The organism is Saccharomonospora sp. (assembly GCF_027317685.1).
Classification (GTDB): domain Bacteria; phylum Actinomycetota; class Actinomycetes; order Mycobacteriales; family Pseudonocardiaceae; genus Saccharomonospora.
Genome location: NZ_DAHVQP010000134.1, coordinates 1 through 113,779 on the forward strand (window position 1 = coordinate 1; position 113,779 = coordinate 113,779).

The following is a 113,779-nucleotide window of genomic DNA, read 5'->3' on the forward strand; positions in this document are numbered from 1 at the left end:
GCGTATCAGCGCCGAACTACCCAGGAAGAGCTGACACACCACCGGACCTCGCTCCTACAGTGCTCCTACAGTGGGTCGTGTGACGCTGTTCGACGGCTTGGCACCTCTGGTGAGCGACGGCGGGCTCGCGACCGAGCTGGAGGCACGGGGGCACGACCTCGGCGACGTGCTGTGGTCGGCGCGGCTGCTGCTCGACGCGCCCGACGAGATCGTCACCGCCCATCGCGCGTTCTACGAGGCGGGTGCCGTCATCGCGACCACGGCGAGTTATCAGGCGTCGTTTCCCGGGTTCGCCGAACGCGGCATCGACCGGAACACGGCCGCCGCGTTGCTGCGCCGCAGCGTCGAGCTCGCCCGCCGGGCCCGCGACCAACTTTCCGACGACGGGCGACGCCGGCTCGTGGCCGCGTCGGTGGGGCCTTACGGTGCCGCGTTGGCGGACGGCTCGGAGTATCGCGGACGCTACGGGCTCACCGTGGCGCAGTTGCGGGACTGGCACCGCCCCCGGTTGGAGGTCCTGGCCGAGACCTCCCCCGACGTGTTGGCCCTGGAGACCGTGCCGGACGTCGACGAGGCCGAGGCCCTGGCGGAAGCCGTGTCCGGGTTGGGTGTGCCCGCGTGGCTCACCTACACCGTCGAAGGTGATCGGACCCGGGCCGGACAACCGCTGGCCGAAGCCTTCGCCGTCGCCGAGTCCTCACCCGACATCGTGGCGGTGGGCGTCAACTGCTGCACGCCCGGCGACATCTCGCCCGCACTCGCCCACGCGCGCGAGGTGACGACCAAGCCGCTGGTGGTCTATCCGAACAGCGGCGAGAACTGGGACACCGTGCGGCGCGCCTGGTGGGGGCCGTCGCGTTACTCACCGGAGCTCGCCCGGCGCTGGGTCGCCGAAGGGGCCCGAGTCGTCGGGGGCTGTTGTCGAGTGCGCCCGGCCGACATCGCCCGCGTCGCCGAAGCGCTGTAGTCCCTCAACGCACGGGGATCGCTGCGGCGTACTGGGGCACCAGTTCCGCGCCCAGCGAGGCCTTGACCTGACTCATCTTCTTGCCGAGCACCACGCCGTTCTTGCCTTGGGCGATCGCCCACCGCACCAGTTCGCCGTACATGTGGAAGTACAGATCCGGCCTGCCACCGTCCTCGACCCTCAGCGAGGACCACGCCCGCGCCAAAGGCCACTGTGGATGGTCGTAAACCGTCGTCGCGCCGAGGAGCCTCCGTGTTTCGGTGTCTCGATAGGACAGAACGAACACGTCAGGCTGCTCTAGCAGGCAGCGCAGATACCCCACGAACTGAGGCAGGGGCACGATCGGTACGTCCCGGTGCTTGACCTCGTTGACGCGCAGCAGCTCCGCCACCTCGACGGCATCGGCCCGATCACCCGGCAGGAACTCCACGGTGAGGCTGTCGTCGTCCTCCACCCGCGCGAAGACTCCGCGCAGGTGCGCCCTGCGTCGCCTGGGCAGAGACGCCAACCAGTCGTCGCGACCGCCGAACGGCTCGGTGCTCATCCTCGCGACGGGTTCGGTCTCGCGCACCAGCCGCCAACGCCCGTCCACCACCGGCAAAGCCGCCTCGGGAACCTGTCGGATCAGCGTGCCCTTCAGCCCCGGGCCGAGCAGCCTTCGGACGGTCGGCACGTATTCGGACAGCAGTTGCCGACAACCGCCGTCGTCCCCCACGTCGGCGAACCACCAGGAGGGGAACGCGCTACTGCCAGGCGCGCGGAGATCGAGACCGCCGATCCGCCCACCACAGCCGGAGACGGCGAACCGGTGCCGCCGGGTACGGGAACCCACCCACGCCGCACCGACCATGCCCCGTGGCCGCGAGCCGTCCAGCAACACGGTGAGATACCACGGCGTCCGCGCACACCACGCCTGCCGCCGCAGCACGTCCCACGCCCAGTCGCCGCGCAGCCCGGCACGGGCCCGAAGCTCACGCCAGTACGGCGGCTCGGCGTCGAACCGCGGATCCAGCACCTCGACACTCATCCGGCCACCGGCCTCGGTACCGCGGCGGCCCATCGCCTCCGAGGCTGCAACCCCAACGACTGCTTGAGCTCCAGTTTGCCCCTTCCCGCGGACAGTCCCTCGCGGCCGTTCCCCACGACGTGCCCCATCATGCGGGCATAGGAGTCGAAGTACAGGTGCTGTTTTCCACCTTCGTCCTTACTCAACGCGGCCCAGTGCTGGTAGAGCGGCACCCCGGGGTTGTCGAGCAGATCGGCGAAGGCCAGCAACCGCCCCTGGCCGTCGTGGTAGGTCAACGACAGCACGTCGTCGCGGCGAACGAGCCGGTGCAGGTACTCCGCCACCACCGGACCACGGTTGTCGAACCCCGGATTGCCGAACCGGGTCCTGTGCCTGTTCACCAGCTCGGCCAGTTCGGCACCGTCGAGGTCGTCACGCGCGGCGGCGAAACGCACCACGATGTCCGGGTCCCGTTCGACCTTGCGCACCTGGCCGCGGAGACTGTGTCTACGGCTGCGGGCCAGCGAGGAGATCCACTCGTCCACGGTGGTGAACCGGTTGTCCAGTACGGCCGCGCCCACCGTCTCGCGCCCCAGCCGTCCGAAACCGGACACCAGCGGCACTTCCTCCTCGGACAGGTACCGGTAGAACACGCCCGCGCACGCCAGCCCGGCGAACCGGCACAGTTCCCGTTCCATCCTGCGTAGCAGCAGCTTCCTTCCCCGCGCTCCGATCTCATCGAGGAACGTCCAACCGACGAAACCGGACAGCCACGGGTTGTGCACCTCCACCAGCCGCACGCCCAACGGGCCGCGCACCACGCTGGCGGCCATCGCCCCGGCGAGGCGTCCGTCGAGGGTCGCCAACGCGAGCACGGTCGGGTGCGGCGCATGTCGCGACTCCAGACCCAACAGGCCGTAGTCCCACGGCGCGTGCAGTCGCGCGGCCTCGGCGAACGCCGACCACTCCGGGGGTTCGGGGTCACGTCTGGGGTCGAGCACCGTCACAGAGACACTCATCCGGCCATCACCGGCCTCGGCACGGCGATCGAGAACAGGCTGCGCGTGTCGAACCCGAACGCCGCCTTGAGGTCCAACAGAGTGCGGCCCGCGGTGAGTTCCGGCCGACCCGACTCGATCATTTTTTGTACACAGTGGACATATGCATCGGCGTACAGGCCGCGCCTTCCCCCTCGCTCCACCGGCAAAGCGGCCCAGTGGGGCAACGCGATCCCCTCCTCGATATCGATCATGGTGTGGAACGCGAGGAGCCTGCCGCTTCCCTCCCGGTACACCCGGGTGACGACCTCGGGTCTGCGGAGGAACGCCTCCAGGTAGGCGGTGGGCACGGGACTGCGGGTGTCCAGATGCAGCCCGGCGACCCTGGCCCGCTGCCCCGAACGCCAGGCGCGCTCGTCCTGCCTGGCCCGATGTCGGTTGAGCAGGGTGGCGAGCTCCGCCGCGTCGAGATCGGTGCGCCCCGCGCCCGTGGTGACATCGAGCTCCGCGGTGGCGTCGAGCACCTCGCGCACAGCGGCGCGCACGGGTGGACGCAGAGACGCCGACCAGTCGTCGACCGACTCCCAGCGGTTGACCAGCACAGTGGTGGGGTCGATCTCCCGGCTCGGCCGTCCCGGCCCGGTGACCCTCTTCGCGATCTCGGCGGGCAGGGCCCGGTAGACCACGCCGAGCAACCCGACGCCCACGTACTCCGCGAGCCGTCGTTCGAACAGCCGCAGCAACTCCCGTCGCTGCTCGGCGCTCATGCCGTCGCGGAACACGATTGCGGAGTGGCCCGAGAACCACGGCAGATAGACCTCGGCCCAGCACGGAACGTACCGCCGCAACCGGCCGGTGGACCGAGGCGCGAACTCCTGCTTGCGCAGTGGACTGCGTGGACTGCACAGCATCGCCACGCACGCCCCCAACACCCTGCCGCCCTCGCGCAACACGGCGAGCACCGGGGGATTCCGCGACAGCCACGCCTCCAACCGCAGCAACTCGTAGTCCCACATCGGCCCGCAGGGCACGATTCTGCGGAACTTCGCCCACCCCGACGGTTCCGAGTCGAATCGGGGATCGACGATCTCCACCTCGAATCCCTGCCGTGTCGACGCGGGAACCCGTTCCTTCGGCGACGACTTCGTCATCGGCCCATCACCGGCCTCGGCACGGCGACGCCGTACACCGGTCTGGGAGCGAAACCCAGCCCGTGTTTGTGCTCGTGGGGGCTACGCCCGGCCGACAGCTCCTTCGCGCCCACCGAGATCATGTACTCCACGGCCCGGGAGAAGCTGTCGAACAGCAGATCGCGCAGACCACCGTCCGCGACCGACAGCGACGCCCAGTGCTGTTTCACAAGGCACCGTGGATGGTCGAGCCATGTGTTGACCGCCAGCAATCTTCCCTCGCTGTCGTGGTAGGTCAGGGTGTACACATCGGACCGCCGGACGAAGACGTCGAAGTACGAACCCAACAACGGGCTGCGGGTCTCCAACAGCGGCGTGCCGCGTTCGGTCCGGTGCCGGTTGATGAGGTGGGCGATCGCGCCGCCGCACAGGTCCTCGCGCGCCGAACCGCTCCGGATCACCACCCGGCCGCTGTCGACATGCCGCTGCACCTCGCGCAACGAGCGCCGCAGGCTCGACCGCCTCGACTTCGACAACATGCCCACCCAGTCGTCGCGATCGGCGAAGGTGTTGCTCAGCACCGACACGGTGTCGACCTGCCGCACCATTCGTCCACGTCCGTCCAATGCCGTGGCGATGTCGGCGTCGACGGAACGGTAGAGCGCTCCCAACGTCCGAAGACCCAGTCGGCGGGCCAGCGCCCGTTCGAAACGCCGAAGTATCCTCGCCCGCGCGTCACCGTCCACGTTCTCGGCGAACACGACGCCAGGAAGCCCGCTCAACCACGGCTGGCTCACCTCGGCCCACAACGGCGAGGTCGACAATCCCCGGTGCCGCGGGCCGGGAGCGTAAGCCGACCGGGGCCACAACCTGCACACGAGCACACACGCAGCCGCGACGATCTCGCCACCACTGCGTGCCACCAGGAGCAACGGCGGATTACGGGCCGCCCACGCCTCCAACCGAAGCAGCTCGTAGTCCCACACCGCGTGCAGCCCCTGGGCCCGGAAGAACCCGGCCCAGCCGGACGGTTCCGGCTCGGTGCGGGGATCGGCGAGCTCGACCGATTCGGTCACGGTGACACGACCGGGGTGCCGTGGCGGGGACAGGGCCGGATCTCACCGCGCACCCCGCCGTCCACGAGAACATCCACCAGCCTGGGCGAACGCTGGGTCAGCAGCGTGAACGCCAGACCGCCCTTCGTGCGCCGAGCGTAGACGCGGCGCCAATCCAGATGCCACCGGCCGCACTCCCGGAAAGCGCCGTAGTAGCCGAGCAGCGGGTCGTGCAGCACGCCGTACGGCCCGCCGTCGAGTTCGGCCAAGCTGCGGTGCGGCAACCGGTCGATGCGGTGGGTCGACTCCTCCGGCAACGCCGAGCACAGGCGGGCGATGTTCGCGTCATCGCCCACGGCGAGCACCGGTTCTCCTCGCCTCACCGCTGCCACCAGCTCCGCGACCGTCCCGGAAGACACATCGTCGGCGAACGTCTTCGGGTTCACCGTGCAGCCACGCAGACCACGCGGCAGGTCAGCGGGTGGGTGCGGTATCGCCGGGTCGACGATCACGACGAGCGTGCCGGAACGGACCCGCCGCGCGTCGGGCAGCACGTGCCCCAGTCCCCGCGCCGGATCGACACGCCCCTCACCACCCGAAAGTGGCACGAGGTCGACCACGGTGCGAGCGAGCAGCTCGGGGTCGGTCGCACCGTCGTACCTGCCCTTGCGGCCGGGAACCAACGTCGGTTCCGTCCGCCCGTCGAGTGCCCAACGTTCTCGGTAGAAAGGCACGGTGTTGAAGGCCGACAGCACCGCACGGCGATATGCCGAACGCCACAGCACGGCAGTACTGCGAGACAACATGGCGTCGCAGTGTGCCACCCGGGGGCCGTGAAAAAGTACTTACCGGTCGGAATCGTCCAAATAGCTCAGTGCTTCCGTAACACCCTTTCAGCCGAACAGCCCAACTTTCATCGTTACCTCTAGTCACCACACCGGGGGTCGGGCTTATAAACAGCCAACCCGTCATCCGGAATCGACGTAACGCGTACCCCGAATCAGAACAAGGAAATGCCATGTCTCGCCCTGCAGCACGAGTGCTTCCGTCCACAAACCCCAGAACCGTGAACCATCGCGATGAGTGAGGTCACGAGCTATCCCGACGAGACCGGATTGACCGTCGTCATCCCCTGCTACAACGAGGTCGACAACCTCAAACACTCCTACGACGAGATCGTCTCCGAACTGGGTGAACTCGATCTCGAACTGCTCTACGTCGACGACGGCAGCACCGACGGAAGCCTCGACGTCATCCGGGAACTCGCCGCGGCCGACAGGCGAGTGCAGTACCTGTCGTTCACGCGGAACTTCGGCTTCGAGGCCGCCTTCTCGGCCGGCTACCGCTACGCGAGCAAGCCGTGGGTCCTGCACGTGGACGCCGACCAGCAGTTTCCCGCCGCCGAGGCGCACAAGCTGATCGCCGCGGCCAAAGCCGGGTACGACGCGGTGTTCGGAGTACGCACCAACAGGCAGGACCCGCTGTTACGACGATGGGGCACAGCGGCTTTCCACTTCATCGGACGTCGACTGCTCCGGATCGAGCTCCCCCAGGGAGCGACGGCGTTCCGCCTGGTCCGCACCGAGCTCGCCAGACGCATCGTCGACCTGGACCTCGGCACCCCGTACTTCCTGGCCACCGTCCCCCGGTTGACCAACCGATACATCACGGTTCCCGTGGCGCACCGAGCGAGGGAACGCGGTGAGTCCAAAGTGGATATGAGTTTTCTTTCCTCCCATGCCATCGAGCTTTTCGTGGGGTTCAGTCGGCGGCTCAGCACGGCGGCGTCGGCCACGTGTCTACTGGTGGGTGGAATGGCCCTGCTGCTCGCCGTCGCGAGCGCCACGGGTCTCGTGACCGAAACCGCCCTCGCCGTCGCGCTGCTCGTCCTGTTCGCCGTGGCACTGGTGACGTTGTCGCTGGCCGTGCGTTCGCTCGTCGTCGTGAACGCCGGACAACCGCGGCCCCGGTTGTTCTACGTCCGGGAGGCCAGCATCGCCGTGAACGACACCGACAGGCTGCTCAGCACGTCACCGCCCTTGGAAACCGTATGAAACGAACACTCGTCGTACTCGGCGGCGCCGACGGCTCTGTCAACGTCTACCGCCGTGCGCGCGAATTGGGCTATCACACCATCTGCGTCGACATCAGACCCAACGCCCCGGGCGTGGCCGTGGCCGACGAGTACCTGCAGCTCAGCGTGCGGGCACCGGAACTGATCGACTCGGCCCTGGGCTCCCGCACCGATATCGCCGGGGTGATCTGCCCTGCCAGCGACGTGGGACTGCCGACGCAAGCCTGGCTGTCCGAGAAGTGGAAACTGCCGTCGCCTCTGCCTCCCGCCGCCGTCGAGGCGTCCGTGGACAAACCGGTGTTCCGCTCGGCGTGCGAACGGGCGGGCGTGCCCACCTATCGCAGCGTGTCGGGTTCCTCGGGGGCGGAGCTGGTGCAGGCGGCCCAGCACATCCGGTTCCCGGCCCTGGTGAAACCCGTCGACTCGTCCGGTAGCCGCGGGGTCGTCTCGTGCGTCGACCCCGGCAGACTCCGCTCTGCCGTGTCCGAGTCGTTGACGTTCTCCCAGCAGGGACGCGTGGTCGTCGAGGAACACCTGGACGGCCGGCACCTGACGATCGAGGCGCTGATCGTGGACGGCGAGATCGTGTTCCACGCCGTCACCGAACGCACCATCACACCGCCGCCACTGTTTGTCACCACGGCTCACCTCATGCCCGCCGAGCTGCCCGGCAAGGTCGCCGAGGCACTGCCCGACATGCTGGCCGCCGTGTGCGCGGAGCTGGGCTACCGCACCGGGCCGCTGACGTTCGACGCCGTCCTCGGCCGCGACGGCAAGCTGTACCTGATCGAGATGGGCGCCCGCATGGGCGGCAACGGCATCGCCGAAGTGGTGGAGAACTGCCACGGCGTGGACCTCATGTCGGCCACTATGTCGCTCGCCGTAGGCGAGGAACCGACGATCAGCGGCAAGGACCCGCGACCGACGCTGGTGCACATCCTCGCCTCCGACCGCGCAGGACGGCTCATCGGTGTCGACGGCGTCGACGAGGTGCGCGCCCTGCCGGAGGTCGTCGACCTGCAACTGTTCGTCCACGAAGGATCCCTCGTCCGCCCCTACGAGCAGGCCGGCTACAAGCTCGGCTACGTCGTCGTGACCGCCGATTCGGTGAGCCGACTGTGGTCGGCCGAGAACGCGGTGCGCGGAACGCTGAAGTTCCGCCTGGCCAACCGCAATGACGATGAACAGGACCTGGCGGTGCCTTTCCCTTGAGCACGTCCACGTCCATGGCGACACCGCTGCGCCCGCTGATGACCCTTCGTCTGCTCGCGGGACGCGGTGTTTACCGGCTCGGTGCGCAGCTCATGGCCGTGGCGCTACTCGCGATCTGGGGTTCGGCGACTTACGGCGAATACGCCAACGCGTGGGGCGCGTGTACCTGGCTGGTGTTCCTGCCCACGGCGGCGGAGAAGGCCGCGCTGAAGATCTTGCCGAGGACCCGGCTCACGACGACGTCGCTGGCGGGTCTGGCACTGCGCATCGCCGCGGCGCCCGTGGCGCTCCTCGCCGTCGCTTTGGTGCTCGCCCTGGTGATCGCACCGTCGTCGGTCCTCACGCTCTACCTGGCCGCGGCGACCTGGTCGGCGTGCACGGGCCTGTTGATGACGCTTTCCGGCCTGCACCGGCTCCGAGGCAGGCCGGCGCTCGACGCGACGGCGTTCACGATCCTCGCCGCGGTCGTCGCGGCGGTGACGACCACGACGTGGCTTTCCGGCTGGTCTCCGCACACCCACCTGCTCGCCCTGGTGGGTGCGATCGCCGTGCTCATCGGGTGTTCGCTCTCGGCGCTGCCGGGCGAGTGGTTGCGCGCTCCCCGGCCCGCCCGGCGGCAGTTGACCCGGGCGTTCACCCGCAGCACGGTGCTGCTCGGCATCACCGAACTGTTGGACGCGATCACCATCTCCGCGCTCTTCCTGGTGTTCGCCTTCAGCGGGCGAATAGTGGACAGCGGCCCGTTCCACCTCGCGTTGCTCGCCGCGAGCGCGCTGTGTTCGTTCGCGCTCTACCAGCTCAAACTCAGGCAACCGGCGACGTCTGTGAGTTTTCGGGGCGCCGGAGGCGCCGCCGGACGGGCACGGGCCGGGCGTCTGTTGCGCACCGCCGAGTTCGCGGGCGCGGGTTTCGCCGTCGCCCTCGCCGTGGCACTGCTCGTGCCGACCACCAGGCATGTGTTGCTGACCGGGGCCGACATGCCGCTGACAGTGTCGGGCTACGTCGTCCTCGCCGTGCTCACCGTCGTGGAGATCGCCATGTCGATCCTGCTCATCTACGCCGGTTACCTCGTGGAGAACACCGACAGCCGGGTGCTGTCGTCCACCGCCGCGGCCGCCGCGATCCGGCTCGCGGCCACGGTCGCGTGCGCGTTGGCCCTGGCGCCTCCACTCGGTGCCGTCGGCGGTTTCTGCGCCATCGTCCTCGGCCTCACCGCCGAAGCGGTGGCGTTGCGGCACCTGATGCGCCACTCCCACGGCGACTCCGGGACCTACGCAGGCTTCGGTTTTTCGGTCCACACCCACAAGTAAGTAGTGAAGACAGGTTGGAGCTGCCCATGTACGTCCTCGGCATCAGCAGGGTGCACGATTCCGCCGCGGCCCTCGTTCGTGATGGCGAGATCATCGCCTTCGCCGAGGAGGAACGGTTCACCCGCGTCAAGCACGACGGGCGTCTGCCCGCGAAAGCCATCGAGTTCTGCCTGCAACAGGGAGGCATCACGCTCGGCGATGTCGACCACGTCGCCTACTACTGGACCCGCTGGGCCGAAGCGGCACACGCGGCGAAGGTGTTCGCCCGTTACTTCCCCAAGACCCTGGAGGTCTTCCGCAACGAGAACGACGACGGCGGCAAGGCGGCGAGCCTGCTCGACACGTTCCGCACCGGTGGCGGCAAGGGCGTGGACGACTACCACGCGGGCGGCGCGGTGTTGGCGCACATGAAGCGGTCGTTCACGCTCGAACGGGACGTCACCGAAGCCGTCGGGTACACGGGTCCGACGAAGTTCAAGGTGCATCTCATCGATCACCACCGGGCCCACGCGGGCAGCGCCTACTACATCTGCCCGTGGGAGGAGGCGGCCGTCCTCACGCTCGACGGTATCGGCAGCGACGGCACCAGCACCCTGCTCGCACACGGCCGGGGTAACCGCATCCACGACCTGCGGCGCATCAAGTTCCCCCACTCGCTCGGCGCGATGTACGCGGCGGTGACCGGTTATCTCGGCTTCTACCCGACCCGGGATGAGGGCAAGGTCATGGGGCTCGCCCCGTTCGGCAACGACACCTATGTGGAAGCGTTCCGCGACCTGATCCACCTGGACCCGGACGGCGGGTTCGAGCTCAACCTCAGCTGGTTCCGCCACCACACCACGGCCAAGCACCTGTTGTCGAAGAAGTTCTACGACACGTTCGGGCCCGCCCGTCCCAGGACGCGGGTGACAGCCGAGAACCCCGTGCCGCAGCACTACCGCGACATCGCCTACGCACTGCAGGTGACGTTGGAGGAGGCGGGCCTGCACCTGGCGCGTTGGTTGCAGCGGCAGACGGGGTCCAAGCGGCTGGCCATGGCGGGTGGCGTGGCCCTCAACAGTGTGATGAACGGGCGCATCCTGCTGGAGACGCCGTTCGAGGAGTTCTTCGCCCAGCCCGCCGCGGCGGACGACGGTTGCGCCTTGGGCTCCGCGTTGGAGGTCACCGTCGGCAAACACAACCTGCCCCGCCCTCGCACCGGCTTCACCTACACGGGTCCTAAGTTCACCGAGGCCGAGATGGAAAAGGCGTTGCAGGACGCGGGCGTGGAGTATCAGCGGATCGACGACATCGCGAAACACACGGCCGCCAAGATCGCTGACGGCCTCATCGTGGGCTGGGTGCAGGGCCGCATGGAGTGCGGGCCGAGAGCTCTGGGCAACCGATCCCTGCTGGCGGACCCGCGAGACCCCGAGTCCAAGACCCGCATGAACGAGAAGGTCAAGCACCGCGAGGCGTTCCGGCCGTTCGCTCCGTCGTGTCTGGCCGAACGCTCGGGAGAGTTCTTCGCCAGCGACTACCCCTCGCCGGTGATGCTGCTGGTCTTCGACGTCCTCGAACACCAGCGCGAGGTCGTTCCGGCCATCACCCATGTGGACGGCACGGCACGAGTGCAGACGGTGAGTGAGGACGACAACCCGCTCTACTACAAGCTGATCAAGCATTTCGACGAGCTCACGGGCGTGCCCATGTTGGTGAACACGTCGTTCAACGACAACGACGAACCGATCGTTGCCACCCCCGAGGACGCCATCAGGTGCTTTCTCAAAACCGATGTCGACGCGTTGGCGCTGGGACCGTTTTGGACGCAGAAGCCACACCTGGAGGTCGAGCAGGCATGACGACCACGAAACCCGACACCCGACCCGGGCGTGGCTCCGGTGCGGGGGCGAACGCGATTCGCGCGCTCTACCGGCATCGACGTTGGCTGTGGCTGGTGTTCGCGGTGCCCGCGGCTGTGCTGGCCCTGCTCATCATGGTGATCCTGCCACCGGATCAGACGCTGGACGACCTAGGCGAGTGGCTGTTCAAGCTCAGTCCCTTCCTGTTCGCCGTGCCCGCGGTGGCCCTGTTCCCGAAGGTACGGGCGGCGCCCGTGCTGATCGCCTTCGCCGTGGTCGCCTACATGGGTTGGATCGACACCGAGCTGGTGCTGCGGGTGCAGGAGTTCGCCCGCAACTCCGACGTCGAGGGCTCGTTCGAGCCGGTGTACCAGTGGGAGCTGTTCATCACGACGTTCATCGTGTTGTTCGCCCTGATGGCGTACCGGCTCGGCGGAGCGCGCACGGCGACGGTGCTCAAGACCGGTGTCGCGAGCATCCTCATCGTCATCGCCGGGCTCAACGACTTGACGTTCTGGGCGTTGAACGAGGTGTGGGCGGCGGGCAGCAGACCCGACGAACTGGCCTGGGCTTCGCATATCGTGGTGTTCGTGGGCGGGCCGCCGAGCGTGGCGACCGCCGTGGTGTTCCTGCTCGTGCACCTGGCGTTGGCGACCGCGGTACTCGCGCTACCGCTGGGTAAGTGGGTCGATCGTGCGCTCGGTACGACCCCCATGACCGGCACGGCCGAGCGCCGTGTTCGCGGTGGTCACCGTGCTCATTCGCTCGCGGTCTCGGCGGCGGCATCCGACGACGCTGTCCGGGACCGGCCATGAGCACTGTCCGTGTCATGAGGAACACGCGAAAGGCCGGCCTCCGGTTGCTTGCCCGCCTGCCATCAATCATGATCAACTCGTGACCGGCGTACGGGGCGAGAAACGACCGCCCGACCGGCGACAACGAAGGGTGGTAGGACCATCATGACCCAGGTACTCGGCTCCGAGGTGGAGCTCGACCCCGAGGTCGAATACGTCGTGCTGTGCGGCACGCGACACGAACGCATCGGATACGCGCCGAAAGCCGAGGTCCACCACGAATCCACCCCGCTCCACCTGGCTTTCTCCTGCTATCTGTTCGACGCGGACGGCAACTTCCTGGTGACCTGGCGGGCCAAGCACAAGCCCACTTTCCCGGGCGTGCGCACCAACTCCTGCTGTGGCCACCCCGGACCCGGCGAGACCATCCCGGAAGCGATCACCCGGCGACTGACCGACGAACTCGGCATCGCGGCCGACCGCATCGAGATCGAACTGGTGCTGCCCGAGTTCGCCTACGAGGCCACCATGCCCGACGGAACGCGGGAGAACGAGGTGTGCCCCGTCTACCGCGCCACGGTCGACACCCGCCCCGAGCCGAAACCGAACCCGGACGAGGTCCACGACACCGAATGGGTTCCGTGGGACAGGTTCCTGGCCGAAGTGGACGCCGACCGCACGAGCGTGTCCCCGTGGTGCGCTCTCCAGGTCGAACAGCTCCGCGCCCTCGGACCCGACCCGCTCGCGTGGCCGGTGGCCGAGAACCAGCGGTTGCCCGAAGTCGCCCGGGAGCCGCTGGAAAAGCGCTGACCTGGTAAGTCGCTTCGGAAGACGGGGGCAGACGAACAGCCACGACCCCGATACGCCAAGATCACCTTCGACAAGGCACTAGCCGGTGACCGGCGACCGTGGCCCGGACGGACCGACCGTTGCGGGCCACGGCCTGGTGGCCTGCCGCGTGCGCGGGTGCCTGGCAGCGGTTCAACAGGTCGTCGTGGAGCGTCGTGAAGAACGAAGACAAGTCAACTCAAGACACGTCACAACAGGGACACCACAAGTCGATCCGCAAGCGGCTGACAGGCACGGTGCTGGTCCCCAGTATCGCGCTTCTGCTGTTGTGGATCATCATGTCGGCGTACTTCGTCGTCGATGCGTTCTACGTGCGCGCGGTGGCCTCCAGTGTGCAGCAGGTGTCGATTCCCGCCGTCACCTCACTGGGTGCGGTGCAACAGGAACGCCAACTGTCCCTTATGTATCTGGACAAACCGTCAACGGGGCTGGCGGAGCTGCAACAACAGCAGCAGGAGATCGACACATCCCTCGGTGCGCTCCGCGAGGCGATGGAAACGATCAAGGGTGATGTGCCCGCCGAGATCGCCAGCCGCATGAGCAACCTGGAGTCCCAGCTCGACCAGCTGCCGGAGATGCGCACGCAGATCAACGTCAGGGAAATCTCCGCCACAGAGGTCAACGAGTACTACAACGAGCTCATCGACACGGCCGCCGGCCTGTTCGACGCGCAGGCCCGCACCGTGCCCGACGTCGACGCCAGCCAGAACGGCATCACGGCCACCGGCCTGTTCCGCGCGGCCGACCAGATGTCGCGTGCCGCCTCACTGGCGTCCAGTGCCTTCACCAACGAGAGCTTCTCGGCGAACGACCACCGCGCGTTCTCCCAGCTCGTCGGCTCCTACCGGTCGGCTCTGGAGGACTTGGCGCCGAACATGCTCCCCGACGTGCGCGTCCAGTACGACGCGCTGGTCTCGGGCGGAGACTGGCAGCGTCTGAGCGACGTCGAGAACCAACTCATCGCCCACGGCCCGGGCCCGATCGACACCGCCTCCCTCTCCTTCGGCGACACCGAGCTGCGCGACCTGGCCAGCCGGATCTCCACGGAACTGTCGGCGTTGACGACGACCCAGGCCGACCAGACCTCGGCGAAGGCCCTCGACGACAGCGGCCAGAACCTGACCAACGTCCTTTGGGGTAGCGCTCTCACGCTCGTCGCGGCCATCGCGTCGATCCTCGTCGCCGTGCGGGTGTCGCGCACCCTGGTGGACCGCACCCTGATGACGCGCCTCGAACGGCTGCGCAACGACTCGCTCGAACTGGCCAGCACTCGTCTGCCGAACATCGTGGAACGGCTGAAGGACGGCGAGCCGGTGGACGTGCAGGCCGAGCTGCCGAGGCTAGACCACGGTCGAGACGAGATCGGTCAGGTGGCCGAGGCGTTCAACATCGCCCAGCTCACGGCGGTCAACGCGGCGGTCAGTGAGGCCAAGGCCCGCAGCGGTGTGAACAACGTCTTCCTCGGCATCGCCCACCGCAACCAGGGCCTGGTGCACCGCCAGCTGCAGATCCTCGACCGGATGGAGAGCCGGGAGGAGAACCCGGAGCAGCTGAAGAGCCTGTTCCAGCTCGACAACCTCGCCACCCGTGCCCGCCGCACGACCGAGAACCTCATCATTCTCGGTGGCAAACAGCCAGGCCGCCGCTGGCGTAAGCCGGTCATGCTGATCGACGTGCTGCGGGCCGCGATCTCGGAGACCGAGCACTTCTCGCGGGTGGAGGTCGAACCCATCCCGAACGTGGCGCTGCTCGGTTCAGCCGTGGCCGACACCATTCACCTCGTCGCCGAACTGGTGGACAACGCCACCACGTTCTCGCCCCCGGGATCACCCGTCTACATGACCGGGACCAAGGTCGCGCGTGGTGTCGTGGTGGACATCGCCGACCAGGGCCTCGGCATGAAGGACGAGGTACGCGAGTGGGCCAACAACATGATGTCCGAACCACCCGAGTTCGACGCCATGGCCATGAAGGCCGACGCGAGTCTCGGTCTGTTCGTGGTCTCGCGACTGTCGACACGGCTCGGTGCACACGTCACGTTCGACTCCTCCCGCTACGGCGGCACCCGCGCTACCGTGCTGTTGCCGACGTCCATCCTGGCCTCCGACGAGCAGGCCACCGACGTGGACTCGGGCTTCCACGCGAGCCTGCCGAAGGAGCCGGAGATCGAAACCCACAAGCCGGGTAAGCCGATGACCGGGCAGACAGTCCCCGTCGGCACGGGCCCGACCGCAACAGCACCGCAGAACACGCCGTCGAGGACCGCTCCGGCTCCCACGGCGTCCACAACGCCCGTGGCACCCACGGTGTCGACGATGTCGACGATGTCGACACAGCCCTCGCCCACGGCTCCTGACAAAACGACGGAGTCGAACGGCTCGGGCCAGGTGCCGACGACCGATACGACGACTACGGGGACGAACGGCGCTCTTCGCCCCGGTGGTGAGTCCACCGGCGCCGAGTCGTCTGAGACAGGCAATGGCCTGCCCCAACGCAAGCGGCGTCGGGCACCGCTGCCACAGCGACGTCCCCAGGAAAACCTCGCTCCGCAACTGCGCGACGACCCGGACGCGGAGCAGAGCGACATCGACCGGTTCGCAGGCAGGACACGCAACACACTGTCGGCGTTCCGCAAGGGCACTCGTAGAGGACGCGACGCGGACGGTTCCGCACAACCGACCGACGAATGATCGATAGGGAAGTGGATCTCAAGCGATGAACGACAACAGCAACTCCACGTCGGACCTCAACTGGTTGCTGGACGACATGGTGGACCGCGTGGTGGGTGCCCAGCACGCCGTGGTGCTATCCGCCGACGGCCTGCTGATGGGCAAGTCCGGCACGCTGTCCAAGGACGACTCCGACCAGCTCTCCGCGATGGCCTCCAGTCTGCAGAGCCTCGCCAAAGGGGTCAGTCGCCACTTCCAACGAGGCCCGGTGCTACAGACCCTCATCGAAATGACCGAGGGCTACTTGTTCGTGTCCGCCGCGGGAACCGGAGCGTGCCTCGCCGTACTCGCCGAGGAGTCGGTGGACGTCGAGATGATCGCGTACGAGATGAACCGGCTCGTGAAGCGCGTCGGTGACTTCATGTCCGCCGCACCGAGGAACGAGGTGGCCTCAGAAACGTGACCATGGATGATCAGTGGTATGACGAGGCAGCGGGGCCTCTCATCCGCCCGTATGCCATCACCAAGGGCCGCATCCCGGCCTCGGACATCAAACTCGACATCGCCACCCAGGTGATGGCGCTGTCCGGGGTCAAAAGGGACCCGGTGGGTCTCACCCCGGAACACCACACCATTCTCGACCTGGCCGAGCGGCCGTTGTCGGTCGCCGAGATCGCGGCTCACCTCAAGGTACCGATCGCCGTGGCCAAGGTCCTGTGTAGTGACCTCATCGAACGCGGCGACGTGATCGTGCGTTCCCCCACCCAACCGATGAAAGCTCCGGATCGTCAACTACTTCAGGCGGTGCTCGATGGCCTCTCCCAGCTCTGACGACACCACGGCGACGGCCGTGGTACCCACGCCAGTCAAGATCATCGTGGCCGGCGGTTTCGGTGCCGGTAAGACGACCATGGTGGGCTCCGTCAGCGAGATCCCGCCGTTGTCCACCGAAGAGTTGATGACGACGGCCAGCGACGGTATCGACGACACCACCGGCGTCGAACAGAAGAAGACCACCACGGTCGCGCTCGACTTCGGCCGCATCACCATCTCGCCGCACACGGTGCTGTACCTGTTCGGCACACCGGGGCAGGACCGCTTCTGGTACATGTGGGACGAGCTCGCGCGCGGCGCCATCGGCACAGTGGTGCTGGTCGACACCCGCCGCCTCGACAGCAGCTTCGCCGCGATCGACTTCTTCGAACGCCGGGGCATCCCGTTCATCGTGGCGGTGAACTGCTTCGACGGCTCCGACGAATACACCGAGGACGAGATCCGCCAGGCGCTGGCTATCTCGCCGGGTATTCCGATCATGTTCTGCGACGCGCGGCAACGCGAGTCGAGCAAGCTCGCCCTCATCCGACTGGTGAGGTACGCGATGAGCAGGCTCCCGGAACCGGAGATGGCCTCCTCGAGCACGTGAGGCAAAAGGGGCCTCCGCCGCAAGGCGGAGGCCCCTTTTCGTCCGTGGAGCGGTTACGACCCGGCCGGGATGCGTTCCAGCTTGAGGTTGAAGTGCCGCAACAACTCCGGTGCGTCGACGACTCGGTACGACGCCACCCGCGTGGGATTCTTCACGATGTCGGCCAGCACGTCGGCGACGTACTCCAGGTGGGCCTGCGTGTAGGTACGGCGCGGAATCGCCATCCTCACCAGCTCGAACGGGGCGGGTTCGACGAGGTTGTGGTTCTCGTCGAACGTGCCCAGGTACAGCGATCCGAGTTCCACACACCGCACGCCACCGGCGAGGTACATCTCGCACGCGAGCGCGTGCCCGGGGAAGCCGTGCGGCGGGATGTGCGGCAACAACCTACCCGCGTTGAGGTACAGCGCGTGGATGCCCGCGGGCTGGACGATGTCCACACCGGCGTTGGTGACCAACTCGGCGAAATGAGCCGCATCGGCTTCCCGCGAGCGCAGGTAGTTCGGGTCGAGCACCTCGTCGAGCCCCTGGGCCACACGTTCCAGGTCGTGCGCGGCCAACCCGCCGTAGGTGCGGAAACCCTCGGTGGCGATGATGTTGGCCTCGCACTGCTTGGCGAGTTCCGAGTCACGCACACCGATGACCGCGCCCATCGGCGCGATGGCGTCCTTCTTGAGGCTGGCCACGCAACCGTCGGCGAGCGCGAACGTCTGCCTCGCCACCTCGCGCGGCGTGAGGTGGCCGTAGCCCTGTTCACGCTGGATCACCAGCCACGAGTTCTCAGCGAACCGGGCCGCGTCCAGGAAGAACGGCACACCGTAGCGGTCGCACAACGACCGCACCGCGCGCAGGTTCGCCATCGACACCGGCTGGCCACCACCACCGTTGTTGGTGATGGTGATCAGCACCTGGCCGACGCGGCCGCCCTCGGGTCCCTTCAGCGTCGCTTCCAGGGCTTCGAGGTCGATGTTGCCCTTGAACGGAGCTTGGCTGTCCAGGTCCCCGAACTCGGCGCACGGCAGGTCACGGGCCTCCGCGCCGACCAGTTCGACGTTGGCCCTCGTCGTGTCGAAGTGGGTGTTGCTCAGCGAAATCTGCCCCGGCTTCAACACCGACGAGAACAACACCCGCTCGGCCGCACGGCCCTGGTGCACCGGGAAGATGTGCGGATACGACGTGATGTCGTCCAGGGCCTGCCGGAATCGGTAGTACGAGTCCGATCCCGCGTACGAGCGGTCGGCCTGCGCCGCGGCGGCCTCCTGAGCCGCCGACACCGCCCCCGTACCCGAGTCGGTCAACAGGTCGATCGTGACCATGTTGGAGGGCAGGTCGAATGCGTTGTACGACGCGCGGGCGAGCGCTTCCTCACGCTGCTGGCGTGTCGTGATCGGTATTTCCTTGACGACCTGGATCCGGTACGGGGGGAACGGCTTCACGGTTCCTTCTTTCACACCTTGAGAACTTGGGTTCGTGGCTTGGGCGGTTTCAGGAGTGCGTCGAAGTGGCCGCCGTACGCGCATCGGAACGCGCGGACAGGACCTCGTAGCCCTCCGACGACAGGTAGATCGTAGTGCCGGTACCGAACTGTCCCAGTCGCAGCGAGACGTGGGCCAGCAGCCCACGGCCGTCGCTCAACGGGCGATCGGTGAGTGCCCGAATGGACCGGTCGAGTCCTGCCGCGTCACTGCCCCTGTTCTCCAAGAACGACACGACCCGTGACCGTGCCTCCACATCGTCGGCCACGTAGTCGCGGATGGGCAGATAGAGGCTGTAGTTGCCGGGCCGCTTCGGATCGGCCTCCACGAACGAATAGCTGGACACCAGCGGACGTCCGTCGAACGACTCGGTGCTGCCGCCGAGAAGTCCACAGAACTCGCTGATGCCGTCGCGGTCGAGACCGTCGACCGCCTGCGACGCCTGCACCGCCACGTCGGCGGTGGCCGAGAAGTGCGAGATGTACAACTTGACCCTCGACAACGGACTGTCGTCCAAGTCCACGGCGAAGAACGTGAACTTGTCGAGCTCTCCCCGCGATACGGAATACTCGGTCGCCGCGTCGTAGGCGTCCTCCATCCCCAGCCGCCGGAAGCCTTCGGCGACCAGTTCGGCCGCGCGGCCCTCACCCCGCACACCGGGGTTGAAGTAGACCTTGAGCTTGGGCGCGGCGTCCGGCCGGAAGATCATCGAATACCAGAACGCGAACTTGCCCTGCGGATCGTCGGGGAGGAAGAGGTCCTCCACCGCCTCGAACCGCTCGGTCGGAATCCCGAGGCGTTCGGACATCGATTCGAGGAACCGCCGCGCGGCGACGACGTTGGCCGACATACTCGGTTTCTCGGCGACCACTTCACCGAGCACCCGCACAGCACGGTCACCGGTGTCGTCCAATGCGACGGAGAATTCGACGGGCGTGGCATCGTCCGCGACATCCGAAGGCCACAATGGACCTTCGGAAAGACGGCGGTTTCCAGCCGTGCCCAGCAGTTCTCCGAGCATTTCGACCGGGGTGTCGTCGGATGCCGGGAAGCCGGCCTCGGCACACAGGTTTCGCAGCTGCCTACTGGTGTGTTCGAAAAGAGTCGGATCGTTCACGCTTGCTCCGACGGGCATGCGGACAAGTGGTTCACTCCCAAGTGGTTCTCGTGGCGTCTCTGCCAAAAGCATGATCAAGATACGGGCGTTTCGAAGCGCGAGATACCTCTACCGGAGTGATCTTGAACACCGAGTTGATCACACTTTGCAGCCAATGGAAAAACTCGGCACCGCCGCCGTCGAGGAGGAGTTCCAAGCCGCGAGCTCATCGAGTTCACCCGAAACCGAAGGCATAACTGATTCGCGACCGGACCCGCCCGACTCGCATTACCCGAGAACACATTGGCCACAGCCCGCTCACGGGCTCAGCCGTCAATATCCGGCCCGACCCTTCGGCCGGCTCCCCGAGGCGAAGCACGCGCGGGTCGGTAGGGACGGCTCACCGGTCCGGGTTCTTCTAAGAGCACCGGGCTCGAAGCACTCCCGACGCCGGGCCTTGAACACCGAGCCGTCGCCGACCGGGAATCCCTCGAATTCAGAACCAGCTCTTGGCAAGCAGCTGCAGCGAACGGTCCCGGACCGCTGGATCGTAGGCGTAGGTGACGGTGATGAGCTCGTCGGCGCCGGTGCGCTCCACGAACTCCTCCAGTTGCGCCTTCACCGTCCGAGGGGCGCCCACGGCTTTGATCCGCAACATGGGGTTGTTTCCGCCACCCTGCGCGGCGAGTGTCTCCGGGTCCACCGGAGGCTGGATCTTGCGACGCTTGCCGCGCACGATGTCGAGGAACATCTGCTCGATCACCGTGAATTCTCGCTCCGCTTCCTCGTCGGTGTCGGCGACCATGACGTTGATGCCGGCCATCACGTAGGGCTTTTCGATCTGCGCGGTGGGCGCTTCGGTGGAGAACGCCTCCTTGTACACCTGGATGGCCTGATCGAGCTGGTCCGGGGCGAAGTGCGAGGCGACCGAGAACGGCAGCCCCAACTGGCCGGCGATGGAGGCACCGTTGACGGTCGATCCGAGCACCCAGATCGGCACCGCAGTCCCGGCGGACACGGCGGACATGATCGGCATGCTGTGGGCGGTCCCGGTTTCGCCGAACCAGCCCTGCAAGTCGTAGATACTCTGGGCGAAAGCCTGCGGTTCGGCCGAGGAACGACCCAACGCCTGGGCGGTCATCATGTCCGTTCCCGGAGCCCGACCCAGCCCCAAGTCGATCCGATCCCCGTGCATGTTGACCAAGGTCCCGTACTGCTCGGCCACCATGAGCGGAGCGTGGTTGGGCAGCATCACCCCACCGGAACCCACCCGAATGCGCTCCGTGACCGAAGCGGCCTGGGAGATGAGCAGCGAAGTAGCGCTGGCGGCGAGGTTCGGAGTGTTGTGGTGCTCGGCGAACCAGAGCCGGTGAAAGCCCAACCGGTCAGCGAGGCGAGCCGAACTCATCGAAGCGGCGATGGCGGCTCGGGCGGCGGACCCCTCCGAGATGGGGACCAGGTCGAGAATGCTCAAGGGCACAGACAATGTCGAAGTTCCCTCACGTCCACGAAAAATCAGATGTATGCACCCAGTGACAAACCCTCCGACCGCGTTTCTATTCCTCGGGTGGAGCCCCTGACAACGGTCCGAGCACACTCCCGGGCCGGCGGCGACACTTGAATGAGTCACGCCGAAAGCACAGGGAACTCGGCGTCTCAGGGAAGGCTGCCGGGCCCCCTCGACTATGTCGGCCGGCACCGGTTGTGCGACGGCTGCGGCGCTTGAGGACGTCCTCGGTAATGAGTCCGAGTAGTTTCCTGTAAGTAAAGCGTGAGCCGCCGTCACTGCGAACCAACTGGTGGCCAGCTGACCTGGGCTTTTGGTGGGCCGCCCGGGGCTCGAACCCGGAACCTATGGATTAAAAGTCCACAGCTCTGCCGATTGAGCTAACGGCCCCGCTTTAGAAAGTGTAACGGTGGTCCGGCGCGGGCAGCACGGGAGGCATCCGTAGTGACTTCGGCTACTCCCCTGCCTTCACGAACTGCGGACACGGCGACGCAGACTGCGGACACGACTACGCAATCTGCGGACACGATGGCTGCGCCGACTGGTACGTGCCCCGCCGCACATCGTTGTGCAGTGCGGGGCACGCGGGACCCTTTAAAGGGTCAGCACTTCCCGCAGCAACCGCAGTTCGGCCCACTGCAGGAACCGCAGCAACCACACCCACTCATGGCAATCACCACCCTTTCGGGACGTGTCCGTGCCATTTCCACACGCTATGGAGTGAAAGAGCCCCTGCGACACCACTACTAGAGTGAACCGAGCAGTTGCTCTGTGTATCGCCAACGGATCTTTGCCCGTTATGGGGAGGAACCGATTCACCTCGGCCTGGAGGCCTGAGCCGTGGTCACCCATGCCACACTGCGAACCGTGGAGTACCAACTCACGGCCGAACTCGCCTCTCCGCCCGGAACACCGGACCTCGACCCGCTACAACAGGTCGGTGTCATGTCGCTGCTCGACGACCGGTTGAACCACCTCGTCAGCATCGAAGGACCGGACGGCGTGGAGATCATCCCGGTCGAGCACTCCCTCGAAGCCCACCTCAGTGGCGCCGTGGTGAACTGGCTACTCGACGCACCCGCGCTGGTACTGGCCGAGGAGGCCGCCAGAGCCGTCCTGGAACAACTCGTCGACGAGATCGACCTGTTGGAGGACTGGGAGGTCAAGCACTGTGCCGTCACCGCGACCGACGACCAGTTGGAAAGCGCGTTGGCGGCGTCGATGGACCCCGACGAGCTCAGCGACAACCTTCTGGCCGGACTGGGAGCCGCCGGCGACATGCGGACTTTCCTGATCGGCGCCGAGGACACCGACGAGATCCAAGCCGCCGTGCAGAAGGCCGAACTGGCCGATCGACGCTCAAGACTGCTGCACAAGGGTGAGTGTCTGCGGGCCTTCGACCTCTCCGTCTTCGGCGAGTCCGACGAGGTGAAGGCCCGGTACCTCGCGGGTGCGCTGCTACACGGCGTTCGAATGCTCACCGATGAGTTGGTCAGCGACGTCCAGCTGCTGGACGACGAGGAAGCCACCGTCGACGAGGTCGAGGCGCTCTGGGCGCTGGACGAACTACCGCCGCAGTACGCCGACCGTTACAGCGCTCTGTTCGCCAAACGGTTCCTGGTCGTCGCGTCGGTGCTCGGTCACCGCCTCACCCAGGAGGACTGGAACGGCCCGTTGTGTGTGGCGGAGGCGCTCGCGTTGCGCATCGCCGAATCGCGCGCGGAAGTCGAACTCGACCTCACCGAGGTGTTGGAAGCCGACCGTGTCAGCGGAATCTTCTCCGTTTTCAACAGTCATGCGTTGGGCGGTCTCGACAGCGACCTGCTGTACGAGATTCCCGAGTCGGAGGTGGACGCAGAGCTGGCCTTCGCCAACTGGTTCCGGCCGCGCACGGAGACCAGCCGAACTCCCGCATGGCATCCCTATCTCCTCGACGAGGAATGAAAACGAAAACCTTTTCCGGTCATGCGGGAATGCCATTTTATTTTCGAGCGTCGCCGCCCTTCGTCTTGGACTTCCCGGGTGATTCGCGCGCGTGGAACCGACCGGCAATAACTGAAAAGTCTTTCGAATTCAAGACTACCCAGGAAGGTCTTTCCCTAATAGCGTCCCTCGCTATCACCGTCAACCCTGCTCGGTGACATTCACACTATCGGGAGAGATCGACTATGCAGCGGGCTCCGCCGGGGTGCGCTGACACGAATTTCGAGATCCCTGAGGTGAGGCGACACGGTGGCGACGGCGGGCGGCGCGAGGGCGGCCGCCCGCCGAAAAGCCCTCAGTCACGGTCGGACGAGCTGCCATGGGATTCTCGACGATCCCGGTACATCAGCTTCGGCGTCACGAACCACACGCACGAGAACGTTCCCCCGACGATCACCGCCAGCACCACCATCACGGCGATGCCGAAAATCACTTTGCCGATCAACGAGACGGTCAGTGTGATCGCCGCGGCGAGACACGCCAATCCCGCCACGACCAGCCGGTTGCCGACGTTCAGGATCGCGAGCCGTTTTCCCTTCCGGAACAGCATCCGATGCCACGCGGCGGGCGCCATGAGCAACGCCGTGGCCGCCGTGGTGAACAGCACCGTCACCAGGTAGAGACCCTTTTCGAAGCCGTTCGCGTCACGGAACTCCCCGGTGAAGGCCACGGCGAGCTGAAAGCCGAAAAGAATCTGAACCCCGGCCTGGGCGACCCGCAATTCACCGAGCAACTCACTGACATTGCGCGCGAGCTGCTGATGACGCGGCTCCTCTGTCTCTCTCACCTACTCGTCTCGCTCATGTACTCGCCTTCACGGATTCAGGGTTGACAACCACTGTCTCCGAGCGAGTCCGCTCGTGCCACCCCAGCGCGGTGATCGAACACACCACCACGGCGAGCCCGATCCACTGCGTCACCGACAGGTGCGCGTCCAGCACGGTCACGCTGATGATCGCCGTTGTGGCGGGGAACGCCAGCTCGGCCAGTGTGGCCCGCGCGGCCGGGGTGGCCTGCATGCCCACGTAGTAGAGGCTCAACGCCAACAGCCCCGGCACGATGGCCAGCAGAACGAGCCCGGTGGCGTTCTCCCACCCCACGGCGAACGGGCTGCCTTGCGCGCCCGCGATGGCCGCCGCCACCGGAAGTCCGACGGTGAACCGCAGCACGGTCACATCCCGCGGTCGGAGTTTCGTCGACACGAGGCGACCGAGCACGGTCCCACTCGCCCACAGCGCCGCGGCCCCGACCGCGAACAGCGCCGTACGCAGTGCGGTCACCTGAACGTCGAACGGGTCAGCGAACGCGAGGAACCAAGTACCCAGCAACGCGGGTACGGCGAACACCGCGTAGCCCGCACGGAGCCGTTCTCCGAGGATGAAGAACGCGGCCACCATGGCGAACAGTGGCTGGAGTTTCTGCAGCACCAGCGGCGTCACCGGGTCACCGGCCTGGAACGACAGCGTGAACAATGAGGTGGCCAGTGCCGAGGCACCACCGCCGATGAGGAGCACGGCGATCCACTCCCGCGGCCCACACCGCGACAACGCGCGCACGGCCGAGGGAAGGAACGGAAGCAGCAACGTCGCCACGATCACGTGTTCCCAGAACACCACGGACGCGGCAGGCAGGTCACTCGCCAAGGGCAACCTGAGCAGTCCGTCGGTACCCCACAACGCTGCCGCGATCGCTACGAGCCATGTCCGGTCGGTGCGCCCCGTCTCAGCCGTTTTCGTCACGGGACCAGGCTACGAGCCCCGATGATCCCGCGATGCCCCAGACCACGGAGTGGATGTATCGAACGGGGACAGCGCATTGCGGTTGGCCGCGCCTTTTGGTTAGCACAAGATATGCGAACCCGGAAAACCTTCACCGTTCTCACCACACTCGTCACGGCCGCCACCGTCTCGATGCTCTCGGCGCCCGCCGTGACCGCCGCGCAGGACGGTCTCAGGATGTCCGCGACGATCGACGTGTTCGACACCGACCACAGCAGTGGTAGGGCCGTCACCTACGACACGGAGCTCGTGCCGCCAGGTTCACTGGCCGTCGTGGCATCGGTGTTCTCCGAGTCGACGGGCACGATCACCGAGCTGGAGGTTCGGGGTCTTGTGCCCGACCGGGAGTACGGCGCACACGTGCACGTCGACCCCTGCGGGCCGAGTGGTGACGACGCCGGGCCGCACTACCAGCACGAGCAGGATCCCGAGCAGCCGTCCACCGACCCCGCCTACGCCAACCCTGACAACGAGGTCTGGCTCGACTTCACCACCGACGACAAGGGAGCGGCGTCCGCGCGTTCGGAGGTCGACTGGGCCTACGGCGACCGCAAGCCGGGCTCCGTGGTGATCCACGAACGCCACACCTCGACCGGTGAGGGCGAAGCCGGTGCAGCGGGTGCGCGCCTCGGGTGCATCATCGTGTCGTTCTGAACCACCTGGTCCGCGGGCTTTCCGGCGGCCTACGACACGTCCACGAAGAAACGTGGCCATGTTGTAGGCCGCTTCGCGGCACGGACCGGCCCAGCCGTCCCCCGAGACCGGCCCCGTCGCTTGCACCGCACGGCACCAGCGACAATGGGAGTGTGACCGCGACTCTGTCCAAGACCGCCCTGCGGATCGGCCCGTACCGGATCGACCCGCCCGTGGTGCTCGCGCCCATGGCCGGCATCACCAACGTCGCGTTCCGCAAGCTGTGTCGGGAGTACGGCGCGGGCCTCTACGTCTGTGAGATGATCACTGCCCGTGCCGTGGTGGAGCGCCATCCCGGCACGATGCACATGATGACGTTCGACGCGGGTGAGTATCCGCGTTCGATGCAGCTCTACGGCGTCGACCCCGCAACGATGAAGGAAGCCGTCAAGATCATCGTCGGCGAAGGACTGGCCGATCACATCGACGCCAACTTCGGCTGCCCCGTCGCCAAGGTGACCCGCAAGGGCGGCGGTGCCGCGTTGCCGTTCAAGCGGAAATTGTTCGGCAACATCGTCCGGGCCTCGGTGGAGGCGGCCGAACCCGCGGGCATCCCGTTCACCGTGAAGTTCCGCGTCGGTATCGACGACGAGCACCACACGTTCCTGGAAGCGGGCCGCATCGCCGAGGCCGAGGGTGCCGCCGCCGTCGCGCTGCACGCGCGCACCGCGGCGCAGCGCTATTCCGGCAAGGCCGACTGGTCACAGATCTCGCGGCTGAAGGAAGCGGTGACCAGCATTCCGGTGCTCGGCAACGGCGACATCTTCACCGCCCACGACGCGCTGCGCATGGTGTCCGAGACCGGTTGCGACGGTGTCGTGGTCGGCCGTGGCTGCCTCGGCAGGCCCTGGCTGTTCGGAGAGTTGGAGGCGGCGTTCGCAGGCAAGCCGATCCCCGAGGGGCCGAACCTGGGGGAGGTCGCGCGCGTGTTGCGCCGCCACGCCGAACTGCTCGTGGAGCACGACGGCCCGAACAAGGCCATGCGGGACCTTCGGAAGCACATGGCCTGGTACTTCATGGGCTTTCCCGTCGGTTCCGAACTGCGCCGCAGGTTCGCGATGGTGTCGTCGTTGGACGAGTTGGACGAGCTGATCACGCAGCTCGACCACGACGCCCCGTTCCCGGTCGACGCTCTCGGGCCCCGAGGCCGTCAGGGTTCGCCGGGCAAGGTCACACTGCCGCACGGCTGGCTGGACGATCCCGACGATCCGTGCGTGCCCGAAGGGGCCGACATGATGCATTCGGGCGGATAAAGTTCGAAAAACGCCCAGGCTTCTCCCCGACACGGCGGTGGTCTTCACCACTCGGGGCGGTGGCGTCGCGGGTGGCGCCACGGGCTCGCCGTGCCGCTACGGCCCCGAGTCGTGGGCGGAAGACCTCGGTGTGCCCGAAGGGCGAAAAGCCCCCGTCCCGACGCCGTGCTGGGAACCGGCTCGGGGCCGGGCGCACCACCGTCCGCGGAGGCCTCACCCGATGTCCGCGGTCGCCGAGAAATAGGCCCACTACCTCGAAGAACACGGCTGAAGTGGGTCTTTTCAGGCCCCGTGTTCCGCGGCGATTTCTCCGCGTCGATCCCACCGGGCGAGAGCCGGAAACAGCGCTTCGAACGGCAACCAAGCGTGAACATCGATAGGCCGAACACGTGACAGTGACCACGAACGAACGTGCTATACCGAACGTGATCAACTGGTGCCGCAACGCGGTGTAAAAGTTCCTGCTGCGATGTCGTCACAAACGGCTGATATCCGTACGATAACGAACGCCGTCCTCGCGGCGATCAACAAGCAGGTGTCGGAATCCCCAAGGGATTTTTGAGCGAAGGGAGCGTGCGTGTCGGACGACCGCGACACTCCCGGGCTCAGTTCTCAGGCGGCGGAATGGCGAGAACGCGCCCGGCGTAACCGTGAGGAAGCCGAGCGGAGACGGCGTCGAGCGCTGGACACCCAGGGCGGTATCAGCGTCGCCGAGATGCTCGCCCGACACGCCGCCGACCGCCGATCGTCCGAGGAGAATGGGACGGCGCGTCCGTCGAGGCAGCGCAGGAGGGCGGCCGAGCAGGCCCTCGACACGCCTTCGGCATCTCCCCGTAGGTCCCGGCACGCGGCCGACGACGACCACGCCCCGCCCACGCCTTCGTCCACGCCTCCGCCCACCGGGCGCCACCAGCGGCCGGACCCGCCCGTGGAGGCACCCGAGCCACCTCCACCACCACAGCCGCTTCCCCAGCGTTCCCCGTTGCCGGAACGACCTCGCGGCACGACCCCGCCCTCCGCTCCACCACCGGCGGACCCCGGACCTCGGGGTCTCGCCAGGCCCGATCACGCGCGGCCCGAACCACCCCGAAGCCGGCCGCTGCCGTCAGATGTCGGCCACCCCGACACCGGCCGTCCCCGTCCTCAAGGCCCTCAGCCCCGCAGGCCCGAATCGGCAAGCTCAGGTCACTTCCTCGCGATCGAACCGCCGCACGGGGAACCACCGAGGCACGTCCCCACCCGTAACGCCGAGCCTCCACCGCCCCCGGCGAAACTCCTGTCCTCACCACCGCCCCCGCCTCCCGCGCCTCCCGCGCCTCCTCGGGAACAGGCCGTGCCCGAGCGGCCCCGCCCACCGGCCCGTTTCCAACCTCCCCCACGCGCGCAGCGGCCACCGCAGCCCGTTCGCCCACCGACGCCCGCGGCCGAGATCGGTGCTGCCCTCGACGCCGCACCGGAACGGACCGGCGATACTCCGCCACCACCGTCACGGGTCCCGGAGACGCCGGGTCGCAGGCCGCCCGCCCCACCCAACGGCAACGGCCGTCCGCGTCCCCGACCTCGGGCGGCGGAGTCCCGGCAGGACGCACCGTTCGCACCCGCACGCCCGGCGCCGACCGGACGGCCCGCCCCCGCGGAGCCGCCCGCGCACGCCGGGCCGATCGAGCCTGCCGAACAACAGCCCGCCGCTGCCGCACCGCCGGAGGCCTCGCCCGTCCCCCGGCGGCCTCGCCGTCGTCCCAGGACGGAGCAGGACGAACGTTCGCTCGAAGACCGGCTGACGATGACCGACCAGATGGAGCCGGTCGACGACGCCACGAAGTACCGCCGCAAGATCGACGAGTCGTTGGCCCGGTTCTCGGCCGCGCACGACGAGCTGGAGGCGGAGGAACGCAAGAAGCGCCAGAAACGGCAGCGTCTCCTCGAACAGACCATGACCGCGTTCCAGCGGGTGGTCCCGGTGGGGCAGAAGTCGCACAGGCGCAACAACGCCCGCCGCAATCACACCGACCCCGACGATGACGGTGAGTCCGAACGAGGCGAGTCCGACGACATCGAGATCTTCGGCGTCGGATGGGCCGACACCGCGCCCGACAGCGCCGAACCTCACGCCGAACCTCACGCCGAACCGGACGACGGAGCGACGAACGAGCCGGACGGCGTATCGGACGACGAACCGGACGACAAATCGGACAGAGCTTCGGGCGACAAGTCGGTAGACGAGTCCGGTGAAGACGAATCGGACGGTCCTACAGGCTCCGCCGAACCGCGGGACGGTGAACCGGACACCGAATCGGACAGTCCCGAAGCGGTCGCCGAAACAGGCGCCGAAGCGAGCACCGAATCGGAGAGCAGGAAGCTCGGACGCGACGAGCGCGGTGTCCTCGCGTCGAAGGCCGCCGCCCTCGTCGCCGCTGTCCTCGTGTTCCTCGGCACCGGTGTGGGCTGGGGCGCCAAGACATGGTTCGAGGGTCAGGTCAACGAGATCCTCGCCCTGGACGAGAACTCGGCCGACATCCGCAACGCCTCCGCCCAGCTCGGCGACGCGAACTTCCTCATCGTCGGGTCCGACACCAGGCAGGGCGCGCAGGCCGGGGACAACGTCGGCTCGGCGGACCTGGTCGAAGGCGCACGCTCGGACACGGTGATGCTCGCCCACATCCCGGAGGACCGGGAACGTGCCGTGGTGATCTCCTTCCCCCGCGACCTGGAGATCACCAGGCCCGAATGTCGGCGCTGGGACCCCGCCACGGGTGACTACGGCGAGACCGTCGACATGGCCGAGGCCGTGAAACTCAACACCGCGTTCACCATCGGCGGCCCCCAGTGCCTGACGAAGGTGATCCAGCAACTCTCCGGTCTGAGGATCAACCACTTCGTCGGCATCGATTTCCAGGGATTCAAAGGCATGGTCGACGCGGTCGGCGGGGTGACGCTGCACTTCGAGGAACCGATGCGGGACGCCGAGCTCGGAATGATCGTGGCGGAGACCGGCGACGTGCTGCTCAAGGGCGAACAGGCGTTGAGTTACGTGCGGGCACGCAAGGTGTACGGCGACCCGACGTTCTCCGACTACGGCAGGATGCAGCGCCAACAGGAGTTCCTGTCGTCACTGCTGCGCAAGGTCCTGTCCGGCGATGTGCTGTTCGACATGGGCAAACTGACCGATTTCGCGCAGGAGTTCGCCAGGTCCACGTTCGGCGAGAACATCGGGGTCGACCAGATGCTCACTCTGGCCCAGTCGATGAGGGGGCTGGACGCGGGCAAGGTCACGTTCCTCACGATCCCGACGGTGGGCGAGGCCAACGAACGCGGTAACGAAGTGCTGTTGGAGGCCGACGCCGAAGAGCTGTTCCAAGCACTCATCGACAACACGCCACTGCCGGGTGAGGAGGAAGAGTCGCAGGACGACTCCACATCGGAGGAAGGGACCGGCACGGGAACACCGGCGGAGGCCGGGGCGGGAACGGAGACGCCGCAGCAGGCAGCCGCGCCGGCATGACACATAACAGGTGTACAGCCGCGGTTCACCGGAGCTTCACTTCACGGTACGGCACAGGTGTTAACCCGCACGTAGAGTGAATCTCATGCGTGAGGCTTACAACGTCGAACTCGATAACCTGGCCACGAAGTTGGCCGATATGTCCGTTCAGGTGGCGGAAGCCATGGAGCGGGCGACGAAGGCCATGCTGGAGTCGGACCTGGAGCTGGCGGAGCAGGTCATCAGCGACGACGCTCTGGTCGACGACGCACGCGCCGACTGCGAGGAACAGGCGTACGCACTGCTCGCTCTGCAGGCACCTGTGGCCACCGACCTGCGGATCGTGCTCGCCGCCATCCACGCGGCCGAAAGCCTCGAACGAATGGGTGACCTCGCCCTGCACGTCGCCAAGGCGGCCCGTCGTCGTCACCCCGAGCCGGTCCTGCCGGCGAACGTGCAGCCGTACTTCGCCGACATGGGCAAGATCGTGGTCCGGTTGGCTCGCCGGGTCGAGAAGATCATCAAGACTCGCGACATCGAAGCCGCCCGCAGCCTGGAGACCGACGACGACCAGGTCGACGACATCCACCGTCACCTGTTCACCGTCATCATGGCCAAGGACTGGGAGCATGGTGTGGCCACCGCCGTGGACGTCACGTTGCTGGGCCGGTTCTACGAGCGCTACGCTGACCACGCCGTGTCCGTGGCGCGTCGAATGGTGTTCGTGGTTACAGGCCGTATGCCAGGCTACTCGAGCGACGAGATTTAAAACACCCGAAAGTGTGCTTTTGTGCGCCGAAATCTCACGCCCTGCGCCCTATTTGCCTGATTCGTCGCCATTTTCAATAACACAGAGTCACATACCTGAGCTGTTTCCGTGACGTCCGCCGGATGTCGGATTCCGTTCAACTTCCGTTCACCAACACTGTCCTGCGGTGTCACGTACCGCCCATAACGTCCACCATCGTGAGCATCCGCAGAAGTCGGCCGCAACCGACCGCCACCTTTCGGAAGAGGTCTACCGTGAAGCGTTTCCCCTTGAGCCGCGCGATCGCTCTCCCCGCGGCCGCCGCGCTCACCCTCGGCATCGCAGCGTGCGGTTCAGCCAACGAACAGGGCAACGGCCAAGGCGGCAACGGATCGGATCTCTCGGGAACGATCTCGGGTGCCGGCGCTAGCTCGCAGGAAGCCGCACAGAAGGCGTGGCAGGCCGGTTTCATCGACAGCAACCCCGACGTCACGGTGAACTACGACCCGATCGGCTCCGGCGGTGGCCGTGAGCAGTTCGTCAACGGAGGGTCGGACTTCGGCGGCACCGACGCCTTCCTGGACGACGAAGAACTGGCGGCGGCCCAAGAACGCTGCGGCCAGGTCGTGGAGATCCCGACGTATGTCTCCCCCGTCGCTGTGATCTTCAACCTGGAGGGCGTCAACGAACTGAACCTCAAGCCCGCCACCATCGCGAAGATCTTCAACCAGGAGATCACGAAGTGGAACGACCCGGAGATCGCCGCCGACAACCCGGACGCCGAGCTCCCCGACATCGACATCACCCCGGTCAACCGCTCGGACGAGTCGGGCACCACTGAGAACTTCGCCGAATACCTCAAGGCCGCCGCGCCGGAGGAATGGCCGCACGAGGTCAGCGACAGCTGGCCGGTGAACGGCGGCGAGGCCGCCCAGGGCACCTCGGGCGTGGTCCAGGCCGTCGGCAACGGCAACGGCACCATCGGTTACGCGGACGCCAGCCAGGCCGGCGATCTGGGCACGGTGAAGGTCGGCGTGGGTGACGACTTCGTCGCCTACTCCCCGCAGGCCGCCGCCAAGGTGCTGGAGGTCTCCGAGCGCATCGAGGGCCGCGGCGACTACAGCTTCGCCTACGAGCTCGCGCGCGACACGACGGAGGAGGGTACTTACCCCATTGTCCTCGTTTCGTACGCTCTGGCCTGCACCGATTACGGTGACGCGAACAAGGCTGAACTCGTGAAGGCGTACTTCAACCACATGATCAGCTCCGAGGGCCAGCAGGCTTCGGCGCAGCACGCCGGATCCGCCCCCCTCTCCGACGCGCTGCGTGAGGAGATCCAGCCCGCGGTCGACGCGATCGGCTCCGATAGCTGACACCGACGCACCGCGTCCTGTCCGGGTGGTCACCCGAGGTGGTGACCACCCGGATGCCGTGTTCAGGCTGTCGCGGTGTCTGCTCCGCGTGGGCACCACGACCAGCATCAGAAGGGATGGCAATTGCCCAGCACAGCGGATAAGCCGCGCACGCGGAGAGCGCCACAGCGGCCGGGGGACCGCATTTTCGCCGGCGCGTCCACAGGCGCGGGCATCCTGATCCTCGTCGTACTCGCCGGTGTCGCGGCATTCCTCGTCGCGGAGGCGTGGCCGGCGATCACCGCCCCCGCCGACGAGATCCCCGGTGGCGAAGGGCTCCTCGTCTACATCTGGCCACTGTTGTTCGGCACCTTGCTGTCGGCGGTCTTCGCGCTGTTGATCGCCGCGCCGCTCGCGGTGGCCATCGCCCTGTTCGTGACCTACTACGCGCCCCGACGGATAGCGCAGGCCCTGGGTTATCTGATCGACCTGCTCGCGGCCGTGCCGAGCATCGTCTACGGCCTGTGGGGCTTCAACCAGCTCGCACCTTTGACGGTCGAACCGACGGGCTGGCTGGCCGAGAACCTGGGGTTCATCCCGTTCTTCGCGGGACCGGCGTCGGCCACGGGCCGCACCATGCTGGTGGCCATCCTGGTCCTCGCTGTGATGATCCTGCCGATCATCACGGCCGTCGTGCGTGAGGCGTTCGTCCAGACACCGAAGCTGCACGAGGAGGCGTCGCTGGCACTGGGCGCCACCCGCTGGGAAATGATCAAGATGGCGGTGCTGCCGTTCGGTAGGTCGAGCATCATCGGAGCCTCGATGCTGGGACTCGGCCGCGCGCTCGGCGAGACCATGGCGGTGGCCATCGTGCTGTCGGTCTCGGGCGGCGTCACGTTCAACCTCATCAGCACCGGTAACCCGGGGACCATCGCTGCCAACATCGCGTTGCAGTTCCCCGAGTCCACCGGCATCGCCGTCAACACGCTGATCGCGTCCGGTCTGGTGCTGTTCGCGCTCACCCTGGTCGTGAACATGACGGCCCGCGCGGTGGTCGAGCGGCGCAAGGAATTCTCGGGAGCCAACTGATGCCCAGTCCGACGAGTACTCCCGACACGGGAGACACCGACCTTCACACACCGCTGTCCGGTGTTCCGCTCACACAGGGACAGTTGCCGAAATACGCCTCGTGGGCCGTACTGGCCGTCGCGGCGCTGTTCGGTCTCGGCCTGTGGTGGCTCGCCGACTGGAACATCGCGGGCGCGGCCATCGTTGCCGCCGCCGCTTACGCGGTCGTGATCTACGCCTGGTCCCGGACCGTCGAGGGCCCGAGGAAAGCCAAGGACCGACTGGTCACGGCTTTGGTCACGGGCGCGTTCCTGCTCGCCCTGCTGCCGTTGATCTCGGTCATCGTCACGGTGGTGTCGAAGGGGCTGGCCCGGTTCGACTCCGAGTTCTTCACGCACTCGATGCGGGGCGTGCTCGGCGAGGGCGGTGGTGTGTACCACGCCATCATGGGCACGCTCATCATCACCGGGCTCGCGACGGTGATCTCGGTGCCGGTGGGCATGCTGACCGCCATCTACCTGGTGGAGTACGGCAAAGGGAAGCTCGCCAAGGCCATCACCTTCTTCGTCGACGTCATGACCGGTATCCCGTCGATCGTGGCCGGTCTGTTCGCCTACTCCCTCTTCGCATTGTTGTTCGACAACACCGGTATCCGCATGGGGATGATGGGCGCCATCGCGCTGAGCGTGCTGATGACTCCCGTGGTGGTGCGGTCGACGGAGGAGATGCTGAAACTCGTGCCCAACGAGTTGCGGGAGGCGTCGTACGCGCTCGGAGTGCCCAAATGGCGCACTATCCTGAAAGTGGTACTGCCGACCGCGTTGGCCGGTATCGCCACGGGTGTCACCCTGGCCATCGCCAGGGTCATCGGCGAGACTGCGCCTCTGCTGGTGACGGTGGGTATCACCACAGGCGACAACTTCGACCCGTTCGACGACCGCATGGCCACCCTGCCGGTTTTCGCGTACTACCAGTACGTCGCCCCCGGGACGCCACCCGAACCGTCGCTCGATCGGGCTTGGGCGGCCGCGCTGCTGCTCATCATCATCGTGATGGTGCTCAACCTGATCGCTCGGCTCATCTCCCGACTGTTCGCACCGAAGACCCGCGGCTAGAGCTACACCTGGATTGGAAGCACTGTGGCAAAGCAAATCGAGGTCAAGGATCTCGACATCTACTACGACAAGGTTCTCGCCGTACAGGGCGTGTCGATGACCATCCAGCCACGGTCGGTCACCGCGCTGATCGGTCCTTCCGGCTGCGGTAAGTCCACGTTCCTGCGCACGCTGAACCGGATGCACGAACTCGTGCCCAACGCGCGGGTGGAAGGCCAGGTCCTGATGGACGGCCAGGACCTGTACGCGCCGAACGTGGACCCCGTGCGGGTGCGCACCCAGATCGGCATGGTGTTCCAACGGCCGAACCCGTTCCCCACGATGTCCATCTACGACAACGTGGCCGCGGGCCTTAAGCTGAACAACCGGAAGATGAAGCGCTCGGAGATGGACGACGTCGTCGAGCGTTCACTGCGTTCGGCGAACCTGTGGAACGAGGTCAAGGACCGGCTGGGCAAGCCCGGTTCCGGTCTGTCCGGTGGCCAGCAGCAGCGGCTGTGCATCGCGCGCGCCATCGCGGTGCAGCCGGACGTCCTGTTGATGGACGAACCGTGTTCCGCGCTCGACCCGATCTCCACTCAGGCCATCGAGGACCTGATGTTGGAGCTCAAGAGCGAGTACACGATCGTGATCGTCACCCACAACATGCAGCAGGCCGCCCGGGTCAGTGACACGACCGGGTTCTTCAACCTCAAGGGCGTCGGTCAGCCGGGCGAGCTGGTGGAGATCGGCGAGACCACCCAGATCTTCTCGATGCCGCAGAGCAAGGCCACCGAGGACTACATCTCCGGCCGCTTCGGCTGAAGGAAGAACCTTTCGCGGGGTCGTGGGCAAAGGCGCGAGCCGCCGCTCACGACCCTTTCGCGTATTGGACGTCGGTCTCCACCGTCTCGAAACCGAGCTTGCGGTAAACGGCGACGGCGGGCGTGTTGTCCCCTTCGACATAGAGGATGAGCTGGTCGAGCCCGCGTTGCCGTAGGTAGCGCAGCCCGGCGAGGGTCAATGCCCGGCCGAGGCCGCCGCCTTGCGCGTCGGGGTCCACACCCACGACGTAGACCTCCCCGACGGGGCGCCCACCGAACCGGCTCGGGTTGGCGGGGTGCACCTTCGTCCAGTGGAAGCCCACGACTCGGCCCTCGGAGTTCTCGGCGAGGAAGAACCCGTCGGCGTCGAACCAGCTCTCACGCTGCGCGTCGCGCAACGCCTTCATGTCGAACGCGCTCTGCTCGGGGTGCCAGTCGAAGGCGCGCGCGTTGACGTCGATCACGGCCTGCTCGTCCTGGCCGGGGACGAACGTGCGCAACCCGATGCCTTCCGGAAGGCGTGGTTCGGACCATTCATGTTCGGCCGAGAACGCGCTCATCACCAGTAGTTCCCTGGCGCGCGTCAGCCCGAACCGCTCGGCCAGCCGGGCGGCCCCCGGATGGTCACCGTGCGCCCAGATCCGGAGCCGGTCCGCGTGCCGCAGCACTTCGCCGAGCGTGGCCGTGCCGTGCCCGCGCCGCCGGTACGCGGGATGCACGATCAACTCGGCGACCTGTCGCCCGAACGCGTCGCCCCGGACGTCGAGGTGTGCGTAGGCGACCAGCTCGGACGCGGGGCCGTCGCCGTCGAAGCACAGCAGGTGGCGTGGACCGGAGAACTCACCGGGGAACGGCCCGTCCGGTTCGATGTCGGGACGCCCGTCGGCCGTGCGCGCGGCCAGCAACAACGCGCGAATGTCGTCGAGGTGTTCGGTGCCCAGTTCCTCGGCCCACACGAAGTTGTGCATGGCCCAACCCTAGTGGAGAGCGGCCGCACGGCCTCCGCGGTCAGTTCGCCGAGAGTTCCGGAAGCGTGGTTCCCACGGAGTCCGGGGAGGAGGCGAACCGTCCGGCTGCCGGCGCTATTCTCCCCCGCATCTTCCCCGGCCGTTCGAACTTGTAGCCCACGTTGCGGACGGTGCCGATCAACTGCTCGTGTTCCGGGCCGAGCTTGGCGCGCAACCGCCGCACGTGCACGTCGACGGTGCGCGTGCCGCCGAAGAAGTCGTAGCCCCACACCGCTCGGAGCAACTGCTCGCGGGTGAACACCCGCCCCGCATGTTGGGCGAGGTATTTCAGCAGCTCGAACTCCTTGTAGGTGAGTTCCAGCGTGCGCTTGCGCAGCCGTGCCGTGTAGGTCGCCTCGTCGATCACCAGGTCACCGACGCGCAGTTCGGTACCGCTCGTGGCGTCAGCACTCGCACGGGTGGTGACGAGCCTCAACCGGGCGTCCACCTCGGCGGGTCCCGCTGTCGGGAGCACAATGTCATCGGTGCGCCATTCGGAGCTGACGGCCACGAGGCCGCCTTCACCGACCACCGCGATCACCGGGGTGGAAGCCTCGGTCTCGGCCGGGTCCTTGAGCAGACGGCACAGGCTCTTGGCGGAGGCCAGGTCACTGCGGGCGTCGAGCAGGATGATGTCCGGCTGTCCGGTGTCGAGGAGGGCGGTGAGCTCCAGGCGGCGCCCCCGTACGGTATGCGGCAGCAGCTCGAGCGCGGGAAGAACGGAGGCGGCTCGGTGTTCCTTCGTCAGCACCAACAGGTCGAGACTCATGGGCACCACCCCGCGCTTCCGCGTTCCGGTCGGGCTAAGAATAATCCCGGGGCCTGCGACCGCAGCAGTTCTGGAACCGGCGTCACACCATTTCGGGCTCGGTGGGACATGCTTTCAACAGGACGGAAGTGATCGTGAACACTGCTGTAACCGAGACGGCACAGTCGAACGGGACAAGGAGCCGACGCCGGGTGAAACGCATTGTGATCGTCCTGGTCGTGCTGGTCGGCCTGCTGGTGGGCGCCGATTTCGCGGCGGCCACGTTCGCCGAACACACGGTGTCCCAGAAAGCACGTGAGCAACTCGGGTTGGATCAGGATCCCGCGGTCGAAATTCACGGCTTCCCATTCGCCTTGCAAGCGGCTTCCGGCGAGTACGATCACATCAGCATCACCGCCGACGGGGTGCGCGTCCAGGAACTGCAGGACGTCTCCGTGCGGGCCAACCTGCACGACGTGAACGCGCCGATGTCCGACCTCACCTCGGGCAACGCCGACAACATCGAGATCGGCAGGCTCGTGGGTGAGATCACCTTGAAGGCCAGCGACATCGCCCGCGTCGCCCCGCTGACCAACATCGACGACCTGCGTATCGAGCCGTCGTCGAAGTCGTACGTGCTCCACGGCGAGGGCGTCGACGAGGAGCGGGCCGCGGAAATCGACGAGGACGGCGACGACTCCACCGCGGGCGTGCGCCTGTCCGGCAAGGCCGATGTCGCCGGCGAGCGCATCGAGATCTTCGCCTTCGCCATGATCGAGCTGGACGGGACCACGATCCGGATCACGCCGCACCGCCTGCAGTTCGGCAACGACAAGGAGACCACCGTCGTCCCCGAGGAAGTCCAGCGGGCGCTGCTGCCGAACTTCGAGGCCGACATCAACGCCGGGACGATGCCGTTCACCGTGACCCCCACCGCGATCCACGTCGCGCCCGGCTCGCTGACCCTGCACGGTGAGGCGGAGAACGTCACGTTCGGCGGCGTCTCCGACACGCTCGGCGGCTGACCGAGGGAGCGGACCGGTGACCGGGGTGTGGCTGTTACTGGGCACGCTCGTGGCGGGTGTGCTCACCGGCCTTCTGCTGCGGTCGCGGGATGGGAGAGTTCGTCGCGGCGCCGGACCGGCCGTCGATCCCCCTTCTCCGCCTTCTCCACCCGCGCCCGTGGCCGAGGTGCTCGTGCCGGACGCCGTCACCCTGGTGCAGCTGTCCACCACCTTCTGCGCGCCGTGTCGCCACGCCCGCGCCGTGCTGGAGAGAGTGGCGAAAGGCACCGACGGTGTCGCACACGTGGAGCTTGACGTCACCGACCGGCCGGAGCTCGCGGAGGAATTACGGGTGTTACGCACCCCGACGACCATCGCGTTCGACGCGGCGGGCAGAGAGCTGTGGCGTGTCGGCGGTGTGCCGAAGCTCGCAGCGCTGCGCACAGCGCTGGCCCCCTACATGCATCCCACAGAATGAACTTCGTTCCCCCTTCCGGTGTGACTGAGTACTGTGGGGCCCGTGGACAGACTGCCTACTCACCTCCTGACACAGCGGCGCGTGATCGACCTGTGCCGTGTGCGGAGCAGTCTGTGTTCGTCGCATCGCCTGCAGCAGACCTGGCGTTCGACCCATTGGAGGTGAGATGTCCGCGACAGCGTCGGTGGACCCCCGCGGCCCTCGGTTCGCGGCCGTGGTCACCACGGTGGTCCTCGCGATCGTGTTGGTCACCGAATGGTGGCCGCTGCTCGCGGCCCAGACCGTGGTCTTCGCTCTCGGCGCTTTCGTCGGCCTCCACCTCGCCCCGTACTCGGTTCTGTACCGCGTACTGATCGCGCCCAGGCTGCGGCCGACGAGTGAGCGAGAGAACGCCGCTCCGCTGCGTTTCGCGCAGGCCGTCGGGTTCGTCTTCGCGCTCGTCGGAACCGTCGGCTACGCGTTCGGCCTGCCCGTGGTGGGCCTGATCGCGACAGCGTTCGCCCTGTTCGCGGCGTTCCTCAACGCCGCCTTCGACTTCTGTCTGGGCTGCGAGGTGTACCTGCTGCTCCAGCGGGTCACACCGCGCACCAAGCGCGCGTGAACGCCTGATCGACACGATCTTTCCTTTTTCGACGCAAGAAAGTGAGTACCCCCATGAGCCGTGAAGACGTGCTTGTCACCGTCGACTGGGCCGAGGAGAACCTCGACACCCCGGGTGTGGTGTTCGCCGAGGTCGACGAGGACACGACCGCCTACGACAGCGGGCACATCCCGGGAGCTGTGAAGTTCGACTGGAAGAACGAGCTGCAGGACCCGAAGCGGCGGGATGTCGTCGACCGGCAAGGCTTCGAGGAATTGTTGTCCGCCAAGGGCATCGCCAACGACGACCTGGTGGTCCTCTACGGGGGCAACAACAACTGGTTCGCCGCCTACGCCTACTGGTACTTCAAGCTCTACGGCCACGACAAGGTGAAGCTGCTCGACGGTGGCCGCAAGAAGTGGGAGCTCGACGGCCGTCCTCTGACGACCGAGGAGGTCAAGCGCGAGCGCACGAACTACACCGCGAAGGAACAGGACCGTTCGCTGCGTGCGTTCCGCGACGAGGTCGTCGAGGCCATCGACGTCAAGAACCTCGTGGACGTCCGGTCGCCCGACGAGTTCTCCGGCAAGCTGCTGGCGCCGGCTCACCTGCCGCAGGAGGGTGCGCTGCGGGCCGGCCACGTCCCGAGCGCGATCAACGTGCCGTGGTCCAAGGCGGCCAACGAGGACGGCACCTTCAAGTCCAACGAGGAACTGGAACAGCTGTATAAGGAGGCGGGGCTGGATCCGTCCAAGCCGACCATCGCCTACTGCCGGATCGGTGAGCGTTCCAGCCACACCTGGTTCGCCCTGCACGAGTTGCTGGGGCTGAAGGACGTGAAGAACTACGACGGTTCGTGGTCCGAGTACGGCTCGCTGATCGGCGTGCCGGTGGAGACGGGAGAGTAGGGAGAGCGGTCATGACGGACGGGTGCGGAGCACCGGCGCAGACGGCGACGGCCATCGACGAGGACACGCGCGGCCAGGTCGTGGTGGCGGGCAAGGTCACGGGCGCGGACGGGCCGCTGGGCGGCGCGTTCGTACGTCTGCTCGACGGTGGCGGGGAGTTCACCGGAGAGGTGCAGGCGTCGCCGGAGGGTGACTTCCGGTTCTACGCCGCGCCGGGCACCTGGACGGTGCGCGCGCTGCACCGGACGGGCAGCGGCGAGGCCTCCGTGCAGGCCGGTGGCCCTGGAGTGCACCGGGTGGCCATCACGGTCGCCTGAGTCGGTCGCCTGAACGGCTTCACTACGAAGGTCACCTTCCCGGTCTCGGGAGGGTGACCTTCGCTTTTGTCGGCACCCGGGTGTGGTTGGGCTCTCAGGTGCCGGGTCCTCCGGCGAACGGACGAGCGGGTTATCCTTCTGGTCGTGGAGATCTTCTTTACAGCACTGATGGTCTTGGTGGTCATCGCGTCCATCTGGTTCGGCGCGTACGTGATCTACCGCCTGTACACCGACCACTGATTGAGTCACGACACGTCATGACAAGCGGCGACGACGCGATCCGAGCTGCCGCGGAGCGGGCCGAGAAGACCGCCCACCGTAACCTCCCGCAGCTCGACGACCTGCCCATCCCCGGTGACACGGCGAACCTGCGGGAAGGGCCCAGCCTGGACGACGCCTGCCTCGCACTCCTTCCGTTGGTGGGCGTGTGGCGTGGTGAGGGCGAGGTCAGCTACCCCACGCTCGATCGTTCGTATCGCTTCGCGCAACAGATCACGATCTCCCACGACGGCAGGCCGTTCCTCTACCACGAGGCACGGGCGTGGCTGCTCGACGACAACGGTGAGGTGCTACGCCTGGCCGCCCGTGAGACGGGTTGGTGGCGCCCACAGCCCGACGACACCATCGAGCTGTTGCTCGCTCATTCCACGGGTATCGTGGAGCTGTATTACGGCAAGCCGAAGAGCCAGGCCGCTTGGGAACTGGGCACCGACGCGGTGGCGCGGTCGGCCAGTGCCAAGGAGGTCACCGCCGCCAAGCGGTTGTACGGCATCGTCAACAACGGTGACCTCGGTTACGTCGAGGAGCGTGCGATGGAGGGCCAGCCCATGGCGCCGCACTGCTCGGCGTTGTTGCAGCGCGTCGTCGGCTGAGTCGGCCGAGGCGGCTGACCCTTCTTTGCCTTCGTCCCGCCCGAGGACCGCTCAGGCGTATTGCGCCTCGTAGGCGTCACACAGTTCGGCGTGGATGTCGCGGGAGTCGGCCAGTGGCGTGCCGTTCAGGGTGTGCACCCTGGTCACCTTCCGCACCGACGACGCCAGGAAGACACCGTCGGCCGAAGCGAGCTCACCGGCCGGGATGGGCTCCGATTTCACCGTCCAGCCCGCCTTCTCCGCGGCCCGGAAGACACCGCGCTGGGTGGTGCCGGGAAGGATGCCGACGTTGGGCGGAGGCGTGTAGAGCGTGCGTCCCTTCGCCACGAGCACGGTGGAGGTCGGGCCTTCCAGGACCGAACCGTCCGTGGCGGTGAAGATGACGTCCTGCGCGCCTCGACGTTCGGCCTCGCGCAAGGCGGCGAGGTTCACCGCGTACGACAGCGTCTTGGCTCCGAGCAGCAGCCAGGGGGCCCGCTCGGCGATGTCCGGGCCGAAGCCGCGGTCGAGCGTGACGGCGGCAACGCCCTCGACCCGGGCGCGCTTGACCTTCTCGTCGATCTCCATGCCCAGCGCGTAGCACAACGGTTCGGCGTCGGGGTCGCCTTCCGAGCCCCGGGTGTAGACGAGCTTCACCGCGATCTCGGACGAACCCCGCCAGTTGTCGATCACGGTCTGGGTCGCCCGCTCCCAGGCGTCCAGGTCGGGCTCGGGAAGGTCGAGCAGGGCCGCCGAACGCGCCAGGCGGTCGAGATGCGGGCCGAGTTCGCGCGGTTTGCCGTCCACGACGAGAACCGTTTCGAAGATGCCGTCGCCCCGGAGGACGCCTGTGTTGTCGACACGGACGTGAGGCTGTGAGGGATCGCCGAGGGTGCCGTCGAGGAAGACCAGTACGCGCATGCATACACCGTACTCATCCGTCGCGGATGAGATCAGCCTACGATCGGGTCATGGCGTATGAGTCTCCGCTGCTGAGGCGTCCCGGCGTCGTCGCACCCCCCGAAGATCATCCCGAGGCAGGCGTGCCGTGGCATTGGGGTGACCCGTTCGCCGAGCAGCGCACGGCGAGCCGTGGTGTCGCGGTCATCGACAGGTCTCACCGGGAGATCATCACGGTGACGGGCGAGGAGCGCCTGTCGTGGCTGCACCTGGTCATCTCACAGCATGTCACCGAGCTGCCGGAGGGCGAGGGCACCGAAGCGTTGGTGCTGGACAGCCATGGCCGGATCGACGCGCACATGGTGCTGGCATACGTCGACGGCACCGTCTACCTCGACACCGACCCCGGGGCTCAGGTCACCTCGGCGCTGCCCAAGGGCGGCGAGAAGCAGACGTTGGTGGAGTACTTCGAAGCCATGAAGTTCTGGTCGAAGGTCGAGATCCGCGACGTCACCGACGAATGGGCGGTGCTGACCCTGCTCGGTCCCGAGGTGCCCGCCATGCTGTCGCGGTTCGACATCGACCTCGGCACCCACCCGTACGCCGTCACGCGGTTCTCCGGCGGGATAGCGCGGCGGATGCCGTGGCCGGGTCCGTCGAGTGTCGACCTGTTGGTGCCGAGGTCCGAGCTGGACGACTGGTGGACCAGGCTCACCGACGCCGGAGCCCGCCCCGCGGGTACGTGGACCTTCGACGCGCTGCGGGTCGAGTCGCGGAGGCCGAAGCTGGGCGTCGACACCGACGAACGCACGATCCCGCACGAGGTGAATTGGATCGGCTCCGCAGCTCACGTGGCCAAGGGCTGCTACCGCGGTCAGGAAACCGTCGCCAAGGTGCACAACGTGGGCAAACCGCCGCGCAACATGGTGTTGCTGCACCTCGACGGCTCCCAGGAGATCTATCCGAAAACGGGTGACCCGGTGGTCCGCGGCGAGCGCACCGTGGGCAGGGTCGGCAGCGTGGCCCAGCACCACGAACTCGGTCCCATCGCTCTCGCGTTGCTCAAGCGTTCCACCCCGGTGGACGCCGAGCTGGTGGCGGGCGCCGAGGACAGGGCCGTGCAGGCCGCGATCGACCCCGATTCGATGCCCCGGGAACACACGGCTCCTGGGCGGGAGGCCGCGCGGCGCTTGCGGGGATGACATGATCTGAAAGTTCCACTGGTGGATTTCATCGTCGTAGAGCAGGATGACCCCGTGATCGAAGTCCGGCCCGGCGGACGCCGTCGGATCGACCGAGTGCTGGCCGCCGATTACACGCGCGACCTCGACCGAATGACGATGGCCACGTTGCGCGAACGGCGGAACGAAGCGGCGCAGGAGGAGACCGACCTGTCCTACCTGCGAAGACTGCTCCATGCCCGGATCGACATCGTCAAGGCTGAACAGCAGAGCCGAGCCTCGGGCACCCGGGGCAGAGTGGTGGAGCAGCTCACCACGATCCTCGCGGACAACGCGCTGGGTCCGGCCACCGGTTCGGGCCGCTACCAGAAGCTGGAACCGTCCCGGGCCGGCGAGTACCGGCGCAGGGCTGAGGCGCTCGTGGGCAACGCCGATCTCTCCGACGTCACGTCCCTGTCCGACGAGAAACTCGCCGAGGCGCTGGAAAGCTATCGGGAGCAGGAGAGGTCCGTCTCCAAACGGCGACGTGAGGTCCAGGCTGTCGTAGATTCGTTCAACGCCGAGATCGCCCGGCGCTACGCCCAAGGCACGGCGTCGGTCGACGAACTGTTGAACAGCGAGCGCCGCCAGGGTGAGCCCGGTGGCGAGAACGGAACGACATGAGCTTCGCGACGAGCAACCCGGTGCTGGTCGAGGTCGTGCGGTCGGGATTCGTGGAGAGCGTGCACAGAGGTGCCGTCGTCGTGACCGCTCCCGACGGCTCGGTCCGCGCCGCGATCGGGGATGTCGACACACCGGTGTTCCCCCGGTCGACGAACAAACCGTTCCAGGCGTTGGGCATGCTCAAGGCCGGCCTGGAGATCGACGACACCGACCTCGCGCTCGTGTGCGCGTCGCACGCGGGTGAACCCGGACACATCGAGCGTGCGCTGTCGATCCTGGCCGCGGCGGGGCTCGGTGAGGACGACCTGCTCTGCCCGCCCGAGCCGCGGCCCGCGGCCATGAACTGTTCGGGCAAGCATGCCGGCATGCTCACCACGTGCGTGCAGCGGGGCTGGTCCACAGACGACTACACCGACCCGGATCACCCGTTGCAGCGGGTCATCACCGAGACGGTGGAGGAACTGACCGGCGAGAAGATCGCGGCGGTGGGGGTGGACGGCTGTGGCGCTCCCCTGTTCGCGTTCTCGTTGACGGCCCTGGCGAGGGCGTTCTCGAAGGCTTCCGGCACCCGGGTGGGTGAAGTGATGCGTGCGAACCCGTGGCTGGTGGCGGGCAGCGGCAAGGAGGACACGCTGCTGATGCTGTCGGTGCCGGGCCTGCTCTCAAAGGGCGGCGCAGAGGGTGTCCACGCCATGACGCTGTCCGACGGCACCACGGTGACCTGCAAATTCGATGACGGCGCAGCTCGCGCCCGTGGCCCGCTGCTGGCCGCCGTGTTGCGGGCCCTGGACGCGTGGCCGACCAATCCCGCGGCGCAGGCCGTGGTCGACGGCCTGCGCCGCGGCTCCGGCCTGGTGCTGGGCGGCGGTCGTGAGGTCGGAGGACTGCGGGTCGCGGCCGAGGTGGAGAAGGAGCTCACCCGGCTGCTCGCGGCCTAGTTGAACCGCTCTCGCGACGCGAGGTCACCCCAGTAGTCACGCAGGGTCTCGAATGCCTCGGTGACTTCCTCCAGGGAGCCTCTGCGCAGCCCTTCGAGGAGGGCGTGCACGTCGTCGGCCGTGGTGTCGGTGGCCAACACCGGGTCCTCGATGAGCTGAACCAGTCCCCCGTAGTCGAGCTCGACCGCCGAGTCCGGGTGGAAGCTGTTCAGCCAGCGGTGGGTCTCGGTGAGGACCCGGGTCGGCCCCGCCTCGTCACCGAGCGCGTCCCTGATCAACTCCTCGGCTTCCGCGATGCGGGTGCGGGCGTCGATCATCGCAACCCTCCACGACACCTCGCGGATCGGGTCGGACGGCCCCGAGCCGAGCACGAGCCTCCGCTGGTCCGGGTCGACGACCGTGAACCACGGCAGCGGCACGATCCAGTTGGTGGACAGCACGTGCATGGTGGACCCGTACAGGTCCTGCAATGCGCTGTGGGACCTGTTCTTCACCGCTTCGACCGTGAGGCCGTTCGCGTCGAGAACGGCGGTCTGGAGAGCCGGAGGGGCGTCGTCGAGGAAGCTGGACAGCGCCGCGGCCGACCTCACCCGGATCTCCAGAGGGCACACGAGCGGTTCGCTGCCGAGGTCGATGGCGTCGTCGCTGACCGGCACCTCCCCCGGGTCGAGCACCAGCACGTCGGTCCGAAGACTCGGCCCCGGACGCCCGTCGGGCAGTTCGGCGGGCAGGGTGTGGACGTCGGAGACCTGTGATTTCAGCCATAACCACTGTTCGCGAGCGATCGCCTCACCTGGCGTGAGCTCGGATCTCTCCACCGCCGCGAGCAGTGCGTCGTCCGGCGGATCGCCGAAGGATGACAGCGGTTCGTACACCCTGAGATAGGCCGCGAACGGTCGAAGCACCCGTGAATCGTGACACGTCTTGCCCGTTCGGCGGGCACCGGCTGGTCCGACAGGGGCTGAAAGGGGGATACTGTCAGCGGTGGCACACCGTGCCACGTCGCATAAGCACCCTTCGGCACGGTACGGTGTGTTCTAGGAAAAGTAGTCGAGACGACGCGGGGCCGCCGATTCCCCCGGCCGCCCCGCCCCTGTGCAAGGGGGTCGAGCCATGGGGCGCGGCCGAGCTAAGGCCAAGCAGACAAAAGTGGCCCGGGAGCTCAAGTACAGCGTTCCCACCACGGACTTCGATGCACTGCAGCGTGAGCTGTCGGGCAAGTCGTCCAACGACAGCCACGAGGACGAGGACCGGTACGAGGACCCGTACGACGACGGGTACGACGACTACCGCCGTTGATCCGGCACTGACGCGAGGGCGGGTTCGGGGACGCCCCGGTCCACCCTCGCGTTCACGCATGCTGTTGCATCGCACAGTCCGGGTAAGCGCTCACCGTCTGCACGGCGTGCCTGCTTCGTTCGGCGCGTCGGGCAGGCGGTGGGCGCCGGGCCCGTTCGGATTGACGTCGAGGCGACCCGAGCTGCCGACGTGGACACGCAGGTGAGGGTCGGGCTCGTCGGTGCGGGTTCGTGGGCTCGACGGGTGCACGCACCCGGTATCGCCGCACATCCCGCCACCGTGTTGAGCGCTGTGTGGACCCGTAGACCCGAGGTCGCGTCCGCGCTGGCGGACGAGCACGGCGCGAAAGCGTGCGGCAGCTACACCGAGCTGCTCGAACAGGTCGATGCCGTCGCCTTCGCCGTCCCGCCCTCGGTGCAGTCCGAGCTGGCTTGCACCGCAGCCGAGGCGGGCAAGCACCTGATCCTGGAGAAACCGCTTGCCACCGGTGTCGAGCAGGCACAGCGTGTGGCCCAGGCGGTCTCCGACGCGGGTGTCGTGGCTCTTCTGATGCTCACGTTGCGCTATGCCCACCGTACGCGTGACTGGCTGCGCGAACTCACCGAAAAGGGTGGTTGGACCGGCGGGAGCGCCAGGTGGTTGTCGGGCGCGCTGCTCGGGAACAAGTACGGCAACGCGGCCTGGCGTCACCGGATCGGCGCGCTCGGTGACATCGGACCACATGTGTTCGACCTGATGGACGCCGCGCTGGGTGAGATCACCTCTGTGGTGGCCGCGCGCCGTGACGACGACGGCCTGTGGCATGTCATGGTGGAGCACGCCGGCGGAGCGACGAGTACGGCGAGCCTGGCGTCCCGGCTGCCGATCATGCCGACGGCCATCGAGTTCGCGGTGTACGGCGAGCACGGGCTGCGGACACTAAGCCGGGAGCCGAACGCCGAAGCGGCGTCGTTCGCCGCGTTGCTCGACGACTTCACCGCGATGATCGACAGCGGTGCGCGGGAACACCCCTGTGACGTGCACAGAGGTGTTCACCTGCAACGCATCCTGGCCGAGTGCCAGAAGCTCGCCGCCCACTGACGGCGCCCACTGACGGCGCCCACTGACAGAGCCCGCTGACAGAGCCCACTGACGCCGCCTTCATCAGCCGGTGGGTGTCTTCTCCCGCCGCTTCGACACCACACCGCGCAACACCGGCCAGAGCAGGATCACGGCGACGATCACGTAGACCACCATCGCCATCGGCGAGTTCACCAGGCCGGTGAGCTCACCGTTGCTGATCTGCAGCGCCCTACGCATCTGCAACTCGGCGGCGGGCCCGAGGATCACCCCGATGACAGCGGGGAGCACGGGCAACCCGAACCGACGCATCGTGAACCCGATCACGCCGATCGCGAACAGCAGCAGCAGGTCGATCACCTGCCCACCCACGGCGTAGGCGCCGACCGAGGCGAAGAACAGGATTCCCGCGTACAGGTACGGCCGGGGAATGCGCAGCAACTTTGCCCACAACGGCGCCATCGGCAGGTTGATCACCAACAGCAGCGTCAAGCCGACGAACAGGCTCGCCACGAGCGCCCAGACCAGGTCGGCCTCGTGGTCGAACAGCAGTGGGCCAGGCTGGATGCCGTACTGCTGGAAAGCGGCCAACATCACCGCGGTGACAGCCGTGGTCGGCAGGCCGAGCGTGAGCATGGTCGTCAGGGTGCCCGCAGCCGAGGCACTCGCCGTGGACTCCGGGCCCGCGACCCCTTCGATGGCTCCCTCGCCGAACTCCTCTTTGCGCTTGGAAAGCCGCTTCTCGGTGATGTAGGACAGAAACGTCGGGATCTCGGCACCACCGGCCGGGATGGCCCCGAACGGGAAACCGATCACCGGGCCACGCAACCACGGCTTCCAGGTACGCCGGATGTCGTCCCCACCGAGCCACGGACGTCCGGCGGGCAACGGCTTATCGGGCTTGTGTCGAAGATGGGCCGCCACCCACAGGGCTTCACCGACGGCGAACAGACCCACGGCGACGATGACGACGTCGACACCGTCGGCCAGATGCAGGGAACCGAACGTGAGCCGAGCCTGCCCCGTCATCTGATCGAGGCCGATGAGGCCGATGGTCAACCCGATGAGCAGCGACGCGAATCCCCGAACACGCGAACGGCCGAGCACGGACGTGACGGCCACGAACGCCAGCACCATCACGGCGAAGTAGTCGGGCGCGCCGATCCCCACGGCCAGCGACGCCACCATCGGAGCCAACAGCACCAACGCGATCGTGCCGATCAGTCCGCCGATGAAGTTGCCGATCGCGGCCGCGGCGAGAGCCTGCGGCGCCCTACCTCGTTTGGCCATCGGGTGCCCCTCGATGGCGGCCACCACCGACGCGCTCTCACCGGGAGTGTTGAGCAGGATCGACGTGGTCGACCCGCCGAACATGCCGCCGTAGTAGATGCCGGCGAACATGATGAACGCACCCGTCGGCTCCAACCCGTAGGTGACCGGCAGCAACAGGGCCACGGCCATCGCGGGCCCGATGCCCGGCAGGACCCCGATGGCGGTGCCGAGTACGACACCGATGGCGGCGAACAACAGGTTCGTCGGGGTGAGGGCGGTGCCGAAGCCGTCGACCAGATTCGACAAGGACGATGCGAAGTCCATCGACTAGAGCACCTCCATCAGGGGACCACCGGGCAGGGACACACCCAGCAGTTCGTTGAACAAAAACCACGTCACCACCGACAACACCGCCGCGATCAGAGGATCCCGCACCGTGTTGCGGCTACCCAGCGCATACGCGGCGCCCCAGAACATCAGCGCCGACGAGATCGGGAACCCGACGAGATCGATCAACACGGCGTTGACCAAGAACGCGGCCGCCAGCAACAGCACCGTTCGCAGGTCGGCGGGTGTCGACAGGTCGATGTCCTCCCCGGCCTCGGCCTCGCCCCGCCCGCCACGGAGGACGTCGCGGGCTAACAACACCGAGACCACGAGCAGGAGCGTGCCCACGATCACCGGCACGGCCTTCGGCCCCAACGGTCCGCGCTGGGTGAAGTCGGTGGACAGGCTCAACGCGTCGATGAGGACGAGCACTCCTAGCACGAACAGGAACGCGCACAACCCCAGTTCGGCGCGTCCCCGCCACCAGTCGCGCCACGAACGCCGAGTGGCTTCCTCCCCGGTGACGGGCGGGTCGATGACGTTGTCGACGGACGAGCTCATGCCAGCCCCAACTCCTTCAGCACCGACGCGACGCGGTCACTCTCCTCGCCGAGGAACTCCTCGAACTCGGCACCGGTGGAGAAGGCGTCGCTCCAGCCGTTGACGCGCAGCGCCTCCTGCCACTGTTCGGTGCCGTGCATCGCGGTGAACAGATCGATCAGTTTCTGCCGGTCGGTGTCCGACAGCCCGGGCGGTGCGACGATCCCGCGCCAGTTGGTGAAGCTCACGTCGACACCGACCTCCTGCAAGGTCGGCGCGTCGATACCCGGCACACGTTCCGGGCTCGTGACGGCCAATGCCCGCAGCTCGCCCGCCTCGATCTGGTCGCGTGTCTCACCGATGCCGGACACGCCGAACGCGACCTTGCCCCCGAGCACCGATGCCATCAATTCGCCGCCGCCGTCGAAGGGCACGTAGGTGACGTCCTTCGGGTCGATGCCGACGGCCTTGGCGGTCAGCATCGGCGCCAGGTGATCCGGACCACCGGGGGCGGAACCACCGCCGACGGGCAGAGCGCCGGGATCGGCCTTCCAGGCGTCCAGCAGCTCGTGAATGTCGTGGTAGGGCGAGTTCTTGGCCACCACGATGATGTCCGATTCCTCGGTGAGCTTCGCGATCGGCGTCGTGTCTCGAAGCGTGGACGGCGACGAGTTCGTGTAGACGGAGCCGACGACACCAAGGCCCATGGACATCGCCAGTTTGCCGTTGCCGCGCTCGCTGACCAGCCGTCCGAGCGCCACCGTCCCTCCCGCGCCGGGAAGGTTGAACACCTCGGTGGGACCGTTCAGGTCGTTGTCCTCGACCACCCTCGCGGCGGTGCGCGCGGTGATGTCGTAGCCACCGCCCGGAGTGTTGGGCACCATCAACCGCAAACCGCGGATGCGTGAATCCGCATCGTCCCCGCCTGACGAGACGAGCGGTGGCACGAGCAGAACGAGCAGTGCCGCGCCGAGCACCGCGAGCCACGTCTTGGGTTGGCGCAATTCTCACCTCGCTGTGAGCAGGGTCTTTCGTGTCAACGGGTCATCGTGCACGAGCCCTCACGGCGACGTCGCGGTTACGGGCATAACGCTCGTTGTGGTCTTTGTGGTCACACGGCTCACGAGGCCTGTGGCGGTTCGCCGGTGTCATAGTGAGCGCGTGGGTGGCAAGGGATCGCTGGCACGGCAACTGCTCGGATGGCACCTGTCGTTGGTGTTCGCTCTGCTGGGATGCGTCACCGCGTACTCGGTGATCCAGTCCAACCACAATTTCGTCACCCACGAGGGGCGGGCGCTGTTGTCGGTGGCGGAGAACGTGGCCGCCGTCCCCGGCGTACGGGAAAGCCTCTCCGATCCGGTGAACCGAGACCCGCTGCCGAGTTTCGCCGAAAGCGCCCGCAGCCTGTCCGGCGCCGATTTCGTCATCATCGCCGACCCGGACCGGACGGTGTTGACCTCGCCCGATCCGGCGCAGCTGCGCACCCGGCTGCCGCTCGGTGAGAGCACCGTGACACACGGCCGGTCGTGGGTCGGCGAGGTGGGCGACTCGCTGGTCGCCCACGTTCCCGTGCTCGGTGATCGCGGAGAAGTGCTCGGCATCGTCGCTGCGGGCAAGGCCACACCGGGTTTCTTCGAAGGACTGGCGAACCGGCCGGCCGACGCGCTCGCGTTGCTGGGCATCGCGCTCGTCCTCGGTGTCACCGGCTCCCTGCTCCTGTCGTGGCGGGTGAAGCGGCAGACCCTCGGACTGGAACCCCGGGAGATCACCGGCTTGGTGGAACACCGGGAGGCCCTGCTGCACGGCATCAAGGAAGGTGTCGTCGCGCTCGACCAGCAACACCGCATCACGCTCGTGAACGACCACGCGCGAGAACTGCTCGCGCTGCCCGACGACTGTGTGGGCACCGCCGTGAACGATCTCGGCGTCGGCGGTCGCCTGCGGGACGTCCTCACCGGGCAGGCCAGTGGTGACGACCAGATCGTGCTGCGCGCGGGCCGGGTGCTGGTGTTGAACCGGATGCCGGTGCACCGGGACGGTCGTGAACTCGGTGCCGTGGTGACACTGCGGGACAGAACCGAGCTGGCGGCGCTCCGGGAGGAACTGGCCGCCACATCACGCACCACGGACACCCTGCGCGCGCAGGCGCACGAGTTCTCCAACCGGATGCACACGATCGCCGGGCTCATCGAACTCGGCGAGTACGACGAGGCACGCAACTACGTGAACCGCGTCAACCGGGTCAGCGGGGAGTGGCACGACACCGTGAGCGCTCGCGTCCAGGACACCGCCGTGGCCGCGTTGTTGATCGCCAAGTCGAGCCTCGCCGCCGAGCAGGGTGTGGGGCTGCGGCTCACCGACGACAGCTATCTGCCCGAAACCGACGAGCGTATGTCGGCGGACCTGGTGACCGTGGTCGGCAACCTCGTGGACAACGCACTCGACGCGGTACGTGGCGCGTCGGAGGCGTGGATCGAGATCGACGTGCGAGAACGGGACGACGGGGTGTCGGTGGTGGTCCGCGACTCGGGTCCGGGTGTGGCACCGGAGATCGCGACCGAGGTGTTCACCCACGGGTTCACCACGAAGGCGGCCGAACACGACGGCGACCGTGGCCTCGGCCTCGCACTCACCAGGCAGACCTGCCACCGCAGGGGCGGCCGAGTGGAGTTACGAAACGACGGTGGTGCGGTGTTCACAGCGGTCTTGCCGTACGAGAAGGCACCGGAGAGAGTGTTACCGTGATCCGGGTGCTGGTGGTCGACGACGACTTCATGGTGGCGAAGGTGCACAGCGGTTACGTGAACCGCACACCGGGTTTCACCGTGGTCGGCGCGGCGCACTCGGGGGCCGCGGCACTGAACATGGCCCGGGACGAACGCCCCGACCTGATCCTGTTGGACATCTACCTTCCCGACATCGACGGACTCACCGTGTTGCGGGAGTTGCGGGCCGACCCGGCGACCGTGGACATCGACGTCATCGTGATCACCGCGGCGCGGGACGTGGACACCATTCGAGGCTCCCTGCGCGGCGGTGCGTTGCACTACCTCATCAAACCGTTCACGTACTCGGCGCTGCGTGATCAGCTCGACCACGTGGGCTCGTTGCACCGGAAGCTCGCACAACTGTCCTCCCGCCCCGCCGCCGCGCAACACGAGGTCGACGACGTCTTCGGCGGGCGGCCTCGCAGCACGGCACCTCTACCGAAGGGCCTCACCGAGCAGACGGCGGAATTGGTGCGGGCGGCGCTGACCGAGCACCCGGAAGGGTTGTCGGCGACCGAATGCGCCCACGTCACTCGACTCTCACGCCCGAGCGCCCGCCGGTACCTGGAACATTTCGCGGAGACCGGCCAGGCCGAGGTACGCCTGCGCTACGGCGGCACGGGCCGCCCCGAACGGCGGTACCACTGGCGGGGATGACCCAAGACGCGCGTCGGCGGCCCGGCGCGGCCGGCTATTCGTCCCACGACCTCCGGTTACGTTTGAGCTGCCCGCGCCGCTTCTTGGCCGCCAGTCGACGTTCCTGTGAGCCCTTCGTCGGCTTGGTGGGCCGGCGTTTCTTCGGCGGTGGCGCCGCCGCCTGCCGCAACACCGTCGCCAGCCGTTCCCGCGCGGCGCGGCGATTCGCCAACTGCTCACGATGTTCGCTCGCCACGATGGTCAGCACCCCGCCCGAGAGTTTGCTGTTCAACCGGGCGAGCAAACGCTTGCGCAAGTCGTCCGGCACAGCCGGCGAGCGCGACACGTCGAAGGACAACTCCACCCGCGACGACGTGGTGTTCACACCCTGCCCACCCGGGCCGGAGGCACGCGAGAACCGCTCGGACAACTCCGACTCGGGAATCACCAACCGCGAGGTGACCCGCAGTGCCTCAACCATGCCTCAGCCATGCCATCAACCATGCCATCAACCATGTCTCAGCCACCGAAACACCGCGCGACCTAGAACCGCGGGTGGTCGCCGGTCAACGACACCCGCGGGGCGTCCGGATCGTCCGTGGCACGCACCTCGCCCAGCACCCAGGCGGGCACATGCCGAGCCGTCAACACCGCGAGCGCCCTGTCCACGTCCTCGGGTGCCACGACGACGACCATGCCGACACCCATGTTGAACGTGCGTTCCATCTCGGCCCGCTCCACCCGGCCTCGCTGTGCGATCAAGGCGAACACCGGGTCGGGTGTCCACGTGTGTCGTTCGAGCTGCGCGACCACGCCGTGGGGCAGGACTCGCTCCAGGTTGGCCTGCAGCCCGCCGCCGGTGATGTGCGCGAACGTGCGGACCTCCGCCTCGGCGACCAGGGCGAGGCAATCCTTGGCGTAGATGCGCGTGGGCTCCAGCAGCTCCTCGCCGAGCGTGCGACCGAACTCCTCGACGTGCCCTTCCAGCGGCATCCGGGCGATGTCGAGCAACACGTGCCGCGCCAGCGAATACCCGTTCGAATGCAGGCTCGACGAGCCGAGACCGATCACCATGTCACCCGGGCGTACCAGCTCCGGCCCGAGCACGGCCGACGCCTCGACCACGCCCACCCCGGTGGCGGACAGGTCGTAGTCGTGCTCGCCCATCATCCCCGGGTGCTCGGCGGTCTCGCCTCCGAGCAACGCACAACCCGCGCGCACACAGCCTTCCGCGATGCCGGACACGATCGCCTCGATCTTCTCCGGCACCACTTTGCCGACAGCGATGTAGTCCTGCAGGAACAGCGGCTCGGCCCCGGTGACCACGAGGTCGTTCACCACCATCGCCACCAGGTCGATACCCACGGTGTCGTGCTTGTCCAACGCCTGCGCGATGGCGGTCTTGGTACCCACGCCGTCGGTCGACGACGCAAGCAGCGGCTCCGTCCAACGGCCCGCCTTGAGCGCGAACAACCCGGCAAAACCGCCGACACCGCCCACGACCTCGGGCCTGGTCGCCCTCTCGGCATGGGGCTTGAGCAGTTCGACGGCTTTGTCACCGGCGTCGATGTCGACACCGGCAGCGGCGTACGTGGCGCGCGCGGACTCGCTCACGGAAGCGGCTCCATCCTCACTTCGTAACGGTTAGGGACGCCGAACGGCACCCTCGGCACCGTACCCCGGGGACGCGCTGGGCAGACGACGAGACGGCTCGTCGGTGTTCTCGGTGGAATCCGCGTCCTCGTCCGAACCGAGGTGCTCCAATACATGCTTGCCGATCAGCTCTTCGTCGGGCAGCGGGATCGGGTAGTTGCCGTCGAAGCAGGCCGCACACAGTCTCGACGCGGGCTGATCGGACGCCGCGACCAGACTGTCCAGTGACACATATCCCAGTGAATCCGCACCGATGGAGCGACGGACACCGTCGAGATCGGCGCCACTGGCCACCAGTTCGGCCTTGGCGGCGAAGTCGATTCCGTAGAAACACGGCCAGCGCACGGGTGGCGACGCGATCCGGACGTGTACCTCCACGGCCCCGGACTCGCGCAACATCCGCACGAGCGCGCGTTGGGTGTTGCCGCGCACGATGGAGTCGTCCACCACGACCAGTCGCTTACCTCGGATGACCTCGCGCAGCGGGTTGAGTTTGAGCCGGATACCGAGTTGGCGGATGGTCTGCGACGGTTGGATGAACGTGCGCCCGACGTAGCTGTTCTTGACGAGCCCGGACCCGTACGGGATGCCGGAGGCCTGCGCATAGCCGATGGCCGCGGGGGTTCCCGACTCGGGCACGGGAATCACCAGGTCCGCGTCGGCCGGATGCTCCTCGGCCAGTCGACGGCCGATCTCGACGCGGGTGGCGTGCACGCTACGACCCGCGATGGTGGTGTCCGGCCTCGCCAGGTAGACGTACTCGAACACGCACCCTTTGGGCTCGGGGCTGCCGAATCGGGAGGACCGCAGGCCACCGGAGTCGATCGCGATCAGTTCGCCCGGCTCCACCTCACGCACGAACGAGGAGCCGACGATGTCCAGGGCGGCCGTCTCGCTCGCGACCACCCAACCGCGCTCCAACCTTCCGAGCACCAGCGGCCGGACGCCGTGTGGATCACGTGCCGCATAGAGCGTGTTCTCGTCGGCGAACACCAGGCAGAACGCACCGCGCACGGTCGGCAGCAGCTCCATGGCCGCCCCTTCGATGCCCTTGTCGGCGGCGGCGTGGGCCAACAGGCCGCACAGCAGGTCGGAGTCGGTGGTGGCACCGTCGCGTTCGGTTATGCCCAGCTCGCGGGCACGTTCGTGCAGTACGTGGGTGTTGACGAGATTCCCGTTGTGACCGAGGGCCAGCCCGGTGTCGGCCTTCGTGGTGCGAAACACCGGCTGGGCGTTCTCCCAGGTTCCGCCCCCGGTGGTGGAGTAGCGGCAGTGGCCCACGGCGATATGTCCCTGCAACGACGACAACACCTGTTCGTCGAACACCTGGCTGACGAGGCCGAGGTCTTTGAAGACGACGATGCGTTTACCGTCCGACACCGAGATGCCGGCCGCCTCCTGGCCGCGGTGCTGGAGGGCGTACAGCCCGTAGTACGCCAGTTTGGCGACGTCCTCGCCAGGCGCCCACACGCCGAAGACGCCGCATTCCTCCCGAGGTTCCGCCTCGATCTGCTCCACCGAAAGGCTCCCCTACATACGAGAACGGGCCGCCGTCAGTTTAGGCCGAGAAGGCCTGTCGGCGACCCGTTCTCGTGATGCGAAGCTCACGCCGTGGCGCGTAGCCACCTGGCCTGCCCCCGGTCGCTGTGAATCCAGCAGCCCCGCGCGGTGAAGTCCTGACCGGATGGTTGCGGTCCGGGGGCATCGGGCAGATCGAGCAGCGCGTCCACGACCTCGCACATGCCGCCGTCCTTGCGCCACAGCACGGTGGCGGGTGAGAGGACGTCCGACTCACCCTCGGGCATTCGCATGGCCGTGACCTCGTCCTCCGCGTCGAGGCGGACGACGTCGACCACGCTGCCGTGCGCTCGCACGCCGACGACGGTGACGATGTCTCCCTCGGCGTCGCGAGGGTGCACGAACCTGTAGCCGCGCTCGATGAGCCTGCCGAGCACGTCTTCGACGACGGTCTCCTCGGTGGCGACCTCGGCGTCGACGACCTCAGACTGCGAGGTCATCGAACTCACCGTCCCTCGCGCCTGCGAGAAACGCCGCGATCTCGGCCTTGGTGTAGACGAGGGCGGGTCCGTGGGGGTCGCGCGAGTTCCGCACGGCGATCTCCCCGGAGGCCAGGCGAGCGACCTCGACGCAGTTACCCATCGCGCCACTGTAAGAACTCTTGCGCCACGTCACATCCGACAGCAGCTCGGAGGAGACGCCGTTGTGAATCGCTTTCGCCATGACCCTCACCTTCCCGACTGAACACCTTTTGGAGGATGCATCTGCACGTGCAGCTGACTGTGCACGAACTGTAGCAGCGCCGCGCGCAAATGTGGATGCACGTGCAACCGGGATTTCGGCAGGAACCGCCACACGATGATCAAGATCACAACGGGCAACCTCGGGCCGGTTGCGTCGAAACCGAGCATCGACGCAGATAGCAGGTTCAGCTCTCCGCCAACACCTTCGCGATCACCTGCCGGGACCGCTCCGGCGTCTCGGCGTCCACGGCCAGTCGATCGAGTGAACGACCGATCCGCTCGATCTCCTCGGGACGCTCCAGGACCATCCCACCGGCGATGTGGTCAACATAGCCGATGTTCGGCAGCTCGGGCTGAGCGAACCGCAACAACGTGAACGCGCCCTCGGCGGCATAGCCACTGCGGTCATAGGGCACCACCTGCACCGTGACGTGCGGCAGCTCGGTCACCTCCAGCAGGTGCTCCAGCTGCTCGCGGTGCGCTTTCCGCCCACCGATGGGACGGTGGATCACCGACTCGTCCAGCACCGCCCACAACTTCGGCGCGCGGGGCCGCCGCAACAACCGCTGCCTGCGCATCCGCAACGCCACCCTCGCCTCGGCCTCCTCGCTCGCCGCGTCGGGAAGCCCGTGGGTGATGACGGCCCGCGCGTAATCCGCCGTCTGCAACAGGCCCGGCACGAACTGCAGCTCGTACGTCTGTATCCGGGAAGCCGCCTCCTCAAGCCCCAGGTAGGGCTCGAACCACTTGGGTGTGTAGTCGTTGAACTTCTGCCACCAGCCGGGCTGGTTGGCCTCCTCGACCATGCCGAGCAACATCCCGCGCTCGTCGGGGTCGGTGACCCCGTACAGCGTCAACAGGTCGGCGACATCGCGATCCTTGAAACCGACCCTGCCCAACTCCAGGCGGCTGATCTTGGATTCCGACGCGCGAATGTGGTAGCCGGCATCGCCCCTGCTGATCCCCGCTTGCTCCCGCAGCCGACGGAGTTGTGCACCGACGATCATTCGACGAGCGGTGGGGGTGCTGTATTCGACCCCGGAACCGTCTCGCGCTGCCATCTCTCGCTGCCCGTTCCTTCCACTCACGTCGTCTCACGTCGTCGGTCAACACCGCGCGCGGCTGATGGATGGTACCCGAGAAAAGCACTTGATCACTGATCACTGAAAGTACTCCGCGGGTCGACCACGTCAAGACGGCTGTTTCGCGCAGGGCGCGACTACAACCGCACAATCGGCAGCCACTGCGCGATATCGGCACGGGCACCCGAGGCGTCGACCCTGGCCTCCTCCACCGCATCAGTCCATTTGAGACGGCCGAGGACGAGTTCCAGCCACGTCCTCGGGTCCGTTTCCACCACGTTCGGCGGCGTGCCCCTCGTGTGCCGAGGACCCGCTACACATTGGACTGCCGCGAACGGCGGGACCCGCACCTCGACACTGCGCCCGGGGGCCAATTCGGCGAGCTTCCTCAGACTCAACCGCACGGCTTTCGCCACATCGGCCCGCTCGGGCTTGGGACCGGTCCCGGCCAGCCACGGCTCCACTTTCTCGCACGCGACACGCAACTCGCCGGGATCAACAAAGCGTGAAGATGGCATGTCTCCACAGTAAGGTGGTTCCAACGACCGGCACGTACACGACGTGGGGAAGCATATGGCCCAACGCGACGATTCAGACCGCCTCGTGCCCGAACAGTCCGTCGCCATCCGGAAACCCGAGATCACTCAGGAGATGCGGGCCAACGCGCGGGCGAATCCCAACAGTTGGTTATACGTCGTCGACGAGGCCTTCGACCCCAACGGCAACGTGCCGTCGTGGGCCGTGGTCGGTGCCTACCCGGTGAACGCCGACGGCGAGATCATCGACGACTTCCACTTCAACGACCAGTACCGGCCCTCCCCTCAGGCGTTGGCTTTCCCCGAGCCGAGCAGCGACCTGGAGTACCTGCTCCAGCTCATCCACACACAGCACCGCCCTCTGGAGGACCTCGCTCCCGCGGTTCTCGACGCAGAGTTGTTCGTGTTCGCCTACACGCCGTCGCAGCGCACCCTCGTCGGGTTCTACGACCTCGACGGCAACGTCGTGGTGCCCGCGTACACGGCCAAGTCGCTGGCACCACGCGATTGGCCGCACGCCCGTGCGGTGCGAGGCAGGGACATCATCGAACTGCTCGGGGGGAATCCGCTCGCTTTGAATCCGGACGACGCCATCACGGCCGTGGTGACTCCGGAGGAGCTGGCTCGCGTGCGCGCCCGGCGCCGCTGAGTCGCTGCTGGGTCGGCTGAGTCGACGCTGAATCGGCAAGGAACCGCCCACACCGATCCGCCCCGATCCGGTGCCGCTGAGTCGGCGTGGGCGGACGTGCCGACTCGCCCATGATCCGGTGCCGCTGACCGGGAGCCTGGGGGCCCGCTGTGCCTTGGCCCCATCTTTAGTCGGGAATCAGTTACGAAAATTACCCACTTGGACCAAAGTCGTCACGCCAACTAGTGACAACCTCGGCGAGCTGCGCACATAATCAACGGCCGAACCGCCACTTTGAGTGAGCGGTTCGTAGCGAGGGCACAGTTGATGGTGAAAGGACAGACCCGATGGGCATCGGACGGAGAAGGTGGCGTGTAGCCGCCGCCGTCGTCGCCGGGTCGGTCAGCGCGCTCCTGCTCGGCGCGTTGACTCCCGCGACGGCCGACACCGACACGGACACGCGCGTGACCGGACACGGTCAAGCGCTGGGTTCACAGATCAGGGAAATCGAGGGCGACCACTCCAACGCCTTCACGAAACGCCAGGCGCTCGAACCTCAGGGCCTCAACTCCGACGGCGCGAAAGCGTACGCCACCGTTCCGGGCATCGACGTCAGTGGCTGGCAGGAAAACGTCGACTGGTCTTACTGGTGGAGTCAGGGCAAACGATTCGCCTACGTCAAGGCCACCGAAGGAACCAGCTACAAGAATCCCTATTTCACGCAGCAGTACAACGGTTCCTACAACATCGGCATGATCCGCGGGGCATACCATTTCGCTCTGCCCGACGTGTCGTCCGGCGCGGTGCAGGCCAACTACTTCGTCGACAACGGCGGCGGCTGGTCCGCTGACGGCAAGACGCTGCCGGGCGTGATCGACCTGGAGTACAACCCGTACGGCGCGACGTGCTACGGCCTGAGCCAGTCGCAGATGGGGGCCTGGATCCGGGACTTCCACGACACCTACCACTCCCGCACGGGCCGCTGGCCGGTGATCTACACGTCGACGAGCTGGTGGAACCAGTGCGTGGGCACCGCGGAGGACTTCTCCGACACCGTGCCGCTGTGGGTCGCCCGCTACGCCTCGTCGGTGGGTGAACTGCCGTACAACTGGAGCTTCCACACGTTCTGGCAGTACACCTCCGATCCGATCGACCAGAACAGCTTCAACGGCTCTTACGAGCGGCTGCAGGTTCTCGCGACCGGCTGAGTCTGTTTTACCCGGATTTAACAACGGAGGGCTTTCACCTGATCACTCAGGGTGAAAGCCCTCTTGTCTCTGCCGATCGTCCTGCCCCACCCCTATGGACTGAACCAAGAAACAGGCAGAATCGCAGGCGCTCGCATTTCGGGGGGAACCGCACCCTCGGAGCGGCCGTCTGTAACGACCGAGGGGATGCGCCACTGGGGGCGCCGAACAAGGGGAGGCAGCACAATGACGTACCCACCGCAGCCCGGACAACCACCGTACGGGCAACAGCCAGGAGATCCGTACGGACAGCAGCCGGGCGGCCAATACGGCACTCCGCCGTCGGGAGGCTTCCCGCAGCAGGGCGGGCAGTATCCGGGCGGCCAGTATCCGCAGGGCTTTCCGCAGGACCCGTACGGCCAGCAGGGCGGCTTCGGCTCCCAGCCTCCGAAGAAAAGCAAGACCGGTCTGTGGATCGGCCTGGGAATCGGCGTGGTGGCCGTGGTCGCCTTCGTCATCACCGCCTTCGTCGCACCCGGCTTCCTCCTCAGCGACGACGAAGAGAATTCAGCCTCCGACAACGGCGGTGGTAACGGCGGCGACGGCGGTGGCGGCGGAGCGCAGGCTCTGGCCGAGAAGATCCGCGGCGGCCTCGTCTCCGGCGACAACGCCGCGCTTCAGCAACTGACCTGCTCCAACGCCACGGAGATGGTCCACGAGGCCATCGAACACAGCTACGAATTCGGGGAGGTCCGCGTCAACGGCCAAGCGCAGGAGAACGGCGACACCGCCACGGTCAAGGCCACCGTGGTGGACGCGGAAACGGGGAACATGGAGATCGACGTGGTCAACACCTTCGCCAAGGAGAACGGCGAGTGGTGCTGGCAGGATCTCACCCTGGATGTTCCCGACCTGCCCAGTCCCGGCGGAATGAGCGACGTTCCGTCGATGCCGGCCAATCCATCGATGCCGGCCAATCCGTCGATGCCCGCCAATCCGTCGATGCCGAACTATCCGAGTTCCGGCGACGAGATCGGTTCGTCCAGCTCCTCCGGTGACGGGGAGGCTTTCCTCCAGCAGTTCGGTGAGGCTCTCAACAGCGGCGACACGCAGACGCTGGAGGGCATGCTCTGCCCCGACGTCACCTCGTTGGAAACGGATTCGATCGAGGAAGCCCTCTCGGCAGGCGGTGGATACACGATGGAGAACGTCGCCTCCGCCGGTTCCATGACCAGCGCTGATTTCGTCGGCTCCGGCGGAAAACTGTCGGTCTACGTCAGTGACCGGAATGGGTCGTTCTGCGTCTTCAGCGCCCTCTACTTCTGATAGGCACACCCGTGAGTCACGGGGCTGGGAGCGAGGCTTTCGCTCCCAGCCCCTTTCTCATGCGATGTCTGTGACCGGTGCGACCGTCGAATTTCGGTGAACCCACACCCACACCGACACCGGACACGCAAGAATCACAGGTCGGTCCAAACCTCGCGCACTGCTCAGGCGGCTGGACGAGGACCACACCGCGGAGCACCCGCGTCAGAAGAAAGCAGCAACCCATGACCTACCCACCACAACCCGGCCAACCACCGTACGGACAACAACCGGGCGGCCCCTACGGGCAACAGCCGGTTGGCTTCCCGCAGCAGGGCGGGCAGTACCCGGGCGGCCAGTACCCGCAGGGCTTTCCGCAGGACCCGTACGGCCAAAAAGAGCAAGACCGGCCTGTGGGTCGGCCTGGGAATCGGTGTGGTAACCGTGGTCGCCTTCGTCATCACCGCCTTCGTCGCCCCCGGCTTCCTCCTCAGCGACGACGAAGAGAATTCAGCCTCCGACAACGGTGGCAACGGTGGTGACGACAGCATGAGCGGTGCCCCATCGATGCCGGCCAATCCATCGATGCCCGCCGACCCGCCGATGCCGGCCGACCCGGGTTCCGTCGACGGCACCGGAGCGGGCGGAGTCAAGGAAGCCTCCGAAGCCTTGCTCCAAGAGATCGTCGGCCTCGTGAACGCCGGGGACACCAACGGCCTGAGGCAATCGCTCTGTGTGGGTGATGAATCGGAAATGGAGGACTACGAGGAAGCCATCGCCAACGGCGAGCAATTCACCCTCACCCAAGTCGACGAGCCGCAGGTGACGGAGCGAGTGACGGCCGTCGACGCGATCTTCCTCAACAGCACCGGCGACAAGGAACTGGTCGTCATCGTCTACGACGGATCTTGCGTTTCCCTCGTGAGCTACCAGGATCCGCTCAACCAAGGCTGACGACACGAACGACAAGGCTGTGGCGGAAAGACATCCGCCACAGCCTTGTTCTTTTCCGTGTTCTGTCCGTTTCCTTTCGCGCAGCTCAGCCGAACAGCGCGGGCAAAGTGCCCTCCCAAGCCTCACGCAGTTCGTCGAGGCTGAAGGTGGCGACGTCCTGGATCTCCAACGCACCGGATTCGGGGTCCACCACACCGGTCTTACGCCACGGCAGTCCCCGCGCCGAGCACATCTCGGTGAATCGCAGCTCCTCCGTCCTCGGCACCGCCACGACCACGCGGCCCGCCGACTCGGAGAACAGCTGCACGAACGGGTCGACGTCGGGGTCGAGCAGGATCCGGGCACCGCACTGGCCGATCAGAACCATCTCGACGAGGGTCTGTGCCAGACCACCGTCGGACACGTCGTGCGCGGCGGAGATCATGCCGTCGCGCGAGCCCGCGACCAGGATCTCGGCGAGCAGCCGCTCACGCTCCAGGTCGACCTTCGGGGGCAGGCCGCCGAGGTGGCCGTGCATCACCTGCGCCCATGCCGAACCGCCGAACTCGTCCCGCGTCTCGCCGAGCAGCAACAGGGTCTCCCCCGCCTCGGCGCCGATGCCGGTGGGGATGCGGCGGCTCACGTCGTCGATCACGCCGAGCACGCCGACCACCGGGGTCGGCAGGATCGCCTGGTCACCGGTCTGGTTGTAGAAGCTCACGTTGCCGCCCGTCACGGGCACACCGAGCTGAGCGCAACCGTCGGCGAGACCGTGCACCGCGCGCTCGAACTGCCACATGATCCCCGGGTCCTTCGGCGAACCGAAGTTGAGGCAGTTGGTGACCGCCACCGGTGTCGCACCGCTGGTGGCGACGTTCCGGTACGCCTCAGCCAACGCCAGCTGCGTGCCCGCGTACGGGTCGAGGTAGACGTACCGGCTGTTGCAGTCGGTGGACACGGCCACGCCACGCCCGGTGGTTTCGTCGATCCGGATCATGCCGGCGTCCGACGGCTGGGCCAGCACCGTGTTGCCGCGCACATAGCGGTCGTACTGCTGCGTGATCCACTCCTTGGACGCCAGGTTCGGCGACGAGATCATCCGCAGCAGCGTCTCCCGCAGTTCGCCCGGGGAGGACGGGCGGGCCAGCGAGTCCGAGGTGTCGGCCTGGACGTCGTCCTGCTGCTTCGGCCGCGCGTAGGGGCGGTCGTAGACCGGGCCCTGGTGCGCCACGGTGCGCGGCGGCACGTCGACCACGGTCTGCCCGTGCCAGTCGACGACCAGCCGGTCGCCGTCGGTCACCTCACCGATCACGGTGGCGGTGACGTCCCACTTCCGGCACACCTCCATGAACTCGTCCACATCGGAGGGACGAACGATGGCGCACATGCGCTCCTGCGACTCGCTCGACAGGATCTCGGCGGGCGTCATACCCTCGGCCCGCAGCGGAACCCGGTCGAGATCGATGTGCATGCCGCCGTCACCGGCCGCGGCCAGCTCCGACGTGGCGCACGCGAGCCCGGCACCGCCGAGGTCCTGAATGCCCACGACGAGCTTCTTCGAAAACAGCTCCAGCGAGCACTCGATGAGGAGCTTCTCGGTGAACGGGTCGCCCACCTGCACGCTGGGCAGCTTCTTCCGCCCACCGGAGTTCTCGTCGCCCGAGAACGAATCGCTGGCCAGCACGGACACTCCGCCGATGCCGTCGAGACCCGTGCGCGCGCCAAACAGGATGACCTTGTTCCCGGTTCCGGACGCATGCGCCAGGTGCAGGTCCTCGACCCGCATCGCCCCCACGCACAAGGCGTTGACCAGCGGATTTCCCGCGTAGCTGGAATCGAACACGACCTCGCCGCCGATGTTCGGCAGTCCCAGGCAGTTGCCGTATCCGCCGATGCCGGCGACCACCCCGGGAAGCACGCGGCGCGTGTCCGGCGCGTCGGCGGGCCCGAATCGCAACGGGTCGGCCACCGCCAGCGGGCGCGCCCCCATCGCGAGGATGTCCCGCACGATGCCGCCGACACCCGTCGCCGCACCCTGGTACGGCTCCACATAGGACGGGTGGTTATGGCTTTCGACCTTGAAGGTGACGGCCCAGCCGTCGCCGATGTCCACCACACCCGCGTTCTCGCCGATACCGGCGAGCATCTTGGAGCGCATCTCCGGCGTGGTGGTCTCGCCGAAGTAGGCCAGGTGCTTCTTGGACGACTTGTACGAACAGTGCTCGCTCCACATCACCGAGTACATGGCGAGTTCGGCGTCCGTGGGCCTGCGCCCGAGGATTTCGCGGATACGCGCGTACTCGTCGTCGGCCAGCCCCAGCTCCGCGTACGGCTGGGAGAGATCCGGCGTCCGCTCGGCGTGTGCGGTGGTGTCGATGGCGGGAGTGTCCACGTGAGGTGCTGCCACGAGTCCAGACTAACCGCAGGCTTTCGTCAGGCGGACGTGACCAGCGGCTTCAATGCGTCGAGTGCGGAGTAGAACACACCGAGTCCGTCGTCGGACGGCCCGGTGAGAGCGTCGATGGCGTGCTCGGGGTGCGGCATGAGCCCGACGACGCGGCCGTTGGCGCTGCACACGCCCGCGATGTCCCGGCGGGAGCCGTTGGGGTTGCCGTCCACATAGCGGAACACCACGCGCCCCTCGCCCTCCAGCTCGTCGAGCGTCGCGGAGTCGGCCATGTAGCTTCCCTCGCCCGACTTGAGCGGGATGAGGATGTCGGCGCCCTCGTCGTACCGCGTGGTCCAGGTCGTGGTGTTGTTCTCCACGCGAATCCACTGGTCGCGGCACACGAAGTGCAGGTTCTTGTTGCGCACCAGGGCACCGGGAAGCAGCCCCGCCTCGCACAGGATCTGGAAGCCGTTGCAGATACCCAGCACCGGCATCCCCTTGCCCGCCGCCTCGATGACCGAGGTCATCACGGGGGCGAACCGGGCGATGGCGCCGCACCGCAGATAGTCGCCGTAGGAGAAGCCGCCGGGGACGATCACCGCGTCGACATCCCGGAGGTCGGCGTCACCGTGCCACAGCGACACCGCCTCGGCACCCGAACGCGTCACCGCACGGGCGGCGTCGACATCGTCGAGGGTGCCGGGGAAGGTGATGACTCCGATGCGCGCACTCACTGGTCGATCCTCCGAATCGTCCACTCCTCGATCACGGGGTTGGCGAGGAAGCCTTCCGCGATCTTGGCGAGCGTCTCGTCGTCGACGCTGTCGTCGACCTCCAGCTCGAAATGCTTGCCTTGGCGGACTTCGGTGACTCCGGAGAATCCGAGGCGATCGAGCGCACCGGCGACCGCTTGGCCTTGGGGATCGAGGATCTCGGGTTTGGGCATGACGTCGACGACTACTCGGGCCACGACAGGGTGCTCCTAGACTCTGCGCAGGTCAATGCACTTTGCAGCGTAGCTCAAGGGACCGAGGAGCCCCCGACACCCCTCGGCCCCTTGAACCGCATTCGTCACCCGACTCCTATACCCGCAAGACGTACGAGTGGGGGACGACGTTGCTCGAAGCGGGGCACTCGAAGCCAATTCGCCGGATCGGCGCAAGCCCCGCCGGAGACGGTGACAGTGTGCGATCGGTGTTCGGACGGCGCGGTGTCGAGCGTCGTCCGAACAGCTCAGCCGAGGTCCGCTTCGGCGTCCCGGTCCCGCCGGTCAGTAACCGGGCCCGTAATCCGGCATCGGCTTCTGGCCGTACCCGGGCGGGTAGCCGCCCGGGCCGGAACGCCGCATGGCCCTACCGACCGGCGGCAGCATCGCGACCACGGTCGGGACGAGCCAGAGCAGGAACGTCACGACCGGCAGCAGGATCAGGCCGCCTACGCCGGCGATGAACATGTCGATCAACGCGTAGATGTAGTAGCAGACGACGATCATCCCGACCACTGCCAGTACCCAACGACATTGAGTCGGAACGCCATGGCGGCCGCAAGCGCGGTCACCGTGCACGCGGTCGTCATGGTCGCGGCGATGGCGAAGTCGCCGTTACCGGTGATGGCTTCGCTGAAGCGATAGCCCGACGAGCGAGAAGACGAGCCCTACCTCGATCTCACTGCCGATCCCGGTGCCGCTCCACCCGACGACGGCGGACACGAACGCCATGATCACCGCGGGCAGAAAGAGAGCCGCCGACACATACGCCATCGCCGTGCCGGGCCTGTGCGGATAGGCACCGGGATACCCGGAAGGGTGCGGCGAGGGCGGACCACCGGGCGCATATCCGGGCTGCTGTCCGTGGGGAGACTGCTGCGGGCACTGCTGATACTGCTGTGGGTGTTGCTGCGGTGAGTACCAGCCCTGCGGATGGCCGCCCATCACCACTCCCCGTCGGATCGCCGCGAGCGACGTGCTGTTTCTAACACGCTCGTCCGGGGTGTGGGGACGTCTTGAGCGGAAAACCGGGCAGAACCCGCCCGTTAATCCCCGGTCGGACCAGTACTCACCTGCTCACCCAGCTCACCCAGTTCACCCAGCTCACAGCCCTACCTGCCGTGCCTGCCGTGCCACGTCGCGATGAGTTTGCCCACGAACTCGTCGGTCCTGGCGGTCCTGGCGAACGTGGTCAACGCCAGCGGCATGCGGAACCGTTGCCTGGCGACGGCCTTCGGCCTCGCGAACTCCCGTAGTCCCTCGGGGCCGTGGATGCGCCCGAAACCGGAGTGGCCGACACCGCCGAACGGCAGCGAGGCGATCCCCGCGAACGACAACGGCGCGTTGATCGCCGTCATGCCCGTTCGCAGACGTCGAGCCAATTCCTCACCCCGGCGCCGGGAGAAGACGGTGGACCCGAGCCCGTAGCTGGAGTCGTTGGCCTTCGCCACGGCCTCGTCCATGTCGGCCACCCGCGTGACGGTGACGGTCGGCCCGAAGGTCTCCTCTCGCACGGCCTCGGAGTCCTCCGGCACGTCCACCAGGACCGTGGGCCGCACGTAGCGGTCACCCACCGCGTCGGTCCCGCCGAGCAGCGCGCGCCCTCCCTTGGCGAGGGCGTCGGCGATGTGCCTGCGCACGACATCCAGTTGTGAGGGCATGGTCATGGGCCCGTAGTGCTCGCCCGCCCGAACCGTGCGTGCACGTTCGGTGACCTTTTCCACGAACACGTCGTACACGGCGGTGTGGACGTAGACGCGTTCGACACCCACGCAGGTCTGTCCCGCGTTGGAGAACGCGCCCCACACGGCGGCGTCGGCCGCGGCGTCGAGGTCGGCGTCGGCGTCCACGAGCAGCGGGTCCTTGCCGCCCGCTTCGATGATCACCGGGGTGAGCCGTTCGGCGGCCGCCGCCATGATCTTCTTCCCGGTGGCGGCCGAACCGGTGAACGCGATCTTGTCGACGTCCGCGTGGGTCAGGGCCGCTCCCGTGGCGCCGAAACCGGTGACCAGCTGCAACACGGGGTGTTCCGGTACCGCTTCGGCGAAGGTGTCCACCAGCCAGGCGCCGACACCGGGCGTGTACTCACTGGGTTTGAACACCACCGCGTTGCCCGCCGCGAGCGCGTAACCGATGGAGCCCAGCGGGGTGAAGACGGGATAGTTCCACGGCCCGATGACGCCGACCACGCCCAACGGCTGGTATTCGACGGTGGCCGCTTGGTTCGCCAACAGCAGGCCGGACGCGCGTCGTTTGGAACCGAGCACCTTGCGCGCGTTACGGGCGGCCCATTCGATGTGCTCGACGGCGAGCACCACTTCCAACTGGGCGTCGCCGACCGGTTTGCCGGTCTCGGCACCGACCACGGCGCACAATTCGGGCATTCGCCTGGCGATGATGCTCTTCCACCGACGCAGGCGTTCGGCACGTCCCGCGAAACCGAGCGAGGACCACCACCGAAAAGCCTGCTTCGCCCTGGCCACAGCGGCGTTCACGTCGTCGTCGGTGTGCACGGGATACGTGCCCACGACCTCATCGGTCGCCGGATCGAGTGAGTTGAATGTCTCGACGGCCTGCGTGGTGCTCGTCATGCTGTCAGCGTAGAGAAGCCACAGTTTACTGACAATTCGTCAACAAGGGGGAGCTCACGTGAAGCTCGTTCACTTCGGACACTCCTGCGTATTGCTGGAAACCGAACACGCCCGATTGCTGCTCGACCCCGGGGCGTTCTCCACAGGCTTCGAATCCCTGCGCGACCTCGACGCCGTCCTCATCACCCACCAGCACTACGACCACATCGACACCGAGAAACTGCCCGCGCTGCTGAAGGCCAACCCGTCGGCCCGCCTCATCGTGGACGCCGGCACCACTAAGACCATCGACAACCTGGAGATCGACGTCACCACCGCCCAGCCGGGCGACACCTTCGACCTCGGCGGAACCCGCGTCACCGTCGTCGGCGGTCAACACGCGACCATCCACACCGACATCCCGGTGGTCCCCAACGTCGGCTACCTGGTCGACAACGGCGCGTTCTTCCACCCCGGCGACGCTTTCTTCGTGCCCGAACAACGCGTCGACGTGCTCGCCCTGCCCACGGCGGGGCCGTGGCTCAAGGCCGCCGAAGCCGTCGAGTACCTGCGGGCAGTGTCCCCGAAGCTGGCCATCCCCGTCCACGAAGCCGTGCTGGCCCGCCCGTCCACGTACATCGGGCTGTACACCAACCTCGCACCCGACGGAACGGAGGTGCGCGTCGCGCCCCACGGCGAGCCCATCACGATCTGACCCGCCGAGCACCACGTCACCGACGGGCACTCCGCTCGCCGACCTCGCTCAACGTCCCGTCCTCGACGGCCGCAGCGTCGACCCGCCGTTCCTCGCGCATCGAGCGAACGGCGGCCACGACCGCGACCGCGATCAGCACGCTCAACGCGCCGTAGGAGAGCCAGACGACGGCGGCGGAAGCGCCGAGCACACCCAGCAACAGCCAGCCGTTGGTCAACACGATCAGACCACCCGCGGCCGTACCGAGCAGTCGAGGCGGCATGCGACGGGCGAGCGCCGCGCCGATCGGCGCGGCCAACACCCCGCCCACCAACAGGCCGATGACGACGGTGAAGTTCATGCCGGACATCGACAACGCCGCCAGGAACGCCACACTCGCGGCCACGGTGACCACGAACTCGGCCGCCTGCACCGAGCCGACGACCTTGCGGGGTTCCAGCCGCCCGCTCGACAACAACGTCGTGGTCGCCACCGGCCCCCAGCCACCGCCACCCGTGGCGTCGACGAACCCCGCCACAAACCCCAGTGGCGCGAGGAAACGCGCACCGGGCCGTTTGTCCACAAGCAACTTGCCCAGCCGCAGAAACGCGAATCGCACAAGCACGTACAGACCCAACGCGAACAGGATCACGCTGATCCACGCCGCGGCGAAGTCACCCGAGAACGACACGAGCAGCACCGCACCCAGCACAGCGCCCACGGCACCGGGCCCGGACAGGATGCCGACCGTCCGCCAGTCGACGTTGCGGAACCGCCAGTGCGACACCCCCGAGGCCAGCGACGTTCCCACCTGCGCGAAATGCGCCGACGCCGAAGCGATGGCCGGTGCGGTACCGAACGCCACCAACGCGGTGGTGGACGTCATCCCGTAGCCCATACCGAGCGTGCCCGACACGAACTGGGCCAGAAAACCTGCCAGCCCGAACAGCAACAGCGTCGTCATGACGCGGGCCGCCTAGAGGATCGGCCCGGGTTCGTATGACGCTGCTTCCGGGAACCGCCGAACGATGTCTGCTACCCGGTCGACCACCGCCGCCACCTGTGCCCCCGCCGTGCCCGTGAAGGACAACTTCTCGTCCAACAACGCCCTCAGCTCCTCGGCGCCCAACGGGAGCCGGTCGTCGGCTGCCAGCCGTTCGACGAGGTCGTTGTCCTGCTGCCCCTGCTCGCGCATGGCCAGCGCGACGGCCACGGCGTGCTCCTTGATCGCCTCGTGCGCGACCTCCCGGCCCACTCCCGCACGAACAGCGGCCATGAGCACCTTCGTGGTGGCGAGGAACGGCAGATACCGCGCCAGCTCCCGGTCGATCACGGCGGGGAAGGCTCCGAACTCGGCGAGCACGGTCGCGAACGTCTCCAACAGCCCGTCGAGGGCGAAGAACGCGTCCGGCAGCGCGACCCGGCGCACCACCGAATCGGACACGTCGCCCTCGTTCCACTGGTCACCGGCCAGCTCGCCGACCATCGACAGATAGCCGCGCAGGACGACCGCGAGCCCGTTGACGCGCTCGCAGGAACGGGTGTTCATCTTGTGCGGCATCGCCGACGAACCGACCTGACCGGGCTTGAAGCCCTCGGTGACGAGTTCGTGGCCCGCCATCAACCGGATCGTGGTGGCGAGATTCGACGGCGCCGCCGCGAGCTGCACCAACGTCGACAGCACGTCGAAGTCCAGCGACCTCGGGTAGACCTGGCCCACGCTGGTGAGCACCCGCTCGAAACCGAGGTGCGCGGCGACCCTGCGCTCCAGCTCCACCAGCCGCGACGAGTCGCCGAGCAGGTCCAGCATGTCCTGCGCCGTGCCGACCGGGCCCTTGATTCCCCGCAGCGGATAGCGGGCGATGAGGTCGTCGAGCCGGTCGAACGCCACCAGCAGTTCGTCGGCGACCATGGCGAACCGTTTGCCGAGGGTGGTGGCCTGTGCGGCGACGTTGTGCGAACGCCCCGCCATCACCAACTCGCTGTGCTGGGTGGCGAGCTCGGCGAGCCGCGCCAGCACAGCGGCCACCCGGACCCGGATGTGTTCCAGCGACCGGCGCACCTGCAGTTGTTCGACGTTCTCGGTGAGGTCCCGCGACGTCATGCCCTTGTGCACGTGTTCGTGCCCGGCCAGAGCGTTGAACTCCTCGATCCGCGCCTTGACGTCGTGGCGGGTGACGCGTTCCCGCTCGGCGATGGAGTCGAGGTCGATCCGGTCGATGACCCGCTCGTAGTCGGCCACCACACCGTCGGGCACGTCGACCCCGAGTTCGTGCTGCGCTTTCAACACCGCCAGCCACAGGTCGCGTTCCAGTCTGACCTTGTACTCCGGCGACCACAGTCGCGCCAATTCGACAGAGGCGTACCGGCCGGCGAGCACGTTCGGGATTCGGGGCTTGTCCGTCACACGGCCAAGGCTAGCCACGCCGTGGCCACCGACCCCGGATCAGGGTCGCGTGAACGTGCTCTCGCCCGATTCCTCGCCCGACCCACTCGCCCGACCCACGGTGTCGTCCACGGGGATCGGCGGCTCGACTCAAGTGCTCAACTCAGGGCTTCGCGCAGCACACGCGCGGCGACCGCGCGGGGATCGGGGGCGACCTCGATGAGCGCGTTGACGACCGCGCCGTCCACCAACGAGATGAGCCGTTCCAGTCGCTCGGCGTCGATGTCGGTGAAGCCCGAACGCGTGAAGATCTCGGTGAGCAGTTCCCGCAGCTCGACCGCCAACGTCCGCATCAACGGCCGCAGGTGAGGCCTGCGGGCCGTGCCGACGAACCGCTCGTACCGCAACACCACCGCCTCGAAACTCCGGTCCTGGCCCAGCAGCAGGTCGAGCACCAACTCCACCACCGCGTCCACGTCCCGGCTCTCGGTGGCCAGTTCGGCCAACCGGGCACGCCCGGCGGCGAGTTCGGTCCGACCGTGGTGCTCCATCGCCGCGCTGAGCAGCTCGTCGAGAGAGTCGAAGTAGTAGGTGGTCGAGGCCAGCGGCAACCCGGCCCGTTCGGCGACCGCACGATGACGCACGACGTCGAACCCACCCTCCGCCAACAGCTCGGCCGCGGCCGCGACGAGAGCGGCACGCCTGCGCTCACCCTTCGGCGTAGTCGCTGCGGACGTCATGGCGGGATAGTGTGCCACCTTGCCGAGGGCGGGACGCGATAGTGACCGCCCGCAGCGATGAGTTCGACGCCGAGGAGTTGTCCACCTGCCATGAGCTCTTTCAACCATGGCCGCCTGTGCGCAGGCATCGCCGCACAGACCGAACTGTTCGCCGGGCATCTTTTCGGCACCGACCTCGGCACTGCCGTGCCCTCCTGCCCCGGTTGGAACCTCGCGCAGCTCGTACGCCATGTCGGTGCGGGCCACCGCTGGGTGGAAACGATCGTCACGACGGGGGCCACCGAGCCGCCACCGGACACTGAGCTGCGCACGCTGTCGGCCGACACGGACGTCGATCACGGTGTACTCGCCGGGTGGCTCACCTCGGGCGCCGTCCGCCTCGCCGAAACCCTGGCGGCCGCGGGCCCGGACCTCCGGCTGTGGACGGCTGTGCCCGGACGTACCTCGGCGTTCTGGGCCCGGCGGTTCCTGCATGAGACCGTGATCCACCGGGCCGACGCCGCGCTGGCCGTCGGCGCCGCCTTCGCACTCGATCACGACACCGCCGCCGACGGCCTCGACGAATGGCTGGAACTCATCTCGCTCCCGCAGCAACTGGAGGTGGACCCGACCAAGCGCGAGCTGCTGGGAGAGGACCACACACTGCGGTTCGCCGCCACCGACGCCGACACCTCCTGGTGGGTGGACGCCACCGGCGAGTCGATCCGCTGGAGCAGGGAGTACGGGCGAACCGGGGACGCGACCGTCACCGTGCGCGCCCCACTGACGGAGTTGCTGCTGCTCGTCTACCGCCGTCGCACGCCGGACGGCACGTTCGACGTGCGCGGCGAGGCGGAACTGCTCGACCTGTGGCTGGCCAACACGGCGTTCGGCTAGTCCAGCACGGCGGCGACGCGTTCGGCGATCCTAGGAAGCTCGTCCCGCAGCGGCACGTCCGCCTCGTCCTTGCTGTCCACCGCGATGCCGATCACGGCGAGCTTCCCGCCGCTCACTCCGACCACAGCGGTGGCACTCGCGACCTCGTGAGGAACGTCGAACACGCGCGCATTACCCGGGTCGAAGACCACCGCGATGGTGCCGCCCGGCACGCGGTAGGCGGCCGCACGGTTGTCGGCCTCGAAGCACGGGCTGTAGGGGATCGCCTCGCCGATCGGGTCGACCGGGAGCTCGCCAGCGAGGGCAGTGGCGAGCTCCCGATCCACCGTGTCGCACCCGGAGGTGCCTTCGGCCCGAGGGCCGTCCTCCCCGTCGGTCCCGCCGCCCTGCTTCGGCGACACCTCGGGGAAGTTCTGGACGCCGGGTCCCCCCGGCGCACTATGGTCACGCTCCGAGTCACCGCTAGGTTGCCCCTCGGCGGAAGATTTTTCTGAAATCCGTCCCGACACGTCCTCCTCGGCCGGTGCCAGCGCCGTGGACACCACGGCCTCGTCACCCGACACGGCGGCCACGACACCCACCGCCGAGCCGACGAACACCACGGCCGCCACCGCACCCGCGACGAACGAGCGCCGCCTCGCAGTGGCGCGGCGCGATGCGGCAGCGACGTCGTCCACGGTGAAAGACGGCTCGGGCGGGTCGTCCACCGCGTCGCGCAACAGCTGTTCGAGTCGACGCTCATCCACGTGTGTCCACCTCCTCACCCAACACGGCCCGCAGATTCGCCAGCCCCCGCGACGTCTGGCTTTTGACGTTGCCCTCACTACAGCCGAGGACCCGCGCCACGCTGCTCACGTCGAGCCCCTCGAAGTAGCGCAGTACCAGCACGGCACGTTGCTTCGGCGGCACCCGAGCCAGCCCGGCGAGCAGATCGGCACGCGCGCTGACGGTCTCGGCCACCGAATCACCGTCGCCCGTACCGACCACCACGGGTTCGGGCACCTTGTCGGTGTGCCGCTCCCGCCGCCACGGCCGCCGCGACTCGTCGATGGCCGCGCGTACCAACGTCTTGCGCATGTACGCGTCCACGGCCGCGCGGTCGCGGATCTTGCGCCACCTGCGGTGCAGCGACACGAACGCCGTCTGCGCGAGGTCGTCGGCGCGGTGCCAGTCCCCGCACAGCAGGTAGGCCGTCCGACGGACGGAATCTCGCTTAGCGGCGAAGTACTCCGCAAACTCCTGATCGTCATGGTGGGCCACGCGGATTTCTCCGGTCGGTCGTGTTGTCGACGGTGGAGACGGAAAGCCCCGGCCCCACGGTTGCACACGAGAACAATCTCACCCGTTCATGGCTCCCCGATCACCCATGTGGTGTGATCGAGTCGTGACCTTCGACTCCACCGCACCCGATCAGCGCCCCCTCGACTTCCGCTCGGACACACTCACCCGGCCGGACGAGCACATGCGGTCGGCACTGGCGAGAGCCGAGGTCGGCGACAACGTCATCGACATCGACCCCACCATCCGCAGGTTGGAGGAACGCGCCGCCGAGACACTGGGCATGCCCGCCGCACTGTGGACGCCCAGCGGCACCATGGCCAACCTCATCGCGTTGTCGACGCATCTGCGGCGAGGTGACCGCTTCCTGGCTCCTCGCGGTGCCCACGTGCTGGTCAACGAACTCGGCTCGGCCGCATGGCTGGCCGGTGGTATGCCCGACCCCCTCGAACACGACGCCGGGCCCGGACGCCCGACCCCACAGACACTGCGGGCCGCGGTGGGCGGCGACGGCCCCTACTACACGTTGCGCACCACACTGCTGTCCTTGGAGAACACCCACAACGCCGCGGGTGGCGCGGTGATCCCACCCGACGAACACGCCCAGCTCGTCGCCGCCGCACGCGAAACCGGACTGCGGGTGCACCTCGACGGTGCCCGCATCTGGAACGCGTCCGTCGCACTCGGAGTCCCACCCGCCGCCCTGACAGTCGGCGTGGACAGCGTGTCCGCCTGCTTCAGCAAGGGACTCGGCGCGCCCGTCGGCTCGGTGGTGGCGGGCAGTGAGGAGTTCGTCGAACAGGCGCGCCGGATGCGACAGATGCTCGGCGGCGGCGTCCGGCAGGGCGGAGTGCTGGCGGCGGCCTGTCTCGTGGCCCTCGACCGCGTCGACGACCTCGTCGCAGACCACGCCAAAGCCGCGAGGCTCGCGGCCGGGCTGCGCGAACGCAGCTGGGACGTCACCGAGCCGCAGACCAATATCGTGCTGGCCGGAGTCCCCGACGTGGAGACCACATTGGAAAAACTGCGCGCACTCGGCATCCTGGCGCTGCCCATGGCCGGCAAAGTGCGATTCGTCCTGCACCGCGACGTCTCGGAAGCCGACGTGACCGAGGCGCTGCGCCGCATCGACACCAGCCCCTTCGACAAGACGGGAAACTGATATGACCTGGGTGGTCTTCGACTACGGCGAAGTGATCTGTACCCGCACCAAGGCGCTGCCGGACCTGGCGAACCGCCTCGGCGTGTCCCTGGCCGACTTCGAATCCGCCTACTGGGGCAACCGGGACGCCTACGACCGCGGCGTCTCCGACGCGACCTACTGGAAGACCGTGGCGAACGCCGTCGGGACCGACATCGACGCCGACCTGGTGGAGGAGCTCACCCGCGTCGACATCGAGGGCTGGGCCCAACTCGACCCGGACTCAGCCGCCCTGCTCGACGAACTCGCCCGCAACGGAACGCGCCTGGCGCTACTGTCCAACGCGCCCGCGTCCTTCGCCCGTTTCGCCGAACAGCAGCCGTGGGCACGGCATTTCCACACCCGCGTGTTCTCCGCCGACGTGGGATGCGCCAAGCCGGACGCGAAGATCTACGAACTGCTGGTGTCGCGCCTGAACGCTCAGCCGCAGGACTGCGTGTTCTTCGACGACCGGGCCGTCAACATCGAGGGCGCACATGCCGTGGGACTGCGCGCCCACCTGTGGCAGGGGGCCGAACACGCGCGGCGGGTACTGGCCGAGCCCTGAGGCGCGTCGGGAATACGGAGGCGCGTCAGGAACGCAACTGCTTCCGCTTGTTGCTCTTCAGCGCACCGTAGGCCGCGGCACCGACGAACACACCGCCACCGATCACGGCGATCCAGAACACGGCCTTCGCCAGGAACCCGACGATGCTCCCGATCACCATGAACGCGACCCACGCCAAGAGCAGGCCACCGACGATCTTCCAGAACATGGTCCCCTCCGTGATTTGTCGACTCGTTGGTGCTCGCTCCCAGCGTGTCACGACCGGGTGGTCCGGCGCTGCAGACCCGACGGACTTTCAGGGAGATCTCGGGGTCAGCCCCGACTCGCCCGACCCCCGCACCTACGCGTGTCCGCAGCCTATGTAGTCGTGTCCGCAGACTGCGTAGCCGTGTCCGCAGACTGCGTAGCCTGTGGCGCCGACCGGTACGAGCTGTCCTACGAGTGGGCGGCCGAATAGCCCGCCCCTACCGCCCCCCACCGCCCCTACGCGCGGAGCCACTCGCCCATGCGCTCGACGGCTTGGGTGAGTTCGGCTTCCGAGCCCGCGAACGACAGCCGCACGAACTTCCCACCGTGGACGGGGTCGAAGTCGATACCCGGCGTGATGGCCACGCCCGTGTCGTCCAGCAGCCTGCGACACCACGCGAGACTGTCGTCGGTGTGCTCGCCGACGTCGACGTAGGCGTAGAACGCACCGTCCACCGGCGCCACCCTGCCGAAGCCGATATCCGCCAGCCCCTTCAACAACACGTCCCGGTTGGTGCGATAGCGCTCCACGTTCGCGTCCAATTCGGCGTAAGAAGCGTCGGTGAACGCCGCCACCGCCGCCTGTTGCGCCAACGCGGGAGCGCAGATGTTGTAGTTACCGGTCAACACGTCGACGGCGCGATGCAGCCGCCGAGGAGTGAGCATCCACCCCAGCCGCCACCCCGTCATCCCGAAATACTTCGAGAACGAGCCCAGCACCACGGCTTCGGTGGAGGACTGCCACGCACAGCCGACCTCGGCCTCGTACGAAATGCCGTGATAGATCTCGTCACTGATCAACTGGACGCCGCGTTCGTCGCACCAACGCGCGATCGCCGCCAACTCGTCGGGCGGCAGCACCGTGCCCGTCGGGTTGCTGGGACTCGCGACGATCACACCGTCCAGCTCGCCGAGCCGCTCCAACAGCTCCGTCGTCGGCTGGAACCGCGTGCTCGCGTCGGTGTCGAACTCCACCACCTCGCAGCCGAGCGACGACAACAGGTTGCGGTACGCCGGATAACCGGGGCGAGCCATTGCCACACGAGCACCCGCGTCGAACGCAGCCAGAAACGACAGCAGGAACCCACCCGAGGAACCCGTGGTGACGATGACGTCGTCCGCCGACACCGCGAGGCCGTACTGCCGCTCGTAGTGGCCCGCGATCGCCTCCCGCAATTCGGGGATACCTAGCTGGCCCGTGTAGCCTAGGTCACCCTCTTGCAGGGCCCGCTGCGCGGCCTCCAACACCGGACTCGGCGCGCCCGCCGTCGGCTGCCCGGCGCACAACGCGATCACGTCGCCGTGTGTGCGCTGCCGTTCCTTCGCGGCGGACAACACCTCCATGACGTGGAACGGCGCCACGGCGCTTCGGCGCGACGGTCCCGAAAGCGGTGCGGAATCGAACATGCCGCCACCTTATGCGGAATCGCCCACCGAAGTATCCTCCCGGTGGTCAGTAACCCTGGTAGGCGCCGCCCTGTGCCATCGACTTCAACCCCGGATGTCCTTCGAACCCGCCGTATCGGTCGAAGGTGTACCGCACACCCGCGATGATGTTGTCGACCGGATTCCAGATGTCGTCGTGGCCTGGAAGCTTGTACGCCTGGAATGTCGGGTCGATGCACTGCATGAGGCCCTTCGACGGCGTGCCCTTGGCCGCGTTGGAGTCCCAGTCGTTCAGAGCGTGCGGGTTACCACCCGACTCCTTCTCGATGATCGTCCAGATCTCGTCGATATTCTCCTCGGTGACCGGTATGCCGTTGGCCTGCAGAATCCTGATGGCCTCACGGATCCACTGCTCGACGTTGCCCGGTGGCGGCCCGCTGGGAGGTGGAGGACCGCTCGGACCGTATCCGGCCAAGCCTCCACCACCGGCACCACCGCCTGCTCCGCCACCGCCACCACCGGCGCCGCCCGAGCTACCGCTGATACCCCCTGTGGCGGTCTGCTGCGACTGTGCCGAACCAGGCTCCGGAACACTGGAGAAACCGTCACCGACCTCGGTTTTCATCAGTTCCTGTGCCCTTTTGATGGCCTCGTTCGACTGCCGCAGAAGGTCGTCGATCTGCTTGGCCGCGTCCTTCGCGGTGCGGCTGTTCTCCTCACCGGCCGCCTTGATGATCTCCTCGGCGGTCGGCGAGGGCGGCGAGTCACGGTCGCCGTTCTCGTACTCCCGCATGGCGGCGGCTGCTGCGTCGGCCTGTTTCTGCGCTTCGGCGTTGCGGTCGTCGATCGCCTTCTTCGCGTCCTCCTTGACGCTCTCGATCTCCCGCTTGATGCGGGCCAGGGTTTCCTGCAGCGACGACAACTCCGCGGCGACCTCGTCGAGCTTGTCCCTGACCTTGTTACCCGCCTCGGCGATCTTGTTGACATAGTCGAAGAACGCGTCGGCCGCCGGGCCCGACCACACGCCGCCGTCCTGCAGCGGGGCGGCCGCATTGGCCAGATCACTCGTGTGATCACCGGCGTCGCGTGACGCCTCCTCGAACTGGCGCGCCACCTCGTCGATCCCACCGGGATCGACGTCGTCGACCCGCGCTGCTTTGGTCTCTACCTCGGCCCACTCCGCCGGAATACCCGCGCCCGTCATCTACAGATCCCTCGCAGTCAGGTTCTCCGCCGCGACCGCGTCGGCCTCCGTCATGGCGTTCACCGCGTCCCGCAGCGCCGTACTGGCCGCACTGACCCGCCGTGCCGCGGCGTCGAACTCCGAGCGCATGCCGTCGGTGAACGCACCGACCGTGCCTTCGGCCTTCTCCGGACTGTCCGGATCCTCAACCTCGCCGAACGGGCTCCGCCCCTGGATTCCTTTGAGTTTGTCCATGGACGAACGGAAATCCTCGGCGATACGGTCGACCCGCTCCGCCGTGATCTTCATCGACTCGGCGTCGTACACCGGCACGTTCTTCACCCTCCCCTTGACACGACCGACACGACCACGTCCGACAGCCGGTCACGCGTTCTTACGACGTGACAGAGCCGCCACCGGTTCCCAGCCTTCTTCAGGCCTCGTCCTTCAGGCCTCGTCGAGCAACTCCCACACCCGTTGCGCGAGCAACACGTTGTCGGCCGGGGTCACCGTCGCCCAGTCACGCCCGTCACTACCCGGAGCGACCTGGAACAGGTACCGGCCGGCATCGGTGTCGTGGAACGCGATCACCCTGCCGGCCCGGCGGATGCGGCCGTCGCGATCGAGCCGTTGCGCACCGAACTGGCCGCGCGTCACCGTGCCGAACAACATCCCGGCGAGTTCCTGGGCCTGCCACAGTTCGACGCCGCGGTCCTCCAACGCCGTGGCGACTGCCTTCGCATCCCCTCGCGCCTCGGCGTCGGCGTCGACCAGAACGTCGTGCGGCAGGCTCACCGAACGCCCCACCCCGGGTGGAAGCTCACCCGCTACGGACACGGCCGACTCGGCCAACGCCGACTCCCGAGCCGGAATGAGCCACACTTCGTCGCCGTCGACGACGCCGAGCACGGCCTGCTGTCCCGAGCAGGCGGCGAGGCCGGAGATCTGCCTGTCCGTCCACACCCACACGTCGACACTCGTCTGTGGCCTGGCGAGCAGGTACAGCAGATCGTCGATTTCCGCGGTCGCACCCCGGCCCTGTGTGAGCCCACGCGCGGCAAGCGATTCCCACGCCTGCTCGACGAATCGCGCGCGTTCGGTGTACGTGACTCCAGGACTCGGCACGTCGAGAGCGACATGGCGTCGCGGCAGGTCCAAATGCTCCCAAAGCACATCGAACTCCAATGTGGACAAAACCACACTGCCGCCCGCCATCGTGCTCACTATTGTCCGTCCGAACCGTCGTCGCCGATCACGTCGGGAGTCACCATACGCTGGTCCGTGAACAAGTCGTTGTCGTCGACCCCGAACCGGCGCACGTGTTCATCGTCTTCCTCGCCGGGCATCGCCTTCTCCAGGAACGCGTCCCTGCGGCCCGCGCCACCGGGGTTCAGTCGCTCGGAACTGCGCTGGACCCGGGCCTCCTCCTCCGGCAGGTCACCGACGGAGAGCGGATGCGGCGACCGCGCGGCTCCGGGCGCACTGCGCCCCACACCGCGACCCGAACGCTCACCACCGCTGAGAGCACCGGCGATGCCGCCCGCACCCAGCGCCGCGATTCCCCCACCGATGTCGTTCAACGACGGACCACCACGCGCTTCGGAGCCCGAAGCCGCACCGATGTCACCGTCGGGCGCAGAGCCAGATTGGGGCTGGACCGCCCCGGTGGACATGCCCTCACCGAGCAGTGCCTCGCCGGCCTCGCCTGGCTCACCGGGCGCGGGTTTTCCAGGTGGCGTCCCCTCGGGCCCCCCGGGCGCGGGCTTTCCGGGCACGCCGCCGGTGTTCGGCGTCGAACCGACAGGCCCCGCCGAACCACCCCCCACACCGGCCGGTGGCTTCGCCAAACGGTCCGAACCGGTGGCACGAATGTCCTGACTGCCAGGGGGAACCGAGCCGGTGCTGCCCTGCTGGCCGGTGGGAACACGTTGCGAACGGCCAGCGTCCTCGGGACCACGGACACCGCCCACGTAGCCCGGAACACCACCGGCGGCTCCAGCCCCCGGCGCCGACGGTGAGCCCGTGGCACCGCTCGGAAAGGCCGAACCCGTGCCCTGGCTACCCGAAACCGGTGGCGACACGGCACGCCCACCACTGCTCGTCGGCGGCGTTCCACCCGGCAGGGGAGCACCGGTCACGGGAGCGGCAGCGGACGACGGAGTGACCGCGCCGCTCGCCCCGGTACCCGACTGCGCCGACACACCCGACGCCGGTGGCGCTCCGGAAGCAACCGGAGCGGCCGTACCCGAGGCGCTCGCCGCCGCGGTCGTGTCCGCGGGTTCACCTCCCGCGTCGATCGATTCGGGCACCGGCGCGGAAATCTCCGCGACGAAACGGTCCGGCGCACGTAGTTCGGGGGCCTCCAACAGGTTGTCGCCGCTTTCCTTGGCATAGTCGTTCAACGCCTGAAGCGCCTGCTCCCGGGCTTCCACCGCCCGCTCGAGCTTGCGGACGTGGTCGGTCTCGAAACCGATCAGGCTGAGAGCGAAGTCAGAGATCCTGTAGCCCTCGGTCGAATCCCGCAGTTCCTGCGGCTCGGGCAACGAGTGCCGAGTGCGGTTGAACGCCTCGCCCTGCGCGAAGATCCGTTCGGCGGAGCTGCTGACCTTCTCGTTGGCCTCCTCGGAGAACTCGGCCTCCCTCTCGACGGCCGAGGCGGCCTGTTCACCCGCGACACTGCTCCACTCGACCCCCAGTTCGGCGAGTTCGGTGCGCAACGTCTCGTCCGTTTCCGACAACGCCTGCGCCACGGCCTTCAGCGCGGCGACCGCATCGGACAGTCCCGCGATGCCCCGGCCGGTTTTGAACAGCTCGATCTCGTCGGCGAGCATGTTGTTGGTGTAGCCGGTGAACCGATGATCCCGAATCCGCTCGGCCCGGGCCACGATGTCTACATCGTTCATCTCGCGTCCTTGTCTGGCGGCGACTTTTCCGTTCTGACGGCCTGTGCTGCCGACACCCGCCGACAGCGGCGTACACATCCGCAACGACTAGCTGCCCCCGGCCTCGCGCACGGCCGCTGCGTTGTCCTCGTCCTCCGCGAGATACCTACGTCCTGCGGCGCGAAGCTGTTCGGCCAGATCATGCAACCCGTGCACATACGCCATGACCCGGCTGCTGTACGAGTTCTCACCACTGCTGACGACGGCGTTCCAGGCTTCCGCGGCTTCCTGCGACACGATGTCGTCGGCAGGGGATTCGATGTTCAGCGCCCCCACGTGCTCGGTCACCTTGCGCTCCAGCGCCTTCGCCTGTTCCTCGATGACGTCGGCCACCGCGACGATCTTGTCGGGAGAAACCGTGATGTCCTTGACGACAGGCAGCCCTGGAACATCGGGGACAGCCGGTGCCGCACCCTTGTCACCCTCTAGCCACCAGAACCCCCACGGCGATTTCGCGGGTCGTTCTGACACTGCGCACCCCCTGCTACGACCAGTAGTCAGCCAGCTTCTCGGTGCAGGTTATCAATCCGCAGGTGATCGTGGCCTGAAATCCGAGCAGCAAAAAGTACCGTTCGGTGCCCGATTCGTGAGGGAGAACACGTACTGCCCCTTATCGGACCGTCGACTACGCCGATTCCGGCTGCCGCGACGACCGCGGAGCCGACAATTCCCCGCGCGCCGCCCGAGCTGCGATGTCCGAACGGTGATGTGAACCCGGCAGGTTGATCCTGCCCACCCGCTCGTACGCCTGCTCCCTCGCGGCCGCGAGGTCGGCACCGACACCCACCACCGACAACACCCGGCCACCGTTCGACACCACCGCGCCGTCCTCCCGACGGCGCGTACCCGCGTGCAGCACGCCCTCGCCCTCGCTTCCGGCGATCACGTCCCCGATGCGAGGGCGTCCCGGATAGCCGTCGGCGGCCACGACGACCGTCACAGCGGCACCGTCGGCCCACTCGAGCGGCGGCTGCTCGGCCAACGTGCCCGTCGCCGTCGCATGCAACAACTGCGCCAGCGGCGAACGCAACAGCGCCAGCACGGCCTGCGTCTCGGGGTCACCGAACCGGCAGTTGAACTCGATCACCTGCGGCCCCGACGACGTCAGCGCCAACCCCGTGTACAACAACCCCGAGAACGGCGCGTCCCGGCGAGCCAACTCGTCCACCACGGGACGCACGATCTCGGACACCACGGTGTCGACCAGGTCGGGCGGTGCCCACGGCAACGGCGCGTACGCACCCATGCCACCGGTGTTCGGACCGATGTCGTCGTCACCGACCCGTTTGAAGTCCTGCGCCGGAAGCAGCGGCACGACGGTGTGCCCGTCGACGAGGCAGAACAGCGACGCCTCGGGGCCGTCGAGGAACGACTCCAACACCACCGGATGGCCGCCGTCCAACAACATCAACGCGTGCTTGCGGGCACGTTCCAGCTCGGTGGTCACCACCACGCCCTTGCCCGCGGCGAGACCGTCGTCCTTCACCACCCACGTCGGCCCGAACCGCGCCAACGCCGCATCGAGGTGAGCCGGATTGTTCACCACCTCGCTGCGCGCGGTCGGCACCCCGGCCGCGGCCATGACCTCCTTGGCGAACGACTTCGACCCCTCGATCCGCGCCGCCCGCGCACTCGGACCGAAGCACGGCACACCCACGGCGCGCACGGCATCGGCCACGCCCATCACCAACGGCACCTCGGGCCCGACCACCACCAGATCGGCCTTCCACGACACCGCCAGCTCGGCGACGGCCTCGGGGTCGGTCAGATCCACCCCGAGAGTCTCGGACACACCGGCCGTTCCGGCGTTACCCGGCGCGCAGCCGAGCGCCGTCACCGCCGGATCGTGTGACGCGGCGAGAACGAGGGCGTGTTCACGGGCTCCGGAGCCGATAACCAGGACGCGCACGTGGCACAGCGTAAGCCGAGCCGATTGGCCCCCGTTCACTGGTATGTCTCCTTTCGGCCCACGCCACGTCGCCGCCACGTCGCGAGGACCGACCAAGGTCGGCGGCACTGATCGACTCGACACGAGAAGAGGGCAGACCATGCGAAGCAGACTGGCGCTGCTGGCCCTGTGCGGCCTCGCGGTGCTCGGAGTCACCACCGCGGCACCGGCGCACGCGGCGGGCGATCGGCACACCGAGGAAGCCGAGACCACCCGACACGGCGGCTCCCCCGGCGACGAGGAGTTCGTCGTCATCGGCCACCGGGGCGCGTCGGGCTACCGGCCCGAACACACCCTCGCCGCCTACGAACTGGCGGCGAGGATGGGCGCCGACTACATCGAACCCGACCTCGTCACCACCTCCGACGGTGTCCTCGTCGCCCGCCACGAACCCGAGATCGGGGGCACCACCGACGTCGCCCAGCGCCCCGAGTTCGCCGACCGCAAGACCACCAAGATCGTGGACGGCACGCCGGTGACCGGATGGTTCGCCGAGGACTTCACACTCGCCGAGCTCAAGACCCTGCGCGCCGTCGAACGCATCCCCGACCTGCGGCCGCACAACACCATCTACGACGGCCGCTTCGAGATCCCGACGTTCCAGGAGGTCGTGGACCTGTCGCGGCGACTGTCCCGCGAACTGGGCCGCCCCATCGGCCTGTACATCGAGACCAAGCACCCAACCTACTTCGCCGAGCAGGGCCTCGCGCTCGAACCGGCGTTGGTCAAGGCGCTCAACCGCAACGGCCTCAACCGGTCGGGCGCCAAGGTCTACGTGCAATCGTTCGAGGTCGGCAACCTCAAACAACTCGACCGACGACTGCGCGTGCCGCTCGTGCAGCTGGTGGGGGCGTCCGGGGCGCCGTACGACTTCGTACACTCCGGCGACCCGCGTACCTACGACGACCTCGTGACCCGGGACGGACTGGCCGAGATCGCCCGCTACGCCGACGGGCTCGGTCCCGCCCTGGACCGTGTCGTCCCGCGCACGGACGACGGCGCCCTCGGGGAGCCGACGACGCTCGTCGACGACGCCCACGGGGCGGGGCTGGACGTGCATCCGTGGACGTTCCGGGCGGAGAACGAGTTCCTGCCCACCGACCTGCGGTCATCGGACGACCCGGCGGCCTGGGGAGACATCTTCGCCGCCTACGAGGTGTTCCTGGCCACCGGGATCGACGGCGTGTTCGCCGACCACCCCGACATCGCCGTGGAAGCCATGGAGGCCGTGAAAGCCGCAAGGCAGCCCGTGTCGTGAGGCAGTGTCGTGAGGTGCTGACATCTACGCAGGCTGCAGACACAGCTACGCAGGCTGCGGACACAGCTACCTAACCTGCGGACACGACGACGCAGGCTGCGGACACGACGACGCAGCCTGCGTCGGACGGTCAGACGAACTCGTGGCGGACGATGGTCTGTTCGCGGCCGGGGCCGACGCCGATGGCCGAGATACGGGCACCCATCAGCTCCTCCAGCCGCTCCACGTACGCCCGCGCGTTGGCCGGCAGTTCGTCGAAGCTCCGGCAGCCGCTGATGTCCTCCTGCCAGCCGGGCAGCTCCTCGTAGATCGGCACGGCGTGGTGGACGTCGGTCTGGGTCATCGGCATGTCCTCGACGCGGCGGCCGTCCACCTCGTACGCCACGCACACCGGCACACGCTCCAGTCCCGACAGCACGTCAAGCTTGGTCAGGAAGTAGTCGGTGATGCCGTTCACCCGCGCCGCGTACCGCCCGATCACCGCATCGAACCAGCCCGTGCGACGCGAACGGCCCGTGGTGACACCGAACTCGCCACCGGCCTTGCGCAGGTTCTCACCGGCCTCGTCGTGCAGTTCCGTGGGGAACGGCCCCGAGCCGACCCTGGTCGTGTAGGCCTTGAGGATGCCCAGCACCGTGGTGATGCGGCCGGGACCGATCCCGGACCCGGCGCTCGCCCCTCCGGCGGTCGGGTTGGACGACGTGACGAACGGGTAGGTGCCGTGGTCGACGTCGAGCAGGGTGCCCTGTGACCCTTCCAACAGCACCGTCTCGCCACGCTCCAGTGCCTTGTTGAGCTCCAGCCGGGTGTCGGCGATGCGGTGGGCGAACTTCTCGCCCTGGGCCAGCACGGTGTCGGCGACCTCGTCGACGTCGAGGGCCTTGCGGTTGTAGACCTTGACCAGCACCTGGTTCTTGAACTCCAGTGCGGCCTCGACCTTCTGGCGCAGGATCTTCTCGTCGAGCAGGTCCTGGACCCGCACACCCACCCTGGCGACCTTGTCCTGGTAGCACGGGCCGATGCCGCGCCCGGTGGTGCCGATCCGCTTCGCCCCGAGGTACCGCTCGGTGACTTTGTCGATGGCCACGTGGTACGGCATGATCAGGTGCGCATCGGCCGAGATCAGCAGCTTCTCGGTGTTGATCCCGCGCTCCTCCAGACCCGCCAGTTCGTCCAACAGGACGCCAGGGTCCACCACCACGCCGTTGCCGATCACGTTGGTGACTCCGGGCGTGAGAATGCCGGACGGGATGAGGTGCAGCGCGAAGTCCTGACCGTCGGGCAGGACGACCGTGTGGCCCGCGTTGTTGCCGCCCTGGAAACGGACGACCCACTGAACACGGTCGCCGAGCAGATCGGTGGCCTTGCCCTTGCCTTCGTCGCCCCACTGGGCACCGACGAGCACGATGGCCGGCATGTAACACTCCTGGTATTCGACGGCAGGATGGATGGCGCGCATCAAGATGCCGGTGCATGAGCCTAACCGAGGAGCACGGCATGGGTGGACTGGTGTTGGCTTGCGGAGACGCGGCCGAATCGCTACCGGACATCACTTCCGTGGCGAGCGACGTCACGTTGGAGGAACTTCCACCCCGGCCGGGCAAGCGGGAGGTCGACCCGCTGCTCGCCCGGGACGAGTCGACCGAGCGCACCGTCGTGGTGGCGGGCACCGACGCCGACCTGGCCGCCGTGGCACTGCGGCTGTTGCGCAAGGACCTGCTGGCCTCCACCGTCGTGGGCTTCGTCCCCACCGATCCCCGGTCGGGTGTCGCCGCTTTGTGGAGCTTGCCGACCGAACCCGCCGCCGCGCAGCGGCTGGCGTTGACCGGTGCCGAGAACCCGGTACCGCTAATTCGCGACGACGTGGGCGGCGTGCTGGTGGGGCGGGGCGTCATCGCGCCCGTGCGGGGCATCGGGTACTGCGACGACACCGTCGCGCTGCGTGGTGAGGCCCGGTCCCTCGAAGTGCACGCGGGACCGGCGGGATTGGTCGTGACGGTGACGCGTGGCCGCTTCCGGCGGCGCCGTACGACGTACGAGGGCAGGGCGTTCCAGCTCGGTTGTGATCCCGTCACCCCTGTCTCGGACGGGGTGCCGTACGCCCGGCCGATGGAACGGTGGACGTGGTACCGGCACACCCAGGACCTGAGATTGGTCCGCCCGGCTTGAACATGTGATTTTTTGTCATCGGATGAGCAAGGTCGGCGCTCCGATTCGTGGGTTGAGGAGCAATAGCTCCACCACACGTTGACAACGCCCGTTGTCGCCACAGAATCCGACTCGGGACAGAGTTGTCGAAAATTCACAAGGAGCGCCCATGCGTCCACCTGGTCGGGCTCGACGTCTCCTAGCCACGCTGGCTGCCGGGATCACCGGGCTGGCCGTGCTCACGGCCGGCACCACCGCGCACGCCGCGGAGAACGAAGAGGACTTCTACACTCCACCGTCACCACTACCCGCGGGCGATCCCGGCGATCTCCTCAAACACGAACCCGGCGAATTCTATCTCGACCCCGTCAAACTCATCGAACCGGACGCCGACGTCCATCGGCTGATGTATCTCAGCAGTGACACCCACGGCGCTCCGAACGCCGTCACGGGCACACTGCTGGTGCCCGAACGGAAGTGGCGGGGAGAGGGTGCCCGACCGCTGGTGAGCTACGCGCCCGGGACGCAGGGCGTCGGCGACGACTGTGCACCGTCGAAGAAGCTGGCGCTGGGTCTGGAGTACGAGGGGCCGTTCGTCACCGGCCTACTCGCCCTCGGTTACGCGGTCGTCGTCACCGACTACGAGGGCCTGGGCACTCCGGGGATGCACACCTACGTCAACCGCGCGGCGGAAGCGCACGCCGTGTTGGACGCCGCGCGCGCGGCGCAGCGGGTCCCGGATGCGGACCTGTCCGCGGACAGCCCGGTGGTGCTCGCCGGATACTCGCAAGGCGGTGGTGCCTCGGCCGCGGCGGCCGAACTCATCGACGAGTACGCACCCGAGCTCGACGTCAAGGGCGCCTATGCCGGTGCGCCGCCGGCGAACCTCGCGGAGGTCGCACCCGTGCTGGACCGCCACTACGCCGCCGGTTTCCTCGGGTTCTCGCTGTTGAGCCTCGACGCCGCCTACGACGAGATCAACCTCAACGACGTGGTGAACGACGAGGGCAGGCGGCTGATGGACGGACTCGCCGAGGCGTGCACCGAGGACGCCATTCTGAAGTACGCGTTCATGGACACCTCCGACCTGACCAAGGACGGCAGGGCGTTGGAGGAGTACCTCGACGAGGAGCCGTACGCCTCGGTGGTCGCGGAACAGCGGATCGGTCAGCGCGCACCCGATGTCCCGGTGTTCGTGTTGCACAGCAAGCTGGACGACATCGTGCCCTACAACCAGGGCAGGCAGATGGCCGTGGACTGGTGTGAACAGGGCGGCACGGTGCAGTTCACCACCTCGTACGTCCCGTCGCACATCGGTGGCATGTTGCGGGCCTACCCGCAGGCGGTCGGTTGGATGGCCGGGATGCTCAACGGTGAGAAGCCGCGGAACAACTGTGACAGTCTGCTCGGTTCCTGACGACCGGGACGACTGAACCCGATCGACCACGTGGGGCCACCCGGGTTTTCCGGGTGGCCCCACGTGCGTCTATTCGTGTGGCATGGCACGAAAGTATTGATGTGCTTTCCCCGATCGGTCACAGTCGAGGCGTGACACGATCGATTACTCTCCGGATCGCATTGATCACCGTCGGTGCTTTGTTGTTGGCCAGTTGCGCTGCCCGACAGGACGCCGAAGCCGGTGGTGCCACACCGAGCGCGAGCGAATCGTCGTCACCAGCGGAAAGCTCCTCGCCCGGCACCGCAGACGCGGAGTCGGCGCGGAAACAACTCGCCGAACTCACCGTGGCCGCCGAGGGCAGCCTCGACGGTTACGACCGCGACCGGTTCCCGCACTGGAGCAACCAGGGCGAGAACTGCAACACGCGCGAAGCGGTACTCAAACGCGACGGCACCGACGTCGAAGTGGGCTCCGACTGCTATCCGACCTCGGGATCGTGGACCAGCCCGTACGACGGTGAGAAATGGACCGATCCCTCCGACGTGGACATCGACCACGTCGTGCCGTTGGCCGAGGCGTGGCGCACCGGCGCCGACGCCTGGACCGACGACGAACGGGAGCGGTTCGCCAACGACCTCGAAGGCGCGAACCTGCTCGCCGTCACCGACAGCGTCAACCAGTCCAAAGGCGACCAAGGACCCGAGGACTGGAAGCCGCCGCTGGAAAGCTATTGGTGCACCTACGCGATCGACTGGATCGACGTGAAGCACACCTGGGACCTGACGGTCGAGCAGGACGAGGTCACCGCGTTGGAGGACATGCTCGACCGCTGCTGACCGGCGGAACGACGTGACCGGACTGCCTACCGCCGCTTACTCCAGGCCCAGCGCCTTCGGCGCTTCGGGGTCGGATTCGGCGACGAGCTTGGTGCAACGCTCGTACTCGTCGGTTTCGCCGATGCGTTGCGCCGCCCGCGCCAACGCCGCGACCGAGCGCAGGAAACCCTGGTTGGGGCGGTGGGACCACGGCACCGGGCCGAAACCCTTCCAGCCCGCCTTGCGCAGTTGGTCGAGCCCGCGGTGATAGCCGGTGCGCGCGTAGGCGTAGGCGGCGATGTTGTCGCCATCGGCCAGGGCCCGTTCGGCCAGCGCGGCCCAGGCCTCGCTGAAATCGGGGTACTCGGCGGCGACCTTCGCCGGATCGGTGTCCGTGTCGAGAGCTGACTGCGCGTCGGGACGTTCCGGGAGACGAGTGGGATCGGGTTCGAGAAGGTTGCCGTGCGTCATGACGTCATTGTGCGCCATGACGCACGGCGTGGCTCAAGGCGGCGGAGCGTCAGAGCTTGCGGCCCGCCGACTTCAGGTGTTCAGCAGCCTCGACGACGCGCGCGGCCATGGACTCCTCGGCCTTCTTGAGGTAGCTGCGCGGGTCGTAGGTCTTCTTGTTGCCGACGTCGCCGTCGACCTTCAGCACACCGTCGTAGTTGGTGAACATGTGCGCGGCGATCGGACGGGTGAACGCGTACTGGGTGTCGGTGTCGATGTTCATCTTCACCACGCCGTACGAGATCGCCTCGTGGATCTGCTCCAGAGCGGAACCGGAACCGCCGTGGAACACCAGCTCGAACGGCTTGGAACCCTCGGGCAGTCCCAGCTTCTCGGCGGCGACCCGCTGACCGCGCTTGAGGATCTCCGGACGCAGCTTCACCGCGCCGGGCTTGTACACACCGTGCACGTTGCCGAACGTCGCGGCGAGCAGGTACCGGCCCTTCTCACCGGTGCCGAGCGCGTCGACGGTCTTTAAGAAGTCGCCCTCGGCGGTGTAGAGCTTCTCGTTGATCTCGTTGGAGACACCGTCCTCCTCACCGCCGACGACGCCGATCTCCACCTCAAGGATGATCTTGGCCTCGGCGGCCTTCTCGAGCAGGTCGGAAGCGATCTTGAGGTTCTCGTCGAGGTCGATCGCCGAACCGTCCCACATGTGGGACTGGAACAGCGGGTTCTCACCCCGCTTGACCCGTTCCTTGGAGATCTCGATCAACGGGTTGACGAACCCGTCGAGCTTCTCCTTGGGGCAGTGGTCGGTGTGCAACGCGATGTTGACCGGGTACTTGTCCGCGACGACGTGCGCGAACTCGGCCAGAGCCCGCGCACCCGTGACCATGTCCTTCACCTTCTGGCCCGAGGCGAACTCGGCGCCACCGGTGGAGAATTGAATGATCCCGTCGCTTTCCGCCTCGGCGAAACCCCGCAATGCGGCATTGAGCGTCTCGGACGAGGTCACGTTGATCGCCGGGTACGCGAACTCGTTCGCCCTGGCCCGGTCCAGCATCTCGGCGTAGACCTCGGGTGTAGCGATGGGCATCGTTGTCCTCCTCGGATGCGGGCGCTTGCCGGACGTGGTCCCGGCCCTGCCTCGACGTGGCAGACACAGCAGACATGGCGGGCATGGCGCCGATCGGCCGGAACACCTCCTTTGCCCGCATCCTACGAGGCGGCACGTTTTCGCGCGGTGACGCGGATTACCAGATCACACCGCCGTGCTCAGCCCCATGGCGTCGGCGATCGCCCGGTAGGCCGGCAGCGGGTCGATGTCCATGGGCAATACCTGGACGCACACGTGGTCGGCTCCCGCGTCGAGATGGGCCCGGACACCTCGCACGATGGTGTCCGCGTCGCCGTGCACGGCGAGCGCGTCGATGAGTGCGTCGCTACCTCCGTCGACGAGGTCTGTATCGGTCCAGCCGAGTCTGCGGAGATTACCGGCGTAATTGGTGAGTTCGAGGTACCGGGAGACCATGGGCCGGGCTTGCCGCCGAGCCCGCTCCGGATCGGATTCGAGGACCACCTTCTGTTCCGGTGCGAGCAGGACACCGTCACCCAGGATCTCGCGTGCCCTGCGGGTGTGTTCGGGCGTGGTGAGGTAAGGGTGCGCTCCGGCGGTGCGCTCGGCCGACAACCTGAGCACTCTCGGGCCGAGCGCGGCGAGCACAGTGGCCGAACCCGGGACATCCGCCGCGGCCAAGGCGTCCAAGTAGGACACGATCTTGTCGTAGGGCTTCTGGTACTCCTGAGTGGCCTCGCGGTGTCCTACCCCGACACCCAACAGGAAGCGGCCCGGATGTTTGGCCTCGATCCGGTGGCAGGAACGGGCGAGCGCGTCCGGGTCGGCCTGCCACATGTTGACGATGCCCGTGGCCACGGCGATGTGTTCGGTGGCGTCGAGCAGGGTCTCGACGATCTCCAGGTCCTCCGGCGGGGAGCCGCCGACCCAGATGGCACCGTAGCCGAGTTTCTCCACTTCGGTCGCGAGCTCGGCGTCGAGCTGGAACGCCGGACGCCAGATGCCGATCGAGCCAGGATTTACCGTCATGGTCGAAGCAACACCGTCGCGTGCGGTGATCATTCCCGATTTCACCCTACCGTGAAGTAGCCTACTTCGAGTAAGTTCCGGTAACGTCCGGCCAGACCGCAAGCGAGGAGGCGTTCCGATGGCGCTGCTGCCAACGTTCCCGGCCCGCAGAAACGTGCGGAACAAGGTCGTGCTCATCACCGGCGCGGCGAGAGGTATAGGCGCAGGACTCGCGGAACGACTCGCCGCCGACGGAGCCAAGGTCGCGCTGGTGGGCATCGAGGCCGATGAACAGCGGAAGGTCGCCGAGCGCATCGGCCCGTCCGCCGAGTCGTGGGAGGCCGACGTCACCGACTGGGCGGCACTGGAGAAGGCCGTCACCGGCGTGGTGGACCACTTCGGCGGGATCGACATCGTGATCGCCAACGCCGGTATCGCCACCACCGGTTTCGTCCGCTCGGTGGACCCCGCCGCGTTCGAACGGGTCTTCGAGATCGACCTGCTCGGCGTGTGGCGCACCTTCCGCGTCACCATGCCCCACGTGATCGCGCGCAAGGGCTACCTGCTGGCGATCTCCTCGCTCGCCGCCGTCACGCACGCCCCGGGCATGGCGAACTACGCCTCCGCCAAAGCCGGGGTCGAGGCGTTCTGCAACAGCCTGCGCGCCGAGGTCGCCCACCTCGGTGTCAAGGTCGGCGTCGCCCACCCGACGTGGATCAAAACCGACCTCGTGGACAGCGCCGACGCGCACCCCGTGTTCGGCAAGCTCCGCAGTGGCCTGCCCGGACCTCTCGGCAAGACGTACCCGCTCGACCTGGCGCTCGACCAGCTGCAGGACGGTATCAAGCGCAGGGCCCGCACCATCCACGTCCCGCGCTGGGTCGGCGCGCTGAAGTTGATCCGGGCGTTCCTGCCGCCGATCGTCGAGATCGGCGCCCGCTTCCGAGTGCCCCGCGCGGACAAGGCGGCACTGGAGGACATCGCCCGGCGCGGCGCGCGAAAGGCCGCCATCACGGGGCGTTCCGGCCGCGCCGCCACGGAACTCACCCGGAAGTAGGCGGTCGAGATGTCCCGACGCGACGCGATCCGGATGAGCGCGGACGAACTCGTGTACTACGTCACCGAGCACACCGTGGTCACCCTGGCTACCCTCGGCCCGAACGGCAGGCCACACCTGGCACCGCTGTGGTACGTCCCCCGCGACCTCGCTCCGGACGCCACCCCACCGTTGCGGCTGGCCACCTGGACCTACGGCAAGTCGCAGAAGGCGGTGAACCTGCGCAGAGACCCGCGGGTGACCCTGCTGATCGAGTCGGGCGATTCCTACGACCGGCTTCGAGGTGTGTCGATGGAGTGCGACATCGAACTCGTCACCGACACCAACGCCGTGGCCGCCATCGGCCTCGACCTCGCCCGCCGCTACACGCCGGGCGTGGACGTCGACGCGCTCGAAAAAGCGGTGGCCGCGCAGGCACCGAAGCGAGTCGGGCTGATCTGCACCCCCACGAAGATCGTCAGTTGGGACCACACGAAGCTCGGCACGAAGCTCGGCGGAGGCTACTGAGAAGACCGCGGGCAGGCTGACCAGGAAGGAAAGGACGGGCCTGCCCCGCGCAAGTGCGTTCGGGCGGTCCTCACGCCCGTCTGTTGGGTCAGTGGACCGGCAGCCGATACGCTCTCCGCACAGGGAGCTAATCGTCGAGGATGGGCAGGTTTCGGATGCACGGCAGCGCCGAGCCGACACGCCACCGCAAGGCCACGCGCGGAGTGGAACGCGACGTCGAACAGACGCTATCCCACCTGCGCACGTTGGACGCGCCCGCACGGCGGCCTCAACCCTCGGGACCGCTCACGCTCGAGGACCTCTACCGGCAACATCGGATGCGGCTGGTGCGACTGGCGATCCTGCTGGTCGACGAACCAGCCACGGCCGAGGACGTGGTGCAGGAGGCGTTCACGGGTCTGCACCGCAACTGGGGGAAACTGCGCGACGCCGCCGCGGCCGTGTCGTATCTGCGGACAGCGGTGGTGAACGGCTCCCGCAGCGTGTTGCGCAGGCGTAAGACCGCTCGCGACTACGTGCCTCCGCACGCGGTCAACGCGCGGTCGGCCGAGAGCCTGGCCATGCTGTCCACCGAACACCAGGCAGTCGTGCACGCGCTGTCGAAGCTGCCGCCCCGGCAGCGGGAAGTGCTGGTACTGCGATACTACGGCGGGCTGTCCGAAGCCGAGATCTCCGAGGCCGCGGGCATCTCGCGGGGCACCGTGAAATCCACGGCGAGCCGCGCGCTGGACGCGTTGCAGCGGGCGATGAACGACGGACGTCGCTCGGTCCCCCGCTGACCGACCGCAAGCAGTATCACTCCTCGACCATTACCCGCTCCCTGGTCTGGACCAATAAGATGTGGTCGTGAACGGCAGCGACAATCTGGTCCTCACCGGCGGCCGCATCCACTGTCCTGACGGGATGCTCGCCGACGGTTGGCTCTCCGTCTCCGGAGAACGAATCAGCGGCGTGGGCGTCGGCGACCCACCGCCGGGACAACACCTCGACCTCGGCGGCGCACATGTCGTGCCCGGATTCGTCGACATACACTGCCACGGCGGTGGCGGCGGCTCGTTCACCAGCGCAGACCCGGCCGAAGCGCGCACGGCCGTGGAAACCCACCGCAGGCACGGAACCACCACTCTCCTGGCGAGCCTGGTGTCCGCACCCCCGAACGAGCTCGCCGACCAGATGGCCGCGCTCACCGAACTGGTCACCGACGGTGAGCTAGCGGGCATCCACCTGGAAGGGCCGTTCATCTCCGAGGCCCGTTGCGGCGCACACGACCCGGCGGTGTTGCGCGACCCCGACGCGGAAGTCGTCGAGGACCTGCTGAAGGCGGGCCGTGGACACATCCGCATGGTGACACTCGCCCCCGAACTCACCGGCGGAATCGAGGCCGTGCGCCGGCTCAGCGAAGCCGGAGTGATCGCCGCCATAGGACACACCGATGCGGTGGCCGAGCGGGTTTGGGCAGCCGTGGATGCAGGTGCCACCGTGGCGACGCACCTGTTCAACGGCATGCGCCCACTGCACCACCGGGAACCCGGCCCCGTGGGGGTGTTGCTCGACGACGACCGGGTGACCGTCGAGTTGATCTGTGATCTCGTGCACCTCCACCCCGACGTGGTGCGGTTCGCCGCCCGCCACGCGGGACCGTCGAGGACCGTGCTCGTCACCGACGCCATGTCGGCCACCGACGTCGCGGACGGCTCCTACCGGCTCGGCGGTCTGGAAGTCGAGGTCAAGGACGGCGTGGCCACGCTGCCGGACAGCGGGTCGCTCGCGGGCAGCACGCTCACCATGGACGCCGCGTTCCGCAACCTCGTCCACGGCGCGGGACTCGGCATCGCCGACGCCGTCGCCGCGACCGCCACCCGGCCGGCTCAGCTGCTGGGCGTCGACGGCGACACGGGCGCGTTGCGACCCGGCCTGTCGGCCGACGCCGTGGTGCTGGACGACGACCTGCGGCCCCTCGGAGTGCTGCGGCGAGGGGCCTGGGCCGACGGTCACGTCCCGAAGGTCGCCTGAAGATGCCTCTCGATGGGCGTCGGACATCCGACGCCGGCGGACTACGCTGAACGTCGATGAGCGACGACCCGGAGCGCCTGCTGGCGGAGGCGTTGCGTGCGCAGGCGAGGTATGCACCCCCACCACGGGCGACACAACAGGCACAACAGACTTCGCCCGCCCAGCAGACGCCGTCCGCTGAGTCCGCCACGTCCGGGCAACCTCCGGCACCGATGGCGGACCTCTCCGGCGGGTACGGGCTGCTGTCCGGGGCCGGGGAGGAATCGCTGAAGCTCCGGCGCGCGGCGCTCGACACGGAGGGACGGCAGGCGACCATGTCGACGCCGTCACGGGGAAGTCACCGCCGCGTGTCCGATCCTCTGCCCGCCCCCTGGGTACTGATCCTCGCGGGTTCCCTCGGCCTGGCCTTCGGTTCGATCGTCGGCCTGCTGACCCTGCTGTGACAGCCCCTCGCGAACACCGACGGGCCGTGGGGCGTCACAGCAGAGCCGGAAAAAACGGTCACAGCGAGAACATCGAACCGGGGTTGAACACGTTCTCCGGGTCGAGTGCCCGCTTGATGCGCCGGTGCACGTCGAGTCCCACCGGGCCGATCTCGCGAGCCAGCCACTCCTGTTTGAACTTGCCGACGCCGTGCTCACCGGTCACCGTCCCGCCGAGGGACAACCCCAGCTCCAGAATCGCGTCGAAAGCGCGTTTCGCCCGGTCGAACTCGCCCTCCGCCGCAGCGTCGTAGACCACCGTGGGATGCATGTTGCCGTCACCGGCGTGTCCCACCACGGCCACAGTGAGTCCCACTTCCTCGGCGATGCGCTCACACCCTGTGATCAGCTCGGCGATGCGTGTCCTCGGCACGCACACGTCGTCGGTCATGCAGGAACCCATGCTCTCCAGCGCGAGAAGCGTGACGCGGCGGGCCCGCATGAGCAGATCGCCCTCCGCCGGGTCGTCGGTGTGGTAGACCATCTCGGCGCCCGATTCCGAACAGATCCGTTCGACGGCCGCCAACTCGGCACTCGCCTGCTCACCACCGATGTCGGACTGGCAGAGCAACAACGTTCCCCGCTCGGAACCGACGCCCAGGTCGGTACGCAGGTAACCGCTCACCGCGTTGATCGTCGCGGCGTCCATGATCTCCATCAAAGACGGCACGAGCCCCTCGCGCACGATCCGGCTCACGGCCTCTCCCGCGGCCGGGGCCGACGGAAAAGCCGCCACCAGCGTGGCGGGCGCCTGCGGCAGAGGACGCAGCGCGAGCGTCGCCTCGGTGATGACGCCGAGGGTTCCCTCACTGCCCACGAACAGCTTGGTGAGGTCGTAGCCCGCCACTCCCTTCACCGTGCGCCGCCCGGTACGCAGCAGTGAGCCGTCGGCGAGCACCACCTCCAGGCCGAGCACGAAATCGGACGTGACGCCGTACTTGACGCAGCACAGGCCACCCGCGTTGGTGGCCAGGTTGCCGCCGATGGTGCACCAGTCGTAGCTGGACGGGTCGGGTGGGTAGAACAGTCCGTGCTTCGCCACGGCGTCCCGCAGGGCCTGGTTCACCACACCGGGCTGCACGACGGCGAGCCGGTTGTCGGGATCGACCTCGACGATCCGGTCGAGTTTCGTGGTCACGAGGACGACGCAGCCGTCCACGGCGTTGGCCGCACCACTGAGCCCGCTGCCCGCTCCGCGCGGCACCACGGGCACCCCCGCCGACGCGCACGCCCGGACGGTGGCACGCACCCCGTCGACGTCCTCGGGCAACACCACGGCCAGTGGTGTACCCGCGGGCGCGAGCGGCATCTGGTCGCGGGAGTAGGTCGCCATGACATCGACGTCCGTCACCACGGCGGCACCGAGCTCGGCGCGCAGCTGGTCCAGCAGGGCTTTGTTGCTCATACACCAACGCTAACGGGTTAACCGCAAATCATTGACAGCACCATGAGCGGTCAGCGCGGGGGCCGCAAGGACCCTGACAGACGTGCTGGCAGGCGTGGTGCTCTTTCGCGATCGACACCGGTGGCACGTGCACGCCGCCGACAGGACAGGCGGCCTTTCGCCGGAAACGGCTCCGAAAGGCCGTCACCACCTGACCCGCTCCGGCAACCGGAGCCCGTTGCGGCTCACACGGCGAACTGCGGCAACTCCATGTCCTCGATGATCAGATCCGCACGCTCCGCCGTGCGCATGATGAGGTCGGCGTTGCGTTGGTCGGAGCCACGCGCGCGCTGCTGGGCCTCCACCAGCGACCGGCCGAACTTACGGTGCCGGGTCACGAGCCTGGCCAACCGGTCGTCCTCGTCCGGCCGGAGGAACCACACCTCGTCGAGCAGCGAGCGCAACTCGCTCCACGGTTCGGTGTCCAGCAACAGATAGTTGCCCTCGGTGATCACCAGGCGCACGCTCGGCGGCACAGGAACGGCGCCCGCGATGGGCTCCTCGATCTCCCTGCGGAACTCCGGCGCGTACACCAGCTCGTCCCCCGCCGCGAGTCTTCTGATCAGGTGCACGTAGCCGTGGGCGTCGAACGTGTCGGGCGCGCCCTTGCGGTCGCTCTTGCCCAGCCGGCTCAACTCCACCTGCGCGAGGTGGAAGCCGTCCATGCCCACCACGGCCGCGTGCGCGCCGAGCGCGTCGGCCAGCTGCCACGCCAGAGACGTCTTACCCGCCGCGGGTGCTCCCGCGATGCCCAGCAATGTGCGCTCTCCCCGGTCCACGAGCCGGTGTGCGCGCGTCAGCAGTTCGTCGAACGACGTCATGTCACTCCCATCATCGCCCTGACCGGGCCGATCCAGCTTCGAGGCCCCACATGCCGCACCCGTTCGGAAGCCACGGCGTTGGCGAACTCGATCGCTTCTCCGATGTCGACGGCCCCGACCTTGGACACGAACGCACCGTGCCACACATCGCCCGCTCCGAGCGTGTCACGAGCCTCCACGACCGGCACGGCGACCTCGCCCGAACCGTTCCGGCCACGCCAACGCACCGGGTCCGGTCCCGCGGTGGTGACGACCACGGGAACCTCGGCGAGCGCGCCCTCCGGGGCCGTGAACTGCGCCGAACACGCCACCACGTCGGCCAGACCGAACACTTGCGTGAACACGGGTTTCCAACTTCCCGCGTCCACCACGACGGGTCGCCGGTGTGCCTTCGCCCACCTGCTCGCGGCGAGAGCGAGCGCCGGATGGTGCCCGTCGACGAGCACCGCATCCGGTGCCCCCGTGGGCAGCATCCCGGCGAGAGCGTCGGTGTCGAAGTAGGACAGTGCTTCGGGCTCTACCGCGGCCGCGTTGTGTGAGACCACGGTGCGCTCGCCGTCGTGGTCCCGGACGGCGACGGCGCTGATCGCCGGAGGTCCGTCGCGCCGCGGCAACGCGTCGAGGACCGTGACCCCGCACTCGGCGAGGTCGGCACGCGCGAGTTCGGCGAGAGGATGACGACCGAGCACGGTGAGCAGGAGGGCCTCCGCCCCGAGCGAGGCGACGGCGACGGCGGCGTTGGTGGCGGGTCCTCCCGCGGCGACGGACACGTCGGTGGACTGCACCTTGCGGCCCGGCTCGGGCAGGTGCGGCACGCGCTGCACAACGTCGACGGTGCACAAGCCCGCCAACAGCACCCTCACGGCCGCGACCTCCCGGACAAAACTCCCTGACGGAAAGCTAAGCAGGGGCTATCCTCCCCTGCAAGCGTTTGCGCAAACGCTTGTCCAGGAGTCGACACCGACGCCGCGACACGTGCGAAGAAGGGAACCATGCCGCCGGGACGAGCGAGCAGACCCACACAGCGCGACATCGCCGAACTCGCAGGGGTGTCCATCACCACGGTCTCGCACGTGGTGAACGGAACCCGGCCGGTGGCACCGGAGACACGGGCCGCCGTACTCGACGCCATCGAACGCACCGGCTACACGGGTGACGTCATCGCGCGTTCACTCGTCACAGGCGGCACCCGCTCACTCGGCGTGGCGATCTCGCTGCTGGCCAATCCGTACTTCGCCACGCTCATCCAGGCCATCGAGCGGGAAGCCGCGACAGCCGGCTACACCGTGTTGCTGGCCGACACCCACGACACCGTGGCCACCGAACAGGCCATCGTGCGGGCCCTGCGGGCACGCCGGGTGGAAGGGCTCCTGCTCACACCCGTGCCGGGAGACAAAGAGGTCATCTCCGAACTGAAATCGGTCGGGGCGCCGACGGTGCTCGTCGATCGGCTGAGCCCCAAGGGAGAACTCGACCAGGTTGGGGTGGAGAACATCCAGTCCACTTCGGCGCTCACCGAACATCTCGCCGCGCACGGCCACCGCAGGATCGGCCTGATCAGCGGGGCCGAAGGACTGGCGACCAGCGACGAACGCACCCTCGGCTACCGGCTCGGCCTCGGCAGGGCGGGGCTGCCGTGGAACCCCGACCTGGTGGCCTGTGGACATTCGGAACGAGAAGGGGGCGCTCACGCCCTGGCGCGCCTGCTCGATCGACCCGACCCGGTGACGGCCGTGGTCGTGGCGAACGACGCCATGCTGGTCGGTGTACTGCACGAGGCCCGACGGCGCGGGCTCCGCATCGGCACCGACCTCGCCCTCGTGGGTTACGACGACCCGGAATGGGCGGATCTCGTCGAGCCGCCACTCACCACGATGGCGCAACCGGTGGCCGAGATCGGCAGGCGGGCCGTGCGACTGCTGCTGACCCGCCTGCGCGACCCCGACCGGGATTTCGAAACCGTGCGGCTACCGCCGACACTGCGCCACCGACAGTCGTGCGGCTGCCCTCCGGGAATCGGAACCGGCTGAACTCGGTCGGATCGTTCAGCCCTGTGCACGGTTGTCGAACAACGCCAACGCGGCGGCGGTGTTCGACGCGGGGACGTGATAGGTGTCGTGCACCCGCGTGATCCGCTCGTTCAGCGCACCACGCATGGTCAGCCACATGACCAGCTCGAACCCTTCCGAGCCCGCGTCCCGGACGTAGTCCTCACGGGTCAGTCCGGCCAGGTACTCGGGGTCGGTCTGGATCTTGTCGAGGAACATGCGGTCGAACTCGGGGTTGATGAGTCCGGCGCGTTCGCCCGCGAGCTGGTGGGACATGCCACCGGTACCGAACACCGCCACCTTCACGTCCCGCTCGTACGAGCGGATCGCCTTACCAAGCGCCTTGCCCAGCTCGTAGCAACGCGCGGCGGTCGGCTGCGGGTACTGGAGGACGTTGACCAACAGCGGCACCACCGCGCACGGCCACGCGTCACCGGGCTCGGGACAGTACACCGACAGGGGCACGGTGAGGCCGTGATCGACGTCGAGGTTCTGGATCGCCGTCATGTCGAACCCGTCGTCCACGAGTTGCTGAAGCAGGTGGAACGACAGGTCGGGGTCACCGACGACGTCGGGGACCGGTCGCGGGCCGAAGCCCTCGTCGGCGACCCGGTACTTGTCGGCCATGCCGAGCGCGAACGTCGGCACCATGTCGATGTCGAGCGCGTTGGCATGGTCGTTGTAGACGACGATCGCGACGTCGGGACGGTGCTGCGCCATCCACTCGCGCGCCGGCTGGTAGCCGTCGAACAGCGGCTTCCAGTACTCGTTGTCGGTCTTCCCGTTGTCCATCGCAGCGCCGATGGAGGGCACGTGCGAGGTCGCCAGACCCCAGATCACCTCAGCCATTGGTCCGCCCTCCCGCTCGCATCATCGCGACGAATTCCTCTTCGGTCATCCCGGTGAACACGCCACCGAGGTACTGCATCGACTTCTTGTCGAGCATCGCCAGCTTCAGGACGTAGAAGATGCTGCTGCCCAGGTCGAGCAGCTTCTTCCAGTCCCGATCCAGCACGGCCTGCTTCTGTTCGGGGGTCAGTCCGAACTCGTCGCAGTAACCCGCCTCGTCGGCGCTGAACCGCTCACGCGCGGCGGGCTCCCGCAACGACATGAACATCTTGTTGAGGTTGTAGCCACGCCGACTCGACTCGGCGTCGAACACGTGCGTGCCTGGGACATTCACCTTGCTCATGACGAGGTGCCCTTCTCCTGCGGGTGAGTCGCCAGAGGCTCCACCGTCACATCCAGCCACGGCGCCATCGGCAACGACATCAGCGCGTCGTGCAGCTGCGCCGGGTCGTCGGCCTCGTAGAGACCGACCGTCGCGTTGCGGCCGGGGACGCGCCACAGCCGCTTCAGCACGCCCTGGGCACGCAGCTCCATGGCGCGCTCCCGTTCAGCGGCCCGGAGCCGCTCCCGCTCCTCGGGCGGTGTCGTCGGAGGCAACCGGTTCTCCGACCTGACCAAAAACTCCATGTCGACTCCTGATCGGCTCGTCCTACGGCAGGGCCATCACTTTTTGGCGCACTCCAACAAAAGCTCGGCGAGTTCCTTCGGCGCCGTCACCATCGCCTCGTGCCCGGTGTGCAGGTCGTGGACCGGCCAGCCCTGCTGCCGGGCCCGGTCGGCCTGCGCCCGGAACACCCTCATCCAGTCGACGCACTCGATGAACGTCGCGGGTACCTCGGTGCCCGCCCCGGTGAGGCGCAACGGGTCGGTGTAGGTCTTCCACGGGTGCGGGGTCAGCTTGGGCAGCAGCCAGTCGACGTCCGCCTGCTCGGTCACCCCGAGCACGGACAGCTTGCGTACGGGCACCAGCCATCCGAAGCCCTGCTCCTCCGCCGACGACGCCCAGTGGTGGGCGACCTCGTCGGGCAGCAGGTCGCGTGCCCGCTCGCCGTCGTCGCCGACGAACGCGTCGAGGTACACGCGCCGCGCGATCACGTCGGGGCACCTGTCGGCGACCCCGCTGATCACCTGGCCCGCGTAGCTGTGTCCGACCAACACCACGTCCTGCAGCCCGAGCACGGTGATCAGCCGCACCACGTCCTCGATGTGGGTGTCGAGCCCCACGAGCGGCGAGAGCAGATGCCCCCGCTCGGACAGTCCCGTGAGGGTGGGCGTGTACACGTCGTGCCCCGCCTCACGCAGGAACGGCGTGACCCTGCCCCAGCACCAACCGCCGTGCCAGGCGCCGTGAACGAGAACGAAAGTACTCATGCGACCACCACCGCGACATGCCCGCGCATTCCGCGCTCACTCCTCATCATCGTCCACATAGGTCACACCAAGGCGTTCGAGTTTCTCGCGCATTCCGTAGATGTCGAGGCCGAGCACCCCGGCACGGAACTGCTCACGCTTGGCCTGTTCGTTGGCCTCCCGCTCCTTCGCCTTGGCAGCGACCTCCGGGGCCTCCAACCGAGGCACGCACAACACGCCGTCGTCGTCAGCCACGATGACGTCACCCGGCTCCACCCGGACTCCCGCCAACACGACGGGAACATTGACCGAACCGGGGGTCGCCTTGACCGTTCCCTGCGCCGACACGGCTTTCGACCACACGGGAAAGCCCATCTCGGTGAGGTCGGCCACGTCCCGCACACCGGCCTCGATCACCAGGCCGCGTACACCCCGGGCGGCCAGCTGAGTGGCGAACAACTCGCCGAACATGCCGTCCACCGACGGCGAAGTCGTGGTCACCACGAGCACGTCACCGGGTCCACACTGCTCGATGCAAGCGTGGATCATGAGATTGTCGCCGGGCTGGCTGAGCACCGTGACGGCCCGGCCCGCGATGCGGGCGCCCGGGTAGATCGGGCGCAGCACCGGCTCGGTGAGGCCGCGCCGCCCCATGGCCTCGTGCACGGTGGCCACGCCGAGCCGCTGCAACTCGGCGACCGCGTCCTCGTCGGGACGCTTCCTCGTGCGAACGATGACGTTCCGGTTCACCACAGCTGTGCTCCCACGGTCGGGAAGGTCCGCTTGTAGGCCTCCGCGTACTCCACCGAGCTCGGCGCCCCGTTACGCACGGCCTGCACACCACGCCGCATACCGAGGTCGATGTAGTAGCGGACGAGGTGTTCCTGCGCGCTCATGCGCTTCATCGCCTCGACCTTCCGGTCGAACACGGGCGTGATGTCCAACAGCAGCTCGGGGTAGAAGCCGCACACCTCGGGCTGGTGTGGCTCGAACTGCAACACCTGCGGCGCCCCCAGCGGCGGGATACTCAGGTCGGCCCCATGGGCCTGGGCGATCATGCGGGCCGTCAACGTCGTCTCGTGAGCCTGGTTGTGGTCCCGGTTGTACGGGTCGTTGGCCACGTGCGTCAGCAGCACGTCGGGCTTGCGTTCCCGGATGACACCGGCGATCCGGTCGACCACTTCGGCGTCGATCCGCAACGGGTAGTCGCCGAGGTCGAAGAACTCGATGCTGGCGCCGAGGATCTCGGCGGCATCGGCCGCCTCCTCGCGGCGGGCCTGCTTGACCCGCTCCAGCGTCATGCCTTCCTGCTTCCACAGCCCCCGCGACTCGCCGCGCTCTCCGAACGACAGGCAAAGCACGTGCACAGCAGCGCCACGATGCGCGGTCAGCGCGATGGCACCACCCGCCCGCCACACGAAGTCGCCGGAGTGGGCACTGATCACCAACACCGACGGAGCGGCCGAATTGTCAGACGTCGTGCTCACGGCTTCGAAGACCTCCCTTGGTCGGTTCCGCGCGCCCGGTGGGGCGACTGCGCCTAGGTCCGAACCTAGAAGCGACCGACCTCGGAAGAATCGGAGCGATGACGCGACGGCACCGGCCGATGAGGCTCCCGGCGACTACGTCATCCGTCTCGGTCCACGTGCCGTTAGCTGGGCGGAGAGACGAGCCCTTCCCTGATGGCCAGCAACGCGGCTTGGGTGCGGGACGACAACTGAAGCTTGCTCAGCACGTTGCTCACGTGCGTGCGGGCGGTCCGCTCGCTGATCACCAACCGTTCGGCGATCTCCCTGTTGGACAGGCCCTGTCCCACGAGCACGAGGATGTCGCGTTCCCGCGCCGTCAGCGACGTCACCCCCACCTGTGGTGACGCCATCCGGCGGGCGAGCAACCTCGCCACGGCGGCGTCCAGGTGCACCTCGCCCTTCGCTGCCGCCCTGACCGCTGTGGCGACCTCCTCGGGTTCGGCGTCCTTGAGCACGTATCCGGCCGCGCCCGCCGAGAGCGCGGCGTGCACGCGCTCGGCCTCGCTGAAGCTGGTGAGCACGACGACTTTCACGTCGGGGTACGAAGCGAGAACGGACCGGGTGGCCTCGATACCGTCCATCCGCGGCATGTGCAGGTCCATGAGCACCACGTGGGGCATGGGATCGCCCACGACGTGCCGTTCCTTCAGAAGGTCCAGCGCCTCCTGACCGTCCGCCGCCTCACCGGTGAGTTCGATGCCCGAGACGGTCTCCAGGTAGGCGCGCAGGCCACGGCGGACGATCGCGTGGTCGTCGACCACCAGCACACGGATGACCTCGGGCACCGTGGACTGCTCGGACATCAGGACGCCTCCTTCATCGCATAGGTGCCCTGTGCGGGCAGGCTCACGGCCACCGTCCAACCACCCGAGGGGCGCGGTCCCGCGACCAGCCGTCCCCGCCACCTCTCGGCGCGCTCCCGCATGGACTGAAGTCCGAGGCTCTCCCGTCGGAAGGCGGTCCGCTCCCGCGGTTTTTGCACCTTGCCCCGGCCGTTGTCGGACACTTTCACCAACAGTCCCCGGTGGTCGTGTTCCGGGGTCGTGATCGTGACGTCGGCTCTGGTCGCGCCGGAGTGCTTGACCACGTTGTGCAACGCCTCCTGCACGATACGGTAGACGTCCTCGGCCACTTCGGGATCCAGGTCGAGGGAGTCGCCCACCGGGGCGCGCACGTCGATCGTCAGCCCCGTACGCGTCTGCAGGCTCGCGGCGTGTGAGCGCACGGCGTCCACGAGACCGCGTTCGGCCAACTCCAGCGGACGCAGTTCGAACACAAGCCCTCGCAGATCGGCCAGCGCGTTCTGGGAGAGCTCCGCGAGTTCCTGCGCTCCACTGCGGATCTGGCGCAGGTCGGCGTCCGGACGGTCCAGTTGAGCCCGCAACGCCCTGGCCTGCATTCCCATCGAGAACAGGTGCTGGACCACGGAGTCGTGCAGGTCACGGGCGAGCTTGCGCCGCTCGTCGAGTTGGGCACGCGATCGGGTGCGGGTCAGCAGGGACGCGGTCTCGATGGCGACGGCGGCTTGATCGGCCATCGCGGAGAGGAACGCCAGCGAGCTCGGCCCCGGGTCCTCGCCCGGCGCGTAGTAGACGTTGATGACTCCGACCGTGCGCCCGCGCACCACGAGCGGCATCGACGCGAAGCTGTCCCAATCGGGCCAATCCATGATCACGTGCAGCGGTTCCCACGCGGGATCGGCCATGATGACCGGCTTGCGGTGGAGTACGACCACCGGCTCCATGCGTTCCAAAGCCTCCAGGAACCGGATGTCCGCGCCCCGCCGCCTGCATTCGGCCAGCCGTTCCACGAAGTCGGTCGTCTCGCCGAACCCCGCCATGCCGAGCAGACGTAGTTCCTCGTCCGGGTCGTCCATGGCAAGGATCTGGACGGCTGAGATGCCGGCGGTGGTGCCCACTTCGCGTGCCATCGCGTCGAGCGTCTCGCGCAGAGAACCCGAGTCCGCCACACTCGACGCCGCGCGCGTGATGGCCGTGAGACGTTCCTGTTGGCGCAGAAGCTCGGTGATGTCGGTGAACCAGACCGCCGCGCGCCCGTCCGCCAGCCCTGACACGCGGTACTCCAGGTACCGCCTGCGCCCGTCGGGTCCTACCCACGCGGCGCGTTCCGCCTCGTCGCAGGACGGGGCCGTGTTCCGGCGCGAACCGTCGAAGGGGGACCGGGTGCCGAGCAGTCGGTCCTCCGGGATCCCGAGAATGCGAACGCCCGCCGGATTGATCGTCACGAAATGACCGCGGTCGTCGAGCACGGCGAGCCCGTCACCGGACAGCTCCACCAGCTCCCGCAACACCGCGGTGTCGAGCGCGGTCTCTCCCCGGGCAGCGGTATGGCTCATGGTCACACCTCCTGCCTCGCTCATCTGGCGCCTGTGCGCAGCACATTCGGAGCACGACGCCACTCACAACATATGTGAGGAATGCCGTATTGAGCACGCCCCGCTACCCGAGTCGACCCGGCCCGTCACACTGTGTCAACGGGCCGGGCCACCTGGAAACAGCGTCCAATGCGGAGAGTGGTCAGTCATTCACCGGAACGGCTTCCGAATCGGAACCGCGGCCGACCTTCAGACCGACCACTGTGGCCAGACTGACCAGGCACAGGCCGGTGATGTACAGCGCCAGCGGGGTCGACGAACCGTACGCCCCGTAGAGCGCCGTCGCGATGATCGGCGTGAGCGCGCCACCGATCATGCCGCCGATCTGGTAGGCGATGGAGATTCCGCTGTAGCGCACCCGAACGCCGAAGATCTCGGTGAACAGGCCGCCCTGCGCGCCCGCCATGATGCCCTGCACCACCGCGGCGACCATGAACGCGACCATCGCGAGCCCCACTTCGCCCGTGTTGACCAGCGCGAACATGGGGAACGGCCACACGACTCCCGTGAACGCCCCGATGGCGTAGACGAGCTTGGAACCGAACCGGTCCGACAACAGCGCCGCGAAGACGATCGTGATCATCCACAGGATCGTGGAGGACATGATCAGCATCAGCAGTGTGCTGCGCTCGTAGCCGACCTCCGTGGTCCCGTACGTGAGCATGTACACGGTGACCGTGTAGCCGACCGCGGGCGGGGCGATGGCGGCGAGACTGCCCAGCACGAGGTTGCGGGGGTGCTGCTTCAACAGCTCCACGAAGGGAACCTTGCTGACCTTGTTCTGCTTCTTGACCTTCTCGAAAGCGGGAGCGTCCTCAAGCTTGCTGCGCACGAGGAACCCGACGATCACGAGCACGAAGCTGAACAGGAACGGGATACGCCAACCCCACGACAGGAAGTCGTCGTCCGGCAGGCCGGACACGGCCAGGAACGCCAGATTCGAGGTCAACACACCCATCGGCACGCCGAACTGGGCGAAGCTGCCGTAGATCGCGCGCCGCTTCGGAGTCGCGTGTTCGGTCGCGATGAGCACCGCGCCACCCCACTCGCCACCGACACCGAAGCCCTGGATGAGGCGGAGGACGACGAGCAACAGCGGTGCGGCGACACCGATGGCGGCGTACGTCGGCAACAAGCCGATCAGGAACGTCGAACCGCCGGTGAGCACCAGAGTCAGGACCAACATCGGCTTACGGCCGAGCCGGTCACCGAAGTGTCCGAACAACGCCGCACCCAGCGGCCGGGCGATGAATCCCACGGCGAAGGTCCCGAACGCCGCAAGCGTTCCCGCGACCGACGAGAACTCCGGATAAAACAGCGTTCCGAATACCAGCGCGGCGGCGGTACCGAAGATGTAGTAGTCGTACCACTCAATCGAAGTGCCGACGAAACTCGCCGCGAAGATGCCCTTCTTCGGCGGTCCGCTCTTCACCTGAGTACTCGAGCTTGTGGTAGCTGCGGATGTCTGCACGGCTGCGTACTCCTCTGGACGCTAAGAACTGCGTGCTCGATGGACACGGCACAGCACGGGAAACCTGTGTGTCTGTATGCGTCTGCCGGTCCCCGATATCCAAGTCGCTAAATGCTCGAAAGACGCGAGTCCACTGACGCGCCTGCATGACGTCTTCGGTGGTATCGCCGCTACGTCATATGTCGCGCCTCATCCCACCGTCCCGGTGAGGGAAAACACGCTGGAAGTCACAAGTGGGCTCGCGAGTGCGCGGACTACCTTGGATCTCAAAATATTCCACCGTGGGGGAAGGGTGGACCCTTCGACCTTGCAGGGGAAGAACAATGAAGTCTTTCGCCGAAATCAAAACCGACCTGTTCGTCGACGGTGAGGTGCGTACCGCCGACGACGTACTCACGGTGATCGACCCGGCCGACGGTGAATCCGTCGTGGGACACGCCGCCGCGGCGAGCGCCGAACAGGCCACCGAGGTCGTCGCGGCCGCGCACCGGGCCTTCCCGGAGTGGGCGGCGTTGTCGCCGCAGAAGCGGGCGGAGCTCATCACCGAGGCCCTACCCTCCCTGGAGGCCGACAGGACGGCCACGGCCGAGATTCTCACGCGGGAGAACGGCAAGATCCTGCCCGAGTCGATAGCCGACTCGTTCGTGTTCGCCCACCGGTTCAAGCTGGCCACCGACCTCGCCGACGAGGTGGAAGCCGCAAGAGAACTCCCGGCCCCGCCCTACCGCACCCGCATCGCCTACCGCCCCCTCGGTGTGGTCACGATCATCGTTCCGTTCAACTGGCCGCTGGCCATCCTCGCCGCGGCCCTACCGTACGCGCTGCTCGCGGGCAACACCGTGGTGGTGAAGCCGCCACCGACCGCGCCGCTGGCCACCGTCCGCACGGTGCAGCTCGTCGCGCAGTCGCTCCCACCAGGCGTGCTGAACGTCGTGACGGGCACCGACGCGGAGATCGGCCCCGCGCTCATCCAGGACGACCGGGTGAAGAAGGTCTGCTTCACCGGCAGCCCGGGCGGCGGCAAGAAGATCATGTCGATGGCGGCGGAGTCACTGACCCGTGTGGCACTGGAGCTGGGCGGCAACGACCCGGCGATCGTGCTCCCCGACGCCGAGCTCGACGACGACGCCATGCGGCGGCTCTACTCCGGCATCTTCGACTCCACCGGCCAGATCTGCATGGCCGTCAAGCGGCTCTACGTGCACCGTTCCCGCTACGACGAGGTAGTCGAGGGACTGTCGGAGCTGCTCGCCGCCACGCGCCTGGGCCACGGGCTGCGCGAGGACGTCACCATGGGCCCGCTGCACAGCGCCCGACAGAAGGAGTACGTGCAGGAACTCCTCGCCGACGCCACCAAGGCGGGCGCGCGGGTCGAGGAGTTCGGACAGCCCGCGCCGGATACGGACCTGTCCCGGGGCAACTTCCTGCGTCCGTCGCTCGTCCTCGACCCGCCCGAGAACTCCAGGGTGGTGCAGGAAGAGCAGTTCGGGCCGACCGTGCCGATCCTGCCGTTCGACTCCGAGGACGACGTCGTGGCACGCGCCAACGACAACTGGGCGGGCCTGGCGTCGTCGGTGTGGACCCGGGACCTGGACCACGCCGCCGCGCTCGCCGGCCGGTTGCACGCGGGCTACACGTTCATCAACGCCCACAGCGCGGCCAATCTCGACGAACGCGCACCGTTCGGCGGGTTCAACCACAGCGGCATGGGCCGCGAGATGGGGCTCGAGGGCCTGCGGGAGTTCATGGACACCCACGCCGTCGGAATCCCGGCGGAGTAAGACGGCAGCAGGAGCCGATAAGTCGCAATAGGACAGTTCTAGTGCGACAGTGAAGTCCGGCGGCCCGAAGTCAGGGCTTGCGCGCCACGATGCAGCCGAAGAAATGTTCCGTCGCGGTGCGCGGGCGCAGCTTCGGGCCGTCCGGCCACCACTCGTCACACAGTGAGGCTCGGGGCTCCTGGCCCGGGCCCGGCGGCACGATCTTCCAGCCTTCGACGACGCGTTCGAGTTCCTCGCGGGTGCGGAACGTCCCCGACCCCATCGAACTGTTCAACGCCACCTGCTCCAACTGCCGGGCCGTCGGAGACAGCTCGGGAGTCTGCGGGTCCAGCAGGTGCGAGAACACCACGTAGGAACCGGGCGCCAACGCGTCCAGATACTCGCGCATCATCTCGGCGAGATCACCCGTGTAGTGGTGCAACGTGCTGACCTGGAGCAACGCCATGGGGCGGTCGAAGTCGAGGTATCCGGTGACCGTGCTGTGGCCGAGCACTTGGGCGGGCTTGAAGATGTCCGCGTCCACCATGTGCGTGTACTCGTTGTCGACCAGCAGCGCGTTGCCGTGTGCGAGCACGACCGGATCGTTGTCGACGTACACCACCTCGGCCGAGTGGTGGTATCGCTGAGCGATCTGGTGGGTGTTCTCAGCGGTCGGCAGGCCCGACCCGCAGTCGAGGTACTGCGTGATCCCGGCGTTGATGGCGAGGAATCGCACGGCTCTGACGAGGAAGTTCCGGTTGGCCCAGGCCAGCTCCTCGATCGCCGGTGTCACGGCACGCGCCTGTTCGAGCACCTGTCTGTCGACGGCGTAGTTGTCCTTGCCACCGAGCGCTGCATCGTAAACCCGGGCAATGCTGGCTTTGGTCTGATCAACCTTGACCGGAACGGACTCCGGATCGAGCACCTGCTCCTCAGCCATTCGGGCTCCTCGGCCTGATCTTGCTCACGGTTGGGCTACACCGTAGTAGCTTCAGGGGAGCTCGCGCACTCAACTGTCCGATGGAATCGGTGAGCGGGCTTCCCACGCCGCCGAAAGGTCGGCATGCTGCCGCACCCAGGTGTGCATCACGATGCCGGCCGCCACGCCCGCGTTGATCGAACGCGTACTGCCGAACTGCGCGATCGACACCACCAGCTCCGCCGCCTGCTGTGCCTCCTCGGACAACCCGGGTCCTTCCTGCCCGAACAACAGCACGCATTCCCTCGGCAGACGTACCGTCTCCACCGGGTGCGCCCCCGGGGTGTTGTCCACGGCGACGATCGCCAGACCGTGCTCGGCCGCGTACTCGACGAGTCCTGCGACCTGCGGATGGTGGTGCAGGTGCTGGTAACGGTCGGTCACCATCGCACCACGCCGGTTCCATCGGCGTCTGCCCACGATGTGCACGGCGGCCACGGCGAAGGCGTTGGCAGTACGTACAACCGTGCCGATGTTGTGGTCGTGTTGGAAATTCTCGATCGCGACGTGGAACGGGTGCCTGCGCGTGTCCAGGTCCGCCACGATCGCCTCGCGACGCCAGTAGCGATACGCGTCGACGACGTTGCGACGGTCACCGTGCCTCAACAGTTCGGGGTCGTACCGGTCGTCCTCGGGCCACGGGCCCTCCCACGGCCCCACACCGACCTCGTGCCGGTAGGTCCACTCGGTCGGCCCCACCGGTTCGGTCGTTCCTTCCGAGATGTCCTGACTCATCCGACCGTCCACACCGCCATTGTGCGTGGCGGCGCGGGCCGTGTTTCCCACCGGGCGCGCTACCTCACACAGGATTCGGCGGGGACGACGGGTGGGCGTCGACGGCGGGTCGCCAAGGACTGTTCTCGTCGGTACCGAACTGTGACAGTCGCGCGTACGACGCATATCCCCGCATCACCCCTGCTCGCAAGGTCGCCATACCTTCCGTCGGGGCAGGAAAGCGATTGCTAGTCTGCCTCCAGCTCCGGCAGCGCGGCGCCGACGTTCGCGCGCGATCTTAAAAGCATCGGGGCTGCCCGCCTTTCTCTCGCCGCTACCGCGGACGGGCGGAGCACACGGCTGACCGCAAGGAGCACGAAAGTGATTTGGTGGGAGCTGGCCCCCGCCGTGGTGTGCACCGCCGCCATCGTCTTCCTCCCCGGATACCTGGTCGCCCGAAGCTGGGCAGTCACCGGGCTCGCCGCCCTCTGCATGGCCGCCCCGGTGTCGATCGGCCTGGCGGCCGGTATGGCTGTGCTGGGCCAGTGGGTCGGCCTGGCCTGGAACATCTCACTGGTGGCGGGTGCGGCGGTCACGCTGGCCCTGGTCGGACTACTGATGCGGGCGGTGGCTCCCAAGGCACTGGGACTCCGAGAACGCAAGCCCAGGTCACTGCGGTCCCGATGGACACTTTTAGTGCATGCCGGCGCCTTGCTCATCCCCGCGGTGCTGTTGCTGCGCGGCCTGACGCGGATGATCGGCGCCCCGGAGAACATCTCCCAGACCTACGACAACATCTTCCATCTCAACGCGGTCCGCTTCATCCTCGACTCCGGGTCGGCTTCCTCGCTCACCTTGGGCGGGATGTACAGCGACGGCGCCACACCGTCGATGTACCCGGGGGCCTGGCACGGCCTCGTCAGTCTGGTCGTGCAGGTCAGTGGAGTGTCGATCCCCGCGGCGGTGAACGCGGTGACCCTGGTCGTGGGGGCGCTGGTCTGGCCGATCTCGTGCATCTTCCTGGCCACACGTGCGACCGGTACCCGGCCGGTGCCGGTGTTGTTCGCGGGAGCGTTGTCGGCCGTTTTCGGCACCTTCCCCTACCTCATGGTCGACTTCGGGGTGCTGTACCCGTTCTTCCTGTCGTTGGCGCTGCTCCCGGCCGCGCTGGCGTTGGTGGCGATGGCCACCGGTGTCGGTATGCGCGACGGCACGCCACGCTGGCTCGCCGCGCTGGTGCTGGTCCCGGTGGCCGTGGGAATGGCGTTGGCTCACCCCAGCACGTTCCTGGCGCTGGCGGTGTTCGCCGTGCCGATCCTGGTGGTCGCCCTCGTCCGATACCGCCGGGGCCTGGCGGCCGAACGGAAGGCCACCCTGCGGTACTACGGTCTGATCCTGCTGCTGCTCGGGTACCTGGCCGTCGGGGCGGTGCTATGGCTCCGGCTGCGCCCCTCCGACGCGGCCTCCTCCTGGTCTCCGGTCCAGACCATTCCGCAGGCGTTCGGGGAGGTCGTCGCCGCGGGCCTCGTCGAACAAGGACCGACCTGGGTGGCGTTCTTCCTGACGTTGGTCGCCTTCTACCTGGTCACGCGCCGACGGTTCAGCTGGTGGGTGTTCGGCGTCTATCTGCTCGCCGCAGGCCTGTTCATCATGGTCTCGGCGGTGCGGGGGGACAGTCCGTTGCGGGACTTCCTCACCGGGGTCTGGTACAACGACACCCGCCGGCTGGCGGGACAACTCCCCATGATCATCGTGGTGGTCTGCACGATCGCCGCCACCTGGCTGTTCAGCCGTTCGATCGACGCCCTGTCGTCCCGCTTCCCCGCGCTCCGTGCGTCCAGCTCGACCTCGACCACCTCTCCGCGCGTCTCCGCGGTGGCTTTCGTCGTGGCGGCCGCTCTGGGCGTGGCCGGGCAGTTCAGCTCGGTCAACTTCGCGATAGCGGACGGAATGCCGAGTTATCAGGTCCACGACGAGGCACCGGTCCTGTCCCCCGACGAGTACGCCTTGCTCGAACGGCTCGACGAACACGTACCGCCGGACGAGAAGATCATCGCGAACCCGTGGACGGGTACGGCGCTGTCCTACGCGA

At 67.5% G+C, this 113,779-nt stretch carries 115 protein-coding genes and 1 tRNA gene (1 of these 116 cut by a window edge); 53 read left to right on the forward strand and 63 right to left on the reverse strand.

Annotated features, from left to right (window positions below; translation table 11 throughout):
* Positions 1–79 precede the first annotated feature (79 nt).
* Positions 80–967, forward strand: coding sequence for a homocysteine S-methyltransferase (mmuM, locus tag M7H19_RS16125; RefSeq protein ID WP_298182275.1), 888 nt, complete (start codon positions 80–82; stop codon positions 965–967).
* Between the two features lie 4 nt (positions 968–971).
* Here the strand turns inward: mmuM and M7H19_RS16130 are convergent, their stop codons facing one another.
* From M7H19_RS16130 to M7H19_RS16150, 5 genes are read right to left on the reverse strand one after another with little or no spacing between them, the layout of a single operon-like run.
* Positions 972–1,994 carry a GNAT family N-acetyltransferase gene (locus tag M7H19_RS16130; protein WP_298182542.1) on the reverse strand — a complete coding sequence of 341 codons (1,023 nt, stop codon included), beginning with the start codon at positions 1,992–1,994 and terminating at the stop codon, positions 972–974.
* Positions 1,991–2,992 (reverse strand): GNAT family N-acetyltransferase, encoded by a 1,002-nt coding sequence (locus M7H19_RS16135; RefSeq protein WP_298182277.1) that lies wholly within the window; start codon positions 2,990–2,992, stop codon positions 1,991–1,993. Before M7H19_RS16135 ends, M7H19_RS16130 begins: the two co-directional genes overlap by 4 nt.
* The gene (locus M7H19_RS16140) at positions 2,989–4,122 is read right to left on the reverse strand and encodes a hypothetical protein (protein WP_298182279.1); all 1,134 of its coding nucleotides are present in this window, start codon (positions 4,120–4,122) and stop codon (positions 2,989–2,991) included. Before M7H19_RS16140 ends, M7H19_RS16135 begins: the two co-directional genes overlap by 4 nt.
* Positions 4,119–5,177 (reverse strand): peptidogalycan biosysnthesis protein, encoded by a 1,059-nt coding sequence (locus tag M7H19_RS16145; protein ID WP_298182281.1) that lies wholly within the window; start codon positions 5,175–5,177, stop codon positions 4,119–4,121. The genes M7H19_RS16140 and M7H19_RS16145 overlap by 4 nt, the downstream gene beginning before the upstream one ends.
* Positions 5,174–5,962, reverse strand: coding sequence for a hypothetical protein (locus M7H19_RS16150; protein WP_298182283.1), 789 nt, complete (start codon positions 5,960–5,962; stop codon positions 5,174–5,176). Before M7H19_RS16150 ends, M7H19_RS16145 begins: the two co-directional genes overlap by 4 nt.
* 273 nt (positions 5,963–6,235) lie before the next feature.
* Here M7H19_RS16150 and M7H19_RS16155 point away from each other — a divergent pair, with 273 nt between their 5' ends.
* From M7H19_RS16155 to M7H19_RS16200, 10 genes are all read left to right on the forward strand, one after another.
* Positions 6,236–7,210 (forward strand): glycosyltransferase family 2 protein, encoded by a 975-nt coding sequence (locus M7H19_RS16155; RefSeq protein WP_298182285.1) that lies wholly within the window; start codon positions 6,236–6,238, stop codon positions 7,208–7,210.
* Complete coding sequence (locus tag M7H19_RS16160; protein WP_298182287.1) at positions 7,207–8,442, forward strand: ATP-grasp domain-containing protein; 1,236 nt, start codon at positions 7,207–7,209, stop codon at positions 8,440–8,442. The genes M7H19_RS16155 and M7H19_RS16160 overlap by 4 nt, the downstream gene beginning before the upstream one ends.
* 14 nt (positions 8,443–8,456) lie before the next feature.
* On the forward strand, positions 8,457–9,752 hold the full coding sequence (locus tag M7H19_RS16165) for a hypothetical protein (RefSeq protein ID WP_298182545.1): 1,296 nt from the start codon (positions 8,457–8,459) through the stop codon (positions 9,750–9,752).
* A gap of 26 nt (positions 9,753–9,778) precedes the next feature.
* On the forward strand, positions 9,779–11,593 hold the full coding sequence (locus M7H19_RS16170; protein ID WP_298182547.1) for a carbamoyltransferase C-terminal domain-containing protein: 1,815 nt from the start codon (positions 9,779–9,781) through the stop codon (positions 11,591–11,593).
* Positions 11,590–12,408, forward strand: a complete 819-nt coding sequence (locus tag M7H19_RS16175; RefSeq protein ID WP_298182289.1) for a hypothetical protein — start codon at positions 11,590–11,592, stop codon at positions 12,406–12,408. Before M7H19_RS16170 ends, M7H19_RS16175 begins: the two co-directional genes overlap by 4 nt.
* 144 nt (positions 12,409–12,552) lie before the next feature.
* A complete protein-coding gene (gene idi / locus M7H19_RS16180; protein WP_298182292.1) occupies positions 12,553–13,197 on the forward strand; it encodes an isopentenyl-diphosphate Delta-isomerase in 645 nt (214 codons plus the stop codon).
* A 194-nt stretch (positions 13,198–13,391) separates the two neighbouring features.
* Complete coding sequence (locus tag M7H19_RS16185) at positions 13,392–15,926, forward strand: nitrate- and nitrite sensing domain-containing protein (protein ID WP_298182550.1); 2,535 nt, start codon at positions 13,392–13,394, stop codon at positions 15,924–15,926.
* 25 nt (positions 15,927–15,951) lie between these two features.
* Positions 15,952–16,368 carry a roadblock/LC7 domain-containing protein gene (locus M7H19_RS16190; protein ID WP_298182294.1) on the forward strand — a complete coding sequence of 139 codons (417 nt, stop codon included), beginning with the start codon at positions 15,952–15,954 and terminating at the stop codon, positions 16,366–16,368.
* 2 nt (positions 16,369–16,370) lie between these two features.
* Positions 16,371–16,736: a DUF742 domain-containing protein gene (locus tag M7H19_RS16195; protein WP_298182552.1), complete on the forward strand. Its 366-nt coding sequence runs from the start codon at positions 16,371–16,373 to the stop codon at positions 16,734–16,736.
* Positions 16,717–17,328: an ATP/GTP-binding protein gene (locus M7H19_RS16200; protein WP_298182296.1), complete on the forward strand. Its 612-nt coding sequence runs from the start codon at positions 16,717–16,719 to the stop codon at positions 17,326–17,328. The genes M7H19_RS16195 and M7H19_RS16200 overlap by 20 nt, the downstream gene beginning before the upstream one ends.
* Positions 17,329–17,381: 53 nt before the next feature.
* On the opposite strand, the gene M7H19_RS16205 is transcribed toward M7H19_RS16200, so the two are convergent.
* The 4 genes from M7H19_RS16205 to M7H19_RS16220 form a co-directional block, all read right to left on the reverse strand.
* Positions 17,382–18,764 carry a tryptophanase gene (locus tag M7H19_RS16205; protein WP_298182298.1) on the reverse strand — a complete coding sequence of 461 codons (1,383 nt, stop codon included), beginning with the start codon at positions 18,762–18,764 and terminating at the stop codon, positions 17,382–17,384.
* A gap of 49 nt (positions 18,765–18,813) precedes the next feature.
* The gene (locus M7H19_RS16210; RefSeq protein WP_298182300.1) at positions 18,814–19,938 is read right to left on the reverse strand and encodes a tryptophan dimethylallyltransferase family protein; all 1,125 of its coding nucleotides are present in this window, start codon (positions 19,936–19,938) and stop codon (positions 18,814–18,816) included.
* 457 nt (positions 19,939–20,395) lie between these two features.
* Positions 20,396–21,373, reverse strand: coding sequence for an LLM class flavin-dependent oxidoreductase (locus tag M7H19_RS16215; RefSeq protein ID WP_298182302.1), 978 nt, complete (start codon positions 21,371–21,373; stop codon positions 20,396–20,398).
* 347 nt (positions 21,374–21,720) lie between these two features.
* Positions 21,721–21,796, reverse strand: a tRNA-Lys gene (locus M7H19_RS16220).
* A gap of 477 nt (positions 21,797–22,273) precedes the next feature.
* Between M7H19_RS16220 and M7H19_RS16225 the strand changes: the two genes are divergently transcribed.
* Positions 22,274–23,350 carry a hypothetical protein gene (locus tag M7H19_RS16225; RefSeq protein ID WP_298182304.1) on the forward strand — a complete coding sequence of 359 codons (1,077 nt, stop codon included), beginning with the start codon at positions 22,274–22,276 and terminating at the stop codon, positions 23,348–23,350.
* 334 nt (positions 23,351–23,684) lie between these two features.
* On the opposite strand, the gene M7H19_RS16230 is transcribed toward M7H19_RS16225, so the two are convergent.
* Positions 23,685–24,176, reverse strand: a complete 492-nt coding sequence (locus tag M7H19_RS16230) for a DUF6328 family protein (protein WP_298182306.1) — start codon at positions 24,174–24,176, stop codon at positions 23,685–23,687.
* 13 nt (positions 24,177–24,189) lie between these two features.
* The gene (locus M7H19_RS16235) at positions 24,190–25,128 is read right to left on the reverse strand and encodes a DMT family transporter (RefSeq protein WP_298182308.1); all 939 of its coding nucleotides are present in this window, start codon (positions 25,126–25,128) and stop codon (positions 24,190–24,192) included.
* 111 nt (positions 25,129–25,239) lie between these two features.
* Here M7H19_RS16235 and M7H19_RS16240 point away from each other — a divergent pair, with 111 nt between their 5' ends.
* From M7H19_RS16240 to pstB, 8 genes are all read left to right on the forward strand, one after another.
* Complete coding sequence (locus M7H19_RS16240) at positions 25,240–25,821, forward strand: superoxide dismutase family protein (RefSeq protein ID WP_298182310.1); 582 nt, start codon at positions 25,240–25,242, stop codon at positions 25,819–25,821.
* 152 nt (positions 25,822–25,973) lie between these two features.
* Positions 25,974–27,113 (forward strand): tRNA dihydrouridine synthase DusB, encoded by a 1,140-nt coding sequence (dusB, locus tag M7H19_RS16245; RefSeq protein WP_298182312.1) that lies wholly within the window; start codon positions 25,974–25,976, stop codon positions 27,111–27,113.
* A 1,783-nt stretch (positions 27,114–28,896) separates the two neighbouring features.
* A complete protein-coding gene (locus M7H19_RS16250) occupies positions 28,897–30,615 on the forward strand; it encodes an LCP family protein (protein ID WP_298182554.1) in 1,719 nt (572 codons plus the stop codon).
* A gap of 85 nt (positions 30,616–30,700) precedes the next feature.
* On the forward strand, positions 30,701–31,363 hold the full coding sequence (phoU, locus tag M7H19_RS16255; protein WP_298182314.1) for a phosphate signaling complex protein PhoU: 663 nt from the start codon (positions 30,701–30,703) through the stop codon (positions 31,361–31,363).
* Positions 31,364–31,617: 254 nt separating this feature from the next.
* Complete coding sequence (gene pstS, locus M7H19_RS16260; protein ID WP_298182316.1) at positions 31,618–32,715, forward strand: phosphate ABC transporter substrate-binding protein PstS; 1,098 nt, start codon at positions 31,618–31,620, stop codon at positions 32,713–32,715.
* Between the two features lie 123 nt (positions 32,716–32,838).
* Positions 32,839–33,783 (forward strand): phosphate ABC transporter permease subunit PstC, encoded by a 945-nt coding sequence (gene pstC / locus M7H19_RS16265; RefSeq protein WP_298182318.1) that lies wholly within the window; start codon positions 32,839–32,841, stop codon positions 33,781–33,783.
* A complete protein-coding gene (gene pstA, locus M7H19_RS16270; protein WP_298182321.1) occupies positions 33,783–34,877 on the forward strand; it encodes a phosphate ABC transporter permease PstA in 1,095 nt (364 codons plus the stop codon). The genes pstC and pstA overlap by 1 nt, the downstream gene beginning before the upstream one ends.
* A gap of 24 nt (positions 34,878–34,901) precedes the next feature.
* A complete protein-coding gene (pstB, locus tag M7H19_RS16275; protein ID WP_298182323.1) occupies positions 34,902–35,681 on the forward strand; it encodes a phosphate ABC transporter ATP-binding protein PstB in 780 nt (259 codons plus the stop codon).
* A 46-nt stretch (positions 35,682–35,727) separates the two neighbouring features.
* Here pstB and mshD read toward each other — a convergent pair whose 3' ends face one another.
* Both mshD and M7H19_RS16285 read right to left on the reverse strand, forming a co-directional pair.
* On the reverse strand, positions 35,728–36,648 hold the full coding sequence (mshD, locus tag M7H19_RS16280) for a mycothiol synthase (protein ID WP_298182325.1): 921 nt from the start codon (positions 36,646–36,648) through the stop codon (positions 35,728–35,730).
* A 40-nt stretch (positions 36,649–36,688) separates the two neighbouring features.
* Positions 36,689–37,456: a response regulator transcription factor gene (locus M7H19_RS16285; protein ID WP_298182327.1), complete on the reverse strand. Its 768-nt coding sequence runs from the start codon at positions 37,454–37,456 to the stop codon at positions 36,689–36,691.
* A 191-nt stretch (positions 37,457–37,647) separates the two neighbouring features.
* On the opposite strand from M7H19_RS16285, the gene M7H19_RS16290 reads away from it, so the two are divergent.
* The 6 genes from M7H19_RS16290 (at position 37,648) to M7H19_RS16315 (ending at position 41,594) form a co-directional block, all read left to right on the forward strand.
* The gene (locus tag M7H19_RS16290; protein WP_298182329.1) at positions 37,648–38,460 is read left to right on the forward strand and encodes a DUF2993 domain-containing protein; all 813 of its coding nucleotides are present in this window, start codon (positions 37,648–37,650) and stop codon (positions 38,458–38,460) included.
* A 16-nt stretch (positions 38,461–38,476) separates the two neighbouring features.
* Positions 38,477–38,917: a thioredoxin family protein gene (locus M7H19_RS16295; RefSeq protein ID WP_298182331.1), complete on the forward strand. Its 441-nt coding sequence runs from the start codon at positions 38,477–38,479 to the stop codon at positions 38,915–38,917.
* Positions 38,918–39,083: 166 nt separating this feature from the next.
* Positions 39,084–39,518: a DUF4395 domain-containing protein gene (locus tag M7H19_RS16300; protein WP_298182334.1), complete on the forward strand. Its 435-nt coding sequence runs from the start codon at positions 39,084–39,086 to the stop codon at positions 39,516–39,518.
* Between the two features lie 53 nt (positions 39,519–39,571).
* Positions 39,572–40,405 (forward strand): sulfurtransferase, encoded by an 834-nt coding sequence (locus tag M7H19_RS16305; protein WP_298182336.1) that lies wholly within the window; start codon positions 39,572–39,574, stop codon positions 40,403–40,405.
* Positions 40,406–40,416: 11 nt separating this feature from the next.
* Positions 40,417–40,722 carry a DUF1416 domain-containing protein gene (locus tag M7H19_RS16310; RefSeq protein WP_298182338.1) on the forward strand — a complete coding sequence of 102 codons (306 nt, stop codon included), beginning with the start codon at positions 40,417–40,419 and terminating at the stop codon, positions 40,720–40,722.
* 257 nt (positions 40,723–40,979) lie between these two features.
* Positions 40,980–41,594, forward strand: coding sequence for an FABP family protein (locus M7H19_RS16315; RefSeq protein ID WP_298182340.1), 615 nt, complete (start codon positions 40,980–40,982; stop codon positions 41,592–41,594).
* A gap of 51 nt (positions 41,595–41,645) precedes the next feature.
* On the opposite strand, the gene M7H19_RS16320 is transcribed toward M7H19_RS16315, so the two are convergent.
* Positions 41,646–42,494 (reverse strand): aminodeoxychorismate lyase, encoded by an 849-nt coding sequence (locus tag M7H19_RS16320; protein ID WP_298182342.1) that lies wholly within the window; start codon positions 42,492–42,494, stop codon positions 41,646–41,648.
* Positions 42,495–42,544: 50 nt separating this feature from the next.
* Here M7H19_RS16320 and M7H19_RS16325 point away from each other — a divergent pair, with 50 nt between their 5' ends.
* From M7H19_RS16325 to M7H19_RS16335, 3 genes are read left to right on the forward strand one after another with little or no spacing between them, the layout of a single operon-like run.
* Positions 42,545–43,675, forward strand: a complete 1,131-nt coding sequence (locus M7H19_RS16325; RefSeq protein WP_298182344.1) for a folate-binding protein — start codon at positions 42,545–42,547, stop codon at positions 43,673–43,675.
* A gap of 54 nt (positions 43,676–43,729) precedes the next feature.
* Positions 43,730–44,317 (forward strand): aerial mycelium formation protein, encoded by a 588-nt coding sequence (locus M7H19_RS16330; RefSeq protein WP_298182556.1) that lies wholly within the window; start codon positions 43,730–43,732, stop codon positions 44,315–44,317.
* The gene (locus M7H19_RS16335) at positions 44,314–45,255 is read left to right on the forward strand and encodes an asparaginase (protein WP_298182346.1); all 942 of its coding nucleotides are present in this window, start codon (positions 44,314–44,316) and stop codon (positions 45,253–45,255) included. Before M7H19_RS16330 ends, M7H19_RS16335 begins: the two co-directional genes overlap by 4 nt.
* Here M7H19_RS16335 and M7H19_RS16340 read toward each other — a convergent pair.
* The gene (locus M7H19_RS16340; protein WP_298182348.1) at positions 45,252–46,160 is read right to left on the reverse strand and encodes a hypothetical protein; all 909 of its coding nucleotides are present in this window, start codon (positions 46,158–46,160) and stop codon (positions 45,252–45,254) included. The genes M7H19_RS16335 and M7H19_RS16340 overlap by 4 nt on opposite strands.
* A gap of 208 nt (positions 46,161–46,368) precedes the next feature.
* Between M7H19_RS16340 and M7H19_RS16345 the strand changes: the two genes are divergently transcribed.
* Together M7H19_RS16345 and M7H19_RS16350 are read left to right on the forward strand one after the other, a co-directional pair.
* Positions 46,369–46,554, forward strand: coding sequence for a DUF3073 domain-containing protein (locus M7H19_RS16345; RefSeq protein ID WP_298182351.1), 186 nt, complete (start codon positions 46,369–46,371; stop codon positions 46,552–46,554).
* A gap of 189 nt (positions 46,555–46,743) precedes the next feature.
* Positions 46,744–47,634 (forward strand): Gfo/Idh/MocA family oxidoreductase, encoded by an 891-nt coding sequence (locus M7H19_RS16350; RefSeq protein ID WP_298182353.1) that lies wholly within the window; start codon positions 46,744–46,746, stop codon positions 47,632–47,634.
* Positions 47,635–47,697: 63 nt separating this feature from the next.
* On the opposite strand, the gene M7H19_RS16355 is transcribed toward M7H19_RS16350, so the two are convergent.
* The 3 genes from M7H19_RS16355 to M7H19_RS16365 are packed head-to-tail and all read right to left on the reverse strand — an operon-like array spanning position 47,698 to position 50,756.
* A complete protein-coding gene (locus M7H19_RS16355) occupies positions 47,698–49,209 on the reverse strand; it encodes a tripartite tricarboxylate transporter permease (protein WP_298182355.1) in 1,512 nt (503 codons plus the stop codon).
* Between the two features lie 3 nt (positions 49,210–49,212).
* The gene (locus M7H19_RS16360) at positions 49,213–49,773 is read right to left on the reverse strand and encodes a tripartite tricarboxylate transporter TctB family protein (RefSeq protein WP_298182357.1); all 561 of its coding nucleotides are present in this window, start codon (positions 49,771–49,773) and stop codon (positions 49,213–49,215) included.
* Positions 49,770–50,756 (reverse strand): tripartite tricarboxylate transporter substrate binding protein, encoded by a 987-nt coding sequence (locus tag M7H19_RS16365; protein ID WP_298182359.1) that lies wholly within the window; start codon positions 50,754–50,756, stop codon positions 49,770–49,772. Before M7H19_RS16365 ends, M7H19_RS16360 begins: the two co-directional genes overlap by 4 nt.
* A 157-nt stretch (positions 50,757–50,913) precedes the next feature.
* Here M7H19_RS16365 and M7H19_RS16370 point away from each other — a divergent pair, with 157 nt between their 5' ends.
* Positions 50,914–52,497 (forward strand): sensor histidine kinase, encoded by a 1,584-nt coding sequence (locus M7H19_RS16370; RefSeq protein WP_298182361.1) that lies wholly within the window; start codon positions 50,914–50,916, stop codon positions 52,495–52,497.
* Entirely contained in the window at positions 52,494–53,177 is a 684-nt protein-coding gene (locus M7H19_RS16375; protein WP_298182363.1) for a response regulator, read from the forward strand. The genes M7H19_RS16370 and M7H19_RS16375 overlap by 4 nt, the downstream gene beginning before the upstream one ends.
* A 34-nt stretch (positions 53,178–53,211) precedes the next feature.
* Here M7H19_RS16375 and arfB read toward each other — a convergent pair whose 3' ends face one another.
* The 7 genes from arfB to M7H19_RS16410 all read right to left on the reverse strand — a co-directional run bounded on the left by arfB (position 53,212) and on the right by M7H19_RS16410 (position 58,670).
* Complete coding sequence (gene arfB, locus M7H19_RS16380) at positions 53,212–53,637, reverse strand: alternative ribosome rescue aminoacyl-tRNA hydrolase ArfB (protein WP_298182365.1); 426 nt, start codon at positions 53,635–53,637, stop codon at positions 53,212–53,214.
* 62 nt (positions 53,638–53,699) lie between these two features.
* The gene (gene purM, locus M7H19_RS16385) at positions 53,700–54,770 is read right to left on the reverse strand and encodes a phosphoribosylformylglycinamidine cyclo-ligase (protein ID WP_298182367.1); all 1,071 of its coding nucleotides are present in this window, start codon (positions 54,768–54,770) and stop codon (positions 53,700–53,702) included.
* A gap of 30 nt (positions 54,771–54,800) precedes the next feature.
* Positions 54,801–56,327, reverse strand: coding sequence for an amidophosphoribosyltransferase (gene purF, locus M7H19_RS16390; protein ID WP_298182369.1), 1,527 nt, complete (start codon positions 56,325–56,327; stop codon positions 54,801–54,803).
* Positions 56,328–56,413: 86 nt separating this feature from the next.
* Positions 56,414–56,827, reverse strand: coding sequence for a hypothetical protein (locus M7H19_RS16395; protein ID WP_298182371.1), 414 nt, complete (start codon positions 56,825–56,827; stop codon positions 56,414–56,416).
* Entirely contained in the window at positions 56,811–57,050 is a 240-nt protein-coding gene (locus tag M7H19_RS16400) for a DUF397 domain-containing protein (RefSeq protein ID WP_298182373.1), read from the reverse strand. Before M7H19_RS16400 ends, M7H19_RS16395 begins: the two co-directional genes overlap by 17 nt.
* A gap of 205 nt (positions 57,051–57,255) precedes the next feature.
* Positions 57,256–58,131 (reverse strand): helix-turn-helix transcriptional regulator, encoded by an 876-nt coding sequence (locus M7H19_RS16405; RefSeq protein WP_298182375.1) that lies wholly within the window; start codon positions 58,129–58,131, stop codon positions 57,256–57,258.
* 158 nt (positions 58,132–58,289) lie between these two features.
* Complete coding sequence (locus M7H19_RS16410; RefSeq protein WP_298182377.1) at positions 58,290–58,670, reverse strand: sterol carrier family protein; 381 nt, start codon at positions 58,668–58,670, stop codon at positions 58,290–58,292.
* Positions 58,671–58,725: 55 nt separating this feature from the next.
* Here M7H19_RS16410 and M7H19_RS16415 point away from each other — a divergent pair, with 55 nt between their 5' ends.
* The 3 genes from M7H19_RS16415 to M7H19_RS16425 all read left to right on the forward strand — a co-directional run bounded on the left by M7H19_RS16415 (position 58,726) and on the right by M7H19_RS16425 (position 61,829).
* A complete protein-coding gene (locus M7H19_RS16415) occupies positions 58,726–59,337 on the forward strand; it encodes a type VII secretion system-associated protein (RefSeq protein ID WP_298182379.1) in 612 nt (203 codons plus the stop codon).
* 326 nt (positions 59,338–59,663) lie between these two features.
* The gene (locus tag M7H19_RS16420; RefSeq protein ID WP_298182381.1) at positions 59,664–60,524 is read left to right on the forward strand and encodes a lysozyme; all 861 of its coding nucleotides are present in this window, start codon (positions 59,664–59,666) and stop codon (positions 60,522–60,524) included.
* A gap of 225 nt (positions 60,525–60,749) precedes the next feature.
* Positions 60,750–61,829, forward strand: coding sequence for a hypothetical protein (locus M7H19_RS16425; protein ID WP_298182383.1), 1,080 nt, complete (start codon positions 60,750–60,752; stop codon positions 61,827–61,829).
* Positions 61,830–61,993: 164 nt separating this feature from the next.
* Here the strand turns inward: M7H19_RS16425 and M7H19_RS16430 are convergent, their stop codons facing one another.
* Positions 61,994–62,212 carry a hypothetical protein gene (locus tag M7H19_RS16430; RefSeq protein WP_298182385.1) on the reverse strand — a complete coding sequence of 73 codons (219 nt, stop codon included), beginning with the start codon at positions 62,210–62,212 and terminating at the stop codon, positions 61,994–61,996.
* Between the two features lie 40 nt (positions 62,213–62,252).
* Between M7H19_RS16430 and M7H19_RS16435 the strand changes: the two genes are divergently transcribed.
* On the forward strand, positions 62,253–62,762 hold the full coding sequence (locus M7H19_RS16435) for a hypothetical protein (RefSeq protein WP_298182387.1): 510 nt from the start codon (positions 62,253–62,255) through the stop codon (positions 62,760–62,762).
* Positions 62,763–62,847: 85 nt separating this feature from the next.
* Here the strand turns inward: M7H19_RS16435 and purL are convergent, their stop codons facing one another.
* The 6 genes from purL to M7H19_RS16465 form a co-directional block, all read right to left on the reverse strand.
* The gene (purL, locus tag M7H19_RS16440) at positions 62,848–65,133 is read right to left on the reverse strand and encodes a phosphoribosylformylglycinamidine synthase subunit PurL (protein ID WP_298182558.1); all 2,286 of its coding nucleotides are present in this window, start codon (positions 65,131–65,133) and stop codon (positions 62,848–62,850) included.
* A gap of 41 nt (positions 65,134–65,174) precedes the next feature.
* On the reverse strand, positions 65,175–65,864 hold the full coding sequence (gene purQ, locus M7H19_RS16445) for a phosphoribosylformylglycinamidine synthase subunit PurQ (protein WP_298182389.1): 690 nt from the start codon (positions 65,862–65,864) through the stop codon (positions 65,175–65,177).
* Positions 65,861–66,100, reverse strand: a complete 240-nt coding sequence (purS, locus tag M7H19_RS16450; protein ID WP_298182392.1) for a phosphoribosylformylglycinamidine synthase subunit PurS — start codon at positions 66,098–66,100, stop codon at positions 65,861–65,863. The genes purQ and purS overlap by 4 nt, the downstream gene beginning before the upstream one ends.
* A 300-nt stretch (positions 66,101–66,400) precedes the next feature.
* Positions 66,401–66,631, reverse strand: coding sequence for a hypothetical protein (locus M7H19_RS16455; protein ID WP_298182394.1), 231 nt, complete (start codon positions 66,629–66,631; stop codon positions 66,401–66,403).
* 99 nt (positions 66,632–66,730) lie between these two features.
* Positions 66,731–67,060, reverse strand: a complete 330-nt coding sequence (locus M7H19_RS16460; RefSeq protein WP_298182396.1) for a hypothetical protein — start codon at positions 67,058–67,060, stop codon at positions 66,731–66,733.
* Between the two features lie 167 nt (positions 67,061–67,227).
* Positions 67,228–68,706, reverse strand: a complete 1,479-nt coding sequence (locus M7H19_RS16465) for an aldehyde dehydrogenase family protein (RefSeq protein WP_298182398.1) — start codon at positions 68,704–68,706, stop codon at positions 67,228–67,230.
* Between the two features lie 58 nt (positions 68,707–68,764).
* Here M7H19_RS16465 and M7H19_RS16470 point away from each other — a divergent pair, with 58 nt between their 5' ends.
* Positions 68,765–69,400: an MBL fold metallo-hydrolase gene (locus M7H19_RS16470; protein ID WP_298182400.1), complete on the forward strand. Its 636-nt coding sequence runs from the start codon at positions 68,765–68,767 to the stop codon at positions 69,398–69,400.
* A gap of 16 nt (positions 69,401–69,416) precedes the next feature.
* Here the strand turns inward: M7H19_RS16470 and M7H19_RS16475 are convergent, their stop codons facing one another.
* From M7H19_RS16475 to M7H19_RS16485, 3 genes are all read right to left on the reverse strand, one after another.
* Positions 69,417–70,343, reverse strand: a complete 927-nt coding sequence (locus M7H19_RS16475) for a sulfite exporter TauE/SafE family protein (protein ID WP_298182402.1) — start codon at positions 70,341–70,343, stop codon at positions 69,417–69,419.
* 12 nt (positions 70,344–70,355) lie between these two features.
* Positions 70,356–71,786 carry an adenylosuccinate lyase gene (purB, locus tag M7H19_RS16480; protein ID WP_298182405.1) on the reverse strand — a complete coding sequence of 477 codons (1,431 nt, stop codon included), beginning with the start codon at positions 71,784–71,786 and terminating at the stop codon, positions 70,356–70,358.
* A gap of 137 nt (positions 71,787–71,923) precedes the next feature.
* Entirely contained in the window at positions 71,924–72,505 is a 582-nt protein-coding gene (locus tag M7H19_RS16485; protein WP_298182407.1) for a TetR family transcriptional regulator, read from the reverse strand.
* Positions 72,506–72,595: 90 nt separating this feature from the next.
* Here M7H19_RS16485 and M7H19_RS16490 point away from each other — a divergent pair, with 90 nt between their 5' ends.
* Positions 72,596–73,381 carry a maleylpyruvate isomerase family mycothiol-dependent enzyme gene (locus tag M7H19_RS16490; RefSeq protein WP_298182409.1) on the forward strand — a complete coding sequence of 262 codons (786 nt, stop codon included), beginning with the start codon at positions 72,596–72,598 and terminating at the stop codon, positions 73,379–73,381.
* Here M7H19_RS16490 and M7H19_RS16495 read toward each other — a convergent pair.
* Positions 73,378–74,127 (reverse strand): hypothetical protein, encoded by a 750-nt coding sequence (locus M7H19_RS16495; RefSeq protein ID WP_298182411.1) that lies wholly within the window; start codon positions 74,125–74,127, stop codon positions 73,378–73,380. The two genes, M7H19_RS16490 and M7H19_RS16495, sit on opposite strands and share 4 nt — an antisense overlap.
* Complete coding sequence (locus M7H19_RS16500; RefSeq protein ID WP_298182413.1) at positions 74,120–74,641, reverse strand: SigE family RNA polymerase sigma factor; 522 nt, start codon at positions 74,639–74,641, stop codon at positions 74,120–74,122. The genes M7H19_RS16495 and M7H19_RS16500 overlap by 8 nt, the downstream gene beginning before the upstream one ends.
* 124 nt (positions 74,642–74,765) lie before the next feature.
* On the opposite strand from M7H19_RS16500, the gene M7H19_RS16505 reads away from it, so the two are divergent.
* The gene (locus M7H19_RS16505) at positions 74,766–75,821 is read left to right on the forward strand and encodes a threonine aldolase family protein (protein ID WP_298182415.1); all 1,056 of its coding nucleotides are present in this window, start codon (positions 74,766–74,768) and stop codon (positions 75,819–75,821) included.
* Position 75,822: 1 nt separating this feature from the next.
* On the forward strand, positions 75,823–76,407 hold the full coding sequence (locus M7H19_RS16510) for an HAD family phosphatase (RefSeq protein WP_298182417.1): 585 nt from the start codon (positions 75,823–75,825) through the stop codon (positions 76,405–76,407).
* A gap of 25 nt (positions 76,408–76,432) precedes the next feature.
* Here M7H19_RS16510 and M7H19_RS16515 read toward each other — a convergent pair whose 3' ends face one another.
* From M7H19_RS16515 to purD, 8 genes are all read right to left on the reverse strand, one after another.
* Positions 76,433–76,615: a hypothetical protein gene (locus tag M7H19_RS16515; protein ID WP_298182418.1), complete on the reverse strand. Its 183-nt coding sequence runs from the start codon at positions 76,613–76,615 to the stop codon at positions 76,433–76,435.
* Positions 76,616–76,890: 275 nt separating this feature from the next.
* Entirely contained in the window at positions 76,891–78,060 is a 1,170-nt protein-coding gene (locus tag M7H19_RS16520) for a pyridoxal phosphate-dependent aminotransferase (protein ID WP_298182420.1), read from the reverse strand.
* Positions 78,061–78,106: 46 nt separating this feature from the next.
* The gene (locus M7H19_RS16525; RefSeq protein WP_298182422.1) at positions 78,107–79,243 is read right to left on the reverse strand and encodes a transglycosylase SLT domain-containing protein; all 1,137 of its coding nucleotides are present in this window, start codon (positions 79,241–79,243) and stop codon (positions 78,107–78,109) included.
* Complete coding sequence (locus M7H19_RS16530; RefSeq protein ID WP_298182424.1) at positions 79,244–79,555, reverse strand: hypothetical protein; 312 nt, start codon at positions 79,553–79,555, stop codon at positions 79,244–79,246.
* A 114-nt stretch (positions 79,556–79,669) separates the two neighbouring features.
* Complete coding sequence (locus tag M7H19_RS16535) at positions 79,670–80,437, reverse strand: ESX secretion-associated protein EspG (protein WP_298182560.1); 768 nt, start codon at positions 80,435–80,437, stop codon at positions 79,670–79,672.
* A gap of 8 nt (positions 80,438–80,445) precedes the next feature.
* Positions 80,446–82,125, reverse strand: a complete 1,680-nt coding sequence (locus M7H19_RS16540; RefSeq protein WP_298182426.1) for a PPE domain-containing protein — start codon at positions 82,123–82,125, stop codon at positions 80,446–80,448.
* An 87-nt stretch (positions 82,126–82,212) separates the two neighbouring features.
* Positions 82,213–82,635, reverse strand: coding sequence for a type VII secretion target (locus tag M7H19_RS16545; protein WP_298182428.1), 423 nt, complete (start codon positions 82,633–82,635; stop codon positions 82,213–82,215).
* Between the two features lie 154 nt (positions 82,636–82,789).
* On the reverse strand, positions 82,790–84,073 hold the full coding sequence (gene purD, locus M7H19_RS16550; protein ID WP_298182430.1) for a phosphoribosylamine--glycine ligase: 1,284 nt from the start codon (positions 84,071–84,073) through the stop codon (positions 82,790–82,792).
* 139 nt (positions 84,074–84,212) lie between these two features.
* Between purD and M7H19_RS16555 the strand changes: the two genes are divergently transcribed.
* A complete protein-coding gene (locus M7H19_RS16555; RefSeq protein WP_298182432.1) occupies positions 84,213–85,370 on the forward strand; it encodes a glycerophosphodiester phosphodiesterase in 1,158 nt (385 codons plus the stop codon).
* Between the two features lie 130 nt (positions 85,371–85,500).
* Here M7H19_RS16555 and M7H19_RS16560 read toward each other — a convergent pair whose 3' ends face one another.
* On the reverse strand, positions 85,501–86,787 hold the full coding sequence (locus M7H19_RS16560) for an adenylosuccinate synthase (RefSeq protein ID WP_298182434.1): 1,287 nt from the start codon (positions 86,785–86,787) through the stop codon (positions 85,501–85,503).
* Positions 86,788–86,867: 80 nt separating this feature from the next.
* Between M7H19_RS16560 and M7H19_RS16565 the strand changes: the two genes are divergently transcribed.
* The 3 genes from M7H19_RS16565 to M7H19_RS16575 all read left to right on the forward strand — a co-directional run bounded on the left by M7H19_RS16565 (position 86,868) and on the right by M7H19_RS16575 (position 89,753).
* Positions 86,868–87,539, forward strand: a complete 672-nt coding sequence (locus M7H19_RS16565) for a hypothetical protein (protein WP_298182562.1) — start codon at positions 86,868–86,870, stop codon at positions 87,537–87,539.
* 148 nt (positions 87,540–87,687) lie between these two features.
* Complete coding sequence (locus M7H19_RS16570) at positions 87,688–88,935, forward strand: lipase family protein (RefSeq protein WP_298182436.1); 1,248 nt, start codon at positions 87,688–87,690, stop codon at positions 88,933–88,935.
* A 131-nt stretch (positions 88,936–89,066) separates the two neighbouring features.
* Positions 89,067–89,753, forward strand: a complete 687-nt coding sequence (locus M7H19_RS16575) for an HNH endonuclease family protein (RefSeq protein WP_298182438.1) — start codon at positions 89,067–89,069, stop codon at positions 89,751–89,753.
* A 36-nt stretch (positions 89,754–89,789) separates the two neighbouring features.
* Here the strand turns inward: M7H19_RS16575 and M7H19_RS16580 are convergent, their stop codons facing one another.
* The 3 genes from M7H19_RS16580 to M7H19_RS16590 form a co-directional block, all read right to left on the reverse strand.
* Positions 89,790–90,203, reverse strand: coding sequence for a DUF3151 domain-containing protein (locus M7H19_RS16580; RefSeq protein WP_298182440.1), 414 nt, complete (start codon positions 90,201–90,203; stop codon positions 89,790–89,792).
* Positions 90,204–90,252: 49 nt separating this feature from the next.
* Entirely contained in the window at positions 90,253–91,281 is a 1,029-nt protein-coding gene (fbaA, locus tag M7H19_RS16585; protein ID WP_298182443.1) for a class II fructose-bisphosphate aldolase, read from the reverse strand.
* Between the two features lie 165 nt (positions 91,282–91,446).
* Positions 91,447–92,289 carry an LLM class F420-dependent oxidoreductase gene (locus M7H19_RS16590; protein ID WP_298182445.1) on the reverse strand — a complete coding sequence of 281 codons (843 nt, stop codon included), beginning with the start codon at positions 92,287–92,289 and terminating at the stop codon, positions 91,447–91,449.
* A gap of 118 nt (positions 92,290–92,407) precedes the next feature.
* Here M7H19_RS16590 and M7H19_RS16595 point away from each other — a divergent pair, with 118 nt between their 5' ends.
* From M7H19_RS16595 to M7H19_RS16615, 5 genes are all read left to right on the forward strand, one after another.
* A complete protein-coding gene (locus M7H19_RS16595; RefSeq protein ID WP_298182447.1) occupies positions 92,408–93,325 on the forward strand; it encodes an SDR family oxidoreductase in 918 nt (305 codons plus the stop codon).
* A gap of 9 nt (positions 93,326–93,334) precedes the next feature.
* On the forward strand, positions 93,335–93,832 hold the full coding sequence (locus M7H19_RS16600; RefSeq protein ID WP_298182449.1) for a pyridoxamine 5'-phosphate oxidase family protein: 498 nt from the start codon (positions 93,335–93,337) through the stop codon (positions 93,830–93,832).
* 155 nt (positions 93,833–93,987) lie between these two features.
* Positions 93,988–94,611 carry a SigE family RNA polymerase sigma factor gene (locus tag M7H19_RS16605; protein WP_298182564.1) on the forward strand — a complete coding sequence of 208 codons (624 nt, stop codon included), beginning with the start codon at positions 93,988–93,990 and terminating at the stop codon, positions 94,609–94,611.
* A gap of 61 nt (positions 94,612–94,672) precedes the next feature.
* A complete protein-coding gene (nagA, locus tag M7H19_RS16610) occupies positions 94,673–95,845 on the forward strand; it encodes an N-acetylglucosamine-6-phosphate deacetylase (RefSeq protein ID WP_298182451.1) in 1,173 nt (390 codons plus the stop codon).
* A 56-nt stretch (positions 95,846–95,901) separates the two neighbouring features.
* Positions 95,902–96,288, forward strand: coding sequence for a hypothetical protein (locus M7H19_RS16615; protein WP_298182454.1), 387 nt, complete (start codon positions 95,902–95,904; stop codon positions 96,286–96,288).
* A gap of 58 nt (positions 96,289–96,346) precedes the next feature.
* Here the strand turns inward: M7H19_RS16615 and M7H19_RS16620 are convergent, their stop codons facing one another.
* From M7H19_RS16620 to M7H19_RS16630, 3 genes are all read right to left on the reverse strand, one after another.
* A complete protein-coding gene (locus M7H19_RS16620; RefSeq protein ID WP_298182456.1) occupies positions 96,347–97,732 on the reverse strand; it encodes an FAD-linked oxidase C-terminal domain-containing protein in 1,386 nt (461 codons plus the stop codon).
* 224 nt (positions 97,733–97,956) lie between these two features.
* Positions 97,957–98,592 (reverse strand): nucleoside/nucleotide kinase family protein, encoded by a 636-nt coding sequence (locus M7H19_RS16625; RefSeq protein ID WP_298182458.1) that lies wholly within the window; start codon positions 98,590–98,592, stop codon positions 97,957–97,959.
* On the reverse strand, positions 98,589–99,455 hold the full coding sequence (locus M7H19_RS16630; protein ID WP_298182460.1) for a PfkB family carbohydrate kinase: 867 nt from the start codon (positions 99,453–99,455) through the stop codon (positions 98,589–98,591). The genes M7H19_RS16625 and M7H19_RS16630 overlap by 4 nt, the downstream gene beginning before the upstream one ends.
* Before the next feature lie 129 nt (positions 99,456–99,584).
* Between M7H19_RS16630 and M7H19_RS16635 the strand changes: the two genes are divergently transcribed.
* Entirely contained in the window at positions 99,585–100,622 is a 1,038-nt protein-coding gene (locus M7H19_RS16635; protein ID WP_298182462.1) for a LacI family DNA-binding transcriptional regulator, read from the forward strand.
* Between the two features lie 15 nt (positions 100,623–100,637).
* Here M7H19_RS16635 and M7H19_RS16640 read toward each other — a convergent pair whose 3' ends face one another.
* From M7H19_RS16640 to M7H19_RS16680, 9 genes are all read right to left on the reverse strand, one after another.
* Positions 100,638–101,489, reverse strand: a complete 852-nt coding sequence (locus M7H19_RS16640; protein ID WP_298182464.1) for a class III extradiol dioxygenase subunit beta — start codon at positions 101,487–101,489, stop codon at positions 100,638–100,640.
* The gene (gene ligA, locus M7H19_RS16645) at positions 101,482–101,832 is read right to left on the reverse strand and encodes a protocatechuate 4,5-dioxygenase subunit alpha (protein WP_298182466.1); all 351 of its coding nucleotides are present in this window, start codon (positions 101,830–101,832) and stop codon (positions 101,482–101,484) included. The genes M7H19_RS16640 and ligA overlap by 8 nt, the downstream gene beginning before the upstream one ends.
* On the reverse strand, positions 101,829–102,116 hold the full coding sequence (locus tag M7H19_RS16650; protein ID WP_298182468.1) for a muconolactone Delta-isomerase family protein: 288 nt from the start codon (positions 102,114–102,116) through the stop codon (positions 101,829–101,831). Before M7H19_RS16650 ends, ligA begins: the two co-directional genes overlap by 4 nt.
* Positions 102,117–102,152: 36 nt before the next feature.
* Complete coding sequence (locus M7H19_RS16655; protein ID WP_298182470.1) at positions 102,153–102,860, reverse strand: alpha/beta hydrolase; 708 nt, start codon at positions 102,858–102,860, stop codon at positions 102,153–102,155.
* Between the two features lie 36 nt (positions 102,861–102,896).
* Complete coding sequence (locus tag M7H19_RS16660; protein WP_298182566.1) at positions 102,897–103,574, reverse strand: 4-carboxy-4-hydroxy-2-oxoadipate aldolase/oxaloacetate decarboxylase; 678 nt, start codon at positions 103,572–103,574, stop codon at positions 102,897–102,899.
* A gap of 11 nt (positions 103,575–103,585) precedes the next feature.
* Positions 103,586–104,326: a PIG-L deacetylase family protein gene (locus M7H19_RS16665; protein ID WP_298182472.1), complete on the reverse strand. Its 741-nt coding sequence runs from the start codon at positions 104,324–104,326 to the stop codon at positions 103,586–103,588.
* Positions 104,327–104,490: 164 nt separating this feature from the next.
* A complete protein-coding gene (locus M7H19_RS16670) occupies positions 104,491–105,171 on the reverse strand; it encodes a response regulator transcription factor (RefSeq protein ID WP_298182474.1) in 681 nt (226 codons plus the stop codon).
* The gene (locus M7H19_RS16675) at positions 105,171–106,724 is read right to left on the reverse strand and encodes a GAF domain-containing protein (RefSeq protein ID WP_298182476.1); all 1,554 of its coding nucleotides are present in this window, start codon (positions 106,722–106,724) and stop codon (positions 105,171–105,173) included. The genes M7H19_RS16670 and M7H19_RS16675 overlap by 1 nt, the downstream gene beginning before the upstream one ends.
* Before the next feature lie 181 nt (positions 106,725–106,905).
* Positions 106,906–108,195, reverse strand: coding sequence for an MFS transporter (locus tag M7H19_RS16680; protein ID WP_298182478.1), 1,290 nt, complete (start codon positions 108,193–108,195; stop codon positions 106,906–106,908).
* A gap of 362 nt (positions 108,196–108,557) precedes the next feature.
* Between M7H19_RS16680 and M7H19_RS16685 the strand changes: the two genes are divergently transcribed.
* Positions 108,558–110,015, forward strand: a complete 1,458-nt coding sequence (locus M7H19_RS16685) for an aldehyde dehydrogenase family protein (protein ID WP_298182480.1) — start codon at positions 108,558–108,560, stop codon at positions 110,013–110,015.
* 70 nt (positions 110,016–110,085) lie between these two features.
* On the opposite strand, the gene M7H19_RS16690 is transcribed toward M7H19_RS16685, so the two are convergent.
* Both M7H19_RS16690 and M7H19_RS16695 read right to left on the reverse strand, forming a co-directional pair.
* Complete coding sequence (locus tag M7H19_RS16690; protein WP_298182482.1) at positions 110,086–110,934, reverse strand: SAM-dependent methyltransferase; 849 nt, start codon at positions 110,932–110,934, stop codon at positions 110,086–110,088.
* 69 nt (positions 110,935–111,003) lie between these two features.
* Positions 111,004–111,708 (reverse strand): RNA methyltransferase, encoded by a 705-nt coding sequence (locus M7H19_RS16695; protein ID WP_298182568.1) that lies wholly within the window; start codon positions 111,706–111,708, stop codon positions 111,004–111,006.
* A gap of 360 nt (positions 111,709–112,068) precedes the next feature.
* Between M7H19_RS16695 and M7H19_RS16700 the strand changes: the two genes are divergently transcribed.
* Positions 112,069–113,779, forward strand: partial view of a DUF6541 family protein gene (locus M7H19_RS16700; RefSeq protein ID WP_298182484.1) — the 5' portion only. 278 nt of this gene lie beyond the right edge of the window; 1,711 of the gene's 1,989 nt are visible here — the first part of the coding sequence; its start codon is at positions 112,069–112,071; its stop codon lies off the right edge, out of view.

What these genes read in the sequence shown, in the direction of transcription:
- M7H19_RS16155 (WP_298182285.1), top strand. Translation starts at nt 6,236, where the DNA reads ATGAGTGAGGTCACGAGCTATCCCGACGAGACCGGATTGACCGTCGTC.
- M7H19_RS16670 (WP_298182474.1), bottom strand. Translation starts at nt 105,171, where the DNA reads ATGTCCGAGCAGTCCACGGTGCCCGAGGTCATCCGTGTGCTGGTGGTC.
- M7H19_RS16695 (WP_298182568.1), bottom strand. Translation starts at nt 111,708, where the DNA reads ATGAGTCAGGACATCTCGGAAGGAACGACCGAACCGGTGGGGCCGACC.
- idi (WP_298182292.1), top strand. Translation starts at nt 12,553, where the DNA reads ATGACCCAGGTACTCGGCTCCGAGGTGGAGCTCGACCCCGAGGTCGAA.
- ligA (WP_298182466.1), bottom strand. Translation starts at nt 101,832, where the DNA reads ATGAGCAAGGTGAATGTCCCAGGCACGCACGTGTTCGACGCCGAGTCG.
- M7H19_RS16170 (WP_298182547.1), top strand. Translation starts at nt 9,779, where the DNA reads ATGTACGTCCTCGGCATCAGCAGGGTGCACGATTCCGCCGCGGCCCTC.
- M7H19_RS16140 (WP_298182279.1), bottom strand. Translation starts at nt 4,122, where the DNA reads ATGACGAAGTCGTCGCCGAAGGAACGGGTTCCCGCGTCGACACGGCAG.
- M7H19_RS16690 (WP_298182482.1), bottom strand. Translation starts at nt 110,934, where the DNA reads ATGGCTGAGGAGCAGGTGCTCGATCCGGAGTCCGTTCCGGTCAAGGTT.
- M7H19_RS16535 (WP_298182560.1), bottom strand. Translation starts at nt 80,437, where the DNA reads ATGGCGGGCGGCAGTGTGGTTTTGTCCACATTGGAGTTCGATGTGCTT.
- M7H19_RS16400 (WP_298182373.1), bottom strand. Translation starts at nt 57,050, where the DNA reads ATGGCGAAAGCGATTCACAACGGCGTCTCCTCCGAGCTGCTGTCGGAT.
- phoU (WP_298182314.1), top strand. Translation starts at nt 30,701, where the DNA reads ATGCGTGAGGCTTACAACGTCGAACTCGATAACCTGGCCACGAAGTTG.
- M7H19_RS16130 (WP_298182542.1), bottom strand. Translation starts at nt 1,994, where the DNA reads ATGAGTGTCGAGGTGCTGGATCCGCGGTTCGACGCCGAGCCGCCGTAC.
- M7H19_RS16570 (WP_298182436.1), top strand. Translation starts at nt 87,688, where the DNA reads ATGCGTCCACCTGGTCGGGCTCGACGTCTCCTAGCCACGCTGGCTGCC.
- M7H19_RS16285 (WP_298182327.1), bottom strand. Translation starts at nt 37,456, where the DNA reads ATGAGTCTCGACCTGTTGGTGCTGACGAAGGAACACCGAGCCGCCTCC.
- fbaA (WP_298182443.1), bottom strand. Translation starts at nt 91,281, where the DNA reads ATGCCCATCGCTACACCCGAGGTCTACGCCGAGATGCTGGACCGGGCC.
- M7H19_RS16540 (WP_298182426.1), bottom strand. Translation starts at nt 82,125, where the DNA reads ATGAACGATGTAGACATCGTGGCCCGGGCCGAGCGGATTCGGGATCAT.
- M7H19_RS16640 (WP_298182464.1), bottom strand. Translation starts at nt 101,489, where the DNA reads ATGGCTGAGGTGATCTGGGGTCTGGCGACCTCGCACGTGCCCTCCATC.
- M7H19_RS16510 (WP_298182417.1), top strand. Translation starts at nt 75,823, where the DNA reads ATGACCTGGGTGGTCTTCGACTACGGCGAAGTGATCTGTACCCGCACC.
- M7H19_RS16635 (WP_298182462.1), top strand. Translation starts at nt 99,585, where the DNA reads ATGCCGCCGGGACGAGCGAGCAGACCCACACAGCGCGACATCGCCGAA.
- M7H19_RS16195 (WP_298182552.1), top strand. Translation starts at nt 16,371, where the DNA reads ATGGATGATCAGTGGTATGACGAGGCAGCGGGGCCTCTCATCCGCCCG.
- M7H19_RS16305 (WP_298182336.1), top strand. Translation starts at nt 39,572, where the DNA reads ATGAGCCGTGAAGACGTGCTTGTCACCGTCGACTGGGCCGAGGAGAAC.
- M7H19_RS16620 (WP_298182456.1), bottom strand. Translation starts at nt 97,732, where the DNA reads ATGAGCAACAAAGCCCTGCTGGACCAGCTGCGCGCCGAGCTCGGTGCC.
- M7H19_RS16325 (WP_298182344.1), top strand. Translation starts at nt 42,545, where the DNA reads ATGGCGTATGAGTCTCCGCTGCTGAGGCGTCCCGGCGTCGTCGCACCC.
- M7H19_RS16685 (WP_298182480.1), top strand. Translation starts at nt 108,558, where the DNA reads ATGAAGTCTTTCGCCGAAATCAAAACCGACCTGTTCGTCGACGGTGAG.
- M7H19_RS16160 (WP_298182287.1), top strand. Translation starts at nt 7,207, where the DNA reads ATGAAACGAACACTCGTCGTACTCGGCGGCGCCGACGGCTCTGTCAAC.
- M7H19_RS16565 (WP_298182562.1), top strand. Translation starts at nt 86,868, where the DNA reads ATGGGTGGACTGGTGTTGGCTTGCGGAGACGCGGCCGAATCGCTACCG.
- M7H19_RS16320 (WP_298182342.1), bottom strand. Translation starts at nt 42,494, where the DNA reads ATGCGCGTACTGGTCTTCCTCGACGGCACCCTCGGCGATCCCTCACAG.
- M7H19_RS16490 (WP_298182409.1), top strand. Translation starts at nt 72,596, where the DNA reads ATGAGCTCTTTCAACCATGGCCGCCTGTGCGCAGGCATCGCCGCACAG.
- mshD (WP_298182325.1), bottom strand. Translation starts at nt 36,648, where the DNA reads ATGCACAACTTCGTGTGGGCCGAGGAACTGGGCACCGAACACCTCGAC.
- pstA (WP_298182321.1), top strand. Translation starts at nt 33,783, where the DNA reads ATGCCCAGTCCGACGAGTACTCCCGACACGGGAGACACCGACCTTCAC.
- M7H19_RS16250 (WP_298182554.1), top strand. Translation starts at nt 28,897, where the DNA reads ATGACCGACCAGATGGAGCCGGTCGACGACGCCACGAAGTACCGCCGC.
- M7H19_RS16580 (WP_298182440.1), bottom strand. Translation starts at nt 90,203, where the DNA reads ATGACGCACGGCAACCTTCTCGAACCCGATCCCACTCGTCTCCCGGAA.
- M7H19_RS16240 (WP_298182310.1), top strand. Translation starts at nt 25,240, where the DNA reads ATGCGAACCCGGAAAACCTTCACCGTTCTCACCACACTCGTCACGGCC.
- M7H19_RS16405 (WP_298182375.1), bottom strand. Translation starts at nt 58,131, where the DNA reads ATGGCAGCGCGAGACGGTTCCGGGGTCGAATACAGCACCCCCACCGCT.
- M7H19_RS16175 (WP_298182289.1), top strand. Translation starts at nt 11,590, where the DNA reads ATGACGACCACGAAACCCGACACCCGACCCGGGCGTGGCTCCGGTGCG.
- M7H19_RS16600 (WP_298182449.1), top strand. Translation starts at nt 93,335, where the DNA reads ATGTCCCGACGCGACGCGATCCGGATGAGCGCGGACGAACTCGTGTAC.
- M7H19_RS16200 (WP_298182296.1), top strand. Translation starts at nt 16,717, where the DNA reads ATGGCCTCTCCCAGCTCTGACGACACCACGGCGACGGCCGTGGTACCC.
- M7H19_RS16465 (WP_298182398.1), bottom strand. Translation starts at nt 68,706, where the DNA reads ATGACGAGCACCACGCAGGCCGTCGAGACATTCAACTCACTCGATCCG.
- M7H19_RS16475 (WP_298182402.1), bottom strand. Translation starts at nt 70,343, where the DNA reads ATGACGACGCTGTTGCTGTTCGGGCTGGCAGGTTTTCTGGCCCAGTTC.
- M7H19_RS16560 (WP_298182434.1), bottom strand. Translation starts at nt 86,787, where the DNA reads ATGCCGGCCATCGTGCTCGTCGGTGCCCAGTGGGGCGACGAAGGCAAG.
- M7H19_RS16210 (WP_298182300.1), bottom strand. Translation starts at nt 19,938, where the DNA reads ATGCCCGTCGGAGCAAGCGTGAACGATCCGACTCTTTTCGAACACACC.
- M7H19_RS16555 (WP_298182432.1), top strand. Translation starts at nt 84,213, where the DNA reads ATGCGAAGCAGACTGGCGCTGCTGGCCCTGTGCGGCCTCGCGGTGCTC.
- M7H19_RS16415 (WP_298182379.1), top strand. Translation starts at nt 58,726, where the DNA reads ATGGCCCAACGCGACGATTCAGACCGCCTCGTGCCCGAACAGTCCGTC.
- M7H19_RS16590 (WP_298182445.1), bottom strand. Translation starts at nt 92,289, where the DNA reads ATGACGGTAAATCCTGGCTCGATCGGCATCTGGCGTCCGGCGTTCCAG.
- M7H19_RS16360 (WP_298182357.1), bottom strand. Translation starts at nt 49,773, where the DNA reads ATGAGCTCGTCCGTCGACAACGTCATCGACCCGCCCGTCACCGGGGAG.
- M7H19_RS16135 (WP_298182277.1), bottom strand. Translation starts at nt 2,992, where the DNA reads ATGAGTGTCTCTGTGACGGTGCTCGACCCCAGACGTGACCCCGAACCC.
- M7H19_RS16655 (WP_298182470.1), bottom strand. Translation starts at nt 102,860, where the DNA reads ATGAGTACTTTCGTTCTCGTTCACGGCGCCTGGCACGGCGGTTGGTGC.
- M7H19_RS16420 (WP_298182381.1), top strand. Translation starts at nt 59,664, where the DNA reads ATGGGCATCGGACGGAGAAGGTGGCGTGTAGCCGCCGCCGTCGTCGCC.
- M7H19_RS16310 (WP_298182338.1), top strand. Translation starts at nt 40,417, where the DNA reads ATGACGGACGGGTGCGGAGCACCGGCGCAGACGGCGACGGCCATCGAC.
- M7H19_RS16625 (WP_298182458.1), bottom strand. Translation starts at nt 98,592, where the DNA reads ATGACGTCGTTCGACGAACTGCTGACGCGCGCACACCGGCTCGTGGAC.
- M7H19_RS16410 (WP_298182377.1), bottom strand. Translation starts at nt 58,670, where the DNA reads ATGCCATCTTCACGCTTTGTTGATCCCGGCGAGTTGCGTGTCGCGTGC.
- M7H19_RS16190 (WP_298182294.1), top strand. Translation starts at nt 15,952, where the DNA reads ATGAACGACAACAGCAACTCCACGTCGGACCTCAACTGGTTGCTGGAC.
- M7H19_RS16460 (WP_298182396.1), bottom strand. Translation starts at nt 67,060, where the DNA reads ATGGGCGGCCATCCGCAGGGCTGGTACTCACCGCAGCAACACCCACAG.
- M7H19_RS16165 (WP_298182545.1), top strand. Translation starts at nt 8,457, where the DNA reads ATGGCGACACCGCTGCGCCCGCTGATGACCCTTCGTCTGCTCGCGGGA.
- M7H19_RS16425 (WP_298182383.1), top strand. Translation starts at nt 60,750, where the DNA reads ATGACGTACCCACCGCAGCCCGGACAACCACCGTACGGGCAACAGCCA.
- M7H19_RS16615 (WP_298182454.1), top strand. Translation starts at nt 95,902, where the DNA reads ATGAGCGACGACCCGGAGCGCCTGCTGGCGGAGGCGTTGCGTGCGCAG.
- M7H19_RS16515 (WP_298182418.1), bottom strand. Translation starts at nt 76,615, where the DNA reads ATGTTCTGGAAGATCGTCGGTGGCCTGCTCTTGGCGTGGGTCGCGTTC.
- M7H19_RS16675 (WP_298182476.1), bottom strand. Translation starts at nt 106,724, where the DNA reads ATGAGCCATACCGCTGCCCGGGGAGAGACCGCGCTCGACACCGCGGTG.
- M7H19_RS16595 (WP_298182447.1), top strand. Translation starts at nt 92,408, where the DNA reads ATGGCGCTGCTGCCAACGTTCCCGGCCCGCAGAAACGTGCGGAACAAG.
- M7H19_RS16345 (WP_298182351.1), top strand. Translation starts at nt 46,369, where the DNA reads ATGGGGCGCGGCCGAGCTAAGGCCAAGCAGACAAAAGTGGCCCGGGAG.
- M7H19_RS16335 (WP_298182346.1), top strand. Translation starts at nt 44,314, where the DNA reads ATGAGCTTCGCGACGAGCAACCCGGTGCTGGTCGAGGTCGTGCGGTCG.
- M7H19_RS16520 (WP_298182420.1), bottom strand. Translation starts at nt 78,060, where the DNA reads ATGTTCGATTCCGCACCGCTTTCGGGACCGTCGCGCCGAAGCGCCGTG.
- M7H19_RS16605 (WP_298182564.1), top strand. Translation starts at nt 93,988, where the DNA reads ATGCACGGCAGCGCCGAGCCGACACGCCACCGCAAGGCCACGCGCGGA.
- M7H19_RS16650 (WP_298182468.1), bottom strand. Translation starts at nt 102,116, where the DNA reads ATGGAGTTTTTGGTCAGGTCGGAGAACCGGTTGCCTCCGACGACACCG.
- M7H19_RS16300 (WP_298182334.1), top strand. Translation starts at nt 39,084, where the DNA reads ATGTCCGCGACAGCGTCGGTGGACCCCCGCGGCCCTCGGTTCGCGGCC.
- M7H19_RS16395 (WP_298182371.1), bottom strand. Translation starts at nt 56,827, where the DNA reads ATGACCTCGCAGTCTGAGGTCGTCGACGCCGAGGTCGCCACCGAGGAG.
- arfB (WP_298182365.1), bottom strand. Translation starts at nt 53,637, where the DNA reads ATGGTTGAGGCACTGCGGGTCACCTCGCGGTTGGTGATTCCCGAGTCG.
- M7H19_RS16315 (WP_298182340.1), top strand. Translation starts at nt 40,980, where the DNA reads ATGACAAGCGGCGACGACGCGATCCGAGCTGCCGCGGAGCGGGCCGAG.
- M7H19_RS16525 (WP_298182422.1), bottom strand. Translation starts at nt 79,243, where the DNA reads ATGACGGGCGCGGGTATTCCGGCGGAGTGGGCCGAGGTAGAGACCAAA.
- M7H19_RS16355 (WP_298182355.1), bottom strand. Translation starts at nt 49,209, where the DNA reads ATGGACTTCGCATCGTCCTTGTCGAATCTGGTCGACGGCTTCGGCACC.
- M7H19_RS16150 (WP_298182283.1), bottom strand. Translation starts at nt 5,962, where the DNA reads ATGTTGTCTCGCAGTACTGCCGTGCTGTGGCGTTCGGCATATCGCCGT.
- M7H19_RS16485 (WP_298182407.1), bottom strand. Translation starts at nt 72,505, where the DNA reads ATGACGTCCGCAGCGACTACGCCGAAGGGTGAGCGCAGGCGTGCCGCT.